This window comes from Salinicola halophyticus (assembly GCF_003206695.1).
GTDB classification, from domain to species: domain Bacteria; phylum Pseudomonadota; class Gammaproteobacteria; order Pseudomonadales; family Halomonadaceae; genus Salinicola; species Salinicola halophyticus.
Map to the genome: position 1 here is coordinate 1 of NZ_PZJN01000004.1, position 115,343 is coordinate 115,343.

A 115,343-nucleotide genomic window follows, 5' to 3' on the forward strand; every position below is an offset into this window, starting at 1 on the left:
CGCGTCTGACCGAAGACCCGGCCATCAGCGTGCTGCTGCTGGAAGCTGGCGGGCCGGACTACCGCGCCGATTTCCGCACCCAGATGCCGGCGGCGCTGGCCTACCCGCTGCAGGGCAAACGCTACAACTGGGCGTTCGAGACCGACCCGGAACCGCACATGGACAACCGTCGCATGGAATGCGGCCGTGGCAAGGGCCTGGGCGGCTCCTCGTTGATCAACGGCATGTGCTATATCCGCGGCAATGCGCTGGATCTGGACAACTGGGCCAAGCGGCCGGGACTGGAAAGCTGGAGCTATCTGGACTGCCTGCCCTACTATCGCAAGGCGGAAACCCGCGATATCGGCCCCAACGACTATCACGGCGGCGACGGCCCGCTGAGCGTGGCGACTCCGAAAGCCGGCAACAACCCGCTCTACCAGGCATTCATCGAAGCGGGTGTCGAGGCGGGGTATCCGCGCACCGACGACCTCAACGGCTATCAGCAGGAAGGCTTCGGGCCGATGGACCGGACGACGACGCCCAACGGTCGCCGCGCCGCGACGGGTCGCGGCTATCTGGACATCGCCAAGCAGCGCGAGAACCTGACCATTGTCACCCACGCCACTACCGATCGCATTCTGTTCGAAGATCAGCGAGCCGTGGGTGTCAACTATCTCCACAACCATCTCAACAACAGCCAGCCGCGTCAGGCCCTGGTTCGTCGAGAGGTGCTCTTGTGTGGCGGGGCGATCGCCTCGCCGCAGATCCTGCAGCGCTCGGGCGTGGGCGACCCGGCGTTGCTGGAATCGCTGGGCATTCCCGTGGTGCACAATCTCAAGGGCGTCGGCGAGAATCTGCAGGATCATCTGGAGATGTATATCCAGTACGAGTGCAAGGAGCCGATCTCGCTGTATCCGTCGCTGAAGTGGTACAACCAGCCCCAGATCGGCGCGGAGTGGATGTTCTTGGGCAAGGGTATCGGTGCCAGCAACCAGTTCGAGGCCGGCGGATTCATTCGCAGCGACGACAGTGAACCGTGGCCCAACCTTCAGTACCACTTCCTGCCGATCGCGATCAGCTACAACGGCAAGAGCGCGGTCCAGGCCCACGGCTTTCAGGCCCACGTCGGCTCGATGCGCTCCGAGAGCCGCGGCCGCGTCCAGCTGGTCGACAAGAACCCGCGTAGCGCACCCAGCATTCTGTTCAATTACATGTCCACCGAACGCGATTGGCAGGAGTTCCGCGCCGCGATCCGGCTGACCCGCGAGATCATCGATCAGCCGGCGATGGATGCCTATCGCGGTCGCGAGATTTCCCCGGGGCCGGACGTCAAGACCGACGAGCAGCTCGATGCTTTCGTTCGCGAGCATGCCGAAACCGCCTATCACCCCTGCGGCACCTGCCGCATGGGAACCGATGACGACGCCGTGGTCGACCATGAAGGCCGGGTGCATGGCATCGAAGGCCTGCGCGTCATCGATGCGTCGATCATGCCGCAGATCGTGACCGGCAATCTCAACGCCACCACCATCATGATCGCCGAAAAACTCGCCGACTGCGTTCGGGATCGCGAACCGCTGCCGACGTCTAAAGCCCCCTATTACGTCGCCGACGGCGCCCCGGCGCGTCAGACGCCGGCCAGAAGCGCCTGACACGCTTTTCTGGTTCCAACTTCGTCTGTTCCTCAGCCCGGCCCTGGCGCCGGGCTTTTTTCGTCTGTCGATGTCATCCGCGCCATCGTCGGCTGGCTGTCGTGCGATTATTTGCGCGCTAATTGCGCATTGTGCGAACAGTGTTCCGTTACACTGAGTTCGCCTTTACGCTAGTTCGACTACACGTTCGTCCGGCTCTAGTTTCATTCGGCCCAGGCTCATCAGATGCAGGCCCGTTCGATCGGTGTGGGGCCACGTCATAAAGTCAGTACAAGGAACGCTTCTCGACATGTCCTCTTCTCCTTCGTCGTCTCGCGCTCGTCGCCCGCTACGCTGGCTCTGGCTGCTGGCGTTGATCGTCATCGTGGCCGCCGTCGTCTATTACGTGTTTGGCCGCGGCGGCGAGTCCGAAACTGCAGCAGACGCCGCAGGGCCGGCCGGTGGCGCGCCACCGGCGACGGCGATATCCGCCGTTGCGGCCAGCCAAGGCGATCTGCCGATCGAATTGACCGCGCTGGGCACCGTGCGTCCGCTCTCGAGCGTGACGGTGCGGCCGCGTGTCGAAGGCGAACTGCTGTCGGTCAATTTCGAGGAAGGCGAGACGGTCAAGAAAGGCCAGCGGATCGCCCAGGTGGATCCGCGCGACTATCAGGCGCAGCTGGACCAGGCCAAGGGTCAGCTGGCCCAGGATCAGGCTCAACTGGCGTCGGCGAAAGAAGACCTGGCGCGCTATGAAAAGCTGATCGGCTCTAACTATGTCTCGAAGCAGGAACTGGAACAGCAGCGCCAGCTGGTGCGCCAGTATCAGGGTACTGTCGCCAGCGATCGGGCCAGTGTCCAGAGCGCCCAGGTGCAGCTCGACTACACCGACATCGTCGCGCCGATCACCGGCGTGGTGGGGATCCGCAACGTCGATCCCGGCAATATCATCCAGCTCGGCGACGACGACCCGATCGTCACCATTACCCAGCTCGATCCGATTTCGGTGATCTTCTCGCTGCCCAGCCGCTACATCGATACTGTCAGGGGTCGCCTGACCGATGGCGATCGCCCTCAGGTCAGTGTCACCGGCACCAACGGCGAAACCTACTCGGGTCAGCTCAGCAGCATCGACAGCAACATCAACAGTGCCACCGGCACGATTCGGCTGCGCGCCACCTTCGACAATCCGGCCGGGGGGCTTTACCCCAACGCCTATGTCGATGTCAGCCTGGTTTCGCAGATCCTGCGTGACCAGGTCATCGTGCCGGAGCCGGCGGTGCAGACCGGCCAGGACGGCAACTACGTCTACGTAGTCAAGGCTGACAATACCGTCACCCGCCGGGACGTCACGCTGGTGGCGACCCAGAACTCCCAGAGCGCGCTCTCGTCAGGCGTCGAGGCCGGCGAGCGTGTGGTGGTCGACGGTGTCGACAGCCTGCGCGAGGGCGCCAAGGTTCGGGTGGTCAGCGACGCCCTGCCGGGAGAGTCCAGCGACGAGGTCGCCGACCCGGCCGGCGGTGGCGCCGAGAACCAGACCAGCAGTGGCGCTGCGAACCAGGCCAGCGATAACAGTGCGAATCGCGGCAGCGCCTCATGAACCCGTCCCGCCTCTTCATCCTGCGCCCGGTCGCCACTTCGCTGGTGATGCTGGCGATCCTGATCGCGGGCGCGCTGGCGTATCGGCTGCTGACGATCTCGTCGCTGCCGGAGGTGGATTTTCCGACCATTCAGGTCACCACGCTCTATCCCGGCGCCGGGCCGGACGTGATGCTCTCCCACGTCACCTCGCCGCTGGAGGACGAACTCGGCGAGATCTCGGGTCTGGAGGACATGAGCTCGACCAGCACCGGCGGCGCCTCGCTGATCACGCTGCGCTTCTCGCTCGATTCCGATATGGGCGTCGCCGAGCAGGAGGTCCAGGCCGCGCTGAGCCAGGCCGAAACGCTGTTACCCGACGATCTTCCCCGCCCACCCAGCTACAGCAAGGTCAACCCCGCCGACACTCCGATCATGACGCTCGCGGTCAGCTCGGATACGTTGCCCCTGACCCAGGTCTACGATCTGGTCGATACGCGCATGGCGCAAAAGATCGCCCAGATCAGCGGCGTGGGCCAGGTCAAGCTGGCCGGCGGCCATCAGCCGGCCGTGCGCATCAGCGTCGATTCACGCCAGCTTGCCGCCTACGGGCTCGATCTCGCCGCGGTACGCAGCGCCGTCGCCGCGGCCAACGTCAATCAGGCCAAGGGCACGCTGTATGGGCCCTACCGTGCCTATAGCATCGACGCCAACGACCAGTTGCTGTCGGCGAGCGGCTATCGTGACCTGATTCTCAAGAACGACAACGGCTCGGTACTGCGCCTGTCGGACGTCGCCAGCGTCGAGGACGGCGCCGAGAACGCCAATCTGTCGGCATGGGCTAATCGCCAGGGCGCCATCCTGATCGACGTGCTGCGTCAACCCGGCGCCAACGTCGTAGGCGTCGCCGACGCCATCAAGCAGAGCCTGCCGGGGCTTGAGAACACGCTACCGGCCGGCGTCGACGTCGAGATTCTCACCGACCGCACCACCACCATCCGCGCCGCGGTGGAAGACGTCCAGTTCGAGCTGATCCTCGCCATCGGCCTGGTGGTGATGGTGACGTTCCTGTTCCTGCGCAATATTCCGGCCACGCTGATTCCCAGCCTGGCGGTACCGCTGTCGCTGGTGGGCACCTTCGGCGTGATGTATCTGGCGGGATTCAGCCTCAACAACCTGACGCTGATGGCACTGACTATCGCCACCGGCTTTGTCATCGACGACGCCATCGTGGTGCTGGAAAACATCACCCGCTACATCGAGAAAGGCGAAAAGCCGCTGGCAGCCGCGCTCAAGGGCTCGCGCCAGATCGCCTTCACCATTCTGTCGCTGACGATCTCGCTGCTGGCGGTGCTGATACCGCTGGTGTTCATGAGCGGCGTGGTCGGCGTGCTGTTTCGCCAGTTCGCGCTGACCCTGGCGATCTCCATCGTGATCTCGGCCTTCGTCTCGTTGACGCTGACACCGATGCTCTGTGCGCGCTGGCTGAAATATCGCCCGGAGGCCGCCGGCAGCGGGAATGACGCTGACGACGAGGACGACGAGACCCTGGTCCGCAACCGCCAGGGGCTGTTCGGCCGCGTCACCCGCGGCTACGAACACGCCCTGGACTGGATTCTGGGTCATCAGACGCTGACGCTACTGGTCGCGGTCGCCACGCTCGGCGTCACCGCGCTGCTGTTCCTCGCCACGCCCAAGGGTCTGTTTCCGGTGCAGGACACCGGCGTCATTCGCGGCACCACGACGGCCACCCAGTCGACATCGTTCGAGGCGATGTCCGCTCGCCAGCAGCAACTGGTCGATCGGCTGCTCGAAGACCCCGACGTCGCCAACATCTCCTCGAGCGTGGGTATCGACGGCACCAACACCACGCTCAACGGCGGCCGGCTTTCGATCAATCTCAAACCGCTGGACGATCGCGGCGACCTGAACAGCGTACTGAAGCGCCTGCGTGACGCCAGCCATGATATTCCCGGCCTGTCACTCGCGCTGCAGCCGGTACAGGATCTGACGCTGGAAGACACCATCAGCCGCTATCCCTACCAGTTCTCGCTGACCCAAGGCGACCGCGAGGCGCTGAACGCCGATGCCGGCAAACTGCTGGAGGCCCTCGAGCAATCGCCGGCCATCGCCAGCGTCAGCAGCGACGTGCAGAACGAGGGGCGCAAACTCGAGGTCACCATCGACCGTGCCCGCGCCGGGCGCCTCGGGGTCAGTGTCGCCGACATCGATGACGCGCTCTACGACGCCTTCGGCCAGCGCCTGATCGCGACCATCTTCACCCAGGCCAGCCAGTACCGCGTGGTGCTCGCCGCCAATGCGGCCAACGACGACGGCCCGGAAGCGCTGTCGCGGCTCTACGTCAGCAATGACGACGACGAGCTGGTGCCGCTGTCGACGCTGGTCACCCTGGCCGAGCGCACCACACCACTGTCGCTGCAACGTCAGAACCAGTTCCCGTCGGCGTTGATGTCGTTCGCCGTCGCCGATGGCTATTCGCTGTCGGATGCCTTCGACGCCGTCGACCAGGCGGCCGCCGAGACGCTCAGCGATCAGACCTCGCTGGATTACCGTGGCTCGGCACTGGCGTATACCAACTCCACCAGCGACACGCTGTGGCTGATTCTCGCCGCCATTGTCACCATGTACATCGTGTTGGGCATTCTCTACGAGAGCTATATCCATCCGTTGACGATCCTGTCGACGCTGCCCTCCGCGGCCATCGGCGCGCTACTGGCCCTGCAGATCAGCGGCTATTCGCTGGGTCTGGTGGCGATCATCGGCATCATCCTGCTGATCGGCATCGTCAAGAAGAACGCGATCATGATGATCGACTTCGCGCTGGAAGCGCAACGCGAGCGCGGCATGTCGCCGGAGAAGGCGATTCACACCGCGGCGCTGCTGCGTTTCCGGCCGATCATGATGACCACCTGCGCGGCGCTGCTGGGGGCGCTGCCGCTGATGTTCGCCAGCGGCTACGGCGCCGAGCTGCGCCAGCCGCTGGGCATCACCATGGTCGGCGGACTACTGTTCAGCCAGCTGTTGACGCTGTTCACCACGCCGGTGATCTATCTGTTTTTCGATCGTCTGGCTTCGCGCTGGAACCGACTGAATGCACGCCGCCGTCACGATGACGAAGCCGATGGTAACGACGAGCATGGCAACAGCTCGGCAGAGGCCCGGTCGTGAGCCTGTCGTCACCCTTCGTTCGCCGTCCGGTCGCGACGATTCTGCTGGCGCTGGCCATCGTGCTGCTGGGATCGCTCGCCTATGATCGGCTGCCGGTGGCGCCGCTGCCCAACGTGTCGTTCCCGACCATCATGGTGTCGGCGAGCCTCAGCGGGGCCAATCCGGAGACCATGGCCTCGACAGTAGCGACGCCGCTGGAGCGCTCGCTGGGGCGGATTCCAGGCATCACCCAGATGACCTCGTCGAGCTCGGATGGCTCGACCCGGGTGATCATCCAGTTCGATCTCGACAAGGACATCAACGTCGCCGCCCAGGAGGTGCAGGCCGCGATCAACGATGCCCAGCCACTGCTACCCAGCGCGATGACCAGCAGGCCCCACTATCGCAAGCTGAATCCGGCATCGGCGCCGGTGATGATCCTGTCGCTGACCTCCGACTCGATCCCCACCAGTGAGCTCTATCAGCTCGCCGACAGCAAGATCGCCCCGCCGATCGCGCAGGTGCCGGGCGTGGGCGACGTCAACGTCGGCGGCAGCTCGTCGCCGGCGGTACGTGTGTCGATCGATCCGCGCAAGCTTAACCATGCCGGCATTACCCTCGATGCGGTCGCCGGCGCCCTGCGCGCGGCCACAACCCAATCGCCCACCGGTTTCGTGCAGACCGTCAAGCATCGCTGGGAAGTCCAGAGCGACTCCCAACTGTTGAAAGCGAGCGACTATAGCCAGATCGTGATCGCCCGCGGCGACGACGGCTCGCTGATGCGCCTGGGCGACGTGGCCACCATCACCGATGGCGTGGAGGATCGCTACAACGTCGGCTTCCAGAACGAGCTCCCCGCTGTGCTGCTGGTCATCAGCAGCGCCAGCGGTGCCAATATCATCGATACCATTGCCGGCGTGCGGGAACGGCTCGACGAGGTCCAGAGCCTGCTGCCGGAGAACGTCAATCTCAGCGTACAGCTCGATCGCGCGCCCGGCATTCAGGCATCACTGCAGGAGACCCAACTGACGCTGCTGCTGGCGGTGGTGCTGGTGGTACTGGTGGTGTTCCTGTTCCTGCGCAACGCCCGCGCCACCATCATCCCCAGCGTGGTGATACCGGTGTCGCTGATCGGCACCTTCGCGATGATGTGGGTGTTCGATTTCTCGCTCGATACGCTGTCGCTGATGGCGCTGATCGTATCGATCGGCTTTCTGGTCGATGACGCCATCGTGGTGGTGGAGAACATTGCGCGACATATCGAACAGGGCGTGAAACCGTTCAAGGCGGCGCTACTCGGCGCCAGGGAGGTCGGCTTCACCGTGACCGCGATGAGCGTGTCGCTGGTGGCGGTGTTCATTCCGCTGTTGCTGCTGGGCGGCTTCATCGGGCGTCTGTTCCACGAATTCGCGGTCACGCTGTCGCTGGCCATCGGCGTGTCGCTGCTGGTCTCGCTGACACTGACGCCGATGCTCTGCGCGCGCTGGCTCAAGCCGCATCCCAAACGCGAGCGCCAGCCCGCCTGGGAGCGCGGTCTGGCTACCTTCGGCGGCTGGTTTCTGAATGGCTACGCCCGAACTCTGGACATCGCGCTGAAGCACCGCCGCTTGACGCTCTTGTCGCTGGTCGCGGTGATCGTGCTCAACGGCTATCTGTATACCGCCGTCGATAAAGGGTTCATTCCGGATCAGGATACCGGCCGCCTGCTCGGCACCCTGCGTGGCGATCAGGCGCTGTCGTTCGAGGCGGTGTCGGAGAAGCTCGATCAGGTCCGCGAGCGACTCCTGACCGACCCGGCCGTCGACAGCGTACTGGGCTTCATGGGCAGCGGCGGTCCTGGTCGCGGCGGCTCCTCGGCGACGCTGTTCATCACCTTGAAAGCCGACCGCCAGGGCTCGACGCAATCGATCGGCAATCGTTTGACTGCCAGCTTGCAGGGCATGACCGGGGTCAGCACCTTCATGTTCCCTTTGCAGGACATTCGCGTCGGCGGACGCTCCAGCAGCGCCTCGCAATACGAGATCACGCTGAAAAGCGACAACCTCGAACTGCTTGGCGACGGTGCCAGCCAGGTCCAGCAGGCGATGCAGCAGGTCGACGGCATCACCGGCGTCGACAGCGACAGCCGCGGCGACGGCCTGGCCGCCAAGCTGGTCGTGGATCGAGATACCGCCTCCCGCCTTGGCGTCGACATGCGCGCCATCGACACCGCACTGGGCAACGCCTTCGCCCAGAGCAAGGTGGTGAGTCTCTTTGACGCCGACGAGCAACGCTATGTGGTGATGGAGGTGGATGCCCCCTACCGTCAGGCGCCGGACGCCATCAGCGATCTCTACGTCAGCGGCAACGACGGCGAGATGATTCCGATCTCGGCGTTCAGCCATGTCGAGCGCAGCACCACATCGGTCACCGTCAATCATCAGGGCCAGTTCGCCGCTTCGACGATCTCGTTCAATCTCGAGGACGGCGTCTCGCTGGGCGATGCCACCGCGCGCATTCGCCAGGCCGTCGACGAGCTCCATCTGCCGACATCGGTACAGGTCGATTTCGAGGGCAGCGCCGGCACCTTCCAGAGCGGCATCGAGGCGATGCCGTGGCTGATCCTGGCGGCGTTGATCACGGTCTACCTGGTGCTGGGGATTCTCTACGAGAGCTATATCCACCCGCTGACGATTCTGTCGACGCTGCCGTCGGCCGGGGTCGGCGCGCTGTTGGCCCTGATGCTGCTGGATACGCCGTTCACGCTGATCGCGCTGATCGGGATCATCCTGCTGATCGGCGTGGTCAAGAAGAACGCGATCATGCTGGTCGACTTCGCCGTGGTGTGTGAACGCGACCAGGGCATGTCGCCGCAGGAAGCGATTCGCCACGCCGCACTGGTACGCTTCCGGCCGATCATGATGACCACCCTGGCGGCACTGCTCGGCGCCCTGCCGCTGCTGATCGGCACCGACGAAAACGCTGGCCTGCGCGCGCCGCTGGGGATCACCATCATCGGGGGCCTGATCATCAGCCAGATACTGACGCTCTACACCACCCCGGTGGTCTATCTCTACCTCGACAGGCTGCACCGTCGGCTGCGGCCAAGACAGATCGGCTCGGACCGTGCCAGCGAAGCGTAAGCTTCGGACTTACAGGCTCTTTTCGTAACTCGTAGCTCGTAGCTCGTAGCTCGTAGCTCGTTGCCCGTAGCCCGTAGCCCGTAGCTCGTGGCTCTTAGCTCGTCGCTCGTGGCTCGTGGCTCACGGCGCTCTAGCCCAAAGGATAACCCCGCCGGCTCTAGTCAGCCGGCGGCCGATCGGCTAGTCTGACAATCAAATTCAAACGCTCGTCTGAATTTCGTTTTCCTCTCGGAGTCCATCATGATCACACTGCTGCTCATCGTCCTGGCCGTCGTTGGCTGTCTGGTCGTCATGCGTCGTGAAGCCGGCGCGCTTGCGGCGATCGCCGTGCTGGCGGTTCTGGGTATCGTCGGGCTGGCGCTGGATGCCGAAGTGATCGGCACCTTGCTGCTGATCGCGGCGATCGGCGTCGCCGTCTGTGGTCTCAAGCCGATTCGACGCCTGTGGTTGTCGCCGCGACTATTCGCCATGTACAAGAAAATCGCCCCGCGGGTCTCCGAAACCGAGCGCGTCGCGCTGGATGCCGGCACCGTGGCCTGGGACGGCGAGCTGTTCAGCGGCCGCCCCGACTGGCAGAAGCTGCTCGCCTTCGACAACCCGGGGCTGAGCGAGGAGGAACAGGCGTTCGTCGACCATCAGTGCTCCGTCGCCGCCGGCATGTGCAACGCCTGGGAGATCGCCCGTGAACGTGCCGATATGCCGGAAGCGCTCTGGACCTACCTGAAGAACGAACGTTTCTTCGGCATGATCATTCCCAAGGCCTACGGCGGTCTCGGCTTTTCCGCCAAGGCGCAGTCCGCCGTGCTGCAGAAACTGGCCTTCAACGAGACACTGATGAGCACCGTGGGCGTGCCTAACTCGCTCGGGCCCGGCGAACTGCTGCTGAAATACGGCACCGAGGCGCAGAAGGACCATTACCTGCCGCGCCTCGCCGACGGCCGCGAGATCCCCTGTTTCGCATTGACCGGCCCGCGCGCCGGCAGCGACGCCACGTCGATTCCGGACGTCGGCATCGTTTGCCGTGGCATGCACGATGGCGAAGAAGTGCTGGGTCTCAAGCTGACGTTCGACAAGCGCTGGATCACGCTGGCACCGGTCGCGACCGTGGTGGGCCTCGCCTTTCGCATGTTCGACCCGGACAACCTGCTGGAACGTGGCGAAAGCGATATCGGCATCACCTGCGCGCTGATCCCCCGCGAGACGGAGGGACTGCAGATCGGACGTCGCCACCATCCGATCGGCAGCCCGTTCATGAACGGCCCGATTCGCGGCAAGGACGTGTTCATCCCGCTCGACTACCTGATCGGCGGCCTCGACATGGCCGGCCAGGGCTGGCGCATGCTGGTCGAGTGCCTCTCGGTCGGTCGCTGTATCACGCTGCCGTCGGGCGCCGCCGGCATCGGTCGCTACGCGGTGGGCTGGAGCGGCGGCTTCACCCGAATCCGGCGCCAGTTCAATATCGCCGTGGCGGACATGGAAGGCGTCCAGGAGCCGCTGGCGCGCATAGCGGCCAAGGCCTATATCACTCAGGCAGCCGTCATCCAGACCGCCAATACCATCGATCATGGCGTCAAACCGGCGGTGCCGTCGGCGATCCTCAAGAGCCAGTTGACCGAATTCCAGCGTGACGTGCTGGCCGATGCCATGGACGTCCACGGCGGCCGCACGGTGACGCTCGGGCCGCGCAACTATCTCGGCATCGGCTACAGCGCCAATCCTGTCTCGATCACCGTCGAGGGCGCCAACATCATGACCCGCAACCTGATGATCTTCGGTCAGGGCGCGATCCGCTGCCATCCCTACGTCCTCGACGAGCTGGCGGCCAAGGATGCCAATGACTTCGACGCTTTCGATCGGCTGTTCTTCCGCCATATCGGGCTGATCTTCGGCAACGGTGCGCGCGCCTTCACCCAGGCGCTGGGCCTGGGCAAGCCGGGGGTGCCGTTCGACGCCATCGCCGCGCCCTACGCGCAGGATGCCGCACGCCTTTCCTCCGCCTTCAGCCTTTGCGCCGATGCCGCCATGGCTAGCCTCGGGTCCAAGCTCAAGCAGCGCGAGATGATCTCGGCCCGTCTCGGCGACGTGCTGTCGAATCTGTATCTGCTGTCGATGGTGCTCAAGCAGTGGCACGAGACGGATCGGGTCGACAATGAAGCGGCGCTGTTCCACTACAGCTGTCGGCTGCTGTTGAATCGCGCCGAGCAGGCGATGGCCGATCTGTTCGACAACCTGCCCAATCGCGCATTGGGCATGACGCTATCGTTCGTCACCCAGCCGGTTGGGCGTCGCTGGCACAAGCCGCAGGACACGCTGACCCGCGAAATCGCCAAGGCGATTTCCACCGACAGCGCGCTGCGCCACAAGTTGACCCGCAATACCTGGGATACCTGGGAAGAGGGTCAGAAGGACAACGCGCTGGCGCGCTACAACGCCCTGCTGACCAACGCCGAACGTGCCGAGGCGATCTATCGCACCCTCAACAAGGCCAGAGCCAAGAAGACGTTGCCGGAGACCGCGCTGCATCCTGAACAGTGGATCGATGCCGGTCTCACGGCCGGGGTCCTCAGCGAGGAAGATGCGGCATTCATGCGTGCTCACGAAGCCGAGGTACTGGACATGCTGACGGTCGACGACTTCGCGTTCGATGCCTTCGTCACCCATCAGACAGTGCGGGAACCGGCGCCAGCCGAGGACGAGACCACCGTCTAACGCCGCTGGTGGAACATCACTCGCAATAAACCGAAGCCCCCGTCCAAACAACGGGGGCTTCGGCTTTTCAGGGGCACGACTTGAGGAATCTGTGAGTATCCGGAGCGATTCCAGTACCTTGGTCTATTCCAGTACGTAGGAATATTCCAGTACCTAGGGCTATTCCAGTATCTGAAGCTGTACTTCGGCGGCACCGTCATGAACCATGCCGAGCTGCTCCGCCGCCTTCCGGGAGAGATCGATGATGCGCCCATCGACGAACGGGCCGCGATCGTTGATGCGCACCACCGCCGTCTCGCCGGAATCCAGCGCGGTCACCTTTACCTTGGTCCCGAACGGCAATGTCTTGTGGGCGGCCGTCATTGCCCGGCCGTCGTAGGGCTCGCCGCTGGCGGTCGGCCGCCCCTCGAAATAGGCTGCGTAAAAGGTCGCTTCCCCCAGACGCTTCTTGTCAGCCGCGGCATCCGCCTGCACTCGAGCGGCCGCACTGGCCTGCCGATCGGAAGTCGAACCCGATGCTCTGCGCTTGGCGCCGGACTCTTTCTTGCCCGGCTCTTTCTTGCCCGGCTCTTTCTTGCCCGGCTCTTTCTTGCCGGGCTTAGCGCCGGGCTTGCCAGCCGTTGCGGCAGGCTGGGGCGGCGCGGTCGTGTCCCAGCCCTGCGGATGATGGGTCGAGGCACAGCCCGCCAGCAGGATGGAGACGATAGCGCCGGCCAACAGGCACTTGGGCGGTTGCGGTCGTCGAAACACCGGCCGCCGGAGCGGCGAGGATCTGTCGTCAGTGAGCTCTGATATCATCGTAGTTAACCTGGCTCTTTCTATTAGCCATTTTTATTGGCCATTCCTATAAGCCCCAAGGCTATAAGCTCGATAGGCTACAGGCTCGATAGGCCATTGCCGATCCGGCATCGGCGCGTCTGACAATGAACGTGGCAAGCAGACGCCGTCGCCGAGATCAGACGAGTCGTTGAACTCGGACTGGTCGTCGAAATCAGACAACGATAATCGACGATCGGCTCACGATAGCGGCCAAATAAGTAAAATCAAGGGAATGGCGGTTGCCATCACGACCACCGATAGCGGCAGCCCCAGCTTCCAGTAGTCGCGAAAATGGTAGCCGCCCGGTCCCATCACCAGCGTGTTGGACTGATGCCCGATCGGCGTCAGGAACGCGCAGGAGGCGCTGACCGCCACCGTCATCAAAAACGGGTCGAGAGAGACATTCAGACCGCTGGCGAGATTGGCGGCGATCGGCGCCATCAATAGCGCCGCGGCGGCGTTGTTGATCACGTTGGACAGCAGCAGCGTGATCACGAACAGCGCCACCAACGTGATCACCGGCGGCCAGCCATCGCCGAGTGTCATCATGCCGTTGGCGACCATCTGTGCCCCGCCGCTGGTCTCCAGTGCCTGGCCGACCGGCAGCATCGCCGCCAGCAGCACGATCACCGGACCCTCGATGGCGTCGTAGCCCTCGCGCAACGGCAGCACGCCGGAGGCCAGCGTGACCAGCGCCGCCAACGACATCGCGATCGCTGCCGGCAACAGGTCGAACATCATCGCGGCAATGGCTACCGCGAAGATCGCCACCGACAGCAACAGTTGGCGAGGCTTGCCCAGCGACAGCTTGCGACTGGCCAGCGGCAGGCAGCCCAGCGCCGCGAGGCTGTCGCTGAGGCCGTTCTCGTCACCCTGCAGCAGGAGCACGTCGCCTGGCTGAAAGCGAACCTCGCGAAGACGTTGCTTCAACCGCGCGCCGTCACGGGAGACCGCAACCAGATGCAACCCGTGCTGATTGAGCAGGCGAAGGTGCGTCACGGTGCGCCGGATCATCATCGAATCGGTACGCACCACCGCTTCCACCAGTTGCAGGTCCTCTGCATCCAACTTGGGAACGCGGGCAGCGCTCGCTTCCTCGTCACTCTCCGACACCGCATCGCCGGCCGGTTCGTCATCCCGGGACCGGGCGCCGAGAGTCAAGCCGCCCTTGTCCTCCAGCTGTTTGAGATCCTCGGGTCCCGCTTCGAGCAGCAGAATGTCGCCCGCCTGAAGCGGACCGAAGAAGCGATGCCCCGAATGCTGCTTGTCACCCCGGATGATGCCCAGAATCGGCACCGGCTCATCGCATACCTCCCGCAGTTCGCGAAGCGTCCAGCCCACGGCCTTGGCCGACTCACCTACCGTCAATTCGCTGAGATAGGCCGAGGTCTCGAAAAGCTCGGCGGCCGAGGCCTGCCCTTGGCGCTGCGGCGTCAGCTTGCGGCCCACCAGCACCATGAACAGCAGCCCGACGAACGCCACACCGACACCCACCGGGGCAAAATCGAACATCCGGAAGGCGCCCTCTCCCTGGCTGGCGCGAAAGGTGCTGATAATGATGTTGGGTGGCGTGCCGATCAGCGTGATCAATCCGCCCAGCAGCGAGCCGAAAGCCAGCGGCATCAGTAGAAAGGAGGGCGAAGTCCCGTGTTCGCGGGCGACACGGACTGCCACCGGCAGCAGCAGCGCCAGCGCGCCGACATTGTTCATGATCGCCGACATCAGAATCACGGTCGTGGTCAGCACCACTAGTTGCCAGACCGGCTGGCTACCCGCCTTGAGCGCCTTCTCGGCGATCCAGTCGACCACACCGGCGTGCTCGAAACCGCGACTGAGCACGAGGACCGCCGCCACCGTGATCACCGCCGGATGGCCGAAGCCGGAGAAAGCCTCGTCCGCGGGTACCACGCCCAGCAGCACACAGCTCAGCAGCGCTGCCATGGCAACGAGATCATAGCGAAACCGACCCCAGACGAAAGCGACCAGCGTCACCGCCAGTATCAGGAACACCCAGGTTGCATCCTGCATCGACACGCTCCTTGTGCGAACGAGGACAGATGAGAGCGAATGGCGCCCGTCATGACCGAAAAAGCCGGCAACGCGCTATCGCGATGCCGGCCTGGATATCATACGCCAATGATTCGTTGGAGGGTTACGGGACGAGAATCGTCGATCCCGTCGTCCGGCGGGAGGCCAGGGCTTCCTGGGCCTTGCCGGCTTCATCCAGCTTGAAGCGCTGCGCGATATCGATATTGACTTTGCCGCTCTCGAGCATGTCGAACAGATCGAGACACATCTCCTCGAATCGCTCGCGGGTATCGGCGTAGCCGTTGAGGCTGGGGCGGGTCAGATAGAGCGAGCCCTTCTGATTGAGAAGGCCCACGTTGACGCCTTCGACGGCGCCGGACGAATTGCCGAAGCTGACCATCAGGCCACGCGGCGCCAGGCAGTCCAGCGACGTTAGCCAGGTATCCTTGCCCACCGAGTCGTAGACCACCGGAACCATCGCGCCGTCGGTCAGCTCGCGAACGCGCTCGACCACGTTCTCCTCGCGATAGTTGATCGTTGCCCAGGCCCCGTTTTTCTTCGCCAGTTCCGCCTTTTCGGCAGAACCGACCGTGCCGATCAACTTGACGCCGAGGGCCTTGGCCCACTGACAGGCAATCGAGCCGACACCGCCGGCAGCGGCATGGAAGAGGATGGTTTCGCCGCCTTCCAGCGGGAACGTCTGGCGCAGCAGATACTGCGTGGTCAAGCCCTTGAGCATGGCGGCCGCGGCGGTCTCGAAGGGGATATCCTCGGGGAGCTCGACCACCTTGCTGGCCGGCAGTACGTGAAATTCCGAGTAGGAACCCAGCGGCCCCTGAGCGTAGGCGACGCGATCGCCCTTCTCGAGATGCGTCACGCCTTCACCCACCGCATCGACCACGCCGGCACCTTCGGTACCCAATCCGGACGGCATGGACGGCGCCGGATAGAGCCCGGTTCGGAAATAGATATCGATGAAGTTGAGCCCGATGGCGTGGTTCTTGACTCGGACTTCCCCCGCCTTGGGTGCGGCAGGTTCGAACTCGACGGTCTCGAGAACCTCCGGGCCGCCGGTGCGGGCGAACTGAATGCGCTTGGCCATGACGTTTCCTTAGTAGGCTGATGACTATCGGTCTGCCATCCAAGCGCCATTCCCGAGGCGGGTCAAGTGCGGCGCGGATCAGAGATGGACTGAACCAGAGATGGTCTGGACCAGAGATCGTGCGGACCAGAGATCGTGCGAATCAGGTACGGCGCGAGCCGGATCGCCGTCGGATTCAGCGACCTGCCCGGCAGGGGCTGGGCGAGTCCACGATCAAAGGATGTCCGCGTACCGCTCCAGCGCGGCGACGAAGCGTGTCTTGTAATCCTCGAAGGTCCCCGGCTCCTGCTTGAAGGTGCGCACGATGCCGTCGGCGTTGAAGCGTACCAGGCTGGGCAGCACGCCGTTGACCGGCGACGGATGCAGCGGCCCCAACCCGACTCGCAGACCATCATCGCCGTCGATCCAGCGTTCGATACCGCAACCGCGAAAGAACGCTTCACCTGCCTCGTCGGACGCCGTCACCCGCAGCGGCGCCTTCTCCGCCAGCGTCTTGACGAGATGCCGGCTATGCCGGGTGTTGCCCTTGCCTTCCGGCGTCGACAGCATCCCCATCTCCATGGTGCCGCCATCGACATCGGACGAGATCAGCGTCAGACACAGAATCGTGCCGTCGTCTTCGGTCAGCGCGAAAAGGCGTGCGGCCTCCTGTTCGAACAGCACGCCCTGGGTGCCGGCGAAGGTCACCAGCGGCGCCAGGCCGGCTTGCTGACCGTAGACACTGGCACAAAGCTTGGCGAGACACGCCTCGCGGGTTTCAGGATTTCTGACGTGGACGACTTTCATCATGCTTCTCCCTGGCTGGTAGCCTTTCGGCGCGCTGCCGGCAGCTTCGGGCCGGTGTAATTAGGCCGCGCAGCCTAGCATAATCCGCCGGCGGCCACCCTTCCGACCGCTTTCCCGACGGCGTCTCCGGCAAACATCGAATCCCTCGAATCGGCAATCGCGTCACCCCTATGTAACGTCGATCGATTACACTTCGCACCGGCAGTGACGAGACTCGAACCCGGCTCGGCGATGATCCCGCTTGACGCCGCGCAGAGGGTGAACGAAGGTCAATGCCTGGACGGCGACAGCCACCGCTCGACTCGCGTTCGCCCTCGATTCTGACAGCCATGAACGCCGGCCCCCGGCGTTCGACGGAGATCCCCAACGCATGACCCAGCCGCGCCCCGCCGCCAGCGCCGACCACGTCGATAACGCCACGCCCCGCTATATCGCCCACCGCGGTCTTTCCGCGCGCGCCCCGGAGAATACGCTGGCAGCGGTTCAGGCCGCCTATGACGCCGGCTGCGACTGGGTCGAGCTCGACGTTCAGCTGCTTGGCGACGGCACGCCGGTGATCTGGCACGACGCCGGGCTCAAGCGCTGCTCCGACGGCCGTGGCAAGCTGTTCAGGCTCGATGCCGAAAGCGCTGCCAAACTGGACGCCGGTAGCTGGTTCGGGCCTCAGTACCGAGGTGAAGCCATGGCAACGCTGGAGTCGATGCTGACGCTCATCCAGCGCCTCGGCATAGGCCTCAATCTGGAGCTCAAGGTGTCCCGGGGGCGCAATGCGATCGAACTCGTCCAGGCGGCGCTGCCGCCGACGCTGGAGGCGCTGCCGGCCGACAAGCTGATCGTCTCGTCATTCGATCGTCATGCCTTGACCGCTGCGCGAGCGCTGGAATCCGACCCCGACCGCCTGCGTCTCGGCATCCTCGACGACAAGGCGCCCAAGCGCTGGTGGCTGGAAACCGAACGGCTCTCCGCCTACAGCCTGCATCTGGACTGGCGCAAGCTGAAGATCAAGCACGCCCTGGAGATTGCCGATGAGCAGATCAAGCTGTTCTGCTACACCGCTAACGACCCGGTCACCTTCGAGAAGCTCTGGGACTGGGGCGTCGACGGCGTAATCAGCGATGATCCGACCCGCTTCGTCATCCACGCCGAAGAGACAGCGCGGCAGTCGGGTGCAAAAAGCGCCTGATACACGCGTCAATTAGCGCCTTTGACGGCAAGCGCCTGCGCTTAAGATGGGCACCATGCCCGTTTTCCAGGTTGCGAGCCGTTCATGAATCCTTCCACGCTCATCGGCATCATCGCCAGTGCTCTGTTACTGGCGACCGTCGTGCTGTTCACCGCCCAGGCCCCCAGCAGCTTCTTCAATCTGCCGGGGCTGGCGATCGTGCTGACCGGGACGCTGGCGGCGAGTTTCATCAGCTACCCGCTGCAGGAAATGCAGCGCCTGTGCCGGCAGATCGCCGTGGTATTCCGGCGCGAGCCCCAGGCAAGCGACCTGGAGAGCGACCTCGAGCAGTTGATCGAGATGTCGCGCCACTGGAGTCGCGGCAATATCCGCGCTATCGAGGGCGCCCTGGACAGCACCACCAACCCGTTTCTGCGTACCGGCATGCAGATGGTGATCAGTAACACTCGCGAGGAGGAGATCCGCGAGATGTTGCGCTGGCGCATGGTGCGGGTCAAAGCCAAGGAGCGCACCGAAGCGCAGATTTTGCGCACCATGGCCGTCTACGCTCCGGCGTTCGGCATGCTCGGCACGCTGGTCGGGCTGATCAACATGCTCGAGGTGATCCAGGCCGGCGATCTGGCGGTGATCGGGCCACGTCTGGCGGTGGCGCTGATGTCGACGTTCTACGGCATTCTGCTGGCCAACCTGCTGTTCAAGCCGATCGCGGTCAAACTCGAGCGCCGCACCGAATCGCGACTGATGGCGATGACACTGATTCTGGAAGGCGTGGCGATGGTCAGCAAGCGGCGGCTGCCGGCGTTCATCGAGGAGGCCCTGAATACCTATCGTGCCGACTACCGTGATGAAATGCGTGATGAAATGCGCGATACACCTCGTCCGCAGACTGCCGACGCCTCGGCCGAGTCCGCATGAGTCAGGCCGCTATCTCCCCCGGCGGCCCCTTCGCCGACCTGCTGTTCGACGATGGCCCCTTCGATGACAGCGGGCGGAGCAGCGAGAGCGATTCGTGGCTGATGAGCTATCTCGACATGCTCATGCTGCTGATCACGTTCTTCGTGCTGATGCTGGCGCTCTATGGCGGACAGTTGGCCAGTCGCGACAGCGCCGATACGTCGGTCGCCATCGCACTGCCGCTGCACGTCCCGGCGGTGAAACCGGCGGCGGCAACGCCCATCGCTTTGCCAGCGCTCAGCCTCGGCGAATTCTATCGCCCGCCGCGCCGGCTCAGTCCGGCCCCGGTCGCAAGCGACATCGGCTTCTATTCACCCGGGTCTGACGCGCTCCCCGACCAAGTCATGGCCACAGCCCCGATGGTTTTCAGCGTGCCGCTGTTCGATCTGCCCGATCCGCAACCGGTGCCCGTCCTGCCGCAGATCGAGGGCGTCGAGGTGACGGCGATCCCCCACGGCCTCAACCTGCGTATACAGGATCATCTGCTGTTCGACAGCAGTGCCGTCGGACTGAGCGACAACGGGCGGGAGCTGGTCGAACGGCTGATTCCGATGCTGCAGGATTTCCACGGCACGATTTCGGTCGAAGGACATACCGACAGCGTTCCGATCTCGACATCGCGCTTTCCCTCCAACTGGGAGCTGTCGGCGGCGCGGGCCTCGGCGGTGGTTCGCGTCCTGCGCATGGCCGGGATCGACGGCGAGCGGCTGCGCGCGATCGGTTACGCCTCGACCCACCCGCTGGCCAGCAATCACACCCCCGCCGGCCGTGCCAGCAACCGCCGCGTGGAGTTGGTACTGCAGGAGCCGAACTCACCGACGCCATGAGAACACACTCGGCGCATGCTCTCGGCGCACGCTCCCGGTGCACGCTCTCGGCGCGCGCTCCCGAACCTCGGGGCGCCGGAATTCACTTGTCGACAGGAAGCTGCGACAATCCGGCGCGTCGAGAGACGTGTGCACGGGAATCAGGTGGAAGCCCTGAACTGCCCCCGCAACGGTAATCGCGTTAGGAAACCTACTTTTCCTTGGACACCACCGGATGTGCCGCCAGGCCATCCAGCCACTGTGATCGAATGGACAACGCATCAAGGGAACGTCCATCGGCATGGGAAGGCGTGAGTGTCGGATGACTTCAGGTCATCGCGCGAGAGTCCGGAGACCGGCACGTTTCTCTTCACTGGTTGATGCGGAGGGCTCATCCAGTGGCGGCACCCCTGCCCGGACTTTCTGACTGTCCGCGGCGGGCTTCGTCACGTCGTCCTCCCATTGCGTCTTCGTTCCGTACGCAGTTGGGGATCACATCGCATGCGTTACCATAAAAATGCCGTCGCCTCGGGCGTCGCGCTCGCCGTGGCCATGACTTCACTATCGGCCCAGGCCCAGCAACGAATCGACGAACAGCAGCAACTCGACAACGTACAGGTCACCGCCAATCGCCTGCCACAGTCGCAGGCCGACGTGCTGGCGAGTACCACCATCATCGACCGCGCCGAGATCGAACGCAGCCAGGCCGATAGCGTGATCGAACTGCTGCAGGCGCGTGCCGGCATCGAAATTGCTCAGACCGGCGCACCGGGCAGTCTCACCAGCCTGTTCATCCGCGGCAGTGAATCCGATCACAGTGTCGTGCTGGTCGACGGCGTGCGGGTCAATTCGGCTTCCAGCGGCGGTGCCAGCCTGGAATTTCTGCCACCGGAGGCGATCGAGCGCATCGAGATCGTGCGCGGCCCGCGTGCCGCGGCCTATGGTGCCGATGCCATCGGCGGAGTGATCCAAATATTCACCCGGCACGGTGGCGAGGGCACTCGGGGAACGCTGAATCTCAGGGTCGGCGAAGACAGCACCAACAAGCAGAATCTGTTCGTGTCGACCGGGGATGCCGATACCCGCCTCAACGCCAGCCTGTTCCGCCGCGACGGCGATGGCTTCAACGCCACCGCGGCCGATACCAGCGGCGAGCGCGATGGCTTCGAGCGCAGCGGCGGCCAGTTGGGCCTGTCTCACCGGTTCAGCGATCGAGTCGACTTCAGTTTCAATGCCCTGCGGCAGAACTTCGATACCGATTACGACGACTGTTACCCGACCAATGCGCTCGGCGCTTCCCAGGATTGCCGATCCAAGGGTTATCTGCAGACCTTCGGTGGCCAGCTCGATGTCGCGCTCGAACCGGACTGGGACATGATTCTCACCGCCGGGCATTTCGACGAGCAACGCCAGGAGCGTTACGCCGGCACCCGCAACAGCCGAACCGAATCGCATCGCAACGAACTCGGCCTGCAGCACCGCTTCACCCGTAGCCATGGCGTCGATGTACTGGGCGTCGACTATCGTGAAGAACGGCTCGATTACGACGATTACGCCTACGGCTCGCAGTACCAGAAGGACAGCCGCGAGAACTACGGCCTGTACGCCATGGTTCAGCGTCAGTACGGCGCCCACGAAGTGACCGGATCGCTGCGCTACGATGACGACTCGCGCTTCGGCGACGAGACCACCGGCAATCTGGGTTATGCCTACCACCTGACCGAGTTCCAGCGTGTCGGCGTCAGCTACGGCACCGCGTTCAAGGCGCCCAACCTGATCGACCTCTACGGGCCCTACGGCACCAACCCGGATCTCGACGCCGAAACCTCGAAGACGCTGGAAGCCTTCTGGGCGCTGAATCGCGGCCCGTGGGACGCCCGAGTCACCGCCTTCGAGAGCCGAATCGACGATCTGATCAGCTACGATTCGTTGACCTACATCCCCTACAACGTGGACGAGTCACGCATCCGCGGCGTCGAGTTGAGCGGCGGCTGGCATCAGGATGGTCTCGCCCTGCGCGCCAGCCTGACCTATCAGGATCCCGAGGACCGGGACACCGGAGAGCGGCTACAGAGACGTGCCCGGACCTTCGGCCGTCTAGACGCCGATTACGCGATCCAGAACTGGAACTTCGGAGCGACACTGCGTAGCGCCGGCGACCGTCGCGATGTCGATGCCGTCACCTTTGGCGACACCACCACCGCCGGCTACGGCGTGGTCGACCTGCGTACCGCCTGGCAGGTCACGCCGACCGTCGAACTCTCGGCCAAGCTGGAGAACGCCTTCGACAAGGATTATCAGCTGGTGGATGGCTACAACACCCAGGATCGCTACCTGGAGGGCGGCGTGAAGCTCAGTTTCTAACCTGGAAAGGCTGAGATCCTTCTTCCGGAAATCGGTAGTGCCAATCCCTCGCCCCCAACGGTGGCGAGGGGTTTTTGTTGGAAGCCGGCCTAAAAACCACGATGTGACGTCAGCCAGTCATCGAAGGCTTCGACGGTCAGTGGCCGGGCCAGCCAGTACCCTTGCGCTTCGTCGCACCCCAGCGCCTGTAGCAACCGGTAGCTTTTTTCCGTCTCCACGCCCTCGGCCACCACATGATAGCCAAGGTCGTGAGCCATGGAGATCATCGCCTTGACCAGGGTCTGGCTGCGCGCTTCGTGATCGATCTGGGCGACGAACGAACGGTCGATCTTCACCACGTCGGCCGGCACCTCCTGCAAGTAGGCCAGGCTGCTATAGCCGGTGCCGAAGTCATCGATGGCGATTCTGATGCCGGCTTCGACCAGTGCGTCGAGCGCTTCGGTAGAGGCCCGGGTATTGCCGATCAGCGCCCTCTCGGTCAGCTCCAGTTCGAGGGCCGTCACCGGTAACGCCTGCTCGGTCAGATACGACTTGAGCCGAGTAATGAAATCGGACTCTAGAAGATTGGCTGCGGAGATATTGATGGACATTCGCAACCCCAGACCGCGCCGGTGCCAGACGGTAGCCTGATCGACGGCATGGCGCAGCACCCAGTCGGTCAACAGCCGAGCCATGGGCGTGTGCTCGATCAGCGGGATAAATTCGTCAGGGGCGACCGGACCCAGAGTCGGATGCTGCCAACGAATGAGCGCTTCTGCGCCCACGCATTCGTCCGAGACCAGGGACACTCTCGGCTGATAGAGCAGTTGCAGCTGCCCAGCGTCCTCGAGTGCATGGCGAAAGCCACTGATCAGCGCAAAGCGGCGCATATCCTGCTCGTCTAGAGCGGACGAGAACAGGCTGACGCCGGTTTCGCTGTCGCGGGCGGACTGACAGGCACTTTGAGCCGTTCGCAGCACATCGGTGGGAGCGATTTCACCCAGCCGGAAAGGCGTCACTCCCACCACCGGATGCAGCATGAAAGGCGCGGCATCGCCGAGCGGCATACTCAACAGCACTTGCCTGAGATCCAACGCCATATCCAGCGCTTCGCTCTCATCCGGGCAACGCTCGGCGCTTTCCAGGATGTGCACATATTGCCCCAGGCCTACCTGGTAAAGCACCTTGCCGGTGCCCAGCCGTAGTTGCAGCCGTATGGCCGCCTCACGCGCCGCTTCGTCGAGACAGGCCAGACCGAGAACGCGCTGCAACGAGTGCATCTCGGCGATATCGATCAGTTCGATGTAAAGCGCGAAACAGCTCCTGCCGGCGTTATCCCGGCTCCGGTCCTCGAGATCCTCGATGAATTTGCTGCCGTTGGAGAGCCCGGTGAGCGGATCGACCCTGCCGAAAGCATGCTGTAGCTCGATCTGGCCCATGACCATCGCCGCCAGGTCCTGAAGCACCCGGATTTCATGCTCGGTGACGCTACGCGGCTCGCGGCCCAGAACGCACATCGCGCCCAGGGTATAGCCGTCATAAGTTTGCAGCGGCGCCCCCGCATAGAAGCGAATGCCCGATTGCGCCAGGGGGCTGTTACGGTAGTGCGGCGATTCGAGCAGATCCGGCAGCACCAGTACCTGGGATGTGTCGGCCACCTCGCCGCAGCACGCCTTGAAACGCGGTATTTCGCAATGATCGATTCCCACCCGAGACTTGAACCACTGGCGATCCTCGTCGGTCAGCGAAACGGCGGCGATAGGTAAATCGAAAAGCTCGCTGGCGATGCGCGTGATGCGGTCGAAACTCTCACTGGGCGGGGTATCGAGCAGGTTGAGCTGGCGCAGCGTCATGAGTCGCCTGCGCTCGTACTCTTCGATCGCCTGAGTCTCGGGGACATTAACCATTGCGACGCTTCCTCTGTATCTGCCGGACGCTTTCAGCGCCTAGTCAGAAGGCTTTGGACAACTATCGGCCAGATTGCCTGATTCTTCAGCGATCGCCCATGAAATGCGCCGGCCTGGCTTGCCGTGACGACACGATCGGCGCAAAATACTGTATATATAGACAGTCATCGCAAATCACCGCAGGAGCCGCTGGAATGACGTCTCCCTCTCGATTCACCGGCCCGCTGAAAGGCCGCGGCGCGACCTACAATCCCGACAACCGTTTCCTGCCGACGCACAGCACCGTGGAAGACGACGGCTGGTGGCAGGAGGAGCTGCCGCCTCGGATCGCCACCCAGGTTCAGCTCGAGGCGCCTCGCACGGCGCTTTCCTGGAACCACTCGCCGGATCTGGGTTTCGATCGTTCGCTCAACCCCTATCGTGGCTGCGAGCACGGCTGCATCTACTGCTATGCCCGCCCCAGCCACGCCTACTGGGATCTCTCGCCGGGTATCGATTTCGAGACCCGGCTCATCGCCAAGACCGGCATGGCGGATCGGCTGCGCGAGGAGCTGTGCAAACCCGGCTATGTCTGCCGGCCGATCAACCTCTCCGGCAACACCGACTGCTACCAGCCGATCGAGGCGCAGCACGGCACGACGCGCTCGTTGCTGGAACTGCTGCTAGCGTGTCGCCATCCGGTCACGCTGGTGACCAAGAGCGCGCTGATTCTGCGCGACCGGGAGCTACTCGCCGAGATGGCCCGGGAGCGGCTGGTCCGTGTCTTCGTCAGCCTGACCTCGCTCGACAACGAGCTGAAGCGCACGCTAGAGCCGCGCACCGCTTCCCCGGCGGCACGCCTCAAGGTCATCCGGGAGCTGCATGAAGCCGGGGTCCCGGTGGGCGTGCTGGTGGCGCCGGTGATCCCCGCCATCAACGACTGCGAGATCGAGACGCTGCTGGCGCGGGCGGCTGAGGCCGGCGCCCGGACCGCCAGCTGGACGCTGTTGCGACTGCCGCGAGAGGTGGCGCCACTATTCGAAGCCTGGCTCGAGGAGCACTACCCCGAGCGCGCCGGCAAGGTGATGAGCCTGGTCCGCCAGTCCCGCGGCGGCCATGACAACGACAGCCGCTTCGGCCACCGCATGCGTGGAGAGGGGCTGTTCGTGGACATGATCGGTCAGCGTTTTCGACGTGCGGCGTCTCGTCTGGGACTGGAACGGCGCGCGGATATCGGCCTGGATACCACCCGGTTTCGCCCGCCTCACGCACAACAGGATCTATTCAGTTGAGGAGCGTCGACCGCTCGATGCCTGCCGATTGGCATCGTCGCTGCGAGGAGCCATGCCTCCTTTTCCTGCATTAAGCTTTCGTTAAGCTTGGCCCGCGACCATGAGCAACGTACCACGCCTGCTTTTCGCGCGCCGGCTGACCAGGCCTGGTTTGAGCTTCACGAGCAACACGTTCATAAAGACAGTTGCTCCATCGCCAGGAAATTTTCATCAATGCACGCTCCCTCTCTTTCATCCAGCCCTTCGATCACTCCTTCCCCCCTGCTGTCGGTGTTGATACCGGCCAAGGATGAAATCGGCAATCTCCCCGCTCTGCTCGACGAGATCCATTTCGCGCTTGCAGACATCGATCATGAGGTGATCGTGGTCGACGATGCCTCGACGGATGGCAGTTGGGAGATGCTGACACAGCGCGCTTCGCGGGATTCCCGCCTACGCCCGGTGCGGCATGCACAAAGCGCCGGCCAGAGCACCTCGGTCTGGCAGGCAGCGTGGACGGCACGCGGGCTCTGGCTGGCGACGCTGGACGGCGACGGCCAGAACGATCCGGCGGATCTACCCAGCCTGCTCGCGCGCGCCCAACAGGGCGACGTGACGCTGGTCGCCGGCCACCGCACCAACCGCCGCGACGACTGGATCAAACGCGTTTCGTCCAAGGTTGCCAACCGGGTTCGCTCGGCGCTGCTCGATGACGCGACACCGGATACCGGCTGCGGCCTCAAGGTGATCCGCCGCGACGCCTTCGTCTCGCTACCCTATTTCGACCATATGCACCGATTCCTGCCGGCCCTGGTTCGTGCCCAGGGCGGCACCTGCGTCTCCGTTCCAGTCAATCACCGCCCTCGCGGCACGGGCGAGTCGCACTACGGTCTCAACAATCGGCTGTGGGTGGGCATCGTGGACATGATCGGCGTCATGTGGCTACGCCGACGTAGCCGATTGCCGGCGCCGCTCGTCGAGCCCCCCGAAACCGCGGTTGAAACGAACGAGAAACGAACGGACGCGAACAGGGAGGCACCGGCATCATGAACCAGGAGTGGCTGTGGGTCGCGATCGGCTTCGTCGGTCAGGCACTGTTTTCGGCACGTTTCATCATCCAGTGGCTCGCCAGCGAACGCGCCAGACGCAGCATCATTCCGGTCGCCTTCTGGTTCTTCAGCCTGGCCGGCGGTGCCACGCTGCTCGCCTATGCCATCTATCGTCGCGATCCGGTGTTCATTGCCGGCCAGGGCGCCGGTTTGATCATCTACGTTCGCAATCTGGTGCTGATTCGACGCGAGAAACACCAGACGGATTCCACCAAAAGCGCTGCCCCGGAAAATTCTTCGAACTCCTGAACGAGACTTTGCATTCCATGCGTCAGCCCGTGCGTCAGTTCATGCATCAGCCCATGCATCAGTTCATGCGACGTTTCTGGACCGATCCGTCACAGGCGCAATACCGGCGTACCTGGTTATTGTTGCTGCTGCTGGCCGTCGCGGTGCTGGGCATCGGCATCGGCCTGCGCGATCCGTGGCCGGCCGACGAGCCACGTTTCGCGCTCAATGCGCTGGAAATGCTGCGCACCGGGCAGTTCTGGTTCCCGCATCGCGGTGGCGAACTTTACCCCGACAAGCCGCCACTGTTCATGTGGGCATCGGCACTGAGCATCTGGCTCACCGGTTCCGTGCGCTGGGGCTTTCTGATACCCACAACGCTGGCTGGCCTCGGCACCCTGCTAATGGTCGTCGATCTCTGCCGGCGTCTTCACGGCCGACGTGTTGCGCTGCTCTCGGGCCTTGCCCTGCTGACGGCCTTCCAGTTCGTACTGCAGGCCAAGACGGCACAGATCGACATGCTGTTGACGTTCTTCACCACCCTCGCGAGCTATGGCTTGTTGCGCCACGCGCTGCTCGGTCCTGCCAGGGGGTGGTGGCTGCTGGGCTGGGCGGCGATGGGGCTCGGCATCATCACCAAGGGCGTGGGCGTCCTGCCGCTGACCTTGCTACCGGCCTGGTTATGGCTGGGCTATTCCGGCCGTTCTCGCGACAACGCTCGCCCCCGAATCACACGCCTCACGCTAAAGGATGCCATCCTGGGCATCGCCGTCATGCTGCTGTGCGTCGCCGCCTGGGCGGTACCGATGATCGTGATGGCGACCTGGGGAGACGATCCGGCACTGGCGGCCTATCGGGACAATATCCTGTTCAAGCAGACCGGCCAGCGCTACGCCGACTCCTGGACTCATCTCGAACCCTGGTACTACTACCTCGCCGAGGTGCTCCCCTGGGCATGGATGCCACTGATTCTCGCGTTTCCGTGGGCGATTCCTGCCTGGTGGCGACGACTGCGCCGGTCCGACTCGCGCATTCTGCTGCCGCTGAGTTCGGCCATTCTGATCGTTATCTTCTTCTCCCTCTCGCCCGGCAAGCGCGGCGTCTACATGCTGCCGACCGTGCCACTACTGGTGATGGCGATGGCGCCGTTGCTCCCCGGCCTGATCCGTAGAAGACGGTTGCACTGGTTGGGATTCGGCCTGCTCGGGTTACTCGGCGGTCTCTTGCTGATCGCCGGTATTCTGGGTGCCATCGGCGTTCCGGCGCTCGCGCGGGCCGCCGCGCACCACGACGTTTCGCCCTGGGCATGGTGGGTTGTCATCGGTGTCATTGCCGTTGGCTTGCTGGCATGGGCGCGCCCGCGCCGCGGACTGTGGGCACTGGCCGGTTGGCTGGCGATCTTCTGGGTCAGCTGGTCGACCTGGGGCTATGCACTGCAGGATCACGCCCGTTCGCCGCGGGACATGATGACCCGGGTCGAGACGATCACCGGTGCCGAGGCCTGGCTGGCGCTGCCGGATTACGACGAAGAATTCCTGCTCCAGTCGCGCCAGCCCAGCGTCCAGTTCGGTGACAAGACACCCGCGAGCGATCAGTTCCGCCGCGCCTTCGCCTGGCTGCAGCAGGAGAACGGCCGCTGGATGTTCGCCATGAAACGCCAGGCCGAGGACTATGCCTGTATCGAGTCGGATCGAGTTATCGACCTGGGCATTCAGAATGGCGACGACTGGTGGTTGATTCCCGCCTCGGCGACCGTTCAGTGTCGAGGAGACGACACGGCTGCGCCGCTGTTCGTGGCACCGACGACGCTGCCGGACAGGACCGGGAGCGCACCCCGGGTCTGAGGTATGGGCTGCATTCCCAGAGGACTGTATCCCCAGAGGAAAGCCGAGGCTCTCGGCCTGCTGCCGATAGCCATTGAATCAGGCTACCGGTTCCATCCAATCCAAGCGGACTTCCAGCCCCCCTGCTTCGCGGTTGGCGAGCGTCATCGTCAGTTGCTGGCGCTGGGCAATCTCGACGGCGATCGCAAGGCCCAACCCGCTGCCGCTGATGCGCTGGTCGGAAGCGCGTTGAAAGCGCTGCGTCACCGCGTCCAGCAGCGCCTCTGGGATTCCGGGGCCGGAATCGGCAATGGTGAGCCAGGGGTGTCGGTTCTCGATTCCCATGGCCACCACGACTTCGCCGCCTTCGGGCGTATACCGCAGCGCGTTGTCCATCAGGTTGCGGACCAGGATCTCCAGCTCGGTGAGGTTGCCGCTCACGCTGACCGGATCGCTTTCGGCGATCTCCAGCGTCTGCTGCCGGGATTCGGCCAGCGGCCACAGATCGGCGGCCAGATCCATCACCAGCGCGGGTAGTGAAGTGGTTTGTGACGCCGGGCGCTCCTGATGAAATTCGAGACGCGCCAGCAGCAGCAGCTGTTCGACGACCCGCTGCAGCCGCTCGACGCCATTGTAGGCCTTGTCCAGCGCGCCGGGCTCGCCGTAGCGGGCGTTGTCGAGATGGATCTTCATCGCCGCCAACGGCGTGCGCAGTTCATGTGCCGCATCGGCAGTGAAACGCCGCTCGCGCTCGAGTGTCTGACCCAGCCGGGCAATGAAGTCGTTGAGCTCGCCGCGCAGGGTCTGCAGCTCGCGAGGCACGGCGACAGCGATCGGTCGCAGATCCTTCTCGTCTCGAGTCTCTACCTGTCGTGATAGATGATCGATCGGCTTCAGCCCCCGCCGAATCAGCCGGGCAATCAGCCAGATAAGGATCGGCAGCGCCAGCAGCAGCGGCACGAAATTGCCGATGGCGACCTTGTTGGAGAGTTCGTTCTGAAACGCTTCCCGCAATCCCACGCTCAGCCAGCGCCCGCCCTCGATCGGCATGCTGAAGACCCGCCAGCGATGACCGTCGAAGCGCTGCCAGCGATACCCGACGTCATGCGGCGCCGGGAAGGCCTCGTCGTCCCCATGCCAGCGGGGCCCCATTAAAATCGGGCGCTGCTCGGCATCCCAGAAGCCTAGCGACAGCATCCCCTCTTCGTGGACGTAGCGTCTGGGATGGCCGATCTTGTCGAGAAGGCTGCCGGTTTGGCCGTACCAGCGGGCGAAATGGCCAGGCTGGGAGAGCTGTTCGGCGATTGCCTCATAGCGCTGTGGCGTGGTCTCGGTATCGACGAGCGCCGAGACGACACGCGCCTGCAGGCTCAGCTGCGCATCGAAGATCTCTTCCATTTCGTGGCGCGTGATCAGGTAGGCGGCGGTGACCGCCAGCCCCATGACCACCAGCAGCACGCCGACGAGCGTGACATTGAGATAGCGACGAATCGAAGTCATGCCGCTCGGCTGTCCAGGCGATAACCGATACCGCGTACGGTGGTGATCAGATGCTTGTCGAGCTTGCGCCGTAGATGGTGAACGTGCACTTCGAGCGCGTTGGAGCCGACTTCCTCTCCCCAGCCATACAGCAGACTTTCCAGCTTGGGGCGCGACATCACCCTGTCGCTGTTGCGGGCCAGCTCGAGCAGCAGCGCAAACTCGCGCCGCGCGAGCAGGACCGGCTCTCCCTTCCAGCTGACCTCATGCTGCGCTTCGTCGATGGTCAACCGCCCGATCGACAGCAACTGGGTCGAGCGGCCTTCGGCACGACGTGTCACCACGCGCATGCGTGCCAGCAGTTCCTGCAGATCGAACGGTTTGAGCACGTAGTCGTCGGCCCCTGCGTCCAGCCCCATGATGCGCTGCTCGACGGCATCCCGCGCGGTCAGGATCAGCACCGGCAGCGGATACTGACGACGTATCTCCTTGAGCACCACGAGCCCATCGATATCCGGCAGTCCCAGATCCAGCACGACCAGCGAGAAAGGTTCGACACGCACCGCTTCCAGCGCGTCCCGTCCTCTGGTGAGCCAGTCGACCACGTAACCTTCCCGGATCAACGCGGTCCGGATGCCATCCCCCAGTAGCGGGTCGTCTTCCACCAACAGTACGCGCATTGCCGTATCCGTTTCGTTTGGCCATCGAGAAACTCGACAGGGTTGTATTCCGACTGGGCCATTGAGACACACCGACCTTAACGGTTTCTTAGCAGGCTTTCTCGCCTCTTCGCGGCCCAGGCCGGCGTATCAGGCGTTCGGCCTCAGAGCGGGTTCGGGTTTCATAATGTTTCGTTAAGGCGACGCCAGCAAAGTGGCGCTTCCATGCTTCACCGGAAGTCGATCGCGTGATCATTACCCGTCAATTATCGCACTCTCTCCAGCTCCTGAAGTGGGAGTCCAGACACCGGGAGGCCGTGGTCATCGCCCTGCTGTGGGCGATGGCACTGGTCAGCGCCCTGGCCCGGCCGTTGATGCCGATCGACGAAACCCGCTACGTCTCGGTCGCCTGGGAGATGTGGCATGCCCATTCGCTGTGGCTACCGCTGATGAACGGGGAGCCCTATGCCGACAAGCCGCCGCTGCTGTTCTGGCTGATCCAGTCGGGGTGGTCGCTGTTCGGGGTCAACGCCTGGTGGCCGAAGCTGATCTCCCCGCTGGCGTCGCTGATCGCGATGACGCATCTCTACCGCATCGCCCGCCGGCTGGGTTACCCCGGCAGTCAGGCGAGACTGGCGCCAATGGCGCTGATGGCAATGCTGATGTGGAATCTCTACAGCGGCGCGCTGATGTTCGACATCCTGCTCAGCGCTTGTCTGCTGGGGGCGATCGCCCCATTGGTCGCAGGCCAGTTGACGTTACGCAAGGCCATCATCAGCGGGCTGTGGCTGGGCCTGGCACTGCTCGCCAAGGGGCCGGCCGTGTTCGTGACGCTGGGGCCAATTCTACTGACGCTTCCGCTATGGCGAGCCCGACCGCTGGGTGCGATGGGGCGACGCCATCTCGTCGTGGCCCTGTCCTTGGGCCTCGCCATGCTGCTGGCCTGGGCCCTGCCCGCGGCCTGGCTGGGCGGTCGCGACTACGCTCAGGACCTGCTCTGGGGGCAGAGCGTAGACCGCCTGCAACAGGCGATGGCACACGCTCGACCGACCTGGTGGTATCTGCCATGGCTCGCGCTGCTCGCGTTCCCCTGGACGCTATGGCCGCCATGCTGGCCGCGTCTGCCGCGCCATCGCCAACAGCGCCTTGCCTGGATCTGGCTGATCGGCCCGCTGGCGGTCTTCTCGCTGATCAGCGGCAAGCAGATTCACTACCTGATGCCGCTGCTGCCGGCGCTGGCCCTGCTGATCATGGATCGTCTCGGCACTCCCGGCACTCCCGGCACACGCTTGCCCCTGCGTTCCCGGACGGTGCCGTTGGCCATCGCCCTGCTCGGCGTGACCGCGCTGATTCTGATGGCCTTCGGCATCGGCACCCTCACTCGCGCCACGCTTTCGCCTTTCGGCGCGCTCGCCCTGATCGCATGGGCCGCGGTTTTCTGGCGTCAGCGCTGGGCGGGGACGTCGCAGGCCGCTGGCCGTCTCGCATTGGGCGCGTGTGTTGCCGTGCTGATCGCCACTCAGCTGATGCTGGCACCGCTGTGGAGTCGCTACGACGTCGGCGCGCCGGGGCGGCTACTGGCCCATCTGGAACGCGAGAATGTGCCCGTCGCTTTCGTCGGTAACGCCTATCAGGCCACGTTCCAGTTCGCCGGCCACCTGACCCGGCCCCTTCTCACGCTGGACGACGACCCTGCGGCGCTCTGCCGTTTCCGGCACCGGATGCCCGGCGGCTGGGTCATCGGCCGCGATCGCGATCTCCACTCGTCGATCGGTAACACCAACCTCGCCCATGTCTTCGACTACCGCGGCGGGGAACTGGTCGTCGTTCCGGCGACGGCGCTGACGTTCGGGGAGCTGACGGCCTCATGTAATCGTCTGGTCCCGGCTGATGCCCACCCGCCCCACCGGTAACAGCCACTGCAGAACGCCGGGTAACAGCCTTTTTCGGAACGAACGGCAGCAGCCTGTTGGAACCCTTGGCAATAGATTTTCACAACGATCGGTCTATAGAATCTTCAAACAGGAACCCGCATGAACATTCTCGTCACCGGCGCGGCCGGATTCATCGGCTTTCACCTCGCCAGCCGTCTCGCCAGCGACGGCCATCGCGTCGTCGCGCTCGACAATCTCAACGACTACTACGCCGTCTCGCTGAAACAGGCGCGGGTGGAGCAGCTCCACGGGGTACCGTTCCACCGCATCGATATCGCCGATCTGGCGTCGCTGGAAGCGCTGTTTGCCCGCGAACGTTTCACTCACGTCGTCAATCTTGCTGCCCAGGCCGGCGTACGCCATTCGGTCGAGCACCCACACGAATACGGCCACAGCAACCTGACCGGCTTTCTCAATCTGCTCGACGTCTGCAAGCGTCATGCCGTCGAGCACCTGCTCTACGCCTCTTCCAGTTCGGTCTATGGCCGTCAGAAGAGCCTGCCGTTTCGGGAATCCGACCCGGTGGACCAGCCGGCTTCGATCTACGCCGCGACCAAACGCGCCAACGAAATGATGGCCTACAGCTACGCCGACCTGCACCGGCTGCCTTCGACCGGCATGCGCTTCTTCACGGTTTACGGCCCCTGGGGGCGCCCGGACATGGCGCCATGCCTGTTTGCCGCCAGCCTGCTACGCGGCGAGCCGATCGATATTTTCAACCATGGCCGCATGGCCAGGGACTTCACCTACATCGACGACGTCGTCGAATGCATCGTGCGGTTGCTGCCTTATCCACCCACCGTGGACGCCGAGCGCAGCGCGCCTCACGACATCTACAATCTGGGACGCGGCAAGCCGATCGCCCTGCTCGACTTCGTCGCCACGCTGGAAGCCCGCCTGGGCGTCACCGCCACCAAGCACTTCAGACAGATGCAGCCGGGCGATATGGAGCGCACCTGGGCGGACACCCGCAAGCTGCAATCGGTCATCCACTACACGCCTCAGGTTTCGCTGGAGCGGGGCATCGATCGCTTCGTGGATTGGCTGCTCGACTACCGCGAGCTGCTGCTGGAATCCATGGCTGCCTGACTCGACTACTGCAGCACGGTGCCAACGGTCGTCGAACGGGAGGCGTTGGCGTAGCATCGGGCCATGTCATCCCGAATCACGAGCCCGTCCATGTCACTTAGCAAGACTCGTACCAGTTTCTACCGCCGCCTTTACGTGGCCCATCTGATCGATACCGGCCTGGCAGAGAGCGTGCCGGCCATCGTCGAGATCAGCGGCATGCCCCGGCGTACCGCACAGGACACGCTGACCGCGCTGGCCGAACTCGACATCGTCTGTGAATTCGAACAGACCGCGGGCGAGCGTCACCATATCGGCCGCTACGTGATCCGCGACTGGGGACCGATATCGCCGGCATGGGTAGAAAGCCACGCCGAGGGAATTGCCAGCGCACTGGGCTACCCGCTTCCCACCCCTTGAACCCGCGGCCTGTCGCGTTCTTCAATATCAGTCGGAGTCGCCCATGAGCGATCGCCAGCAGCGTCATCAGCAAGCCATGCAGAAACTCAAATCTCACGTCGACGACAAGGTCGCTGCCGCCACCGAGCAGCGCGGTCAGCTGCTGGTGTTCACCGGCAACGGCAAGGGCAAGACCACCGCCGCCTGGGGTACCGTCACCCGCGCGCTGGGTTACGGCTATCGGGTCGGGGTGATCCAGTTCATCAAGGGGCTATGGGAGTGCGGTGAGCGCGAACGACTGATCGACGATATCCATCTCGACGTTCACATCATGGCCACGGGGTTCACCTGGGATACTCAGAACCGCGCCAGCGACACGGCCGCCTGTCTCGAGGTGTGGCTGGAGGCCGAGCGCCTGCTCGCCGATCCCGACGTCTATCTGGTGGTGCTCGACGAGATCACCTACATGCTCAAGTTCGGCTATCTCGAATTCGAGACGGTCAGGCGTGCCATCGCCAATCGGCCGCGGGAACAGAGCGTGATCGTGACCGGACGCAACGCCCACCGCGAGCTGGTCGACATGGCCGATACCGTGACCGAAATGCAGGACACCAAGCATGCCTTTAATGCGGGATTGCAGGCCCGCCGAGGCATCGACTACTAAAGCCACGAGCCACGAGCCACGAGCCACGAGTCGCAGGCTACGAGCCAAGGGTCGCGGCTCGAGAACCAGAGCGACGAGACGCGGCCAGGAATTCCGTTTCCGCTATCGACTCGTCGGCTATGGGGTCGTGTCGGCAAGCGCCCGACACACCTGGCGCACGGCCTGGATCATGCGCGGCGCGGGACGGCTGATCGCGTCGGGATCCAGCGTGTAGAGCGCGCCGTCGCGTACCGCCGGCAATTCATCGTGACTTGTCCAGAACGCCTGCCAGCGATCGTCGTTGCCGGCTGCCAGAATGACCTCTGGCTGCGCTTCGACCAGCGACTCCCAACCGATCTGGGGCACCAGCACCGGCGCATCGTCGAACAGCGGCACGCCACCGCAGTGGCGAATCACCTGAGTGACGATCTGACCGCCGGCCAGGGTGGTCAAGGGCGACTGACCCAACTGATAGAAGACCCGTGGTGCTGGGGAAAGCTGCTGCGACGTGCCTTCCAGCGCTTGTTCGAAATCGGAAGCGGCCTGCTCTCCGGCATCGGAGTGTCCGGTGAGCCGGCCGATATCCCGCAGGTCGCCCGCAATCTGCTCGAGCTTGCGCGGCTCGCTGCGATAGACGGGGATATCCAAGAGTTCGAGCTGCTCGATCAACGATGCCGGCGTACCGCTACCCCAGACCAGCACCAGATCGGGCTGCTTGGCGACGATCAGCTCGAGCGGGATGCCACGATAGCTGCCGACGCGATCGAGCTGCCGGGCCGCGGGTGGGTAATCGCTGCCGTCGATGGCGCCAACCAGTTGCCCGCCTGCGCCGACGGCGTAGCTCAACTCCACCAGGTGCGGCGCCAGCGCGATGATACGCTCGGCGGGCTGTGCCAGCGTCACACGTTGCCCACTATCGTCCTCGACGCTGATCGCAGCACCGCTTGCTTCGGCATCGGCTGGCGCCAGCCAACCGACAACGGTCAGCGCCAGTGCTAACGGCGCCAGTCGCCAAAAGCGCGCAAGGCTCGATCGACATGGCAATGGGGAAAGACAGCGCATCATCGGCTCAGTGGCTTGGGATAACGGAGCGAGCGAGCATAGCATGGGAACCGAACGCCGCTGGAGACGTCTATGCAGCGCCCGGCTCTAGCGCAAGCGACGCTTTCACGTCCCGGTTTTCGATACGTGCCGGCTTTTCGACACCTGCCGGTCTTTTTAGACGTATCGGTTTTTCGAAAAAGAGGAAATGCCATGTCTTTCGACACGCCTAGCCATCTCCATCAAGTATTCCGCCCGCAGTCTCTGAGTCGCAGCGTCGGCCTGGGCGTTGCTGCCGTACTCGCGACCCTGACGCTGGCCACGCCAGCGCTTGCCGACAAGACGCCCCATCAGATTCACGTCCAGGCCAATGCCACGCTGAATGTGGCACCGGACCAGGCGACGCTGAATGCCCGCCTGTGGGAACGGACGCCGACTCAGGTTCAGGGCGAGGAGTCTTCCGGTGATAGCGACGCCATCAAGCAAGCGCGAGACCGGCTGGAATCCCGTACCGGCGAGCTGATCCGTACGCTGGAAAACGCCGGCGTCGACAGCAAGAACATTCGCGCCGGTTCGCTCAGCGTACGGCCCGACTACGTCCAGACTGCCGGTCAGGGCGACGACAGCCAGCCGCCCAAGGTGCGAACGCAGGTCGAGCGCTCGGTATCGTTGACGCTCGATGATCTCGACCGGCTGCCGCGCGTTCTCGATGCCTTGACCAGCGCCGGGGTCGACTCCCTCGACGGCGTCAGCTACGGCCTCAAGGACAGCGACGCCGCCGACGATCGCGCGCTCAAGCAGGCTCTCGAACGCGCCCGCCACAAGGCAGAGATGATGGCGGACACGCTGGACGTCGATCTGGGCGATGTCGTCAATATCGAAGAGACCACCGCGCCGCGCTACCAGCCGCAGATGATGATGCGCGCCGCCGAGGCCGACAGCGGCGCAGGCGCATCGGAGTATCGCAGCGGCGAGATCAGCATCGACGCCGGCGTCAGCGTCAGTTGGGAAATCGACGATTGATGACGTAGAGGATGACGATGACGTAGAGGATGTAGTAAATGACGATGAGCGGGGGCGGGCATCGACGCCCGCCCCACGCAGCTCACATTCGTCGCATCACCCGGGCGAGCACGATCTCCGCGATCAGCGCCAGGGCGAGTATCGCTGCCAGCCAGCGCCAGTCGAACGCCGTCCCCAGTACGCCGAGAGCATCCAGGAACACCATCACGATCGCCAGTGGACAGACGTAACGGATCGCGAATCGCCACAGGGCGTGAACCGCCGAAGGTAGCCCCAGCTCTTCTTTCAGACTTTCTCCGCGCAACACGAACCCCGCCAGCAGCGCCGTTCCTAGCCCACCCAGCGGCATCAGGAAGCGCGATGTCAAAAAGTCGAGCCAGTCGAAGACATGTCGCCCCGCCAGCTTCCAGTCGGCGCCGACGTTGAACGACAGCATCGCCAGCGTGCTCACCACCCACAGCAGAATACCCACACCCCAGGCCGCCCTGACGCGGGACAGGCCGTGACTCTCGTTCAACCACGCCACCGTGGCTTCGATCATCGAGATGGCGGATGTCAGCGCGGCCACGGTGAGCATCAGGAAGAAGATCGTCTCGACCGCGCCGCCCAGCGGCATCTGCTGGAAGGCCAGCGGCAGACTCATGAAGATCAGGCCAGGGCCGGAGGCCGGGTCCATGCCGTTGGCGAAGATCACCGGGAAGATCGCCAACCCCGCCATCAGTGCGACCAGGGTGTCGCAGATGGCCACCATCAGCGTGGTACGACCGATGGACTGCCCTGCCGGCAGGTAAGCGCCATAGGTGAGGATGGCCCCTGAAGCCAAGGACAAGGTAAAGAAGGCGTGGCCCATTGCGGCGAGCACCGCCTGTCCGGTGAGCTTGCCGGGGTCGAAGGCGAACAGGAAGTGTACTCCGGCGCCGAAGCTGCCCGAGAAAACCGCATAGACGATCATTATCACCAGCATGACCACCAGGCCCGGCATCATCCAGCGCACGCTTCGCTCGATGCCCGCCTGTACACCCAGCCCCACGATTGCCATCGTCGCCAACGTGACCAGCGTGCTCCAGAACCCCAGGTTCCAGGGGTTGGCATTGTTGGCGCTGAAGATGGCGGCCATGCCCTCGACGCTATGGGCGGCGAGACCACCCGTCACCGATTTCCACAGATAGGAGACCGCCCAGCCGGCGACCACCACGTAGAACGACAGAATCATGAAGCCGCACAGCATCGCCATCCATCCCAGCCCCGACCACCATCGGCTGCGCCCGGACTCCCTCGTCACTCGCCGGATCGCATCGATCGGGCTGCCTCGCCCTCGGCGCCCGAGTGCGATCTCCGCCATCATCACCGGCACGCCGATGGCGGCAATGCAAAGGAGATAGACCAGCACGAAAGCGCCGCCGCCATATTCGCCGGTCATGTAGGGGAACTTCCAGATGTTGCCCAGGCCTACCGACGAGCCGGTGGCCGCGAGGAAAAAGCCCCAGCGTCCCAGCCACAGATTCTTGGGTGATGCGATTGCGGTCATGCGTCCTCGTCGTTCCATTAGCTGGCTGGGTCGGGCCGGATCGATGCTCNNTCGATCCGGCGCAGGGAATCGCCCTTCGGTGTCGCCCCTGACATAGAAAACGACCCCTGGCGGGCGATGCGGCGGGGGATTGTAGCGTCGACGCGAGGCATGCGCGACCGCGTCATGGTTGGTACGATGCCGCGGCTTGTGCAAAGCTTGGCGCGCAGCGATGATCCGGCCCGTTCCCCGGGCGGTCCATTCGAGCCCGGGGCGGTCCCGATCAGGCTCAGATGTTTTGTTTCGGTCTCTGACAGACCAGACCTCACAAGGAGATTCCGATGTCCCGGCACTTTGCCATTCTGGGGTTGGGCTATTTCGGCAGTACCGTCGCGCGTGAATTGAAACGCCACCAGAATCAGGTGCTGGGAGTCGATGCCGACGAGACCCGTGTCGACGCGCTGTCGGACATTCTCGACCATGCGGTGATTGCCGACCTCACCGACGAGAAGGCGCTGGGCGAGCTGTCGCTGGATGCCTATGACGTGGTGGTGATCGATGTCGACGACAACGTCGAGGCCAGCGTCACCTGCACGCTCCACGTCAAGGAGCTGGGCGCCAAGGAGATATGGGCCAAGGCGCACTCCGACTCTCACTACAAGCTGCTCAAGCGCCTCGGAGCCGATCGCGTGGTCTATCCGGAATACGATGTCGGCGTGCGCGTGGCAGAAAGCCTCAACTATCACGCCATGGTCGATTTCATCCGGCTCGGTGAACGCCAGTTCATCGTCGAGATCGAAACCACCGAACGCCTGATCGAGAACTGCGCCAGCGTCGCCAATCTGTCGATCGATCGTGATGCGCTGTTCCTGGTCGCCATCAAACGCGGCGAGGAAGTCCTGCGCAATCCCGACGATGACACCCCGCTACGAGTCGGCGACAGTCTGATCCTGATGGGCGACCTGCAGGCGCTGCGCGAAATCGGCAAACAGATATGAATCTCCCGATAGCTTTCGCCTCCGAGCCGGATTCGGGGGCCCACCCGTGAGACGCTGGCAACGCCTTAAACAGCCGTTTCGTCGCGCGCCCCATGGCGGCGTCATCCGATTATCGCCGCCGGAAGTGCTGCTGCTCGGCTTTGCCCTGCTCTGCGCCATCGGTGCCCTGTTGCTGTGGCTCCCCGGCAGCGGAACGCGACCGCTGGCCTGGCACGAGGCGCTGTTCACCGCGACCTCCGCGGTTACCGTCACCGGACTCAGCGTCGTCGATGTCGGCCAGGATCTGACCTTCGCCGGCCAGTTGGTGGTACTGGCCTTGATCCAGGTCGGCGGCCTGGGCTTCATGACCTTCGCCGCGCTCACCGTGCTGCTGATGGGAACACGCTTGCCGCTGAGCCAGCAGAACCTGGTTCGCGAGGCGCTGGGCGAGATCGCCTTCAGCGATATCCGTGATCTGGTCAAGCTGGTGATCGCCTTCGCCTTTATCACCGAGGGCGTGGGCACGCTGCTGCTGGCGTGGCACTGGGTACCGGAGTACGGCCTGAAGATGGGGTTGTGGCACAGCCTTTTTCATGCCGTTTCCGCCTTCAACAATGCCGGATTCTCGACCTTTTCCGATAGTCTGATTCAGGAAGTCGGTGACCCGCTGGTCAACGGCGCGATCACTCTGATGTTCATCGTCGGCGGGCTCGGCTTCGTGGTGGTGAGCGACCTGTATCGCCACCGTCGCTGGTCGCGTCTGGCAATGCAGACCAAGGTCGTGCTGCTGGCCACATTCTGGCTCAACGTGGTCGCTACGGCGATTCTGCTCGGGCTGGAGTGGACCAATCCCGATACGCTGGGCGGTCTCGGCGATATCTTCGCCAAGGTCCAGGCGGCCTGGTTCCAGGCCGTCACCCCGCGTACGGCCGGGTTCAACACGCTGGAGATCGGTTCGCTGACCGACGCCTCGACGTTGCTGGTGATGCTGCTGATGTTCATTGGCGCGGGCTCCAGTTCCACCGCCAGCGGCATCAAGATCACCACTTTCGTGGTGCTGCTGCTGACGGCGCGGGCGTTCTACCGCAATACCGAGCACCCCACCGCCTTTGGCCGTTCGATCACCCAGGAGACCGTGATCAAGGCGATCACGGTCGCGCTCGCCGGGGTCCTGCTGGTCTTTCTGACGCTGTTCGGGCTCACCATCACCGACGGCGATCATTCGTTTCTCGATCTGGCGTTCGAAACCGTTTCCGCCTTCGGAACCGTCGGCCTGTCCCGCGGCATCACCAGCGATCTCTCGCTGCCCGGCCAGTTCCTGCTGGGGCTGACGATGTTGCTGGGTCGTGTCGGGCCACTCTCGGTGGGCTATTTTCTCGCCACCCGCCAGGCGCGAGGCCTGCGCTATGCCAAGGGCGAGATCCAGATCGGCTGACGATCTGTCGCGTTCGTTGTGGTGCTGGCGACGCGTTCACATCGGGCGCGTCGCGAGCTGCCAGGCGACCAGCAGCATGATCGCCCCGACGACGATATCGATGATCTGCCACCAGTGGGGATCGCGCAGGCGTGGCGCCAGCCAGTGGGCCAGTCCGACCAGACCGAAGAACCACAGTAGCGAGGCCAGCGACGCGCCCACCACGAATCCTGTCGGGCTGGCCTGCTGGCCGCCGATGATGCCCAGCATCACCACCGTATCCAGGTAGACGTGAGGGTTGAGCAGCGTGACGCCCAGCGTGGCGGCCACGACCGCTCTCGCGCTCGCGACGTTGTTGGTCACACCGCCCAAGCCGGCCTTGCCGCGGCTCTCCGCCCGCCATTCAAGAGATCGAGCGCGGCCGGCGCGTCTGAACGCCGCCACAGCCTGCCACAGCAGCCACACCACCCCGCCCCAGCGAGCCAACTGCACGCCGACGGCGCTGGCTGTGATCAGCGGGCCGAGTCCGGCCACGCCGGCGGCGACCAGCAGCAGATCACAGACGGCACAGATCCCGGCCACCAGCCAGCCGTGTTCGCGTCGTAAACCCTGACGCAGCACGAAGGCGTTCTGCGCACCGATGGCGACGATCAGACTGGCACCGACCAGCAGCCCGTGGAACAGGGAAATGCCCATGGAATCAACTCACAAGAAGAGGGACTCGCATCATCTCGCCAAATCGACTATTAATAAAAATGAACATGCTAATGAGGCATTAGAAAATTTGATGCTGGATTACAAACTTCTGGAAGCCCTGGCGGCCATCGTCGATCAGGGCGGATTCGACCGCGGCGCACAGCAGTTAAATCTGACCCAGTCGGCGGTGTCGCAGCGCATCAAACTGTTGGAGGCCCGGCTAGGCCAGCCCGTCGTGGTGCGCGCGCCGCGCCTGCTGCCGACGCCACTGGGGCAACGGCTGCTGAATCACGCTCAGCAGGTGCGCCTGCTGGAGCACGATCTGCTCGACAAGATTCCCGCTCTGGGGTTGGGCACACAGCGACTCCGCCTGGCCATCAATGCCGATAGCCTGGCGACCTGGTGGGCGCCGACACTGGGGGATTTCTGCCACCGCCGCGGCGTGCTACTGGACCTGGTGGTCGACGATCAGGAAGTGGCACTGCGCCGCATGCGTGATGGCGAAGTCGCCGGCTGCATCTGTGCTACCGCGCGTCCAGTTCAGGGCGCACGCGCTCGTTCCCTGGGGATCATGCGCTACCGGGTAATGGCATGCCCCGCCTTCGCCAAGCGTCATTTCGTCGAGGGCACGACCCGCCAGGCCCTCGAACGCGCCCCCGCGATTCTCTACGGGCCGGATGATCTTCTACATCAGCGCTATCTCGATGCCCATGGCTTCAAGGAACCCTTTCCCCATCATCTCTGCCCCTCTTCGGAGGGCGTACTGCACATGGCGCTTGCCGGTATCGGCTACGCCCTGATTCCGGAGTGTCAGGCTACCGACCATCTGCGGTCGGGTCGGCTCGTCGATCTCGACCCGCGACATCCGTTGGACGTGCCGCTGTACTGGCACTACTGGCGCCACGGCGGCGAACTGCTCGATGCATTGACGGCACACCTGATTACCGCCAGTGACGACTGGCTGAACGTTCCGGAAGAACTCGCCACCATCGACTGACGGTCAGCGCCTCAGCGAGTGGCTTTGCATGCCTCGATGAAAGAGAGTGACATATGCCAAGAACGCCCAAGACCTCGACATGGATCACCCTGGCCGGTCTGCTCACCCTGGCCATGCTAGCCGGCTGCGCCAGCGACAACCAATCGCTCGATCGGACGGCGGGCAACAATACCGTGACCGGCCTGGGCGACGATCAGGACGAGGCGCTGGACGATGCCCGCGCGCACGCCCTGGCACAGTGCCAGACTCGCCAGCGTGACGAGTTCGATATCCTCGAACAGCGGATGACGGGACCGAGCGACGGGCTGCCATCGACCACGGATACCCGCACCTCGCGCCAAGGCGCCACGGTCGACGAAGACACCGAGCTCCAGGCCGCCACCCAGGAGGGAGATGGCTACAAGGCCACCTGGACCATCCGCTGCCGCTGATGACGACCGGCTTTGACGCCGTGACTAGACTCGGCGCAGGCCCTCGACGCTCTCGACCTTGTCGTCCATGTGCTGCTCCCGGTCGGTACGGGTTCCCATCTTCATCGTGGTGGTAATGCGCGGGGCACCCATGGCGTGCACGCCTTCATGGCAAGCCTTGACGACCGCCATGACCTCGTCCCACGGCCCTTCGATATTGGTGCCGTAGGCGTGCATGCGGTGGTGAAGCCCCGAATTTTCGATGAGTCGCTGACACTCGGCGACGTAACGGGAGACCGAGACGCCCACGCCCAGCGGTACCACACATAAATCGACGATCACGTGCATTATCGAACTCCTCTGAGTCATCCCTGTTTCGGCGATTCTGCCGCAGTCCGGCACATCGCTGCCAAGCGGCTTCCCAAGCGAAGCCGTCACGGCTCGTCCATTCAGCCACGAGCCGTCTCCCGAGTCGATTTTCGAACGCAAGATCGACCATACGACGCTAAACTATCGCACTAATAGCGGCAGGCTTATTGACGAGAAAGCCGTTAGCACGCAATGTAAACAACGCTAACAAAGGGAACAGGGACCGTGGTGCACCACGTTTCCGCCGCCGTAGCTCGATTCTTCTAGCCGTTACGAGCGAGTGAAGATGGCCGATATCACGCGTCAATGCGGTCGAAACCGCAAGTCATCAGACCACTCTTCGCCGTTGGAACGGCGCGTTACCAGAGTGCGGTCGGGGAACGCGCTGCGCCCCTCGCTAGGAACGACCATGACCAGTAACACGGCAATCGCCCCCGTTGCATTACCCGATACGCGCGCGCGTCACACTCTCGAGACATTGCTCGAAGGGTCCGGTGTCACTCTCAACGGCAATCAGCCCTGGGACATTCGCGTTCATCATCCGGACCTTTTCTCGCGAGTGATCCGCCAGGGTTCCATCGGTTTCGGTGAAGCCTACATGGACGGCTGGTGGGAGTGCGATCGTATCGACGAGATGATCCACCGGCTGCTTCGCCATGGCCTTGGCGGCGCCGCGCATACCACCAAGGAACGCGTCGTCTACAAGCTGCAGTCGAGCTTCATGAACCTGCAGAGCAAGGCTCGCGCCTACATCGTTGGCAAGGAGCACTACGACTTCGGTAACGACCTCTTCACCCGCATGCTCGACGAGACGATGTGCTACTCCTGCGGCTACTGGAAGGAAGCCCGGACCCTGCACGAAGCCCAGGTCGCCAAGCTCGACCTGGCCTGTCGCAAGCTCGGTCTCGAGCCCGGCATGAAGGTGCTCGACATCGGCTGCGGATGGGCCAGTTTCGCCGAGCATGCCGCCCGTCACTACGGGGTGGAAGTCACCGGGATCACCATCTCCGAAGAGCAGGCCAAGCTCGGGCGCGAACGCTGCGCAGGGCTGCCGGTGGAAATCCTTCTCGAGGATTATCGCGAGCTCAGCGGCGAGTTCGACCGCATCGTCTCGATCGGCATGTTCGAGCATGTCGGCCAGCGCAACTACGCCACCTACTTCGATACGGTCAAGCGCCTGTTGAAGCCGGGTGGACTGTTCGTGCTGCATACGATCGGCTCCAACACCAACGATGTCAGCATCGATCCGTGGATCAACAAGTACATCTTTCCCAACGGCATTCTGCCATCGGTTCAGCAGATCGGTGACGCCAGCGAAGGCAAGCTGGTGATGGAAGACTGGCAGAATTTCGGCCCCGACTACGACACCACGCTGATGGCCTGGCAGGAGAATCTGCTCGCCCACTGGCACGAGATTGCCGACAACTACGGCGAGCGCATCAAGCGGATGTTCCTCTACTATCTCGGCTCCTGCGCGGGCGCTTTCCGGGCGCGCGACATCCAGCTGTGGCAGGTCGTCTACTCCAACGGCCGCGGCGGACGTTACGATTCACCACGTTGAGTTGTTGACGAACGCTGGCGCCGGCTTCGGGGCGCTGTAATAAGCAGCCACGAGCTGGCGCCGGCTTCGGGGCGCTTTAATAAGCAGCTACGAAGATTATTGAATGATGCAACTCACGTGAGAGAAAAGGGGCCTGCNNGCAGGCCCCTTTTCTTTGCCTCATTCCATCGCCGCGAGTGTCATACGACCGGTCCGCTATTGGAGATTTCGCCGTCTTCGGAGATTTCGCCGTCTTAAGCGTCGAAATGGGGGAAGCGGGCCTCGCCGATTACTCCACCTCCGCCGGCGTCACGTGTATGCCGAACAGGCTGGCTTCCCCCTCGCCGCGTCCGGCTTCCTCGGGAGAGACCTGACGCCCTTCCCGCACGATGACGTGCCCGCCCTGCCCCTGCTGGCCACCGATTACGCTACCCACCAGATAGGTCGGGAAGATGCTCGGATCGTTTTCATAGTTGGGATTGTGAATCAGACCGATCATCTGGAACCGACCCCGCGTATTGCGCAACGACTCCAGCGAATCCTGAATCAGGCGGCGATGCGACAGCTTCGAGAACAGCCCGTCGAGAACGATGACGCTTTCGCGGCTGGCCCGGGCGCGGCGCTTGTGATGTCCCGGCAGTTCCCGCAGCTCGCGCTCGATGGCGAATTCGGACAGCTTCACCAGCCACATCAGAGAGATCGCCTCGCGCTGACCCTCGGACATGTCCTCGTTGAGGGAGAACAGGCGACCGTGCGGGCGAATCGCATCGTGCTTGAGACGAATGCTGACGTCGCGGAACAGCCCGCGGTAGATCCGGCGGCGAATCTGCCGGGTCAGATCGTCGTCGCGTCCGCTTTTTGCCTGCCCATTGTCGCCGGCCTGCTCGAGCCGACGGCGTTGTACCGCCAGGTGCGCGTCAATATCCGCCAGCAGCTGCTGGATCAGCTCGCGGACTGAATCGTCGGCGATCAGGTCGGCCTTGACTTCGAAATAGGCGCCACCGCCACTCGAGCGCCGCGCGACTCGACGCAGAATCTCCAGGTTGCCGGCCGCATCGATGATGATCGAACTGAGTCGTTCGACCAGGGTGTCTTCGATCTGGACCCGCGATGCCTGCAGCCGGGCGACCCGCTGGCGGTGATCGTCGAGCTGGACGTCGAGCTGACGGTGCAGCCCGCGCAACGCTTCCAGCGCCTCCACGCTGACGCCTTCCAGCGTGCCCAGTCGCGCGCGCTCCGTCTCGTTGAATAGCCGGCTGGCGCTGGCCGACTCCAGCGACATCGCCAATGCCTTCTCACGCGCGGTCACATCCCGCGCCTGGCGTTCGCGATTGCGCGAGCGCTCGCCGAGATTGAGGCTGCCCAGCCCCTCGAGCAGGGTCTGCTGGCAGGTCTCGAAGGCGTCCAGCTCGAAGACCGCGACATCGTTGTCTTTGCCGCCGCCCTCTTTGTCGCCCTCTTTGGCGTCCGCCGCCGCGTGCTCCAACGGCGCGGCCAGCCAGCGCCGCCATTCCGCCAGTGCGGCGTCGAGACGAGGGGCATCGTCGCCATCCGCCGGCCAGCCGGCCTGACCGTCGGCCCTGGCCCGTTCGTACCAGCCCTCGGGGAGTTGCCGCAGCACCTCGAGCCAGGCGACGGCGAACTGATCTACCACGTTGAGTGCCTGCTGGTGGCGGGCAAGTCGGCTTTCCAGTTCGCTCTGCTCGCGACCGTTGCTCTTGCGCCGCTCGCGCGTCTCCTTCAGCGTCTGTTTCAGGCGACCGATATCGCGCTCCAGCGTGCGATTGCCGCCCTGATCGTCACGTACCTGCAGGAAGCTGCGAATTCGCGCGAAATCGAAATCGGCGCGTCGACTGGCGTGGGCCAGCGCCGAACTCAGTGCCGCTTCGCGGGTCTCGGCGTCGAGCATGAACGCCGGGCCGTCTTCGGCGACGAACGCCGCCAATCGCCGCAGACGCTCACGCTCGCCATCGCCGAACAGCTGGCTCAACTGCTCGCGACACGTTTCACGACGCGTCTCCACCTCTTCGGTCTGGAGGGTCAGTTCGGCGAAGCGCTCGTCATGTTCGGCCAGCTCTTCGCTCAGCGCTGCCAGCCCGGCGTCGATCTCACCGAGGCGCTCGATACCGCCGGCACCGGCGAAGCGTTCCGCGCGCAGCCACAGCTCGCCGTGACTTTCCAGCTCACGCGCGGCCTGCTCGCGTTGCGGACTCAGCGTCTCGATGCGCTCCGCGGCATGCTCGCTGGCCTGGGCGGCAGCTTCGAGAGCGGGTTCACCGCCCTCCTCCAGGAATCGCTGAAAGTCGTCGATCGACTTCATCGCGGCGTCACCGAGCCGCGGGGTCAAGGCTTCGAGTTCGGTGTCCAGGCGCTCGCGCTGCTCTTCCAGCGCCGCCAGGCGCACTTCGGCCTCCTGTTGCAGGGCCTCTTCGGCCTGCAGCGCCAGTCGGAAGCGTTCCCCGTGAGGGTCGAGCCGCTGGATCTCTTCTTCCAGCGCCAGCTGGCGTTCACGGTCCACCGACAACCGCTGCTGGGTCTCGTCCCGCAGCGCGGCGAGATAGGCCGGGTCCAGTGCCGCCTTGACCGCCAGCGTCTCGACCCCCTGGACGGCGCCCAACGGCAGCTCCCCGCGCGCCAGCGTCGCCTGTAGACGCTGGGCTTCGAGCACCGGCACACCGCAACCGGCGTCGATCAGGCACTGCGACGCTTCCCGCGCCTGCGCCTCGCCTTCGACCACCGGCGCGAACAGCTGGCCCGCGGCCTGGGCCAGCCAGTCGCGGCGCCGAGTATCCTCCGCCTCGAGTCCGGCCAGCACCTCGTGCAGCGGCCGAAATTCGATCTCGCGGGTTTCCAGCCACTGGCGAGCTTCGGTCTCCGAGGCCAGACGAGCCAGCGGATCGCCACTCAGGCTCTCGAGATAGCGTTCCCGGGCCTCGATCGCCCCGGTCAGCGTTTCCCGTTCGCGCAACAGTCGCGGATAGCGCGCCTTGGCATCCTTGAGCCAGGCTGTGGGAGGCTGGTCGCTGGTCGTCCGGAACTCGCTCAGCGCTCGCTCCAGCGTCTCGAACTGCTGCACCTGCTGATCGAGCTGATGGCGTCGGTCCTGACCTTCGCGCGCTTCGCGATAGAGCGTGTCACGCAGATGCACCGGCGACGCGTCGCCGTGCCAGTGCCGGTAGCGTTCGGCGGCGTCTTTCAGCGGTTCCAGCCGCGCCAGCCGCGCCTTGGCATCGCTCTGGGCACGATTCGCATCGGCCAGCGCCTGCTCGCATTCGGCCAGGACGCTCTTGCGCTCGCTCCAGAAACCGACCGGTGACTGCTCGGGCCACTGCTCGGCGAACGCCTGCCACGCATCGCGTCCCGCCGCCAGCGGCGCCATCTCACCCTCCAGACGATGGCGCTGTTCACGGCGTGCCTGCAGGGCCTCTCGCGTCGATTCGCGCTGTGCGTCCAGCGCGCTGCGCTGGGCGTTCCACTCCTCGAGCTGCGCTTCGAGGACCTCCTGCTGCTCCTGCTTGGTGGCCAGCAGAACGTCGGGCGAGGTATCGGGATGCTCGGCGATGAAGTCCTGGTACCACTGCGCGGGCTGCTTGAATTCGCCCATGCGGCCGAGATGATCGGCATGCGCCTTGCGGGCCTCGGTCAGCGCCGTCTGAGCGGCGTCTCGAGTGGCCTCGGGCGATTCCAGCTCGATCTCGGTGAAGAGGCCTTCGGCCAGCGCCTGGGTATAGACACTCTGGTTATCGATGAAATCGCGCTGGCGCGACTCCAGCTGTTCGCGCTCCTGCTCCAGACGCTCGACCTCTTCGTCGAGCTGTTCGGCGTCCAGCCGCAACGAGCGGCGATATTCGCGATCGGCGATCACCTCTTCGCGGAAGCGATTGCCATCCAGCCCCTCGAACACTTCGGCGGCGTCGTCGAGTACGCCAAGGGCGCGATAGCGCGCAGCGTCGTCGCTGAAGGCGTGGCTGTCCGCCAGCCAGGCCCGCGCCTGATCGAACGACACATGACCGATATCTCGCGCCGTGAGCCAGGTCGCTTCGGGAAGGTGAACCAGACGACGATGGGTATCGACGCGGGCACCCCGCTCGGAGAGTGCCTGACGCACGTTGCGCTCGGCCTGACGCGACAGCTTCGCCAGCAGCCAGGTCGAGACCCGGGGCCGCTCGGTATCGCCGGTCGCCCAGGCGAAGCCGGCGATGCTGTCGGCGATCTCGCGGCTCAGCTCGTCACGCGCTTGGCTGTCGGCAAAACCCGGCAGCCCCGCCAACGGCGCCAGCGCCTGGCCGCCGAGCAGACGCTCGGCGTCGAGCAGCGCCGCGTCCAGTCCGCTGAGCTGGCGGCGGGCCTCGAGCAGCCCTTCGCCCTCGTCGTTGAGCGTTGCCAGTCGTTCGACCTTTTCGTCGGCACGGCGCTGATCGCTCTCGGCTTCCGCCAGCCGATGGCGCAGCTCGGTGATCCGGGTGCCGGAGTTGAGAATGACGTCTTCGATCAACTCCTCTTCTTCGTCGGTCTCGCCACGCGTCGCCCCGGACAGCACCTGCGGGGCCAGCACTTCGTAGAAGAATGCCTGGTCGGCCTTTTCGCCGGCCCGCGGCTTGATCGCGTTGAAGATCTGGCTCTTGTCGGCGCCGCCTTCTTTCTGGAACGCCGCCAGCTGCGCCAGCTCGCGCCGGGAGATATGCACGCCGACCGCTTCCAGCCACTCTTCGCGGTTGTGGGCACGGGTTACGCCCTGTGACCGCATCGCGCTCTGGAAATCGGCGTTGGCGTAGAGCGCCAGCTTGCCGTCGCGAGTGATGTGATGCACCGGCACGTCGGAAAGCTTGCCCGGGTAGTGGTAGAACACCAGCCCGCTGCCATCGCTGTAGCCGTACATGCCGAAGACGAAGGTTTCGCCGGCGACTTCCTCGCCGGCCGCCGCCAGCATGTCATCCTGCTGGCTGCTGTCCTGCGCGCGGAACTCGACCCGCAAATGGGTCCAGCTGCGTCCTTCACCGTTGACCTTGGAAGGCGAACATTTGCGCCGGGTCCGCGTCAGCAGCTGGCGATCCCGGGACAGCATGCCGATCAGCGCTTCGGCCATGGTGGTCTTGCCGAAGCCGTTTTCCATGCTGATCGCGCTCGACTGTCCCCGCAGGTCGAGCAGCAGATGACGCATCTTGGCTTCCCAGGGGGACGCGATATCGCCGTGCTTGTTGAGCAGGTTGGCGATTTCGATACGGTTGATCACGCTCACCGGCGTTCCTCCTCGGCATTCTCGCCCGTCGATTCGCTCGCGTTCTCTTCCGACGGCGAGTCAAACATGTCGGCGGCGTGGCTGGCGTTCTCATTTTCGCTTTCGGGCTCGTCCGCCGAAGCTTCCTCCGCGGCTATTTCGTCCACTGACACTTCGTCCGCGGCCGATACCTCGTCCAAATCCGGGTCGACGTTGTCGAGGGAGGTGAGCTCGATCAGATGCGTCAGATGATGGACGCCGATCTGCTCGGCCTCGAGCGCGCCCAGCAGCGTCTGCTGCCAGACATCCTCATCGGCCGCTTCCCGTACCGTCTCGAGATGGCCGGCGCGACTCAGCAGATCGATGAACGCCTTGACCCGGCGCGGGATGTCCTCGCCACGCTCGTCGAGCAGCACTCGGCTGTTGGCGGGAGCACGCTCGCCGAGCCCGCGCAACGTCTCCAGCTGCTCGCGAACTAGTTCGACCAGTTCGCGGGTCACGAAGGTCGCTTCCTGGTAGCGGCTGACATCGGACAGCGCTCGATTCAGGCGGGTATAGATCAGCGTGTGCAGCAGCAGCCACAGCTGCAGATACCACAATGCCAGCTCGGCACGGCTCTCCTGACGCAACTTGAGCGCTTCGAACACCGGCTCCCGGGTGTAGAGCGGTGGCTGCTCCATTTCCGGGTCCGGCAACAGCGCGAACAGGCGTGAACCCGGCGCGATACCGGGATAGTCACCGGATTCGAACGCCTTGAGCCGCAGGCCCTGGCCGGCGAGAAAATCCCGCAGCGCCTCGCGCTCGTTTTCCTGGGCGTCGTCGATCAAGGCACAGACGTCACGCTCCGAAAGCTGACCTTCGCGTGCGGCACGGCGCTTGCGCCCCCCGCTGGGAACGCGCTCCGCGGTGCGATAACGCAACAGGTAGGCAACGACTTCGCCCATTTCCATCATATTCATAAATCAAACTTCCTGTTGTTCGGGAGCGGTCTCGCGTAGACGTAGCGACGGCGTGACCGCGCCTTCGATACGGCGGCCATCCGGCAAGTCGATGGTGAAGGGGGTGTCGTCGATCCCGACGCTCAGATGGTCGTCGAGCAGTTGGGTGTCGACGAAGGTATTGAGCAGCTGCGGCAGGCAATCCAGGATTTCGGCGTCTTCCGACTCCGATCCGGTCTCGAAGTGATGCCACCCCTCACCGAGCGCTTCCGGCAGCGACAGCGGCGCCTGACGCAGACGCCGACGCAATGCCGGCCCCTGAACCTTGAGGTAGCGCGCCAGCAGCGGATCGGCGCCGGGCCTGTCGCGCGCTTCGTCGAAGACCAGCGCCGCCCCGCTACGCTCGGCGCGGCGCGTCTCGACCAGCGGCAGCAGCGTTTCGACGCGGGGCATCACGACCTCGGTCCCCAGCGGCATCATCCTTGCGATCACCGCATCCTGCAGCCGTCTGGGCGGCGGGGACAACAGCAGCTGGTGGGCCAGACCGGCAAAATCGATCACGCCCATCGACTGAATCCGTCCCTCGGCGATATCCGCGAGCAGTTCCGACAGTCGCCGCGAGAGGTTCTCGATCGCGTTCAATACCCGACCGATGGCGCCGGACAGCATGCGCAGATCCCACTCCTCGTCCTGCTGCTCGGCCCAGCCGTCGAACTGGGCGATCAGCGCGGGTGTCGAGAGCTGCGAACGCGCGCTCAGCAGCGTGCTCTGAATGGTACTCAGCGCGTTGTGGTAGTGACGCTCGTTGTCCAGCAGTGCGGCGAGCTTGCCCTCGTGGGTCGGGTTCTCGCGCACCCGCCGCAGTTCCTGGGTCAGCGCGCGAATCGCCATCAGGATCTGCTGGGTAATATCCGGCACCCGCGCGTAGTCGCCCCGCGAGAGCGCCGCGACGACCTTGGCGGCGTCGTACTCGGAATAGAGCAGGTCTTCGACCTGGCTCGCCAGGGTGACGGTCTGACGGCCGCTGGGCGTCAATCTGACCTGACCGGTCTGGCCCTGTTTCTCGATCAGCGCGGTGCGCTTGGTACTGCGTTTGCTGCGCTCTCCGCGCAAGGCTGCGCCGTCATCGAGACCGACCTCGACACCGGCCTCTGAGCCGACCTTCGCTTCGCCATTGGCATCTTTGTCGACCCGAGGCGCCTGCCACTGGCGAAAATGAATTTCGCTGGGCGTGGCCAGCAGATTGATCACGAAGCTCAGGTCGTCGGCGGGCAGATCAGGATAATCTTCGCGCAGATGCGCCAGGCAGCGGCGCTGGGTGACGAAGGCGCTGTTGGTAGCGAAATCGACTTCGAGCAGATAGTCCAGCAGCAGGCAGCCCAGATCGAGCCAGTAGCCGTCACGCAGGCCGCGGCGCTGTTCCTGAGTCACCTGAACGAAGGGCGAGCCCGGTTCGTGGGCGCTGTCATGTAGATCCAGCAGCCGCGTCGTCGCGACCAGCAGCTTGTTCCAGGCGGTCATGTCGACTCCAGACGGGGAACAACGAATACAGGAAAAGCGGACGATCGCCCGGCGGGCTGCATGACGCAACCCGGCTTGCCGATACGCCGCTTTCCAAAGCGTCGCATTATGCCAAGGTTACCGGCCCGGGTCATTTTGGCTGCCGATCATTTTGTGAGTGGGTATTTTGATTGGAGGTCGAGAAATAGAAATGCCCCGTCGGTATTACCGAACGGGGCATGGGTCATGGCGTGCGTGGTTGTCATCCTGACGCGGCTAGCGACGTGGATCAGTCAACCTTGGACTTTGCCGCCTGCATCCTGCGACGCAGGATCGGGCCTACGATGACCGGCAGCAGCAGGCCGATGATCGCCACCGCCCACAGGCCGATGGAAAGACCGCTGCTCCACAGGACCGACCAGTCGCCATCGGAGATCTGCATCGCGTGGCGCAGGTTCTTCTCCATCTCCGGCCCCAGCAGCAGGCCGAGAATGACCGGCACCAGCGGAATCTCCAGCTTGCGCAGAATGTAGCCACCGACGCCGAAGGCGATCATGAAGTAGAGATCGAAGGTCGAGTGGCTGATCGAGTAGATGCCCACGAACGCGACCATGGTCACGATCGGCAGCAGATACATCGGCGGCACCGACAGGATCTTCACGAACACCCCGACCAGCGGAATGTTGAGCAGCAGCAGCATGAAGTTACCCACCAGCAGCGCGGCGATCACGCCCCACACCAGTTCGGCGTTCTGGGTGAACATCAGCGGGCCGGGGGTGATGTTGAGCGAGACCAGCATCGCCAGCAGTACCGCCGTGGTGCCGCTGCCCGGTACACCGAGGGTCAGCATGGGCACCAGCGCACCGCTGGAAGCGCCGTTGTTGCCGGACTCCGGCGCCGCCACGCCACGCGGATCGCCTTCACCGAAGTAGCCTTTCTTGCCGACGATCTTCTTTTCCAGCGTGTAGGTGATGAAACTGCCCAGTGACGCGCCCGCGCCCGGCAATACGCCGGCGATGAAGCCCACCAGACCGCCGCGGATCGTGGTCGGCAGGATCGCCACGATCTCGCGCCACTTGAGCTTGAGCGGGTTGACCTTGATCATCTCGCGGCCGGCACCGGCCTTCTCTTCGATGAAGAACAGCAGTTCCGAGACCGCGAACAGACCGACGATGGCGATGATGAAATCGACACCCTCGTAGAGTTCCAGCACGTTGAAGGTATAACGCTGCGTACCGGTGGAGAGATCGATGCCCACGGTAGCGATGATCAGACCGATCGCCGCGGCCATCAGCGTCTTCATCGGGTTCTTGCCGGTAATGCCACCCAGCGTGGCAAACGCCAGCACGAACAGTGCGAAGTACTCGGCAGGGCCAAACGTCAATGCGAAACGGGCCAGCAACGGCGCCAGCAGGATCAGGCCGATGGTCGCGATCAGACTCCCCATGAACGAGGCAATCGCCGAGATCGCCAGCGCTTCCGCTGCCTTGCCCTTGCGGGCCATCGGATAACCGTCGAGACAGGTCATCATCGCCGGTTCGTCACCGGGAATGTTCAGCAGGATCGACGAGATTCGCCCGCCGTACATCGCCCCGGCGTAGACCGCCGTCAGCATGATCAGCGCGGTTTCCGGCTTGAGGCCCAGCGTGAACGCCAGCGGAATCAGGATAGCCACACCGTTGGCGGGGCCGAGACCCGGCAGCGCGCCGATCAACGTACCGATGAAACAGCCCATCAGGGCAAACATCAGATTCTCGGGCTGCAGCGCCACGCCGAAGCCGATCGACAGATAATGCAACGTCTCCATCAGTTGATCTCCAGCAGGCCGAGCGGAAGCGGCAGTTCCAACCCATAAGTGAACAGCACGAATACCACCGCGCCGCTGATCAGGCCCGTGAGATACGCTTTCACCGGCTTCGCGCCCATACGCCAGCACAGCGTACCGACGGCGAGCATGGTCGAAATGATGAAGCCGAGCGGCTCCAGCAGCAGTGCGTAGGCGATCAGCACCACGACGGCGATACCCAACTCCAGAAAGGTCGTGGCGACCGGCCAGGGGTTGTCCGCGTCAGGCTTGACGATCATGTAGAGACTGCAGACAGCCAGAATGACGGCCAACAGCTTGGGAAAGGTCTCCGGCCCAACGGCTTCCGATCCCCCGAAGGGGACCGGAAACTGGGTGGCGCCGTAGTAGTAGGCTACGGCGATCACCAGCATGACCAGGCCGAAGACACGGTCATTGAACTTGCTCATTGAATCAGCCCGATTTCCTTGGACAGCGACTGGATGTCTTGGATCTGCTGCTTGACGAAGGCTTCGAATTCACTGGAATCCGGGTGGAACGGCATCAGGCCATTGCTCTTCATCACCTTTTTCCACTGGTCGCTGGCGTAGAGCTTGTCGACGGCATCGACCCAGTACTTCTTGGCATCGTCGTCGACATCGGCCGGTATATAGAAACCGCGCCAGTTGGGGCCGACCGCGTCGATGCCCTGCTCCTTGGCGGTGGGAATGTCGGACAGATCGCCGGGCAGACGCTCATCGGACAATACCGCCAGCACGCGCAGGTCGCCTGACTTGAGGAAACCCTGGGTTTCGGTGATATCGCCGGTGAAGGCATCGACGTGACCGCCGATTACCTGCGTCATCGCTTCGCCGCCGTTGTTGTAGGAGAGGTACGGAATCCGCGGCAGATTCTTGACGCCGGCCGCCTTGGCCGCGATCAGCACCTTGAGATGGTCCCAGCCGCCGTTGGCGCTACCGCCGGCGAACTTGACGGCACGCGGATCTTTCTTCATCGCGTCCATCAGTTCGTTGAGATTGTGGTAAGGCGAATCCTTGGACACCGCGATCACGCCGTAATCCGCACCCACCGCGCCGATCCAGTTGACCATGTCGGCATTCATACCCGGAAACTGGTTCTGCGCCAGCCGCGTGGTGGTCGCAGTGGACGCTGCCACCAGCAGTTGATCGTCGCCCTTGCGCTTGCTCACGGTATGCGCGAACGCCACCCCGCCACCGGCGCCGGCCATATTGATGGTCTGCACGCTGGCCGGTACCAGCTCCAGCTCCTCGAGGACGTTGCCCACGCTACGACAGGTGAAATCCCAGCCGCCGCCCGGATCGGACGGAGCGATACATTCGACCTTGCCGGATGGCTCGAACGCCATGGCACTGCTGGCGGTCAGGGCCAAGGCCGCAGCGGCCACCCACTTGATTGTTCTGGCTGCAAACATGGTTGATTTTCCTCGCTGATGGAGCGGAGTTGGTCATCATACTGACGCCTACCTTACAGTTTCGTAAGGTAGAACTTTGTTCCCATGGGCGGAAATTAGGGTGAAGCCTGGTGACGGTCAACGGCGCGAGCCAAAAAGCCGACTAAAGTTCAATGCCGTGGCGAACGATACGGTTACCATCGCGTCGTCAGGCGCGATAAGCGAAACTAGCGCCGACACGAGGCCGATTGAAAGACGCGTCGCTGAATGAAAGACGCCCCGCCGCATGAAAGACGCATTACTGAATGGAACGACGCCGATATGGATGGCGAAGAGAAAAACCGGCAGGCGAAACGCGAGACCGTTGATATGAACGCCTTCAAAACCGCTATCGCCCACCGGCAGGAGTGTCGTCATGGCCGCTAAGCTACTGTTGATAGAGGACGATGCTCTACTCGCCAGTACCCTGACGGAGACGTTGACGGTCGACGACCAGCGCGTCGATACGATCGGCGACGGTGGTGTCGCGCTGGCCCGACTGTCGCTCGATCACGATTACGATTTGATTCTGCTCGATCTCAATCTACCGACCCGCAGCGGTCTCGAGGTGCTGGCAGCACTGCGTTCGCAGGATCGGCAGACCCCGGTGCTGATCCTGACCGCGAGGGCGGCGATCGAGGATCGCGTCAGAGGGCTGGACCTGGGCGCGGACGACTATCTCGCCAAGCCGTTTGCTCTCGACGAGCTGGAAGCACGTGTCCGGGCCCTGCTGCGTCGACGCCAGAGTGGTGAGAGTGGACCGCTGACGGTGGGCGCCCTGCGCTTCGATCGGCAACGTCAGCATTTCACCCTGGATGGCGTCGTGCTGTCGCTACCGCCACGAGAGTACCGCCTGCTGGCGTGCCTGATCCGCTTCGCCGGCGAACCGGTCGACAAGGCACGCCTGCTGGAGGACGCCTTTGCCGGCGAAAGCGTCGGCGACAATGCCATCGAAGTCTACGTTCACCGTTTGCGTCGGCGACTCGCCGATACCGATGTCGGCCTGCGTACGGTTCGCGGTATCGGCTATCTGCTGGAGGCGCAGTGATCCTGTCGCGACGCTGGCGGTTGTCTCACCTGAGTCTTTACCGCCGCCTAATGATCTGGCTGCTCTGTCCGCTGGCACTGCTGGTGGCGATCATGCTGTTGCAGGCTTGGCTGGCCTCCCGCGAAGCGGCCGATCGCGCCTTCGACCGGCTACTCGACGCCGCCTCGCTCTCCATCGCCGAACAGGTCCGCTGGCAGCAGAGCCGGCTGTGGATGGATCTGCCGCCGTCGGCCCTGGAGATGCTCTCCACCGACGCCGAGGAACGCGTGTTCTACGCGCTCTACGACGCTCAGGGCCACTTCGTGACCGGCAACCGCTCGCTGCCTTCGCTGCCCGCGGTGGCGAACGACCAGATGAGCTACGGGAACGTTACCTCCCGCGGCATGTCGCTGCGGCTCGGCGTGCGCCGGTCGCGTCTCGAAGGATGGGATCGCAGCGATCGCTTCGAGGTCAGGGTGGCACAGACTCGTGAAGGCCGTTGGGCGCTGGCCAACCAGCTGTTCATGGCGAGCTTCGTCAATATCGTCATCATTGCCGGGCTGGCCATGGTCGTCGTGCTGCTGTCGGCGCGCTTCGCGCTGGAGCCGCTGACCCGCCTGCGCCGTGCGATCCGCGAGCGCAACCCGCGCACGCTGGCGCCACTCGAGCTGGCACTGCCACGCGAACTGGCCGAATTGCGCCAGGCCCTGAACGAACTGCTGGCACGCATGCGACGTGTTCGCGCCAACCAGGAGCGCTTCATCGGCGATGCTTCCCACCAGCTGAGGACACCGCTGGCGGGACTCTCCGCCCGGGCCGAGCTCGCCCTGCGACAGACCGATCCGGCCGTCTGGCGCGAGGGGCTGACGACCATGCACGGCACCGCTACCAAGACCGCCCGGCTGGCCGGACAACTGCTGTCGCTGACCCGGCTCAACAACCCCGAAGCCACGCCGGCCAGGCATCCTGTCGACCTTGCGGCACTCGCCCAGCGCTGCGTGCGGGAGGCGTTTTCGCGTCACCACCGTCGCGGCGTCGATCTCGGCGTGGAGATTCCCGATCGCCCGGTGATGGTCTCGGCCACCGAGTGGCAGCTGGAAGAGGCGCTGAACAACCTGATCGAGAACGCCGCGCTCTACGGCGCCGGCCGGATCACCGTCCAGGTCAGCGACGCTCCGGCACGACTGACGGTGGTGGACGATGGTCCCGGTATTCCCGAGTCACAGCGCCTGCTGGTGCTGCGCCCCTTCCACCGCGGCCAGGAGGCCGGCGACGGCAGCGGGCTGGGGCTGGCCATCGTCGACAGCATCGCCCGCGCCCACGACATCCGCCTGAACCTGCAACCCGCCACTCCCGATCATCCCGAGCGCCCCGGCCTATGTATCGCCCTGACCTTCCCTGCCGACGCCCGATGACGGCCATGACGCGAATCCGGCGCGGCGCCATCGACCTGACTCGTGTCGCTGTCTTTTGGGTCCGTATCACCGTCGGCCTGGCAGCGCTCGCCCTGGTGACGACAGCCCAGGCCAGAACGCTGCACGTCGCGGCAGAGACCGCTTCGTCGCAGCCGCTGACTATCTACGGCGTACTCGATCCGCCCCAAGTGCGCCCCCTGCTGGCAGACTTCCATCAACGGAATCCGGATATCGAGATCGAGTACCACAATCTGGAAACGCTGGCGCTGCACGCCCGGGTACTGCAGGAGCGCAATGCTCCCCGCGCCGATGTTCTGATGTCACCGGCCATGCCGTGGCAGTACGAACTCGCCAACGAAGGCCTTTCCGAACCGCTGGACTCCCCCGCTGCTGCCGCCTGGCCAAGCTGGGCGCGCTGGCGCCAGGAACTGTTCGGATTCACGTTCGAACCCATCGTCATGGTCTACCGCCGCGACCTGGCCCAGCGCATGGCGCCACCCACGAGCCATGCCGAGCTGCTGAACCTGCTGCAGCAACACGCCGACGTTCTGAAGCACCGGGTGGTCACCTATGATCCACGCCGTAGCGGTGCCGGCTATACCTATGCCATCGAGGATGCCAGAATTTCCGCCCGCTACTGGGACCTGGTCGAGGCGCTGGGCCAAAGCCATAGCGCCCTGGAGACGACTACCGGCGCCATGCTCGAGGGGCTCAGTGATGGCCGCTACTGGATCGGCTACAACCTGATCGGCTCCTACGTGCAGGATTACGTCGCCACGCACCCTGAACTGGTCATGGTCGTGCCTCAGGACTATGCCCTGGTCCTGCAGCGTCTGGTGATGATGTCTCGAGAGGCGCCGCACCCCGCGGCGGCGCGGCGTTTCATCGACTACCTGCTGAGCGCACCGGCCCAGCGCCTGCTCGCCTCCCACACCACGCTGGGCGCCGTTCATCCGGGCATCGACGGTGCCGGCACCGCGGCAGATCTCAGGGCCCGGCTGGGCGATGCGATTCGCCCGGTCCAGATCGGCCCGGGTCTGCTGGCGACACTGGATACGCTCAAGCGCCAGACGCTGCTGGAGCAGTGGCAGCAAGCGTTCGACAATCACTCGACCTTTACCGACGGGCCGATGGAGCCGTCCGCTCCCTTCTCTCCCACTCCAGTGCCCACCGCTTCCTTGCCCGAAGCTTCCCAACCCTGAGCCATCCATGAAACGACTCGATCAACTGGTTACCGCTCACGCACGCTCTCGCACCCGCGCCCAGCGCCTGATTCGTCAGGGTCATGTCAGTATCAACGACGGAACGACGTGGCGCGTGGCCACCAGACCCGGCGAGAAGCTGCCGGAAACCACGGCGCTGCGCATCGAAGATGCACCCGAAGAGCGCTATGTCTCGCGGGCCGGGCTCAAGCTGGAATCGCTGCTGGAAACGCTGGGCCGCCGCTTCGACGGCCTCTGCGTCCTCGACATCGGTCAATCCACCGGCGGATTCACCGACTGCGCCCTGCGCTACGGCGCCAGACAGGTCATTGGCATCGAGGTCGGGCACGCGCAACTCGACGCCACGCTGCGCGAGGATGACAGAGTCACCTGCCTGGAAGGCGTCAACGCCCGCCAGCTACCCACCGCGCAGCTGGAAGCCCTGGCGCCGGCGGGCATCGATGCGGTGGTGATGGATGTCTCGTTCATCTCGCAGACGCTGATCCTGCCCGAGATCGCGCGGCTACTGCGACCGGGCGCCGAGCTCTACTCACTGGTCAAGCCCCAGTTCGAGGTCGGCCCCGGCAAGGTCGATCCGCGGGGCATTGTGCGGGATGAGGGCCTCTACAAGGTCGTCGCCGGCACGTTGCACCAAGCGTGTCAGGATCAGGGCCTGGACGTCGATCACTGGCAGGAGAGCCCGATCCGGGGCGGCGACGGCAACCGTGAGTTCCTGCTCCACGCCCGGCGACGCTGACTCACGCCAGTCCACGCCGGTCGCCAGCGCCGCGATCACCGTCCGCCGTCTCCCCCGTCGCTACCGCCATCGTGGCCGGGACCGCCGACATCGCTGTCTCCCAGGTGGCCGTCGTCGCCGCTGGGCATGCGACGGGAATGAGGCGGCCGGGCGTTCGAATCGAAAGCCGAGCCCAGCGTCGCGTCGTCTCCGCTGGCGCTCTGGACCTTGGCGACCTGACCATTGTCGCCATGCAGCCAGACATCCATCTGGTTGAACGCCACGCGAATGCCGTGCTCCTTGAACAACCGATCCAGCCGGCGGTTGATCTCGTCGCTGGCGTAGAGCCGATCCAGCAGATCGTTGACGAAGATACGCAGCTCGAAATTGAACGCGGTCGGCCCGTAACTGATACAGAACACCTGCGGCTCGGGGTCGCGCAGTACTCGCCGGTTCTCGTCCGCCGCCTGACGCATCAGCCGATGCACCTCGTCGAGGTCGGAGCCGTGCGAGACCCCGTAGGTCAGTACCACTCGGGTGACGTTGTCCGACAACGACCAGTTGATCAGCTGGTCGGTGACGAACGTCTTGTTGGGAATGATGATCTCCTTGCGGTCGAAGTCGATCACCGTGGTGGCACGAATCCGGATTCGGCTGACGGAGCCATGGAGCTGGCCGAGAGTGATGGTGTCGCCGATCCGCATCGGGCGTTCGAACAGAATGATCAGGCCCGAGATGAAATTGGCGAAGATCTCCTGCAGACCGAACCCGAGCCCGACACCCAGGGCCGCGACGAGCCACTGCAGCTTGTCCCACGACACCCCCAGCGTACCCAGGGACATCACCACGCCCGTGCCGACGATGATGTAGGAGAGCAGGGACGAAATCGCATAGGCGCTGCCCTGCTTGAGCGTCAGCCGCGACAGCACCATGACCTCCAGCAGCCCCGGCAGGTTGCGCGCCAGCATCATGGTCAACGCCACGGTGATCAGCGCAATGATGACATCCGCCACGGTGATCGGGTCCAGAGTCATGGCCTCGCCCTGGCCGCGCTCGATCTCCCATACGCTGACATGGTCGAGATAGGTGAACACTTCCAGCAGGTCCGACCAGATCAGATAGAAGGCGCAGGTAAAGCCGATGAACAGGATCAGCTTCGACAGCCTCAACGACTGCTGATTGACCTGCTCCATATCCAGCGGCGGCTCTTCGATCACCTCGAGGCCGCCCTCGGCACCCTCCTGGATCTGCGCGCGTCGACGCGCCACCGCACGCCGATAGGCCAGCCGGCGCTGCGCCACGGCGAGCCCGCGAACGACCGTGGCCTCGACCAGAATCCATAGCCCGAAGATGTACAGCGAATTGATGAACCGTCCGATCAGGCGCAGAGCCGCATATTCATAGCCCAGCGCGATCAGCCCGGCGAGCACCAACGGCACCAGCGCCAGCGCCAGACCCAGCAGCAGCCGAAACAGCTTGAGACCGAAATAGGGCACGTGGGCCAGAATCAGACGCACCAGGATCCAGCTCATCGCCAGCAGGCCCACCAACAGCGACAGCAGGAACAGCGGACGGCTGGATAGCTCGGCCTGGCTGCCGGGCGCGGTGCCGCTGATCAGGATGATCGGGATCAGCGAGATGCCCAGCCAGAACAGCAACCGCCGCAGCCGAGCCACATAGCCGACCGACCAATGGAAATGGCGCGTCGCGACACCGTCCGATACCAGCAATCGCCGCGCCCAACCGAGCACGCCCCAGGCCAATGCAAGCAGCAGCATCGACTCGCCCACGCGCTCGGCGAAATCGTCACTGCCGAGTCGCAGCAGGCCGCCCGCCACCGCCAGCATCAACGGCCCATGCGCCGCCAGCAGGGCGTTGTAGAGAATTGCACGCGGCGTATGCATCTGCGTATCGCGCTTCAACCGGCCGATCTGCTCATGCAGGTTGAGCAGACGTACCTTGATCCGGCGCCTTACCAGCAGCAGCGTGGCCGTCAGCAACAGCACCGGGATGACCGCCAACGCACGCAAGTCCGGCACCTGCCAGAAGCTGGCCAACGCGTCTTTCCAGGCCCCCTGCTTGACCTGACTGGCCACAATGGCGGGCGCATCGCGCCACCAGCCGAAGGTCAGCGGTCGCGCACTGGCAACCCAGAACAGCTGCTCCTCGATCGCGCCGCGCAGCGACGTGGTAAGCCCCGCCAGCTGCTCCTGGTTGAGCTGCAGATCGATCGCCACCGTCAGCAGACTGCCGTACTCGCGATCGAGCTGCTCCAAAACCTCGCTACGCGACTGGAACAACTTGGTCAGGGCATCGACCAGCGAAGGCGTCACCTCGATATCGGTGGCAGCCAGGCTCTTCTCCGCCTGGGCCCGCGGGTGGCGGAGCGCGTCGCGCTGATCCACCAGATCGAACTGGCTCAACCGCGTCTTGGCGATCTCCTCCTGCAGCCCGCCCAACTGGTCGACATCCGGCAGCGCGCGGCGCTGTTCGTCGAGAATTCGTGATAGCAGCGGACTGCCGCGAATCGCCTCGATCTGCTCGTTGAGCGTGCGCTTGACCTGACGCACCCGATCGAGCTGCGAGCGGGTATCGATGGCCTGTCGAATCAACTCGTTGGTGCGGTCGGTCACTTCGAGCAGACGGTTGCTGAGATCGCGGTTGGTGTTCTGGATATCGCGCAACACCGGATGCGCCTTGATCGCCGCGCTGCCCTCTTCGCCGATGTCGGCCACCGCTTTCTCGGATTCGGCTCGACGCTGACGATCGAGCGCCTCCTGCAGCGCATTCAAACGGGCCTCTTCGATCGCCACCTGACGCTGAAGCAGATCGCGGCGCTGGGTGTCCAGCTCGCGCAGCTGCGTATTGTTGGCCAGTTCCCGACGGTGGTATTCGGCCTGCAATTCCGCCAGTGCCAGCGCCAGCTGATAGCGAGCCTGGCCCGGGTCGAAGGTGGGGCTCTGGCTGACGTCGTCGTCCGGCCTCTGGAGCTGAGTTCGGGCCTGTTCCGCATCGGCCATCGCCTGGGCAATGGCCGACTGTGCCCGCTCAGGCAGCGTTTCCGCGCTGATCAGCCGCGCATTCACCGACGCCAGCTGATTCTGCAGCGTTTCGAGCTGATCCAGGGAGTCGGAGGTCTTCTGGCCCAGCGCCTCCACTGAAAGCCGATCCAGCGCATCGGCCTCGGGCGACTGGCTATCGCTCAACCCGGCGAGCTGACGTTCGAGTTCGCGAATGCGCTGGGGTGCCTGCTGCGCCGAGCTTTCGAGCGTCTTCAGCTCCTTGCGCAGCGACTCCAGTGAGTCCAGCGATTCCAGCGCGGCACGTAGATTCTCGAGGTCCGTGCGCTGCTGCTCGTCGGGCGTTTCGACCTTTTCGAGTTTCTGTTGCTCGGCCTCGAGCTTGGCCCGGGTCGGCAGGCTGTCCGTCTGTTGCGCCGAAGCAACAACGCTTGCCATCAGTATGCACATTACCAATGCCAAGAACATGATACGCTGAGCCGCTCTGCCGAGAACGGCGGAGACGTCGTCGTCGCGGGTGCCGGTCGTACCGGCGTCGCAGCGGGCGGGGGCCGGGGTCGATGCCATCAGGTCAATCGCCTTTGCAGATTCGAGCGGTTGCTGAAGAGATCCTGGTCGTCTGACAGTGTCATCTCTGGCCGGATAATCCGACATGCCCTCTCCTCGTCAACTTCGTTCATGCGGCCACCATTGCCTTTATGCGGTGGGTTTTGCCGCCGAATCCGGAGTTTACCGCCAGCCGGTGCGGATTCCGAGGTGTTCGTCTTCTCGTCAACCGAGTTTGACTTAAGGCGGTGACATGCTAGAAATCGACACTACTTGCCAGGAAGCCCGGTTTTTCTCGCTCTGATCGCGCTTCCACCTATTGGATCATCTTGACAGGACAGTCTTATGACGCCTTTTCGCTCGCTGCGCCATACCAGTCTTCTACTGCTGGGGATGCTGACCACGCCATTGGCGACCGCACAGGTATCGGAACCGGCTCCCGCCGTCGATCCGGTTCAACGAGCGAACGAGCAGGCAGACGTACGCCGCGATCTCGAAGCGGAAACCGCGGAGAACCCGCTGGCGATCACCACCTATCGCCGCAACTACTTCCTGCCCTGGACCTACAACACCAATCCGGACAAGTCGGATTTCCGTGAAATCACGTCCGAGGGTGATGTGGACAACTCGGAAATCAAGTTTCAGTTGAGCTTCAAGATCAAACTGCTCGATGACATGTTCGGAGAGAATGGCGATCTGTATTTCGCCTATACCCAACGCAGTTGGTGGCAGGCCTACAACTCAGAAGCGTCCGCGCCCTTTCGCGAGACCAACTACGAGCCTGAAGGCTTCGTGAGCTTCGATAACCGCTGGACGGTGCTGGGCTGGACCAACACCATCAACCGGGTCGGCTTCGCGCATCAGTCCAATGGCCGTTCGGACCCGCTCTCGCGCAGCTGGAACCGAATCTATGCCGAGACGATCTTCCAGCGTGGCGACTGGGCCGTCAGTGTCGCCCCGCACTGGCGCATCCCCGAAAACGATGAAGAGGACGACAACCCCGACCTCGAGAACTACATCGGCTACGGTGACCTGACCGTGGTGCGCGCGTACGGCGATCAGGAAGTTTCGCTGATGGTTCGCGGCAATCCGGGCAAGTCGAACTATGGTGGCCAGCTCGACTATTCGTTCCCGCTGTTCGGCAAGGTCCGTGGTTATGTACAGTACTACAAGGGCTACGGCGAGAGTCTGATCGACTACGACCACGACGTGCAGCGTATTGGACTAGGCTTCAGCATCAACACCTTTTTAGCCGGGATTCCCGGCATGCGTTGATGGCAGCAGTCAGCATGACTATGCTAGTGAACGCCAATCGACTGTCAGAGGAAGACAACCATGACCATGCAATCCATCGGCGGCAACGGCCCCGAACGTGAACGCGAAGCTTCTACCGAGCAGCTCAAGGAAGATCTGCGCAATCTGTCGCACACGGTCGAGGAACTGATCCACGCCACCGCGGATGACTCTCGCGGTAATATCGCTGAACTTCGCGAACGCGCTCAGCAGCGCCTGCAGGACACTCGCGAGCGTCTGGAAGCCCGTGGCGAGAAAATCTACGCCAATGCTCGAGAGCAGATGGATGCCACCGATCGCTATGTTCACGACAATCCGTGGACCAGCATCGGAATCGGCGCAGCCACCGGCGTAGTGCTGGGGCTGCTGCTGGGGCGCCGTTAATGGCGGGGCCGGCTGAGAACGTGATCACCGCCGCACGGCGATTGATCAGCAATCTCATTTCCAGTGGCGAGACGCGGCTGCGTCTCGCGGTCGTCGAGTGGGAAGCCGAGCGCGAACGCCTGCTGAAGCTGCTGCTGCTCGCCGGCGCGGGGCTGATCATGCTCTCCTTCGCCATCGGGATGCTGCTTCTGCTGATCGTGGTGGTGTACTGGGAAGACAACCGGCTGCAAGCTATCGCGATCTGCTCGGCGGTACTCTTCGTGATTTCGGGCATCTTGATCTTCGCTGCCAAGAAGGTGGCCAGTCAGCGCAAGCTGATGGCGGCGACCTTGCATCACCTGGATCAGGATCGACAGTCGTTGGGGCCATCACATGACTGAACGCACTCGGCAGCAGCAGATCGACGATCTCGAGGATGAAATTCTTCAGAATCGCCTCGACATGACGTCTGCGATGCGGGAATGGCGTGATGCCACGGCGCCGATCGACCACGCCTGGGAAAAGCTGATGAGTTGGCGAGTCGGTCTGATGGCCGCGGGCGGGTTACTGGCCATGCGTAGTGCACGCAAGCCACGCGCCACCGGACGCCTGCTCAGGCGCGGCTTGACCGGACTCATGATGTACAACCGCGGCAAGGCGCTCTATCGAGCGACGCGGGGACGTAACCGCTGACCGGCGACAGCGTTTCAGCGAAGCTTCCAACGGCCACTGCAGATCAGTGGCCGTTTTTCGTTAATGGGGCAACACGCTCGCGGATCGAACGTCGATCGACAGCTTTGATCGACAGTTCGAAAGCACCGCCTTACCGGCTCGGCCGTCGATTCGGCTGTTAGACGGCCTGGCCGCACGCCACGCCGGAAGCCCAGGCCCACTGAAAGTTGAAGCCACCCAACTGACCGGTGACATCAAGCACTTCGCCGATGAAATGGAGCTGAGGAACGGCGTTGACGGCGAAGGTCTTCGACGACACCGCATCGGTGTCGATGCCACCCATGGTGACTTCCGCCGTGCGCCACCCTTCAGTGCCCGCCGGCTTGAATTGCCAGGCCTCGAGCCCTTGGGCCAGCGCCTGGATATCGGCGTTGGAGAGCTCGGCCAGCGTTCTGTCCTTCCATCCCTGCCATTCGAGCAGCGCCTGCGCGAGCCGCTTGGGCAGCATTTCGCCAAGCCAGGTGCCGACTAGCCGCCGTGGCGAGTCGCGCCGTAAAGCGCTCAACGTATCGGCCACCGCAATCGATGGCAACCAGTCGATCGACACCGGCATCCCCGGCTGCCAGTGGCTCGAGGCCTGCAACATTGCCGGCCCCGACATCCCACGGTGGGTAAACAGCAGCGGCTCGCGGTAGCTCCCCTCGCCGCAGCGTGCTTCCACTGGGCATGACAGCCCGGCCAGCGTGGCGAGAGACGTCTTCCATTGTGATGTCACCGTGAACGGCACCAGCGCCGCTCGCGTCTCGGTGACGGCCAGACCGAACTGACGAGCCACGTCGTAGCCGAAGCCGCTGGCTCCCAGCGTCGGGATCGACAGACCGCCGGAGGCGACGACGACGGCTCCAGCGTCCACCCTGCGGCCGTCGATCTCGAGCCGCATGCCGTCACCGCAACGCTCGACCCTGCCAACCGACGTGGAGAGAGAGACTTCGACACCGGCCCATTCGCACTCGGTCATCAGAACGGAGACGATATCCTTGGCCGAATGCGCGCAAAACAGCTGCCCGGGTGCCTTTTCGACGTAGTCGACCCCGTGACGCTCGATCAACTCCACGAAATGCTGCGGCGTGTAGCGCTTCAATGCCGAAATGGAAAAGTGAGGATTGCGCGAAAAGAAGTGCGCCGGCGTGGTCGCGAGATTGGTGAAATTGCAGCGGCCACCGCCGGACATCAGGATCTTCTTGCCGGCCTTGTTGGCGTGGTCGACGACCCTTACCCGCAGGCCGCGATAGCCCGCGGTCAGCGCGCACATCAAGCCGGCAGCGCCAGCCCCGACGATCACGACGTCGTAGGTTCTCATCTCCACATCGACCTTGGCTTGCTGAGGGGGGAGCATTCTAACAGAGCCGTTTTTCGATACGGCCTTTTCATTTGACGGACGGTAAGGTACTAACGAGAAGCGAAACTTCATAGCACATCGCATCGGCAATGCCCTTTGATTCCTTGTAGCACAGCGCAGACATCGGCCTTTTATGACAATGATACCGCCGGCTCTCTCGACGGCCTTCTTTTCTCGCAAGCGTGCTACGCCGCTATCGACGCTGCTGAGCCTGACGACACTTAACCTGGCCACTGCCGCCGTGCTGCTGTTCGGTCCGGCGTACGCCCAGGCCCAGGCTGAATCGCCGATTGCCGTGATCGGCGCGACGGTCAGCGCCTCGACCTGGCAGGACCCGGTCGAGGCATTGGGCACTCTGAGAGCGGACGAAAGCGTCACGCTCTCCTCGACGCTGACCGCCACCGTCCGCGCATTCAATTTCGAGGATGGCGATCACGTCGATGCCGGGCAGTGGCTGGTCCAGCTCGATGACGACCAGGCCCAGGCTGAACTGCGCGCCGCCCAAGCGCTCCTCGGACAGCGCCAGAGTGCGCTCGACCGCGCTCAACAAATGCAGGATCGCAACCTGGGGATTCGCGCCACGCTCGAAGACAACGCCGCCCAGGTGCGCCAGAGCGAGGCAGAGATCGACGCCATTCGGGCCCATCTGGCGGACCATCGTCTACAGGCGCCGTTCGCTGGCACAGTTGGTCTGCGCAACATCAGCGTCGGCGCGTTGGTCACTCCCGGGACGGATCTGGTCACGCTCGACAAGCTCGATACCATGAAGCTCGACTTCACCGTGCCGGCAACGCTGCTATCGGTATTGCACCGGGGTCTCACGCTCAGTGCCACGACGCCGAGCTATCCCGACGATGTGTTCCGCGCCGAGGTCGCGACGCTCGGTACGCGAATCGACCCCGTATCTCGCAGCCTGGTGGTTCGCGCCGACCTTCCCAACCCCGACGGCAGGCTGTTGCCGGGCATGCTGATGGAGGTCAAGCTCAACCAGCCCGCGCGACAGTCGCTGACGATACCGGAGAGCGCGCTGGTTCCGGACGGCGAACGCCAGACGGTGTGGCTGATCGAAGCGGGCCAGCCGCCTCGAGTCACCCGCCGAGAGGTGACCACCGGTGAACGCCGGGAAGGCGAGGTCGAGATCGTCGACGGCCTCGATAGCGGCCAGCGTGTCGTCACTCACGGCACGCTCAAGGTCCGCGAAGACGACCCCGTCGAACTGATCGCCACCGATGTCGGCACGGGCGATATCAAGGACGTGCTGGAACGTCAGCGCCGGGCCTCTCGGTCACAGACTTCCGAATCCCAGGCACTCGAATCCCAGACACCCGAACCACAGACACTCGAATCACAGACATCTGAATCCCGGGCTACCGAATCGCAGGCCGACGACTGATGCGGATTTCCGATATATCGATCCGCCGCCCGGTCTTCGCCACGGTCGTCTCGCTGCTGCTGATCGCCTTCGGCCTGCTGGCCATGGAGCGCTTGCCGCTGCAGGAATATCCGGCGATCGATCCGCCTATCGTCAGTATCGAAACCAATTACCCGGGTGCCTCCGCCAGCGTGGTCGAGACCCGCATTACCCAGCTACTCGAGGACCGCATCGCAGGCATCGAGGGCATCGTTTCGATCGAATCCAGCAGCGCCGACGGTGAGTCGGAGATCGACGTCGAGTTTTCGCTGGATCGCGACATCGACGGCGCAGCCAACGATATCCGCGACCGCATCTCGTCGGTGGCCGACAATCTGCCGGATCAGGCCGAGCCTCCGGAGATCGAGAAGAGCGACAGCAGCGACGACGTCATCATCTGGCTATCGCTCTCCGGCGAGGGCTACTCCATTCCCGAGTTGACCGATTACGCCAATCGCTATCTTGTCGATCGCTTCTCGACCCAGAACGGCGTAGCGCGGGTACGTTTGAGCGGCGGCAAGGAGTATGCGATGCGCGTGTGGATCGACCGCAACGCCCTCGCCTCCCGCCAGCTCACCGTCGACGATGTCGCCGACGCGCTCGAGAACGAGAACGTCGAGCTGCCGGCCGGATTTCTCGAATCCCGCGATCGCCAGTTCACGCTGCGTATTCCGCGCAGCTTCACCACCGCCGCCGACTTCCGGGATCTGGTGATCTCGCGAGGCGCGGACGGCTATCTGGTGCGGCTGTCGGATGTGGCCCGGGTGGAGGTCGGCTCGGTCGAGGAACGTTCGTTATATCGCGGCAATGAAATGCCGATGGTCGGCCTGGGCATGATCAAGCAGTCCACCGCCAGCGTGCTGGAGGTCGCCGACGGCGCCAAGGCGGAAATGGCCAGACTTCAGTCGACGCTCCCCGAAGGCATGCAGCTGTCGCTCAATTTCGATTCGTCGGTGTTCGTCTCCGGCGCGCTACATGAAGTCGTGTCGACCCTGTTCATCGCCATGGCGCTGGTCGTCGTGGTGATCTTTCTGTTTCTCGGCAATGTGCGCACGACGCTGGTACCGGCGGTGACCGTCCCCATTTCTCTGATCGGCACCTTCATCTTTCTGGCGATGTTCGGCTTCACCCTCAATCTGCTGACGCTGCTGGCACTGGTACTGTCGATCGGGCTAGTGGTCGACGATGCCATCGTCGTGATCGAGAACGTGCACCGACGCATGGTGACTCACGGCGAGACACCGCTAGTCGCCGCCTACCGCGGCACCCGACAGATCGGTTTCGCCGTCATCGCCACCACACTGGTGCTGATTACCGTGTTCATTCCGCTGAGCCTGCTGCCGGGGGACATCGGCCGCCTGTTCTCGGAATTCGCGCTGACGCTCGCCGCCGCCGTCGGTATTTCGTGTCTGGTCGCGCTGTCGCTGGCGCCGATGCTGTGCTCGAAGCTGCTCAGCGCGCGGATGCACGAGAGTCGTGTCAGCCGCGGCGTGCACTGGCTGCTGGATCGCTCGCAAGCAATCTATCGGCACTGTCTACGCTGGGCGCTGCGCTGGCGCTGGATCGTGATTGGACTGTTCGGGCTGGTGCTGCTGCTGACAGCCTGGCTCTTTCAGCAGCTGCCCGACGAGTACACGCCCAAGGAGGATCGCGGCAACTTCTTCGTGCTGATCGAAGGGCCGCCCGGGGCGACTTTTCACTACATGCAGGATTACTACGATGAAATCGAGACCCGCTTGATGACGCTGGTCGACACCGGCGATATCAAGCAGCTCTCGATCCGCGGTCCACGTGGATTCGGCAACGTCGAGAATTTCAACGACGGCATCGCGATCGTCACGCTCAATGACTGGGGCGAACGGCGTTCCGCCTGGGAGATCATGGCCGATGTCAAACACCGACTGTCGGGCCTGCCCGGTGTCACCGCCACCCCGGTCATGCGTCAGGGCTTCGGTGGCCGGGTCGAGAAGCCGATCCAGTTCGTCATCGGCGGTAGCACCTACGATCAGCTGGTCGACTGGCGCGATCGGCTGCTGACGCGTATTCGCGCCGACGGCGATACCGGCCTCGAGGCGGTCGACAGCGATTACAAGGAGACCCAGCCGCAACTGCGCATTCAGATCGACTACGACCGCGCGGCGGCTCTCGGCGTGACCGTCAGTACCATCGGCAACACGCTAGAAACCCTATTCGGCGGACGCAACGTCACCACCTACGTCGACAATGGCGAAGAGTACGATGTCATCGTCGAGGGCGAGCATGACCGCCAGCGCGCGCCCAGCACGCTGGACAACGTGCAGGTGCGCTCGGCCGTCAGCGGCGAGCTGATTCCGCTGGCGAGTCTGGTCTCGGTGTCCGAGTTCGCCGGTGCCAGCGAGCTCAATCGTTTCAACCGCATGCGCGCGATCACGCTCGAGGCCAACCTCGAGGATGGCGTGGCGATCGGCGACGCGCTCGACTACCTGCAACGGATCGCCGCCGAAGAGCTTCCCAGCGAGGCGGTCATCGATTACAAGGGGCCTTCTCGCGACTATCGGGAAGCCAGCGGCGCCACCACGTTCCTGCTCATTCTGGGCGTGGTCGTGGTGTTCCTGGTTCTCGCCGCTCAGTTCGAGAGCTTCATCCATCCGCTGGTGATCATGTTCACCGTGCCGCTGGCGATCAGCGGCGCGCTGCTGGGGCTATGGGCCAGCGGGCAATCGCTCAACATCTATAGCCAGGTCGGGCTAGTCATGCTGGTCGGATTGGCAGCCAAGAACGGCATCCTGATCGTCGAATTCGCCAACCAGCTGCGCGACGAAGGGCTGGCTTTCGCCGATGCGCTGGTCGAGGCCGCGGTGACTCGGCTCCGGCCGATCCTGATGACGACGGTCACCACCATGGCCGGCGCCGTACCCTTGATCCTGGCGTTCGGGCCCGGCGCCGAATCACGCATCGTCATCGGCACCGTCATTTTCTGCGGCGTTGCCGTGGCCACCCTGCTCACGCTGTTCATCGTTCCGGTGGCCTACGACCTTTTGACTCGAAACACCGGGTCTCCCGGCGACGTCGGCCGACGCCTCGATCGCGAGATGCAGCCCGACAATTCCGCTACCGGCCGTCCTAGCGAGTAACGGAATTGCGACTACACTGAGACGATGGCGTCGTTGCAAAGCGGATCAACGAGACGAATGCTATTGCAAAAACCGCGGAGAGATCGTTTCATCGAGCCGGAGGAGTGAACATGAGTCTGTTCCATCGTGACGACAAGACAGCTGGGGAAGGCCGTATCGATGACGATATGGCAATCGCCGCCGAGCGTGCCCCTCATCTGGGTGACGACCCTATCCGCGAGGAGCCCGAGCTGGCTGCGGACCTGGATCCTCGGGACGCTGCAGCGGATCCGCTGGAAGAAAGCATCGACGAGCCGCCCGCCTATGCCACGGCCTATCTGGCGCATGAGGGTTGGGGCGAACGTTCTCGTCGCAGGCTGGACGACCAGATTACCGATACCCGCGAAAGTTGCGATGAATTCGTGCAACGCAAGCCGTGGCAGAGTGTCGGCATCGCCGCGCTGGGTGGCGCGCTTCTGACGCTGCTGCTGACCCGGCGCTGACCGCTCCTCTTTTCGCCAATGGTCGGTGCCACCGACTGTATATTCACTAACCCTTCACCATTTTCAAGATTAAGGATGATCCATGAGCCGCAACTATCGCGAAGACACTCGCCGCCATTATCAGGATGCCAAACGCCGCGGACGCCAGAGTCTCGACCGCGCACGCCATCGTGCCGATGACGTCAGCCACGAGCTGGCGGAACACGCCGAAGAAGCCTGGCGCGATACTGATGACTACGTGCATCGCAATGCCTGGAGCAGCATGGGCGTTGCTGCGCTGGCAGGATTTGCTATTGGCTTCCTCGCCGGCCGACGCTAAGTCTCCGGCCTTTCATCGGCCTGACGGCAAGATAGTATGACCTCTGACGGCTCCGTGGCGCCCCTTCGTGGCAAGTCACGGGGCCGTCGAGGGTTTGGTGGATGCCACGCGACAACGGCCGAATCGTCATGATCGATATCGTCGGGCTCCGTCTGTCAGTGAACGCTTCCCATGAGGCGGTGCTTTCTACTCTGTCGCCCCTTGCGGGGCTACCCTGCTGACCCTTCCAACCTAGCCTGTCGACACTTCCGGCCTACCCTTTCTCCCCTTCCGGCCTACCCTGTCACCCCTTCCGACTGCTCGCAAAGCGTCTCGCGCAGATGGCGCAGAGAATCCGCATCGCTACTATCGGGCCATAGCCACAGGCGCTGCCCGGAAAGGTCGAATGCCGACAACAGCGGGCCCAGGCGCACGACTCGGCACGTTCGGGGCTGCCAGTGACCGCCGTCGATGGAGCTCTCCCACACCGCGTGTCCATTGGTCTGCCCGCACCGAAGATAAAACCGTCGTGGCACGGCGAGAGATTGCCGGTAGCTCAGCCCGATCGCGACGAAGGCCACCGCGACAGCGACCCGGTAATCGAGCCACCATCCCGCGTAGCTTGCCAAAACCAGCCCCAGCAGAATCTGGCCGGCAAGCGACAGCCTAGAGCGTCTGATGACGACGACGATCGATGGTCTCGGCATGTTCGACGATCATCTTGACGAGGCGACGCATATCCGGATCCTGCGGCCACTCGCGGCGCATCAACCAGGTGAAAAGATCCTGATCTTCATTGGCCAGCAGTTCCCGGTAAAGTACCTGGTCCCGCGCCGGCAGCTGGTCATAGCAATCTTCGAGAAACGGCATCAGCAGTAGATCGAGTTCCCACATGCCTCGCCGGGAGTGCCAGTACAGTCGTCTGCGTATCACATCTTCGTTGTCCGGCATGCATTTTCCTCGATCGAGTGTATTGCAGAGCATTATACCCATGTGGATTCTTTGCCACTATCTTCGCCGCTATCTCAGCCGCTATCGGCGAACCGGAGCCCAACGGCTAATGCGTTGTTTTCTCAAAAGTTGCGAAGTATGCTGAAGCGACAATAATAGATGTCGGACGTCCGTTATGCCGTCCGCCACCGCCAGGCAGAGGCTTCACGGAGAATGTCGATGACCAAGTCTGAATTGATCGAACAGATTGCCGCACGCCGGCCCGAGCTATCGGCCAAGGAAGTGGAATCCGCGGTGCGTGTCATTCTTGACGACATCACCAGTGCACTCGCCGACGGGGGACGCGTCGAGATTCGCGGATTCGGCAGTTTCTCGCTGCATTTTCGCGAGCCTCGCACCGGGCGAAATCCCAAGACCGGCGACGCCGTGGACCTCGACGGCAAATATGTCCCGCACTTCAAGCCGGGCAAGGAACTACGCGAACAGGTCAACGCCAGCCGCGCGCTCGGCTACTGATCTCCCCAGTCACTGCAGCCATCGTTCCGGCGAGGGCTGCCACCGCGGAATCGAATGGCGGCGAAAGCTGCCAGCGGTGTGTCACCAGGAATTGCTATGCGCTGGCTCAAAGGCGTCATCCTCGCCATCATTCTGATCGTCGTGCTGCTGCTCGGCATTCTGTTTGCGGTCAACAACCAGCAGCCGCTGCCGTTGGATCTGATCTGGTTCCAGTTGCCGCCAGCGTCACTCTCGCTGTGGCTGCTGGTGGCACTCGCCTGCGGCGTGATTCTCGGCATGCTGGCCATGACCGGCATGTACCTGCGCCTGCGCACCCTTCTGACCCGCGCCCAACGTCACAATCAGCAACAGCGCAAGGAACTCGATCGTCTGCGGACGCAGGAGTTCAAGGAAAGCACCTGAATGAGCGATGTACTGCTGCTAGCGTTGCTGGTGGCAGCCATCGCCATCGGCTGGTTGCTGGGCCGTTGGGAGTCGGGGCGCTTTCGCGCTCCGCCTCAACCGCCGCGGGGATCTCTGCCGAAAGATTACTTTGTCGGCCTCAATTACCTGCTCAACGAGCAACCCGATCGTGCGATAGAGACCTTCACCCAGGCGCTCGAGGTCAACAGCGATACAGTCGAAACCCATATCGCGCTGGGTAATCTCTATCGTTCGCGTGGAGAAGCCGATCGCGCCGTCCGCATTCATCAGAACCTCCTCGCCCGCCCCGCCCTGACCCCCTCACAGAGCGGCCAGGTGCAGCTGGAACTTTCCCGCGACTTTCTCAATCTCGGCTTGCTGGACCGCGCCGAGCGTCTGTTGCTGTCACTGCAGAAAAGCCACGTCGAGGATGCCCAGAAGCTTGCCGGCAAAAGGCTACTGGTCGATCTGTTCGAACGCGAGAAAGAGTGGGCGCAGGCGCTGGAGGCCGCCCAGCCCCAGTTGGTTCGCCAGGATGCCGATATCCGGCGGGCCGCGGCGCATTGGCACTGCGAGCTGGCTCATCGGCATCGCTGCGACAACAGCCCGTCACTGGCCCGCAAGGCATTGAGGCAGGCGCTGCAGACCGACGAGCGCTGTATCCGCGCCAACTGGATGCTGGGGCAACTGGAATGGGATATCGGGCAGTATCGCAACGCGGCCCGGTTCTGGCAGCGCGTGCCGGAGCAGGATCCGGGCTTTACCGCCATCGTGCTGGAGCCGCTGCGGGACGCCTATCGATTGCTCGATGACGACGACGGCTGGTGGCAATTTCTGGAGAAGCAGCTCCAGCACAATCCGCAGACCACGGTGGTGATGATGGCCGCGGATACGCTGAGACATCGTCAGGGCACGGAAGTCGCCTGCGCGTTCGTCAGCGAACAGCTTCGCGAGCACCCCAGCCTGCGGGGGGTCGATTACCTGATGGATCTCTATCTGGATGACAGTGACCCCGAAGAGCGCGATCGTCTGGAACTGCTCAAGCAACATACTCGCCAACTGCTGAGCATTCGCCCCCGACATCGCTGTCAGCGCTGCGGCTTTGGCGCCGAACAGCTCCAGTGGCAGTGTCCACGCTGTCGCAGCTGGGGCACCTGTAAACCGGTCACCGGACTGGAAGGCGAATAACGAGTCGAACCAGTGAAATGCCGGCAAGCCGCCTCGATGGCAGTCGCGCTCTCGTCACGTTCAGCCCTGCAACGAATGCTCGATAGCCGCCAGCGCCGCCATCGGATCGCTTGCCTGGGTTACCGCTCGACCGATGACCAGGTGGGTACTGCCGGCCGCCATCGCAGCGTCGGGAGTCATCACGCGTCGCTGATCGCCCCGCTCGGCTGTGGCAGGGCGAATTCCCGGCGTCACCTTGAGAAAGCTTTCGCCACACAGCTCGCGTAACCGGGCGCTCTCCCGCGCCGAACAGACAACGCCATCCAATCCGCTCTCCTGAGTCAGTCTGGCCAGCCGCTCGACCTGACTCAACGCGTTCCCCGTCACCCCCGTCTCCCCGAGCTCGTCGTCGGACATGCTGGTCAGCACCGTGACTGCGATCAGGTGGATCTTCAACCCCCGCTGCGCCAATCGCTCGACGCTGGCCTCCATCATCCGACGGCCACCGGCTGCGTGCACGTTGACCATCCACACGCCCTGGTCCGCCGCCGCCTCGACCGCGCCTGCCACGGTGTTGGGAATGTCGTGAAATTTCAGGTCCAGAAATATCTCGAAACCGCGTTGATGCAAGGCGTCGATAGCGGAAGGCCCAACCCGAGTGAATAGCTCCTTGCCGATCTTGACTCGACACCGAGCAGGGTCGAGCGCATCGGCCAATTGCAGTGCCGATGGCAGATCCGCGTAGTCGAGCGCGATGATGAGCGGCGAGTCGGTAACAGACATGGGAAGAGCTCCGGCTATCGAATTCGTGCAGGAGTATACCGAATGCAACGCAGCCAGGGGTCGTAAACCGAATCGGCGACTGCCGCGAGTCATCCTATAGCGATTGGCTTACAAGACTCTGCGAGTTCCACCCATCAATCCGCTGTCGAGGTCGTCGATAGAAAAAGAGACGGCCGGCCAATAACAACCCCGGCTTTCTTTCTCCTTACCTCTGAAGGAAACCACAAAATGAAGACGTTGATTCACGCAGCACTGTTCTCGCTTCTCAGTTTCTGCGCGCTGCCGGCGCTGGCGCAGGATGCCACGGTCAATATCAACGAGGCATCGGCCGAGACATTGGCCACGCTTCCCGGCATCGGCGAAGTCAAGGCACAGGCCATCGTCGCTGATCGCGAGTCCAACGGCGACTACAAGACGCTCGAAGATCTCACTCGGGTCGACGGCATCGGCGAAACCACGGTTACCAATCTCGCTGACAGCGCGACGCTCTAGTTCGTTACCGCCAGCACTACCCGGGGCCGACAGCGGCTCCGGGCCAATCCCGCTTGCAATCCCGACGATCGTCTCCATCTTGACACATTAGGCAGCGTCAACGACGGAGACTTCATGCCCCTGCTTCTGCTCTTTGTGCTACTGGCCATCGCCGATTTCGCCATTCTGTTCTCGGTCGGTGCCAAGATCGGTCTACTGGCGAGCTTGCTGTGGATCGTCGCCAGCGCCGCCTTCGGCATCCATCTCATTCGCCGCGAAAGCCTGCTGACACTGCAGCGCGCCCGTGAGCGCATGGCGGCCGGCGAGATCCCTTCGGATGAACTCATGGCAGGCGCCTCTTTCGTTTTTGCCGGCCTGCTGTTGATAGCGCCCGGCTTTCTCTCGGACGTATTTGGACTCCTGTGTCTGCTACCGGGCAGTGGTCAGCTATGGCGACGCTGGTCGGGCCGCGGCGCGCGCCATCCCGATGTTCGCGGCAACGATATCCCCGGTGACTGGAGTACGCACCAACGTCAGCGCGAGGATGCCGCCGATGACGGCCGCGCTCAGGATTCCACGCCGCTACTCGAGGGCGACTATATCGGCAAGAAAGATACGGACGGGCTCGGCAAGAACGACATGGACGGAGACCGCCGTCAGCGATAATTTTTTTCGTCGCGCCCTTGAAACCGGGCAACCAGACCCAATCAAGGCAGCAGCGATAGCTTTAGGCCATCAGGCCCATTAACCGGAAGGCCTAGCCTTCGCCCCTTGAGCCTGGCTCATGCGGGAATGTGCATTTGCAACATGCAACCATCAGGAGAACGTGAGCAATGAAAATCCGTCCCTTGCACGATCGCGTCATCGTACGTCGCAAAGAAGAAGAGCAGAAAACTGCCGGCGGCATCGTGCTTCCGGGCAGCGCCCAGGAAAAGCCGACCCGCGGTGAGGTTCTGGCGGTGGGCAACGGTCGAATCCTCGAGAGCGGCGAAGCACGCCCGCTGGACGTCAAAGTTGGCGATACCGTGATTTTCAAGGAAGGCTTCGGCGTCGAGAAGCAGAAAGTCGATGGTGAAGAAGTCCTGATCATGAGCGAAAACGACATCCTGGCCGTCGTCGAAGACTGATTGGCCTGACCAACGCTCGACGATTCATCACGATTTCACGCTTTACATGATTTCACGCATTACATTAGGAAGATCGAACAATGGCAGCTAAACAAGTCAAGTTCTCCGATGATGCACGCAAGCGCATGGCGCGCGGCGTCAACGTTCTCGCAGACGCCGTCAAGGCGACGCTGGGCCCGAAGGGTCGCAATGTCGTACTCGAAAAATCCTTCGGCTCACCGACCGTCACTAAAGACGGCGTTTCCGTTGCCAAGGAAATCGAACTGAAAGACCGGTTCGAGAACATGGGCGCGCAGATGGTCAAGGAAGTCGCTTCCAAGACTTCCGACGCTGCCGGTGACGGCACCACCACGGCGACCGTTCTGGCTCAGTCCATCGTCAACGAAGGCCTGAAAGGCGTCGCTGCCGGCATGAACCCGATGGATCTCAAGCGCGGCATCGACAAGGCCGTCATTGAAGCCGTCAAGCACATCCAGGCACTTTCCGTACCGTGCACCGACGCCAAGGCGATTGCCCAGGTCGGCACCATCTCCGCCAACGGCGACGCACGTATCGGTGAAATCATTGCCGAAGCGATGGAAAAAGTCGGCAAGGAAGGCGTCATCACCGTTGATGAAGGCCGTGGCTTCGAAGACGAGCTGGAAGTGGTCGAAGGTATGCAGTTCGATCGCGGTTATCTCTCGCCGTACTTCGTGACCAACCAGGACACCATGGCGGTCGAGCTCGAAGACCCGTACCTGCTGCTGGTCGACAAGAAGGTCGCCAACATTCGCGAACTGCTGCCGGTTCTCGAAGCTGTCGCCAAGTCGGGCAAGCCGCTGGCGATCATCGCTGAAGACATCGAAGGCGAAGCGCTGGCGACACTGGTCGTCAACAACATGCGCGGCATCGTCAAGGTCGCAGCGGCCAAGGCACCGGGCTTCGGCGATCGCCGCAAGGCCATGCTGCAGGACATCGCGATCCTATCCGGCGGTACCGTGATTTCCGAAGAAGTCGGCCTGAGCCTCGAGCAGGCCAACCTCGACCACCTGGGCAGCGCCAAGCGCATCACCATGTCCAAGGAAAACACCACCATCATCGATGGTGCTGGCGTCGAGTCCGACATCGAAGCGCGCGTTGCCCAGATCCGCGCCCAGATCGAAGAGACTTCCTCCGACTACGATCGTGAGAAGCTGCAGGAACGTGTCGCCAAGCTGGCCGGTGGCGTTGCCGTCATCCGTGTCGGTGCCGCGACCGAATTCGAGATGAAAGAGAAGAAAGCCCGTGTCGAAGACGCGCTGCATTCGACTCGTGCCGCTGTCGAAGAAGGCGTCGTGCCTGGTGGCGGTACTGCCTTTGTTCGCGTTCTGACCATGATCCAGGGTCTGACCGGCGACAACGAAGACCAGACTCACGGTATCGCTATCGCCCTGCGCGCGATGGAATCTCCGCTGCGCCAGATCGTGACCAACGCTGGTGAAGAGGCTTCCGTCATCGTCAACCGCGTCAAGGACGGTGAAGGCAACTTCGGCTACAACGCGCAGACCGGCGAGTACGGCGATCTGTTCGAAATGGGTGTTCTCGACCCGGCCAAGGTAACGCGCACGGCTCTGCAGTCTGCAGCCTCGGTTGCCGGCCTGATGATCACCACCGAAGCCATGGTCGCCGAAGATCCGGAAGACGCACCGGCTGGCGGCGGCGGCCCGGATATGGGCGGCATGGGTGGTATGGGCGGCATGATGTAAGACGACGAAGTCGTCCAGGTATCATTACCTGATCGGGCCCCAAGCCCACTGTGGTCACTGACTTTTTAGGGTCGGTGACCACAGATAGCATTATCAGAAACCCGGTATTCGAGCTTATACAGTTCGGGTATCGGGTTTTTTAAGGTCTCAATTCAAACGATTTCGAAATTCCCCGCCGCCGCCCGCAGCGCTCATGCCCTCATTCATGTCGCTCATGAGTAGCCGTGATCCGCCTCTCGACTGGTCGTATTGAACAGCACTTATTGATATCAGTGACTTGATATCAGTGACGATAACGTCAATCGCTTACCTGCATCCGAGCGTTAAGCTAATGCGTACCCCTCTCGGCATCAGTAAATTGGAGCAGACGCTGTCTCGGGGGCTATAACATGTCAACTCGCTATTTTGTTCGTGCGGTCAATCCCAATTCACTGGAGGAGCACTTCGTAGTCGCCGATTTCCATCGAGAAGGCGCCTGCATCAATGTCTATTTCAACCGACCTGCCGCCCAGGAAGAGGCCAGGTGGTTAAATCGCCGTCACCATCGTCAGCAGCTCAAAGATGCGCACTACTTTTGCCTAGATGGCTCAGGGTCATTGACGATCTTTCCCCCTCAGATCGAGTCAACGGCTCCCTATGGTGCCCAAGTTGTTGATACTTCCCCCCAGTCGGCACCCAGTGCGCCTCATTCGGTGGAATTCTGCGACGCTGGCGACCGACCGTCGAATGCCTCGGCGTCGTGGGAAACACGAGAAGATATCCTGCATAACCTGTCTAGGCGTCGACTGGTCCGATAGAAGTCTGGTATTGCCCCATTCCTGAATGGCGTGGCCATCAGAATCTCGCAAGTCGTTTCCGAAGCCTAAGAAAAATTAAACTTTTCAGGCTTTCTGCCGTTCAACTCTCAGCAGATGACGAGAGTCAGTGCGTGTTGGCCCCATCGCGTCGGCCGACTCGTCTCGATAGGGCAGATAAAGGGAATGCAATGAGAATGACGTCGAGGGATCGAGCAGAACCTCTCATCAGAAAGGGGACTGGCCCGAATAAAGAAAGCCTGGCGTATCTCGCTCAGCTACACGATATGCCGTTGGGAACACTCAAGACGCGCGTGAAAAGATTCATCGACCAAGGTATCGACAGAGACAAGGCGATTCGACTCGCTCTCGAAAGCCCCATAGGCCCCCAGGGCCGCCCTCGGCAAGGATGACGGGGTTAGACAGTGAAAGACGCCTCGTCTGAACGACGCTACGAGAGTGGAATGGCTTGCAAGTCTAAGTGGTTAAATTTACTATCAAAACCACTGCGGGTGTAGCTCAATGGTAGAGCAGAAGCTTCCCAAGCTTAAGACGAGGGTTCGATTCCCTTCACCCGCTCCATTACGGCCCGTTAGCGTGTGCCGACTTTGTTATTTACGCTCCTTCCCCTTCGTGTCGGTCCGACATCTTTTTGCCATCTCCAAGTCATTATCCATAAAAGTCTCCATATCTTGACGAGTGGCGCGGCCAATCCTTTGTAGTCAGGATAATGTGCACGTAAGGCGCGCATCGGCTGTTAATCCTCTACGCTGATAGGGCAATCCAGAAAAGGAGATGTCCAATGGCTCAGCGCCCCACCAAGTGTCCGAAATGCGGTCAGGAGAGTCTGGAGGTAGCAACGGGCGATACGCAGGGCGATGAAGTGCACTGTGCGTCCTGCGGTGCAGTCATCGGCGAGAGATCGGATTTTACCAGCGATATGCAAAAACGTGAGGACAAGTTCGTCAAGCAAGAGATCGCGGACAAGTTCGACCAGACGCTTCCCGGTGACGATGCCAAGGGTAGCCATTGATACCCGGTCGATAACGTCGAGAAAGACGCCCTTCACCAGAGAGGCGTCTTTCAGTCCGCATGGCCTAAATCGCATTGATCGGAAAAGAGAAAGCCCGACCGTTGATCGGCCGGGCTTTCAATCAGCATGTGCCTAACCTGCTGGAGGCTGCGGTCGATTCCGAACCGCTTCCTTGGCACCGTATTCCCTGACGGAATTTCCTGTCGCTATCCATGCTTAAAACCGCTCACAAGCATCACTTGTGAATCGCTACGCAGCCCATTTACTGAACATCTCAAAGAATGATGTCGACTTCATGTCTTGAGTCCATGATGCTCACTCACACCGGCATTATGGAACGGAGTCGAATTGGATCCTCTTCTATTAGGCTATTAAATAATCTCCAGCGAAGCGGAATCTGTTCGGCCAATGTCAGGCGAACGATCTTGCCAGAAAGTAAAACACCCAGAGAAAGAGTCGGCCGACTAGTGCACGTTACCGCCTCAGCTTGCGCCAACTGTCGTAATTCCAAAGCCAACATGGATTAACTAAAAAGCGGGTATTTGGTAGCATTTTGTAAATGTAATAGCCCTGCTTCGATGACAGATCAGCAAAACGGGACAACTAGTGATATGAATGATTAACCGCCTAGATAGAAAGGCTTATTCAGGGCAAAAAAATCCCCGACCGAAATCGGGGAACCAAGGATCTACAACGAACGGTAAGATTAATACTTGAAAGGGATGGCCGGTAGGTCATTCGATCCTATTTTTTTGTAAGAGATCGCCTATTTTGACATCCCACATTGACCTAAAGAACAATTCATTAGACCACTATTCATATAATTGATTAGCCCGGTAATTCTGTTTCGTACTTGCCAAGGCTTGCCTGAAAAGTCGTCTAGGGCAGGTTAGACACGGCAAAAATCGAAGTAAACGGACCGGGCTGGCGTATCGTTTTTCAATGACAGCGAGGAATTTTGATCCGGTTTTTAACGCCGTATGTCCGAACACAGGTAGTTTTCAGGCCAAGCTAGACGACATCCCGCACCCGCTCCCAGGCGTGCTCGAGATGGGCACTCAAGGCGCCGACCAGCGCAGACGTATCGCGTCGTTCCAGTGCCTGAATCATCGATTCGTGCTCCGCTACCGCTGCCGCCCACTTCTCCTTTCCTTCATGCCCAATGAAACGCACGCGCTTGAGCTTCGACTGCAATGACGCATGAACCTGAATCAGCGACTCGTTGTGGCTCAGCGCCACGATAGCGGAATGAATGCGCTGATTGGTCTTGTAGTAATCGAGGCGATTGCCGTCTCGGTAGTAATCCAGCATCTCATCGTGCAGCCGTCGCACTTCCGATATCTCCTCGTCGCTCCCCTGCTCGCAGGCCAGGCGCCCCGCGAGCTCCTCGAGCGTACGAATCAGCACCAGCATGTCCTGAATGTCCTTGGCCGAGAACTGGCGGACCGACGCACCGCGCTGCGGCGTCAGGTCGACCAGGCCTTCGCTCGCCAGAAAGCGCAGGGCTTCCCGAAGCGGCGTGCGCGAGACACCCAGACGCTCGCAGAGTGGACCTTCGTAGATACGCTTACCCGGCTCGAGTTCGCCTTCGATGATCATGTCTCGAAGGTGGCTGGTGATCGCATCATGAAGTGAATGCCGGGCAATGGCAGAGCGCGACGATGGCGGCGCGGACATGGCTGTCTTGTTCATGAATAGGGGCCGGTGGTTTGAAAGTGACGCATTGGATTTATCGATTCAGCCTCAGCACCCTCAAGGATACTCGTCTTGGTGAATGTCTGGGTGACTGTCTTGGTAACTGTCTGGGTGAATCATCTGAAGCCATCATACTGCGCCTCGAGCGGTCCCTGCCTCAATACCAACGTATAATGTATACATTTCGTTTTTGAGCGCAATCTCCTTCTCAAAGCGGGTGCTTCACCACGAAGTGCCGCCCCGAACGACGAGGAGATACCATGGCTCTTTCCCCATCGCGTCACGACGCATCCGAGCGACCGATCATCGCCCTGGCCATGGGCGACCCTGCCGGCATCAGTGCCGAGCTGGCAGCCAAACTGGCCGCGGACGACGCCGTCAACCACGCCGCAAGACTGATCATCATCGGTGATCGTCGGATCTTCGATGAAGGCGCCCGCGTCGCCGGCGTCGCGCCAACGCTTCAGGCCGCCCATGACGGCGACGCATTTTCGAATCTCGAATCACCGGCGTTTTTGGATCTAGGCCATCTGGCGCTGGAAGACGTCGATCAAGGCAAGGCGACGCCGGCCGGCGGAGAGTTCGCTTCGACCAATTTTCGCAAAGCCCTGGCACTGGCCCATGGCGGCCAGGTGGATGCCGTCTGCTTCACCCCGTTCAACAAGAAGGCGATGCGCTACGCCAACCCGGGCTACGACGACGAAATCCGCTTCGTGGCCGACGCCATCGGCTTCGAGGGCAAGGCGCGGGAATTCAACATTCTCGAATCGGTGTGGAATGCTCGCGTGACCTCCCACATTCCGCTGAAAGATGTTGCCGCGGCGCTGACGCCGGAATCGATCATCGACGAACTGGCACTGACGCATCGTTGCCTGCAGCAGGCCGGGCATGATCACCCGCGCATCGCCGTCGCCGGCCTGAACCCCCACGCCGGCGACGGCGGCAGCTTCGGCATGGAAGAGATCGAGATCATCGAACCGGCCATCCAGCGTGCCCGCGAACAGGGCATGGATGTCGAAGGCCCCTTCCCGGCCGATACCGTTTTCCTTCGCGCCGTGAAAGAAGGCTTTCACGCGGTGCTGACCATGTATCACGACCAGGGTCAGATCGCGATGAAGATGATGGGGTTCGATAGCGGCGTGACGATGCTCGGCGGCCTGCCCTTCGCCGTCTGCACGCCGGCTCATGGTACGGCCTACGACATCGCCGGCCGCGGCATTGCCGATCTCGGCGCCTCGCGCCAAGCCTTATTGCTGGCAGCACGCATGGCCAGCCGAGCCCGCCAGGCGGCAGCAGACTGAAGTTTCATCGTGTCCGGCGCAGACCGGCACGCTGGAAAGGTAGTGACTCATACGAGTCGATCATGGATCACAAGCGTCTTTCACAAGAGCAATAACGCCAGAAACGACAGGAGAAACGCCATGTACCTCAAGTCTTTTTCCCCGGCCATGAAGGCCCGGCCAACGGTCAAGCTCAAGCCCCTTGCCCTGTTTTTCGCCGCGCTCACCGTCTCCGGTAGCGCGCTGGCCTGGCAACCGGATCGCCCCGTCGAATTCGTGGTGACCTCCGGTGCCGGCGGCGGTACCGATACTTTCGCCCGCACGGTGCAGTCGATCATCGGCAAGCATCAGCTGATGGACAAGTCGGTCATCGTCTCCAACAAGGGTGGCGGTAGCGGTGCCGAAGGTTATGTCTATTCGGCGTCGTCCAAGGATGATCCCTACAAGCTGACGTTCGGCACCAACAACGAGTATCTGCTGCCCGAAGTCGGGGAGATGCCCTATGCCGCCGACGATCTCCAGCCGGTCGCGTCCATGGCCATGGACGAATTCCTGATCTGGGTCAAAGGCGATGCGAAATACGCCAGCGCCAAGGATTTCATCGACGCCGCCAAGCAGAATCCCGGCAAGATGCAGTTCGCCGGCAGCCAGTCCAAGGACACCGATCAAACGTTGGTCAGCATGATCGAGGAAACCACCGGTACCGACTTCCGCTACGTCCCCTTCAACGGCGGCAGTCAGGCGCTGGTGCAGCTGGCCGGCGGCCATGTCGACGCCAACGTCAACAACCCCAACGAGAACCTGGGCCAGTGGCAGGCCGGCATGATCAAGCCGCTGTGCGTGTTCAGCCCGGAACAGCTGCCCAAGGGCGAACCCGTCTATGAAGGCAAGGGTTGGGGCGATATTCCCACCTGTCAGTCGCAGGGGATCGATATCAGCGAATACCGCATGCCGAGGACCGTCTGGTTGCCGGCCGGCGCCCCCAAGGAAGCGGTGACCTACTACCAGGATCTGCTGAAGAAGGTCAGCGAAACCCCGGAGTGGAAGGACTACGTCACCCGCACGGTGCAGACCAGCCAATTCCTGAGCGGCGATGAACTCAAGCAGTACATCGATGACAACGCCAGCACCGTCAAGAAAGTCTTCGAGCAGGAAGGCTGGAGCAAGTCCTGAACCGACGACGGGCTTCCTGAACCGACGACGTTGTCGAGTGGTTGACGTTGCAGGGCAGCTTCGCGCTGCCCTTCTTTTCCAGAAGGAGGGAACCGCATGACCCACAATGGCATTTCCCGTTACAGCATGGAGATCGCCACCGCGCTACTGACCGGCGCCATCGGCCTGGCGATCTGCTACGGCGCCTGGCAGGTCGGCACCGGTTGGACGCCGAGCGGGCCGGACTCAGGCTACTTCCCGTTCTGGATCGGCGTACTGGTCGTCGCCGGGAGCCTCGTCAACCTGCTGCGCACGGTCATCGGCCATCGCCACAAGGACGAAGTCTTCCTGGACGCTGTCCGTCTGCGATCGCTCGCTCGTTTCACGCTGCCGATCATCGGCTTTGCCGTGATCTCCCTGCTGCTGGGGCTCTACGTCGGCACCACGCTCTACGTGCTGTTCGCGATGCGCCTGCAGGGCCACTACGCCTGGTGGAAATCGCTCGCCAGCGGTATCGCCATCAGCGTCTGCTTCTATCTGCTGTTCGAACTCGTATTCCAGGTGCCGCTATTGAAAGGCCCGCTGGAACACGCGTTCGGCATCTATTAAGCGTCCGTCTTCCGGAGATCGCACCATGAACAATCTCTCGCTGCTGATGGACGGCTTCGCCACCATCCTCACCTGGAATCACCTCATGATCATGGTGATCGGGGTGATGCTGGGCATGCTGGTCGGCGTGCTGCCGGGTCTGGGCGCGCCCAACGGGGTCTCGCTGCTGCTGCCGCTGACCTTCACCATGGATCCAGTCTCGGCCATCATCCTGTTGAGCTGCATGTACTGGGGCGCCCTGTTCGGCGGCTCCACCACCTCGATTCTGTTCAACATCCCCGGCGAGCCCTCGTCGGTGGCCACCACTTTCGACGGCTACCCGATGGCGCGCAACGGCGAGGCGACCCGCGCCCTGACCCTGGCATTCATGTCCGCCGGTCTGGGCGCCCTCGCCGGCGTGGTGATGATCACCCTGCTGGCCAACTGGGTGGCACAGTTCGGGCTCAAGTTTTCGTCGCCGGAATACTTCGCCGTCTACTTTCTGGCGTTCTGCAGTTTCATCGGCATGAGTTCCAGCGCGCCTTCGAAGACGCTGGTCTCGATGATGCTGGGGCTGGCCTTCGCCACCGTGGGCATGGATAGCGTTTCCGGCGGCCTGCGCCTGACTTTCGGCATTCCCGATCTGGTCAAGGGCATCAGCTTCCTGGTCGCGGTGATGGGGCTTTTCGGTATCGCCGAGCTGATGGTGACGACCGAGGAGGGCTTGAGCTTCAACGGTATCAAGAGCCGGATCCGGATCAAGGATATCCTGCGCACCATGGCCGAGCTGCCACGTTATTGGGTCTCGCTGGTGCGCAGCATTCTGATCGGAATCTGGATGGGCATCACCCCCGCCGGGCCGACCGCCGCCTCGTTCATGAGCCATGGCCTCGCCAAGCGCTTTTCCCGACATCCCGAACGGTTCGGCAAAGGCGAGCCCAACGGGATCGTCTCGCCGGAAGCGGCGGACCATTCCGCCGGCACCTCTGCGCTGCTGCCCATGTTGGCACTCGGCGTTCCCGGCTCCGCCACCGCTGCGGTCATGATGGGCGGACTGATGATCTGGGGCCTCACCCCGGGGCCGATGCTGTTCATCACGCGCCCGGATTTCGTCTGGGGCCTGATCGCCAGCATGTATCTGGGTAACGTGGTCGCGGTCATTCTGGTACTGGCGACGGTGCCGCTCTACGCCTCGATCCTGCGGGTGCCCTTCGCCATCATCGGCCCGGTCATCGTCGCGGTGATCTTTACCGGGGTCTACCAGGTCGCCAACTCGACCTTCGATTTCTGGCTGCTGCTGTGCTTCGCCCTGCTCGGTTATCTGTTCAAGAAACTCGACTATCCGGTCGCGCCGCTGGTGCTGACCATGGTGCTGGGTCATCGCGCCGAGGAAGCCTTCCGCCAGTCGATGGTCATGTCCGACGGCTCGTTGACCATCTTCTGGTCCAACTCGCTGGTCACCACGATCATGGGGCTGGGTGCGCTGATGCTGGTATGGCCGCTGATTTCCAAGCTGGTCGGACTACGGGGCTGGCGCCAACGGCTGCATCGCCAGAAGCCTGGGGACCACAAGCCCTCCACGCCCGACTCTCGCGCCTGAATCTCGGCCCGCGTTCCATTCGAGGAAATCGTCCATGCATCTTTCCCACTATCTCGATGGCGGCGACCCGATCCGCTGCTGCGTGATCGGCGCCGGCGGATTCGGTCGCAGCTTCGTGGTTCACGCCCGCCATCTGGCGACCGTCGACGCTCGTATCGTGCTCGATCTCGATCCCGACCTGGCGGCCAAGGCGCTGACCGATGCCGGCATCGAGCCCCGACTGATTCGCCATTGCCGAACGCCGGCTGAAGCCAGGCGTGCCTGGGACGATGGCAACTGGATCGTCGGCGACCGGCTGGAAGCCGTTATCGAACTGCCGCTGGACGTGGTGATCGAAGCCACCGGTCACCCCGAGGCCGGCGCCCGCCATGCCGCCCTCGCCATCGAAGCCGGGCACCATGTCGCCCTGGTGACCAAGGAAGCCGACAGCGTGGTCGGCCCCGGCCTGGCGGCCATGGCGCGGAAGCAGGGTTGCGTGATCAGCCCGGTGGACGGCGATCAGCCGGCACTGGCAATCGGCCTGATCAGTTGGGCCGAGACGGTGGGGCTCGAGATCCTCGCCGCCGGCAAGTCGAGCGAATACGATTTCGTGTTCGACCCGACCACGGAAACCATGACCAGCAACGGCCGCTGTGTCGCCGTTCCCGGCTTCGGGGAGCGCTGGGACCTGCCCGCGGGGCTGGACAGCCAAGGCCATCATCAGTGGCTAGCGGATCGCAGCAGAATTGCCGGGGAGCTACCCCAGCATGCGGTGCCGGATTTGTGCGAGATGTCGATCGTCGCCAACGCCACTGGCCTGCTCCCGGATCGCCCGGCGCTGCACTATCCCATCGCGCGTCTCAACGAGATCGCCGAGCTGTTCGTGCCGGTCGCCGACGGCGGGCTGTTGACGCGAACACCGGCACTGGAGGTCTTCCACTGCCTGCGTCGGCCGGACGAATTCAGCCTCGCGGGTGGCGTATTCGTGGTCGTGCGCGGTCATGATCGCGCCAGTTGGCAGATGCTGGCCGAGAAAGGCCATCTGGTCAGCCGGCGTGGCGACAGCGCGATGCTGCCACTGCCGCGTCACCTGCTCGGCCTCGAAGCCGCGACTACCCTGCTGGAAATGGTGCGTCGCGGCGTTCCCAGCGGCGTCGCCCAGCCAAGGCCGCACGTCGACCTGATCGCGATGGCCGAATCGGACCTGGCCGAAGGCACCACGCTCACCGCTCATGGCCACCATCACAGCATCGACCAGGTATCTTCGGCGCTGGTGCCGGCCAGTGCGCTCGGCGACGACGCCCCGCTGCCCTACTATCTTGCTGCCAACCGAGTGTTGATGCGCTCGGTCCGCGCGGGCGAGCCCATTCGCGTGCGTGACGTCGCGATCGATCAGAGCTCATACCTGTGGAAATTGCGCCAGACTCAGGATGCCCTGTTCTTCGCCCCAGCCATGTCCACCAGCAACATGTCCGCCAGCAACATGTCCGCCAGCAGCATGCCCTCTGGCACCGAGTCTTCTATCTTTAAGCCTTCTACCCCTGACGCTAACGAGAATCCGAGATGACTTCCGATCTTTCCGACTGGCCGATTGCGGCTGCCATGCTGCCTTTCTCCAACCGGCTGGCAGATGGCACTCCGCTCCAGGAGGCCAGCGCCGAGCAATGGCAGCCGCTGTTCCAGGAGATCGCCGAGGCGGGCTTCGATCGCGTCGATCTCTCCGATAACTGCTTTCGTCCCGGCGACCTGTCGAGCGCCCAACTGGACGCCCTCGCCAGCGTGATCAAATCCGCGCGTCTAGTACCCAGCTCGATCTCGGTAGTGCGCTCGAGCGTGATCGACGAGCGCCATGGCGACGATCATCTCGCCTACAGCCATCGCTCGCTGGAGGCCGCGGCCAGGCTCGGCATCGGCACCGTGTCGATCGGTCTGCACCGCCCCCTGACCGAGGCCCAGCAGCGTCAGCTCTGGTTCTGGACGGTCGAAGGCCACCGCGACGATCCCGACGATCGGGCACAGTGGCAGAAGGCAGTGACCCGTATCCGCGAACTCGGCCAGCACGCCGCCGAGCTGGGCATCGTGCTGTCGCTGGAGATGTACGAAGACACCTACCTCGGCAGCGCCGATTCGGCCGTCGCCATGGTCGAGGAGATCGGATTGCCATCGGTGGGCTTGAATCCGGACATCGGCAACCTGATCCGCCTGCACCGTCCGGTCGAGCCATGGCTCGAGGCTTTCCACAAGGTGCTGCCGTGGTCGAACTTCTGGCACGCCAAAAACTACATGCGCGACGAGGACACCGAGCGGGGGCACTATGTCGCCTTCCCAGCACCGATGGAGAGCGGCCTGATCAATTATCGTCAGGCGATGAAACTTGCCGTCGAAGCCGGCTTTCGCGGCGTGATCTGTCTCGAGCATTACGGCGGCGACGGTCTCAGTGTCTGCGCCGCCAATCAACGCTACCTGCGCGAACGCGTCCTGCCCGCCTGCCGCCATGTCACTCAAGGCTTGAGTCAAGTCAAGCAACCCTCACTGAAATAGTTGGCTGCCGGCTAGGTCGGCCAGTCGCATGTTGGCACGTTATTCGAGGGAACTGTTCGAGAAGCTGAGTCAGAAAATGACTGCTGCCGCAAATTGACTTCAGTTATTCGAGTGGTGGCCGCTAATATCAAAGATATTGCCCTCGACCCAGCGGGAACGCCGATATCGTTGAACGATCGAGCCACTTATTTTCCTTACCCGACAGGTGAGCATGACAATCACTGACTATGGCATCGATCAAACACCTGCTCTGAATCAGCTCGTACGTAGCACCGCGCACTCCGCCGACTGTCCCTGGGGCGTGTTCTACTGGACCAGCGAGCCAAACTGGTCAGCGCTTGCCTGCTTTGGCATGCCGCGTCCCGCAGCACTCGACCCCGATAGCGTGTCGCACCTGCGTAACGCACTCAGCCAGACCGATCTGCTAGCGATCAACGATACCCGCGCCGAAACAGCCCTGATGCTACCGGGGCTGCGACCGCCGGGCGGGCGCGAAATACGCTTTATCGCTGCCGTGCCGGTCAAGGGTCGCCACAACGAGATACTCGGCGCCCTGTTAATTGCCGACCATGAACCGCATGCCGGCTTGAGCGCGGCACAGCGCTACGTATTGCACACGCACGCCGTGCAACTGGCGTTTCGGCTCGACGCTCATAACGTGCATGACAAGCCCAGTGCGCCTAGCCCGGTGATTTCGGAGCGCCTGCGCCTGCTCGAGTCCGTCGTGGTAAACGCCAACGACGCCGTCCTGATCACCGAAGCCGAGCCTATCGAACTTCCCGGCCCGCGCATCGTTTATTGCAATGCAGCCTTTACGAGAACCACCGGCTACAGCGAAGCGGAAGTGCTGGGCAAGACCCCGCGCCTGCTGCAGAACGGGCAAACCAACCGTCAGGCCCTCGACCGCCTCAAGGCAGCGCTTCGAAAGTGGCAGCCCGTCGAGGTGGAGCTGCTCAACACACGCCGTGACGGCAGCGAGTTCTGGGTCGAACTCAGCATCGTGCCAGTGGCCGACGAGCGCGGCTGGTTCACACACTGGGTCTCGGTGCAACGCGACATCAGTGAGCGCAAACAGGCCGAAGAAATCAGCAATCAGGCGCGCATTGCCCAAGCTGAAAAACTGGCACTGGAAGCCAAGCTGCTTGAACGTCAGCGCATTGAGGCAACGCTGTCCTACGCAGCGTTTCACGATGATCTGACCAAACTGTACAACCGCGCTTTCGTCATGGATCGGCTCAACAAAGTGCTAAGTCGCAAGCATGGCGGCAAACCACTGCAAGCCACCGTGCTCTTTCTGGATCTGGATCGTTTCAAGCTGGTCAACGACAGCTTGGGGCATCGCGCCGGCGATCTACTGCTCATGGAAGTGGCACGCCGTCTGGAAAGCTGCCTGCGTGGCGGCGATACACTGGCCCGGGTTGGCGGTGACGAGTTCGTGATAGTGGTCGAGGGTGAGGAGCACGATCGGGTGGCGGTCCAGTTGGCCCAGGAAATAATCGACCAACTGCAGACGCCGTTCAGACTGAGTGACCAGGATATTTTCACATCCTGCAGTATCGGTATCGTCGGTGTCAGTGAAGAGTACACCACGCCTGAAGAACTGCTGCGTGATGCCGATGTAGCCATGTACGCCGCCAAAGCCCATGGAACCGGGAATTTCACCCCCTTTACCGGTTCGATGCGCACCAACGCCGTTGAGGCTCTGTCGCTGCAAAACGACTTGAAGAATGCCATCGCGCAAAGTGAATTTTCTCTTCACTACCAGCCCATTTACGACTCGCTAACGGGTGCACTCTGGGGTGTCGAATCGCTGATTCGCTGGCATCACCCGCAGCGCGGCCTGGTTTCGCCCGCTACTTTCATTCCTATCGCCGAAGAGATCGGCGTAATTCGCGAGATTGGTCGCTGGGTCATGGATCAGGCATGTAAACAATTACAGGCTTGGACCCAACAATATCCCGAGCTGGAATTGCACCTGAGCGTGAACGTTTCGGCCCGGGAGCTGAAGCAATATCAATTCATTGCGGAAGTGCAATCCATACTGGAGACCAGCGGCTTCCCGGCGAATCGCCTGCAGATCGAAGTGACCGAAAATGTCTTTCTTCACGATCCGGCGCTAGTCGGGCAAGTACTGGAAAAATTGCGTTCGCTGGACGTGCAGGTTGCGCTCGATGATTTCGGCACCGAGTATTCTTCGCTGGGCTACATCGACAAATATCAGATCGATTCGATCAAGATCGACCGCTCGTTCGTGCTGCGCATGCTGACCCATAGGCGCACGATGGCCATCGTGCAAAGCATTCTGGGCTTGGGGCAGGCGCTGGATGTAAAAATCGTCGCCGAGGGCGTCGAAACCCAAGCACAACTCGATATGCTCAAGGCCATGGGCTGTCCTTATGTACAGGGCTTCCTGCTGGCTCGACCCATGCCGCCACAAAAAATGGCCAAGTTATTACTGACGCTGGCCGAGGGTTATCAAGCCTCGAGTCAGTAACGTTTTCAAACTGGATAAGCGGCTGCGCGCCAATCCGGACTACCGCTTCGACGCAGGCAGACGACCTTAGACTCGCGTCAATCGGCAGGGCTAGATAAATCACTCTCGCCTCGATGCTTCTCGCGTCAGACGATAGCTATGCTCAGAAGCCAAGCACGACACGAGGCGTCATGAACATCACTCATCTCGAACACGCCATCATCGCCGTCGCCTTTCAGTGCCTCCTGTGGCCGCTCGTCGGACGCTGGGTGGGCGGTTCGCTGATCGTCGCGGTATTTCTGGGGCGCGAAATCGCTCAACACGAGTACGCCGGGGGCGGCCCCAATCACGTCGCCTATCTTTACGGGCTGCTCCATCACTGGTCGTTGGACTCCAGCTTCGATGTCCTCTCTCCCGCTGTCGCCTGCGCCGTGCTGGCATTGATCGCGCCCGGCAGTCCGGTGTGGCAAACGCTGAAAGGCCGCCGAACGAATTCCGTCAGTCGCAGTCAACCGTGAACAGACTTTCAGGAGATATCCCATGGGACTTCGCTTTCGCCGCATGCTGCGGCTGGCACCAGGGCTGCGGGTCCGGCTCGACAATCATGGCCCGACGCTCTCGATCGGGCCTCGCGGCGCCAACCTGAATTTCAGCCGTCGCGGCATTCATAGCCACGCAGGTATTCCTGGCTCCGGTGTCTACCATCGGCAATCACTATGGAAGCGGACATCACGAACGGGGAAGGCGGGAAAGAAGAAGCGCTAGCCGGCAGCCGGTCAAAAAAAACCCGGCCCGAAGGCCGGGCAAGTACGCAGGGGATTGTCCCCAACGCCATTATCGATCGGTTGGCGCGCTACAACAGTTTGATTTGTCTCGTCAATTTGAGGGAGATTCACTCGGGTTGGCTACTCGCCCAACGCCAATTTCAATCCCATATCCACATGCAGCGCGGTCGTATCATAAAGCGGCAGATCGCAATCTTGCTGCCGCAGTAGCAAAGCGATTTCCGTACACCCCAGAATCACACCTTGCGCGCCCTGCGCCTGAAGCCTGGTGACGATCTGCTGATAAACCCGTCGCGACGATTCATTGATCACGCCGTGGACCAGTTCTTCGAAGATGATTCGATGAACGCTTTCCCGATCTTCCCGAGACGGCACCAGGCAGGAAACGCCATGCTCGTCGAGTAACCGGCCTCGATAGAAATCCTGCTCCATCGTGAAGCGTGTCCCCAGCAGCCCGACCTGATCGATGCCATCGCCGCGCAATCGTGAACCAGTGCCATCAGCGATATGGAGAAAAGGGATGCTCAGCGCCGACTCGATCGCACCGGCTACCTTGTGCATGGTATTGGTCGCCAGCAGCAGGCATTCGGCACCCGCGGCTTCGACCTGACGGGCCGCTTGCGCCAGCGCCTCCCCTGCCTGATCCCAATCACCACTTTGCTGCAGCGCTTCGATCTCGGCAAAGTCGACGCTAACCATCGCGATCTTCGCCGAATGATATCCGCCGAGACGGTCGCGCACGCCCTCGTTGAGCAGACGGTAATAGCTCTGCGTGGATTCCCAGCTCATGCCGCCCAGTACGCCGATGGTTTTCATTGCGACTCCGATCCTGTTCTCGACTGATTCGGTTTTATCATAGATCGGCGGGAGCCGCGTCATGGCCGGCCTCGTTCCGTTTTCGTCCGCCGGGCTACCAAAGAATCATTTGCCCGGTGACCGTCTTTCAATAAATACTGTATGTCCATACAGAATTTTAAAGGAAGGCGAATGCACTATGTCCAACGTCAAACTGCTCGGCATCATGCGACCGGATTCCCCACGTGTTGAGATCCCCTGCCCCGATATTCTGGCCCGCTGCGGCATCGCCGGGTTTGCCAGCCCCGCAGAGGACTACGCCGGCCGCGCGCTAGATCTGAACGAGAAGTTCATTAAGCATAAGGCGGCGACGTTCCTGTTCCAGGCGGTGGGCGACTCGATGGAGGAATATCGCATCCAGGAAGGCGACTATCTGATGGTCGACCGCTCGATTACCGCCCGCCCCGGTCATATCGTGCTGGCGTTGGTGGAAGGCGAATTCACGGTCAAGAAATGGATCGAGCGAGGCCAATGGCAGCTGCTCTGCTCCGGCGGCAACCGCTACCCACCGATTCCCCTCAACGGCGTCGAGTCGCAGATTTGGGGCGTCGTGCGCTCCAACCACATCGAGTTCCCGGTATGATCGCCATCGTCGATTGCAACTCGTTCTACGTCAGCTGTGAACGGCTGTTCCAGCCTCACCTGAACGGCAATCCTGTCGGCGTCATGAGCAACAACGACGGCTGCGTCATCGCGCTCAGTAACGAGCTGAAAGCGCTCGGTGTCAAGATGGGCACACCGGCCCACTACCTGAAGGAACAGGTCGCCCGCGGTGAGATCACCCTGTTCTCGAGCAACTACGAGCTTTACGGCGATATCAGCAGCCGCGTGCAAGCGGTGCTCGAAGAATTCAGCGCCGGCATCGATCCCTACTCCATCGACGAGTGCTGGGTCGACTTCTCCGGCTTCGCCCCCGGCCAGCTCGAAGACCACGCCCGGGAACTCCGGCGCCAGGTGAAGCAATACACCGGCATTCCCGTGTCGATCGGCGTCGCCCCCACCCGCACGCTGGCGAAAGTCGCCAACCGCGCCTCGAAGAAGATCGCAGGCTTCGGCGGTGTCTGCGTGCTCTACCCCGATAGCCCCCAGACCCAAGGCCTGCTGCAGCGCTGCGAACTGGGCGACATCTGGGGCGTCGGCCGCCGTCTCGCCGAAAAGCTCGGCAACCTGGGCATCATCACCGCCTGGGATCTGCGCAACCAGAACGCCAAAGAGATCCGTCGGCGTTTCTCCGTCACCCTCGAACGCACCGTGCTCGAGCTGCAGGAAGTCGACGCCATCGAGATGATGGGGATGGACTTCGCCCGCGAGCGCATCATGACCAGCCGCAGCTTTGGCCGACTCACCAACGACAAAGGCGAGATCCGCGAAGCGATCCGGCAGCACGCCCAACGCAGCGCCGAGAAGCTGCGCAAGCAGGGTTCACTATGCCGCGCCGTGCTCGTCTTCCTCCGCACCAACCCCCACCGGCAGGATCTCGCCCAGCACAACCCCAGCATGATCATCGAACTGGACAACCCCACCGACGATGGCCGCACCATCGTCGGCGCCGCCATTCAAGTACTCGAACGCCTGCACGCGCCGAACAAGCGCTACATGAAAGGCGGCGTGATGCTGATGGAAATCTGCGATCGCGCGACGGAGCAGCTATCACTGCTCAACGCGCCACAAAGCGACGTCGATCGGGCACGTAGCGAAAAGCTGATGGGCGTGATGGACGAGCTGAACCAGAAGATGGGCCGCGGCACGGTCAGGATCGGAACACCCAGCGCCGGCGCCGCCTGGCACCTGCGCTGCTCGCACCGGTCGCCGCGGTATACGACAAGATGGGAAGAGATACCGGCAGCGAGATCCTAGGGCGGATTTACAGCCCTTCATCATCGAACGGGTTCACGCGACCTGATACCGACGCCGTAGAGCGACCACCACCGCAAGCACGACCAAGGCGTAAAGGGCTGCCACCACGTCATCCAGCGCGATTCCCAGGCCACCGCCGATGGCCTCGACATGGCCGATGGGCGGCAGCTTGGTGATGTCGAACAATCGGTAGAGCAGGAACGCCAACCCCATCACCCACCAACGGCGCCCCGCAGCGAGTCCGATCATGACGATGGGGAACGCCAGATACTCATCGGCCACGATATGGGAAACATCCCCGCCTCCCATCCAATAGGAAGCCAAATGGCAAAGCGGTACGGCCACGACCAACAACGCCACCATGATGGCGACGCGTCGCCCGAGTGAGAGGCCCAACAGCCACCAGGCCAACGGCAAGCCGATCAGGGAACCAAACGTCCCCGGCGCCCAAGGCAACCATCCTAGTCCAAAGCCGGTCGCCACCAGCAAAACCGCGTTCTCCATCATGACTTCCCGTCAGCCTGTGTGTAGGCCGTGCAGCGTAATGGGGCTGTCATGAACCTGACATGAAAATGTCATCTGCGACTGCACAGCTCTGAAGTAACGAGGGATTCGCGAGGCGCGCATCAGGGGGCGCTAAAGGACAAAGTAGGGAGAGATCCTGACGGTGAGATCCTAAGCCGGATTCAACAGCCCCTCATCATCCCCCTCGCCCGGCTTGTTCATACGCGTCGAGACGGCCCAATGCGTAAACGCCGCGGCCGGCACGTGACGCACGAAGCGGCGGATGGTCTCACGGTCGGTGAGATCCGGATCCAGCCAGGGTTCGATGCTGTCATCGGTGAGAATCAGCGGCATGCGGTCGTGGACGTCCGCCGCCGAACCGCGGGCGGACTCGGTCAGTATCGCCACGCCGGGCTTGCCATCGGCGCGCTCGGTCCAGATACCGGCGAAAAAAAACGGCTCCCGATCCTCACGGCACAGGAAGTGCGGTTGCTTGGGTTGGGTACCGGGCAACCACTCGAACCAGCCGTCGGCCGGGATCAAACACCGATGGCGCTGAAACGCCGCCTGATAGAACTTCGACGTGGCCACCGTCTCGACACGGGCGTTGATCGGCTGCGGCGCTGTCTCCCCCGCCCACTTAGGTTTGTAGCCCCACCACACGCTATCGAACGTCAGTTGCGGATTGTCCCCCTGCCGACGAATCGACGAGATCCATGTCCCCGGCGCCACGTTATAGCGTGGCACAGGCGGATCATCGACGCGAATATCTCCGATGCGGTGGGCGAACCGCGGGTAGGTGCTGTAGAGAGAGAATCGAGAACACATGATTTCAGAAATCCGAGCTTAGTGAACTAATCGCATTCCTCGTCAGCAAGCTCAACGATATTTCTTCGCCTTACATTTAGCTCTTCGCATTTAGCTTCTCCTATTCGCACTTGATTTATCTTGATATCGCACAATTTAAGCCAGGAAAGCTCAACTCGTGCCACGAGCCTGGCTCCATTTTCACCCTGTAATACATGCTGCAGTTCCCGCGCAAGCCGTAATGTTCTGGTGTGAAGTGAAGAAAGGGAAGTACCAGCAGTTTTTGCCAACCAAGGAACTAGTTCATGACTAGAAATATTACTGAGTGCTTTAGCAGCATAAAGGCTAACAGAGCCTTGCGTAGTTAACAAATGCGAAAAAATATCTATGGGCTCTTTTTGGCTGAGAAACATATCAACTCTAGTTTGCAATCGCCTACGAATTTCCGCATTCAAATCGTTAAGAACTATATCTATATCGACAGTAGCACTTGAAGGAAATGCCATTGCTTCGATAATTTCGAGGCTGTGATCTATAACCTTGTCCACATGAGGAGAGATTGCTGGGTTAACGCCTAACGCAAGTAGGAACTCAACGATGTTACTTAACGTTCGCAACGTCAATTCCTGAGGCTTACTGAGAGCGCTTTTCAGCAAAGCAATTACTTCATTGGTATCGTCCCCGGCGCCCATTCTGATCTTATCCAATGCAGCCTTATAATATGCGCTCTCTCTATTCTCTCCACCTGAGGCTAAGTTCGCAACGTAGTCTTGCATCTTCTCTGAATCTAAGTAACCACTATAGATGAGATCTTTTGCAAAACATGAATGGACACTACCATGTTGAAAAGCAGGGAGAGAGAAAATCTTTTCACTTTGTTCTTTAACTTCGTCTGAAAGCTCGGAATCGGGCAAAAATACCGAATACAACGAATCGGAAATGAATTCTTCATCGAGTGAGTCTGGTTCAAAGCGAATCCATGCCCAGAGCGTCAATGCGCTAATTAACTCAATAAAATGATCTTTATAATCACTACTGCGAATATAAAAATTATAAGAATCCACTATCTTTCTGATTGTTCGTATGTTTGTTATACCGAGAGACGTGATTGCTTCCCTCAAAGTATTAAACTCATCGCTGGCAAGCTCTTTGGAAACAATATTTTCCAAATATTCGGCGCAACCGATAGTGAAATTCACTTCAGCATCGACGACTTTTTCAAGCCCCTTTCTATAGTAATCTTCAATCTCAAGCTGGCGTCCGGCGATAAGCACAATTTTGCAATCTTGCATTTGACTTAAATAATCAACGAGCCCCAGAACTGTTTCTGAAGAAAGGCTGCTGCTTTTCCTTTCCAAATCGTCAATACAAACGATATATCCCTGTAACTGACTGAAACCAAGAACGTGAAAAAAACGTGAAAAATAGTGAACAAAAGGCAGGGTATCGAGGAACCTGAACAGCTTGAAAAATCCAACGCTCAAGAATCGCCACGCTACAATAATGGACGGAAAAAAACCCTGAGGCGAAAATAGGTCCAATGCCTTTACTTGGCGATGACAGCGATTAGCATTCAGAATCCGACTGTGCGAAAGCTTCTGCTTGAGGTCTTCTAAACTCCCGACACCAAATAAAGATATGTAGCAATATTTATCAAACCCCGAGCTTAAGTCTCCTAAATTTTCTGCAGCGACATCTTCCCATAAAAAAGTTTTCCCAGCTCCCCATTCTCCGCGAATCAGCAATACTTGCTGACTATCATTCGATAGAAACCTATTGACTATCCTTTTGTAACCTTGGTAGTTCATGCGCCCTCGACGTCTAAAACCCTGCCCACTTTCCGCCATGCCTGCCCGATGATCTCCACCCCGCCGAGATCCTCCGGCTTGATCAGCTCCCGCTCGTAAGCCGAATTATCACTGATCAGTATCCACGCCCCGCCGGCCACACGCTGCACGCGCTTTAGTCGTAGCTCATCGCCCATACGGAGCAGGAAAACACCGTCCAGTGTGCGCTGGCGCGGTTGACCAACACCTGCTAATGGTCGCGGATCGTGTCGCCCATGGAATCTTGTATGAACCAAGCCACAATCTGCTCAAAGCCCATGAAACGGCCGTACCTAGCTTGGCGGCCGCAACGCTTCGCTAACCATAATGGCATGCGAGAATATCGACGGAAACACGATGTCACACTTGGATCGGAATCTACAGAGTACGATCGTCGATCACATCAAATCGTGTTCCTAGCGGTTCAGGAACAGCGCTGACTCCAGCTCGGTGGCCGGGGGTAAAAACAGCAGCGGGAGAATGGCTGGCGCTCGAAAAGCGAAACCGCGAGCGCCTCGGTGCGAACCGGAGGGTTCTCATCTCCTCCCCCTTCTGACGCCAAATTCCAGGCATAAAAAAACCGGCTATTGAAAGCCGGTTCTTTTCAATTCGTGGCGGGGGTAAAAACAACAGCGGAGGGATTGCTGACGCTTGTCGGCGCTCGAACACCCAAACCGCGAGCGCCTCGGTGCGAACCGGAGGGTTCTCATCACCTCCCCGCCTCGCGCTTTATTCCGGACATGAAAAAGCCGGCTACTCGAGCCGGCTGATTCAGAATTCGTGGCGGAGGGGGAGGGATTCGAACCCTCGAAGCCTTGCGACTTACACACTTTCCAGGCGTGCTCCTTCGACCACTCGGACACCCCTCCGCATTGTCATCCCGACCGTTTCGGCTGTGCCGCACCGTTCAGAACGGCGCACATAGTAACGAGCTAAGCCTGTGATCGCAAGCCATTTTCTCTTTACCGTCGCCCTTTTACGTCTATGGGCACCACCGAGGCGTCAGGTCCATCGCTCGACGTAGTCATCCGGGTTGCGTATCTGCATGCCAGGATAACGACCACCCGGCTGCCCCAGGTAGAGGTAGCCGATCAGCTCTTCCTGATCGCCGAGACCGAGACCGCGCCAAACCGTCTTGTCATGTGCATAGGTACCGGTGCGCCACATGGCGCCGAGGCCTTGGGCATAGGCGGCGTAGAGCATGGCGTGGGCCGCGCAGCCGGCCGAAATGATCTGCTCGACCGGCGGCACCTTGGGCAGGCCCGGCGTGACATTGGCGATCACGGCAATGATCATCGGTGCGCGTTTGGGCTTCTTGCGCGCAGCGTCGAGGTTGCCTTCATCGATATGCGGGTTGGCCTGATAATCGGACTGGGCGAAAAGCTCCCCTAGTCGATCGAGCCCTTCCCCGCTGATCTCGATGAATCGATAGGGCGTCATTTCCTTGTGGTCCGGCGCCCGCAGCGCGGCACGATAAAGGGCGTCGAGCTGTTCGGCGGTCGGTGCAGGGCCGGCCAGCTTGCCCATCGAACGGCGCTGATGCAGTAGTTCCAGAGCGTCCATGTTCGGCTTCTCCATCCAGGCACGTGGTTGAACGAATGTTCTTAAAGGAATGCTCTTGACCGAATGCTCTTGACCAAGTGTTGAGCAGGATATCGGATGCGATTGCAGATCGCCCGACTCTACGTCAAAAGCGTTACTGCCGCAGCAGCCGTGCCGGCAGCGCGGGTGTCCAGCCAGGCGTGGCGCGCCAGGGATTGATATCCAGCCCGCCACGGCGGACGTAGCGCGCCATCACCAGCAGCTCTTGCGGACGGCAGCGCGCCATCAGATCCACGAAGATATGTTCGACACAGTGCTCGTGGAAATCCTGATGCTGACGATAGGAGATCACGTAACGCAGCAAGGCGGCACGATCGAGTCGCGGGCCGCGGTAGGCGATCATCACGCTGCCCCAGTCCGGCTGGCCGGTAACCGGGCAGTTGGATTTGAGCAGGTGTGAATGCAGTGTCTCCTCGACGATATCGCTCTCGTCGCTGGCGAGCAGATCCGGCGAAGGCGTGTAGCGATCGATATCGACTTCGATGTCGTCGAGACAGTCGCCCGGCATCGGTTGGGGGGCCAGTTCGGCATCATCGGCGCCGTAGAACTCCACCGTAACCGGTGCGCCGGCCGCCGCGCTCAGATCCCGCCGCAGAAACTCGACCACCGCCTCGCGATCGGCGAACGTCGTCTGATTGAAGCTGTTGAGATAGAGCTTCCACGACTTGGATTCGATCAGCTGCGGCGAATCCGCCGGCAACCGGAATCGCGCCACGGCGACCACCGGCTTGCCCCGCAGATCCAGCCAGGAGAGCTCGAACGCCCACCACTCGTCGCCCCCGACGAACGGTAGCGATGTCGAGTCGATCCCCAGCGGCGCGCGGTTGGCCGCCCGCTCGATGGGGAACAGCAGCGAGGCGTCGTAGCGCTCGGGGTAAGCGGACTCCCGCCCGAGGGGCGCATCGGTCAGCGTGTGCGGGCGTTCCTGAGTCATGAACGAATTCCCTTGCCGCGATTGAGCATCCACAGCGCCAGGCTCCAGAGCACGACGATGAACGCGGCAATGGCGATCAGCGCCCCGCCCACGGGGATGTCGGAAATTCCGAGAATACCGTAGCGGAAGGCGTTCACCATATAGAGGATCGGGTTGATCATCGTCACGTTCTGCCAGAACTGCGGCAGCAGATCGATCGAGTAGAACACGCCGCCAAGATAGGTCAGCGGGGTCAGCACGAAGATCGGGATGATCGAGATATCATCGAACTTCTTGGCCAGCAACGCGTTGATGAAGCCACCGATCGAGAACAGCATCGCGGTCATGATCACGACGGCCAGGGTCACGAGCGGGTGATGCAGATTCAGGTCGGTGAAGAAGAACGACACGATCGTGACGATCAGGCCAACGCCGAGGCCACGTGCCGCGCCACCGATGACGAAGCCCGCCAAGATGACCCAGTTGGGCATCGGCGAGACCATCATCTCTTCCACGCTGCGCTGAAACTTGTTGGAGAAGAACGACGAGGCCACGTTGGAGTAGCTGTTGGTGATCACCGACATCATGATCAGGCCGGGCACGATATAGGACATATACGAGATGCCGTGCATCTCGCCCACGCGCGAGCCGATCAGATTGCCGAAGATGATGAAGTACATCGTCATGGTGATCGACGGCGGTACCAGCGTCTGCGGCCAGATGCGCACGAAGCGGCGTACTTCCTTGACCACCATGGTCCAGAGAGAAATCAGCAGTTGCCGGGTATTCAAGACGCCGTCTCCTTGGCCTGCGTGGATTGCGCGGATTCACTGTCGATGCCCTTCGAGGTTTCCGGCTGCGAAGTCATCGAGACGAACAGCTCTTCCAGACGATTGGCGCGATTACGCATCGAGAGCACGCGGACGCCCTGCTCGGTCAGCTGCTGGAAGGCATCGTTGAGATTGGTGCCCTTGCGTACGGACAGCGCCACTTGATGCGAGTCGACACGTTCGATCTCGAAGCCTTCGATCACCGGGGTCGTTTCGAGCGGCTCGGCCAGATCGAGCAGAAATGTCTCGGTATCCAGCTCGGTGAGCAAACCCCGCATCGAGGTGTTCTTGATGATCTCGCCGTGATTGATGATCGCGATGTTGCGGCACAGGCTCTCGGCTTCCTCGAGGTAGTGGGTCGTCAGGATGATCGAGGTGCCTTCTTCCTCGTTGATCCGGCGCATGTACTCCCACATGCTGCGGCGCAGTTCGATATCCACACCGGCGGTGGGTTCGTCGAGAATCAGCAGCCGCGGCCGGTGAATCAAGGCCCGGGCGATCATCAGGCGGCGTTTCATACCGCCGGAAAGCATGCGGGCGGCGCCGTTGCGCTTGTCCCACAGGCCGAGATCCTTGAGCAGGCGCTCGCAGCGCGGCTTGGCTTCCTTCAACGGCATGCCATAGTAGCCGGCCTGGGTCAGCACGATGTCCTCGACCTTTTCGAACTGGCTGAAGTTGAACTCCTGGGGCACGACGCCGAGCGCGTATTTCGCCTTGGCGAAGTCCTTGTCGATATCGATACCGAAGATGCTCACCTGTCCCGCGGTCTTCTGGACCAGCGAGCAGACGATGCCGAGCGTGGTGGATTTACCCGCCCCATTGGGACCGAGCAGCGCAAAAAAATCGCCCTGGGGAACATCGAGATCGATGCCTTTCAGGGCCTCGAAACCATTACCGTAGACTTTGGTCAGCCCGCGGATGGACAGTGCAGGTTCTGCCATCAGGGATTCCTGTCATGTTTGAGAAATCGAGAGTGATGAAATCAGCTTAAACGTAGTGCCGTGAATATGGGGGCAATTCCACGAGGTTCAATCTTTAGCAGACGAATGAATGATTCGTGATGACAGTCGAACGACCTGGCTGCCGATGCTACCGGGTGTGACGAATAAAGAGGGCGAGACGCGTTGCTGAAGATCCAGGCCACCGGTTACCGCCAATAAGCGCGCTCACTGGTATTACTGGCAGGTGAGTCAGACAAATCCGGAGCAGAGAGGGTCAGGAAACAGGCTGGCTGTCACGATGCTGACGGAAATCGAGGTTTCTGGAGTTTCACGATTGGAGCGGGAAAGGAGATTCGAACTCCCGACCCTCGCCTTGGCAAGGCGATGCTCTACCACTGAGCTATTCCCGCTTATCGTTGCCGACGCTGATAGCGACGACGACATGACCTGGCGATCATGAAAGTGGCGTCCCATAGGGGGTTCGAACCCCTGTTACCGCCGTGAAAGGGCGGTGTCCTGGACCACTAGACGAATGGGACGCAATGGAGCAGCAAGCTGTTCCGGTACCGCAAAAGTTGGAGCGGGAAAGGAGATCGACCGGGCTGGCGTTCCAGCTCCCGACCTACACCTACCGTTCCGATACTACCTAAATTTGGAGCGGGAAAGGAGATCGATCGGACCGGCGTTCCGGCTCACGACCCATGCTGCCTATCTAACGCTACCTAAATTTGGAGCGGGAAAGGAGATTCGAACTCCCGACCCTCGCCTTGGCAAGGCGATGCTCTACCACTGAGCTATTCCCGCACCGAAACCTTCTCCTGCACACTTCGCAAAACCGAGTGGCGTCCCATAGGGGGTTCGAACCCCTGTTACCGCCGTGAAAGGGCGGTGTCCTGGACCACTAGACGAATGGGACGTAATGTCTCGGCTCCGTCGAAGTGGCGCGTATGTTACTGAGGCCGTTTTGGGGTGTCAAGCAATTGATTTAACCGATTTTCACCTCGACCTAATCAAGGCTGGTCAGCGGCCGGCAAATGGCCTGTAATGCAGGACATGAGCTGAAGTCGAAAGTATCAATGCGGCAACATGAGGAGAGCGAACATGAGCAAGGTGGAAAAGACCGAGGCCGAGTGGCGCGAGAAGCTGACCCCCGAGCAGTACCACGTCACTCGCGAGAAAGGCACCGAGCGGCCATTCACCGGCGACTATCAGGTCGAGCCGGTCCAGGGGATCTACCACTGTGTCTGCTGTGGCGCGCCGCTGTTCGAGAACGAGCACAAGTTCGAAGCGCACTGTGGCTGGCCGAGTTTCGACCGGCCCCTGGCGGCGGCATCGGTCGAGGAGCACCACGACGACAGCCACGGCATGCGCCGGATCGAAGTGACCTGCCGCCGCTGCGACGCCCACCTCGGGCACGTGTTTCCGGATGGACCGGCGGAAACCACCGGGCAACGCTACTGCATCAACTCGGTGGCGATGACGTTCCACGCCGGCGAATGAGCGGTGCCGACTCTCGATGCCGGGGACAAGGCTCGGGCGGCGAACACGTTGACACGTCGGCGATTCGCACCCATACAGTAACTAGCTCATCGCCATCGAGGAAAACGGTATGAAGAAGCTGCTATTCGGGGCCATCGCCAACTGGCTGCGTAAGCCCGAGAACCGGGAGAAGGCCAAGCGGACGGCGCGGGATCTGCACGGCAAGTATCAGAACCGTAAAAGCACGCCGGAGCGCGGGCCGAAACGCTGACCCGCCTGGTCATAGACCCGCTCTACCTCTGGCCCGTCTCAATGCACCCCNNGATCGGGGTGCATTGCTGATGGACGCAGTTTGCGATGCTCTCTCTTCTGCCGTTATCCCTCCGCCGTTATTCCTCCGCCGATATGGGCGATTCCCACCCGGGATCGATAGACCTCAGACGACACCCGGAACGCGGCGGCCAGCAAACCACGCGAACTTGCTGGTAGAATAGGCGCCCGCTTTTCCGTCGGGAACGTTCGACAGGCGCGATGCTGGCACGACTAGACAGGCGCGACGCAGGCCCCGATGACGCAGGCAAAGAGATAGGCAGGAGAAAGACATGCTCGGCTGGTATCCCGGACACATGAACAAGGCGCGGCGCCAGATTACCGAGGCGCTGCCGGAAATCGACGTGGTGATCGAGGTTCTCGACGCCCGGCTCCCCTACTCCAGCGGCAACCCGATGCTGGCCGATCTGACCGAACACAAGCCGGTGTTGAAGATCCTCTCGCGTGCCGATCTGGCCGATCCCGTCGCAACGCAGCGCTGGATTGACTTTTTCGATGCCCAGCCGGACAGCCGAGCGATTGCCGTCACCACCACCCAGGCCCGCGAACTCAAGCCCATTCCTGCCCTGTGTCACGAACTCGCTGGCCAGGTTCGCGCCGATCGCGATGTCCGCGTGATGGTGATGGGCATTCCCAACGTGGGCAAATCGACGCTGATCAACGGCTTGGCCGGGCGCAAGATCGCCAAGACCGGCAACGAGCCTGCGGTGACCAAGCGCCAGCAGAGAATTCGCATCGACGGCCGCGTAGCGCTGATCGATACGCCGGGCGTGCTGTGGCCGAAGATCGAGAATCAGGCCAGTGCCTATCGGCTCGCGGCCAGCGGCGCGATTCGCGATACCGCAATCGAGTACGTTGACGTCGCCATCGTCTGTGCCGCCGAGCTGGCCAAGCGTTACCCCGACGCCTTGCGCGAGCGCTACAAGCTCGGCGAACTCCCGGTCTATGTCGCGCCCACGGAGATCGACAGCGTTGACGCCGACGGTCCCAAACTGGTCGATTTTCAAGCCAGGGCCGGCTTCGACGGCCACGCGATCATGAACGAGATCGCCCGCAAGCGCGGCGGGCTGAGGGCCGGCGGCGTGATCAACCTGCACCGCGGCGCCGAAGTGCTGCTACATGAACTGCGTGACGGCAAACTGGGACGCGTGACGCTGGAGCTGCCCGAGGATATTCCCGAGCCGGTGGAGGAAACCGAGGCAGAATCCGAAAGCTGATCCCGCCGTACAGATGGGCGGAAAATCGAGGCTTTTCTGCCCCTTGCGCCGCGCCCGCGCGGCGGTATGCTGGGATATCGGCGACGCAGCCCGCCGAGAATTCGCCATCGTCCTACTCTTTGCCACCCGCCTGACTCTTTAGGCTGTGCCGCATACGGAATCCCAATGAACAGCCCCATCCGCAAATCGCACAAGCTCGACAACGTCTGCTACGACATTCGCGGGCCCGTTCTCGATCACGCCAAACGGCTCGAGGACGAAGGTCATCGCATCCTCAAGCTGAATATCGGCAACCCGGCGCCGTTCGGTTTCGAGGCGCCGGAAGAGATTCTTCAGGATGTGATGCGCAACCTGCCGACGGCCCAGGGTTACTGCGATTCCAAGGGGCTCTACTCGGCGCGCAAGGCGATCATGCAGGAGTGCCAGCGCAAAGGCATTCCCGGCGTCGGCGTCGAGGACGTGTTCGTCGGCAACGGCGTTTCCGAGCTGATCGTGATGGCGATGCAGGCGCTGCTGAACGACGGTGACGAAGTTCTGATTCCGGCGCCGGACTATCCGCTGTGGACGGCGGCGGCGAACCTGTCCGGCGGCCATCCCGTGCACTACCTGTGCGACGAGGCCGCCGACTGGTCGCCGGACATCGCCGATATCCGCGACAAGATCACCACCCGCACCCGCGCGATCGTGCTGATCAACCCCAACAATCCCACCGGGGCGGTCTACCCACCGGCGGTGGTCAAGGAGATCCTGGCGGTCGCTCGCCAGCACGGCCTGGTGGTGTTCTCCGACGAAATCTACGACAAGATTCTCTACGACGGCGTCGAACACGTCTCCACCGGCGCGCTGGCAGCGGACGACCAGCTGGTCGTGACCATGAACGGTCTGTCCAAGAGCTATCGCTGTGCCGGTTTCCGCTCGGGCTGGATGATTCTCTCCGGCGGTCAGGGCAAGCAAAACGCCGAGGATTTCATTCAGGGGCTCAACATGCTGGCCTCGATGCGCCTGTGTGCCAACGTGCCGGCGCAGCATGCGATCCAGACCGCGTTGGGTGGCTATCAGTCGATCAACGATCTGATCCTGCCCGGCGGGCGACTGCTGGCGCAGCGCGATGTGGTTCATGAAAAGCTCAATGCCATTCCAGGCGTCTCCTGCGTCAAGCCGAAGGGTGCGCTCTATGCGTTCCCGCGGCTCGACCCGGAGATCTACCCGATTCACGACGACGCCCAGATGGTGCTCGATCTGCTACTGCAGGAGCGCATCCTGCTGGTCCAGGGCACCGCGTTCAACTGGCCGACGCCGGATCACGTGCGCATCGTGACGCTGCCCTGGGCCGATCAACTGGGTGATGCCATCGACCGCTTCGCCCGCTTCCTGTCTCGCTATCGCCAATGATTGTCGCGGCCGCGCCCAGACGCGGCCGCCGATTCTCTGGCAACCGTGCCTCTTGCAACCGATCCTCTGGCAACCGATCCTCTGGCAACCTGCTCTCTTACCACCTGCCCTCTTGAAACCTATTCGCGAAAGTCGTATCTAACGTTTCATAACCGTCTGATTATCAGACAATAACGAATAACAGACTAACCAAAATCGACGCGCCTAGCGTCGGTAGCGCTATTCCACGACTGAGGGTAAAGACCGATGATGCGAATCATCCTGTTCCTGGCGACCAACCTGGCGGTGGTGCTCGTTGCCAGCGTCACGTTGCGACTATTGGGCGTCGAGCCCTATCTCAACGCCAACGGGCTGAACATGAACAGCCTGTTGATCTTCTGTTTCGTGTTCGGCATGGCCGGTTCGCTGATCTCGCTGTTCATCTCCAAATGGATGGCCAAGATGAGCACCAAGGCCAAGGTGATCGAACAGCCGAGCAATTCGACCGAGCAGTGGCTGCTCGATACCGTTCGCGAACTGGCGCAGCAGGCCAACATCCAGATGCCGGAAGTCGCGATCTTCCCGGCTCAGCAGTCCAACGCCTTCGCCACCGGCTGGAACAAGAACGATGCGCTGGTCGCGGTCTCCCAAGGCTTGCTCGAACGCATGCGTCCGGAAGAAATCCGTGCCGTGCTGGCCCACGAGATCGGCCACGTCGCCAATGGCGACATGGTCACGCTGGCCCTGATCCAGGGCGTGCTCAACACCTTCGTGATGTTCTTCGCGCGCGTGGTCGCGCAGCTCGTCGACAGCTTCCTGCGCGGCCGCGACAATGGCGGCGGCCTGGGCTTCATGGGCTATTTCGTGGTGGTAATCGTCGCGGAAATCGTCTTCGGCCTGGTCGCCTCGATCATCGTGGCGTGGTTCTCGCGCTTCCGCGAATATCGGGCCGATGCCGCCGGGGCCAAATATGCCGGCAGCGGCGCGATGATCAACGCACTGGCCCGCCTCAAAGCCGAGACCAGCCAGCCGGACCAGATGCCGGACTCGCTGACCGCATTTGCCATTACCACCGGTCAGACGCGCAAGGTCATGGAGAAGCTGTTCGCCAGCCACCCGCCGCTGGACGAGCGCATCCGGGCGCTGAAGGAATCCGCCTACCGCGAGTGAATCGCGCTTAGGGGTTGCCCCAGCAGCCGCGCCGTCATCCGCGAAGCGCCATCATTCTCAAGCCCTGTCATCCTCGAGCCCCGCCATCCCGCGGGGCTTTTTTCATCGGTATCTTCCTCGGCCACGGGCCGCCGTCAGCCGCGCGAAACTTCCCTTCTCCACCGTCTGCATCCAATTCTTCGACTCGCGTGTATCCCCGGCGCAGGGCATGAAGTCCTGCCCTATTCACGCTCGGAGAGACGCCAATGAAAACTCGACAGCTAGCCAGCGTTACCCTGACCGCCGCCCTGCTGGGTTCCTTCAGCCTCGTGGCAAATGCGAACGACGTGCCGGCAGACGTCAAGGTACCGGACGGCAACAAGGTCGCCATGGAAACCGTAGGCGTCGGCGAGATCACCTATGCCTGCGAAATGAAGGACGGCGCGCACGAATGGGTGTTCAAGGGACCGGATGCCAAACTCAACGACGCGGACGGCAATCAGGTCGGCAGCTACTACGGCCCGCCGGCCACCTGGGAATCCAGCGACGGCTCCAAGATCACCGGCACTCAGCTGGCTACCGCGCCAGGTGGCGAGGGCAATATTCCCTTCCAGCTCGTGGAAGCCAACCCGGCCGAGGGTGAAGGACACATGACTGGTGTCAGCTATGTCCAGCGCCTGAACACTCAGGGCGGCGTGGCGCCGGACATGGCCTGCAGCGCCGACAACGACGGCGCCGAGGAAGTGGTCGAGTATCAGGCTGACTATCTGTTCTGGAAAGCCAGCTGAACGGCAGACAATGCCAGCTGATCGACAATGCCAGCTGACCGACAATGCTGGCTGATCTGCCAACGCAGCTGATCTGCAGACGCAGTGGATGACTCCGCGCTCATCCACAGGTCAACACGGACTCGCCATGACGAGTCCGTGTTGCGTAGTATGAGACTCATCAGCCCCGACCGGGGTGCGCTTCAAGGATAGTGCGTGTGACAGACGACACAGCGGCGCTCAATCAGTCGACGTTCGATCATGGCGTTTTACTCGAAGCCTGTGCCAATGGTGACCGCCAAGCGCTTCAGCGGCTCTACGCGCAGGAAGGATCCCGCATGCTGGGCGTGGTGATCCGTATCGTCGGCGATCGCGGTATCGCCGAAGACATCATCCACGACGCGTTCGTCAGGATCTGGAACAAGGCCCATACGTTCGATGCCCAACGCGGCTCGGGCAAGACATGGATATTCAGCGTCACGCGTCATCTGGCACTCAATCATGTCAGAACCCGTCATCGAGAAGTGACCGTCGATGACGATACGGCCGAAAGGCTCGATGCCGAGCGATCACAGGAGGCGGCTACGGATACCCAGGATCATTTCGACTGGCTCGGCCATGGCGAGTTGGATCGCTGCCTCGGACAACTGTCGCCAGAGCGCCGCAACTGTCTGTTCCACGCCTATGTCGACGGCTTCAGCCATCAGGAGATCGCCACGCGCCTGGATCGTCCCCTGGGGACCGTCAAGGCCTGGATCAAGCGAAGCCTGGCGGCGCTGCGTGAGTGCCTGTCATGACCGATCATCTCGACCCAATGTCTTCTCTCGGACCGGACGAGACCGACGACCTGGCGGGCGAATACGTGCTGGGCACGCTGAGCGCCGAACGGCGCGAGGCGGTCGAACATCGTCTATCCCAAGACTCGGCGCTTCAGGCCGCCGTCTGGCGCTGGGAATCGCGATTGCAGCCTTACACGGCGCTAGCGGAACCGGTAGCGCCCTCGGCCCAGCTGTGGCAGCGCATCGAGCGCAGTCTCGACCACCAGGATGCCCCGGCTTCGACCCGCTCGCCGGATCGATCGCCCGCCGGGCATACGCTCTGGGAACGGCTGTGGGATAACGTGACCTTGTGGCGAGGCGTGAGTTTCGCCAGCGTGCTGGCAGTTTTCGGCCTCGCCGCGATGCTGGCCTTCGGCCCGGGCGCCCAAACCTCGCCCCGATACATGGTCGTGCTGATGACGCCCCAGCACACTCAGGCCGGCTGGGTCGTCGAGGCGAGTTCATCGCAGCAGCTCAGTCTGATACCGGTCGGAACTATCGAGGTGCCACCGGGCAAGGCGCTGGAGTTCTGGACCAAGGCCGACGACTGGAGCGGGCCGGTCTCGCTGGGCCTGGTCCAGCCTGGCCAGACCCAACGACTCTCGTTGAAGGATCTGCCGCCACTAGAGGACAACCAGCTGTTCGAATTGACGCTTGAGGACGCCACGGGGTCCCCGCTCGATCGCCCGACCGGCCCGATTCAGTTCATCGGTCGTGCCGTCGAACTGTAGCGCTCATCGGCAACCCTGCAGCGGCACGCCCGCTGCAGGGGGCTTTCGATAACCAACTTTCGATAACCAACTCGTCGATAGCCAATGAGAACAGTTGACAACAACGCCCTTACCGCGCTTAATTAGTTGACACTATCAACCGAAAGGCTGCGACATGACCGACACGTCGGTGGGTGACTCCCTGCACCAGCTCATGCATGCCTACAGGCGCAGGTTACGCCAAGCCTATGCAGATACGCAGTTGAACCTCACCGTTTCACATATCCGCACGCTCAAGGCCATTCGTAGTCAGGCGCCCTGCACCGCCCAGCACATCTCCCAGTACACCCAGCGCGACAAGGCCCAGATCACCCGGCTGCTGCGGGACCTGTTCGATGCCGACATCATCGCCAGATCGCCCCATCCCGAAGACCGGCGCAGCCAACTTCTGACGCTGACGGATCGCGGACGATCCGTGCTGGCACAGGTCGACGGTTGTGAACGGGATGCCCACGCGAGACTGTCGGAAGGAATGACGCAGGAAGACCTCGATGCGTTTCTGCGGCTATCGCGGTTGATGATCTCCAACCTGAATTGAACGAGAATTTCGATGCCCAAACCCGCCCCCAGACCCTACACCGTACTGAACCGTCAACTCGTCACCCCTCACATGCTGCGCTTGACGTTCGGCGGCGAGGGCATGGCCGGCTTTCCCGCCGATCAGGAGAGCGCCTACGTCAAGCTAATGGTTCCCGATGGACAAGACGAACAGGGCAACGCCCGGACGGTCCCGCGCACCTACACCGTGCGCCATCAGCGCAACGGAGAGATCGACGTGGACGTCGTGGTGCACGATGACGGTGGCCCCGCCGCCACCTGGGCCGCTGCAGCGAAACCCGGCGACACGATCCTGATCGGTGGCCCGGGACCCGCCAAACGTCTGCCGGAAAACGCCGACTGGTATCTACTGGTCGGCGATATGACCTCGCTACCGGCGATCGGCGCCAATCTGGAACGCTTGCCACCTGACGCCAAGGGGCGCGCGATCATCGAAGTGACCAGCGAAGCCGACATCCAAGCGTTCGGGCTGCCCGACGGCATGCGGATCGACTGGTTGGTCAATCCGCACCCAGGCAACGACAGCGACCATCTCACCGACGCCCTGCGCGAGTTCGACTGGCTTCCGGGCGCGCCAGGGATCTGGGTCGCCTGCGAATTTTCGGCCATGCGCAAGCTACGTCGCCATCTGATCGACGATCGCGGAGTGGGCAAACGGGAGATGTATATTTCGAGCTACTGGAAACTGGGCGCGAGCGAAGATGGCCACCGCGTGGTCAAGCGCGAGGACGCGGAAAGAGAGGAAATCGAGAGCGCCTAGCCCCCAAGGCGGTCGGCACGGGCGCTCTTTAACGAGGCGAGATTCGGCTATTTGCCCAGTTTGACGTTGAACCCGAAGCCTTCCATGGCGTCACGCAGGCCGCCCTTGTTCTTCTTCAGCTCGACCCGCAGCGTCTGGAATTCCCGCCGTGATGGGTATTCGCGGCGGTAGGCATCGAACCCCGCGGCCATGCCCAGTCGACGACGATAGCGATCGAACGCCAGCATGTCCCGGCGCACGTCGTAGCAGGCCCGCGCGCACAGCGACAGCGCTTCCAGCGGTGGCGTCCAGCTGTGCAGCACGATCTTGCGCAGCCACGGGTCCGGCTTGAGCTGGCCGAGTTTCTTGCGTGACGGCAACCCGAAGTGGCGCATGGCGGCCTGATAGATCATCTCGGTGCCCAGCATCTTGCCGTCGACGCTGTAGCCGGCGATATGCGGCGTACCGATATCGACCAGCTCGAACAGCGCCTCGTCGATCCCCGGCTCGTGCTCCCAGACATCGAGCACCGTACGCAGGTCGACCTCGTGTTCGAGCCGCTCGCGCAGCGCGACACCGTCGAGACAGTCGCCCCGGCCGGCATTGATCAGCACGGTGCCGGATTTGAGTGCCTGGATGCGGTCGCGATTCAAGAGGTGGTGCGTGGCGTGTTTGCCGTCGGCCACCAGCGGCGTGTGCAGACAGACGATGTCGGCACGCTCGATCAGCGTATCCAGATCCAGGAAGTCTTCCCGATTCTCGGCCTCGGCACGCGGGGGATCACAGATCAGGCAGTCGACATCGAGATTGTCCAGACGCGCCGCCAGCCGCCCGCCGACGTTACCGGCACCCACGATTCCCACCGTCTTGCCGGATAGCGAGAAGCCGTCTTCCTCGGCCAGTAGCAACAGACTGGAAAGCACATAGTCGACCACCGAATCGGCATTGCTGCCCGGCGCGCTGGCAAAACCGATACCCCGTTCGGCGAGCAGGTTCGTATCGATATGGTCGGTGCCGATGGTACAGGTGCCGACGAACCTCAGCTTGTCGGCGCCTTCCAGCAGGGTGGCGTTTACCTGTGTGATCGATCGCACCACCAGCACATCGTGCCCGCGGAGACTGTCTGCCGTCATCTCGCGGCCGGGCTGACGAGTGACTTCGCCCAGCTCGCCAAAAAACTCTTCCGCCAGCGGAATGTTCTCATCCACCAGGATACGCATGACTTTCCTCTTGATTGGTTCCGTCCCGACGGTTGTCTCGTTCAATCCCGACCCCAGGCAATGGTGACGACCGATCAAGTGCCGGTCATGGGCCTCGAAAGCGGCGTCGATTTCTGCAGCGCTTGCTTTACAATGGCGCCTGACGTCAGCTGCGCCGCGGGGTCGAAGCACCGCAACGCTTGGCGCAGCCATATTAGGCCCGCCATTCGCGATGAACAAGCGATGAGCGCCAACGCAGCAGGAGACCGTGTGATCGTCCGTTGGGAAAGTGAACATGACTACGTTCTGGTCCATCTGCACCAGGACATGTTTGGCGACTGGATCTACAGTCGCGCCTGGGGCCAGATCGGCACCCAGTATGGCGGTCTCAAGCATGCCGTCGCCGAGAGCTACGCCCAGGCGATGATGTGGGTCGACGATCTTTCCCACATTCAGACCGCGCGGGGCTATCGCAAGGTGCTCGAGGCCGACGACGACAGCCCCGAAGGCCGCCAGGCCGTGGCCCAGCTCTCGCTACTGGATTAGACCTCGCTACTGGACTAGACCTCGCGCGACCTCCGTCGCCGCGGAGGTCGGATTCGTCGGCTAGCCGGCGTGCCGAATGCGAAAACAGTGATGCAGATTGGCACGCCGGGTGAAGTCCGGATCGTAGGTCTGGGCGGTGATCTCCTCGACGCGATAGCGTGATGCCACTTCGTCGTCCAGCCGGAAACGCTGCTGGTTGTTGGAGAAGATCAGCTCCCCGGCCGGCGCCAGACGGGCCATAGCCAGTTCGATCAGTCGGGCGTGGTCGCGCTGGATATCCAGCGTCCCCTCCATCTTCTTGGAGTTCGAGAACGTCGGCGGATCCATGAAGATCAGGTCGAACTCGCTGCCGGCAGTCTCGAGCCAGCGCAGGCAGTCGTCGCGCACGACCCGGTGGCGGCTCGGATCGAGCTTGTTGAGCGTGAAGTTGTCTCGCGCCCACTCCAGGTAGGTGTTCGACAGATCGACGCTGATACTGTCGCTGGCCCCGCCCAGCGCCGCGTGAACGGTGGCCGTGGCGGTATAGCAGAACAGGTTGAGGAAGCGTTTGCCTTTGGCCTTCTCGCCGAGCAGACGACGCACCGGGCGGTGATCCAGGAACAGCCCGGTATCCAGATAGTCCTTGAGATTGAC

The 115,343-nt window shown here is 62.4% G+C and carries 100 protein-coding genes, 6 tRNA genes and 1 riboswitch (1 of these 107 running past the window's edge); of the genes, 66 read left to right on the forward strand and 40 right to left on the reverse strand.

Features of this window, described 5'->3' with window-relative positions:
• From betA to DOM58_RS05320, 5 genes are all read left to right on the forward strand, one after another.
• A partial coding sequence (betA, locus tag DOM58_RS05300) for a choline dehydrogenase (RefSeq protein ID WP_110692073.1) occupies window positions 1–1,634 on the forward strand: 1,634 nt, incomplete at its 5' end.
• A gap of 289 nt (window positions 1,635–1,923) precedes the next feature.
• Window positions 1,924–3,213: an efflux RND transporter periplasmic adaptor subunit gene (locus DOM58_RS05305; protein WP_110692074.1), complete on the forward strand. Its 1,290-nt coding sequence runs from the start codon at window positions 1,924–1,926 to the stop codon at window positions 3,211–3,213.
• Window positions 3,210–6,380, forward strand: a complete 3,171-nt coding sequence (locus tag DOM58_RS05310; protein WP_110692075.1) for a multidrug efflux RND transporter permease subunit — start codon at window positions 3,210–3,212, stop codon at window positions 6,378–6,380. Before DOM58_RS05305 ends, DOM58_RS05310 begins: the two co-directional genes overlap by 4 nt.
• Window positions 6,377–9,481 (forward strand): efflux RND transporter permease subunit, encoded by a 3,105-nt coding sequence (locus tag DOM58_RS05315; RefSeq protein ID WP_110692076.1) that lies wholly within the window; start codon window positions 6,377–6,379, stop codon window positions 9,479–9,481. The genes DOM58_RS05310 and DOM58_RS05315 overlap by 4 nt, the downstream gene beginning before the upstream one ends.
• A gap of 240 nt (window positions 9,482–9,721) precedes the next feature.
• On the forward strand, window positions 9,722–12,190 hold the full coding sequence (locus tag DOM58_RS05320; protein WP_110692077.1) for an acyl-CoA dehydrogenase: 2,469 nt from the start codon (window positions 9,722–9,724) through the stop codon (window positions 12,188–12,190).
• Between the two features lie 159 nt (window positions 12,191–12,349).
• Here the strand turns inward: DOM58_RS05320 and DOM58_RS17610 are convergent, their stop codons facing one another.
• From DOM58_RS17610 to DOM58_RS05340, 4 genes are all read right to left on the reverse strand, one after another.
• Window positions 12,350–12,940 carry a septal ring lytic transglycosylase RlpA family protein gene (locus tag DOM58_RS17610; protein ID WP_245392164.1) on the reverse strand — a complete coding sequence of 197 codons (591 nt, stop codon included), beginning with the start codon at window positions 12,938–12,940 and terminating at the stop codon, window positions 12,350–12,352.
• A 267-nt stretch (window positions 12,941–13,207) separates the two neighbouring features.
• A complete protein-coding gene (locus DOM58_RS05330; RefSeq protein ID WP_110692078.1) occupies window positions 13,208–15,037 on the reverse strand; it encodes an SLC13 family permease in 1,830 nt (609 codons plus the stop codon).
• Window positions 15,038–15,161: 124 nt separating this feature from the next.
• On the reverse strand, window positions 15,162–16,139 hold the full coding sequence (locus tag DOM58_RS05335) for an NADPH:quinone reductase (RefSeq protein WP_110692079.1): 978 nt from the start codon (window positions 16,137–16,139) through the stop codon (window positions 15,162–15,164).
• 213 nt (window positions 16,140–16,352) lie between these two features.
• Window positions 16,353–16,925 (reverse strand): hypothetical protein, encoded by a 573-nt coding sequence (locus tag DOM58_RS05340; protein ID WP_110692080.1) that lies wholly within the window; start codon window positions 16,923–16,925, stop codon window positions 16,353–16,355.
• Window positions 16,926–17,295: 370 nt separating this feature from the next.
• Here DOM58_RS05340 and DOM58_RS05345 point away from each other — a divergent pair, with 370 nt between their 5' ends.
• The 4 genes from DOM58_RS05345 to DOM58_RS05360 all read left to right on the forward strand — a co-directional run bounded on the left by DOM58_RS05345 (window position 17,296) and on the right by DOM58_RS05360 (window position 22,232).
• Window positions 17,296–18,108 carry a glycerophosphodiester phosphodiesterase family protein gene (locus tag DOM58_RS05345; RefSeq protein WP_110692081.1) on the forward strand — a complete coding sequence of 271 codons (813 nt, stop codon included), beginning with the start codon at window positions 17,296–17,298 and terminating at the stop codon, window positions 18,106–18,108.
• 84 nt (window positions 18,109–18,192) lie between these two features.
• Window positions 18,193–19,023 (forward strand): motility protein A, encoded by an 831-nt coding sequence (locus DOM58_RS05350; RefSeq protein ID WP_110692082.1) that lies wholly within the window; start codon window positions 18,193–18,195, stop codon window positions 19,021–19,023.
• Window positions 19,020–19,889, forward strand: coding sequence for an OmpA family protein (locus DOM58_RS05355; protein ID WP_110692083.1), 870 nt, complete (start codon window positions 19,020–19,022; stop codon window positions 19,887–19,889). Before DOM58_RS05350 ends, DOM58_RS05355 begins: the two co-directional genes overlap by 4 nt.
• Before the next feature lie 110 nt (window positions 19,890–19,999).
• Window positions 20,000–20,246, forward strand: a riboswitch (cobalamin riboswitch).
• 123 nt (window positions 20,247–20,369) lie between these two features.
• The gene (locus tag DOM58_RS05360; protein ID WP_110692084.1) at window positions 20,370–22,232 is read left to right on the forward strand and encodes a TonB-dependent receptor domain-containing protein; all 1,863 of its coding nucleotides are present in this window, start codon (window positions 20,370–20,372) and stop codon (window positions 22,230–22,232) included.
• An 89-nt stretch (window positions 22,233–22,321) separates the two neighbouring features.
• Here the strand turns inward: DOM58_RS05360 and DOM58_RS05365 are convergent, their stop codons facing one another.
• Window positions 22,322–24,118 (reverse strand): sensor domain-containing phosphodiesterase, encoded by a 1,797-nt coding sequence (locus DOM58_RS05365; RefSeq protein ID WP_110692085.1) that lies wholly within the window; start codon window positions 24,116–24,118, stop codon window positions 22,322–22,324.
• Between the two features lie 194 nt (window positions 24,119–24,312).
• On the opposite strand from DOM58_RS05365, the gene DOM58_RS05370 reads away from it, so the two are divergent.
• From DOM58_RS05370 to DOM58_RS05385, 4 genes are all read left to right on the forward strand, one after another.
• On the forward strand, window positions 24,313–25,389 hold the full coding sequence (locus DOM58_RS05370) for a PA0069 family radical SAM protein (RefSeq protein WP_110692086.1): 1,077 nt from the start codon (window positions 24,313–24,315) through the stop codon (window positions 25,387–25,389).
• A gap of 213 nt (window positions 25,390–25,602) precedes the next feature.
• Window positions 25,603–26,418, forward strand: a complete 816-nt coding sequence (locus DOM58_RS05375; RefSeq protein WP_110692087.1) for a glycosyltransferase — start codon at window positions 25,603–25,605, stop codon at window positions 26,416–26,418.
• Window positions 26,415–26,726 (forward strand): lipid-A-disaccharide synthase N-terminal domain-containing protein, encoded by a 312-nt coding sequence (locus DOM58_RS05380; RefSeq protein WP_110692088.1) that lies wholly within the window; start codon window positions 26,415–26,417, stop codon window positions 26,724–26,726. Before DOM58_RS05375 ends, DOM58_RS05380 begins: the two co-directional genes overlap by 4 nt.
• A 17-nt stretch (window positions 26,727–26,743) precedes the next feature.
• The gene (locus DOM58_RS05385; protein ID WP_245392165.1) at window positions 26,744–28,549 is read left to right on the forward strand and encodes an ArnT family glycosyltransferase; all 1,806 of its coding nucleotides are present in this window, start codon (window positions 26,744–26,746) and stop codon (window positions 28,547–28,549) included.
• Between the two features lie 78 nt (window positions 28,550–28,627).
• On the opposite strand, the gene DOM58_RS05390 is transcribed toward DOM58_RS05385, so the two are convergent.
• Together DOM58_RS05390 and DOM58_RS05395 are read right to left on the reverse strand one after the other, a co-directional pair.
• Complete coding sequence (locus DOM58_RS05390; protein ID WP_110692089.1) at window positions 28,628–30,028, reverse strand: ATP-binding protein; 1,401 nt, start codon at window positions 30,026–30,028, stop codon at window positions 28,628–28,630.
• Complete coding sequence (locus DOM58_RS05395) at window positions 30,025–30,687, reverse strand: response regulator (protein WP_110692090.1); 663 nt, start codon at window positions 30,685–30,687, stop codon at window positions 30,025–30,027. Before DOM58_RS05395 ends, DOM58_RS05390 begins: the two co-directional genes overlap by 4 nt.
• 227 nt (window positions 30,688–30,914) lie before the next feature.
• Between DOM58_RS05395 and DOM58_RS05400 the strand changes: the two genes are divergently transcribed.
• The 4 genes from DOM58_RS05400 to cobO all read left to right on the forward strand — a co-directional run bounded on the left by DOM58_RS05400 (window position 30,915) and on the right by cobO (window position 34,731).
• Window positions 30,915–32,579 carry an ArnT family glycosyltransferase gene (locus DOM58_RS05400; protein ID WP_157957498.1) on the forward strand — a complete coding sequence of 555 codons (1,665 nt, stop codon included), beginning with the start codon at window positions 30,915–30,917 and terminating at the stop codon, window positions 32,577–32,579.
• A gap of 120 nt (window positions 32,580–32,699) precedes the next feature.
• Entirely contained in the window at window positions 32,700–33,689 is a 990-nt protein-coding gene (locus DOM58_RS05405; protein ID WP_110692092.1) for an SDR family NAD(P)-dependent oxidoreductase, read from the forward strand.
• Between the two features lie 90 nt (window positions 33,690–33,779).
• On the forward strand, window positions 33,780–34,088 hold the full coding sequence (locus DOM58_RS05410; protein WP_110692093.1) for a winged helix-turn-helix domain-containing protein: 309 nt from the start codon (window positions 33,780–33,782) through the stop codon (window positions 34,086–34,088).
• Window positions 34,089–34,131: 43 nt separating this feature from the next.
• The gene (gene cobO, locus DOM58_RS05415) at window positions 34,132–34,731 is read left to right on the forward strand and encodes a cob(I)yrinic acid a,c-diamide adenosyltransferase (RefSeq protein ID WP_110692094.1); all 600 of its coding nucleotides are present in this window, start codon (window positions 34,132–34,134) and stop codon (window positions 34,729–34,731) included.
• Window positions 34,732–34,848: 117 nt separating this feature from the next.
• On the opposite strand, the gene DOM58_RS05420 is transcribed toward cobO, so the two are convergent.
• The gene (locus DOM58_RS05420) at window positions 34,849–35,772 is read right to left on the reverse strand and encodes a cobalamin-binding protein (protein ID WP_188113782.1); all 924 of its coding nucleotides are present in this window, start codon (window positions 35,770–35,772) and stop codon (window positions 34,849–34,851) included.
• Window positions 35,773–35,964: 192 nt separating this feature from the next.
• Here DOM58_RS05420 and DOM58_RS05425 point away from each other — a divergent pair, with 192 nt between their 5' ends.
• Complete coding sequence (locus DOM58_RS05425) at window positions 35,965–36,774, forward strand: SIMPL domain-containing protein (protein ID WP_110692096.1); 810 nt, start codon at window positions 35,965–35,967, stop codon at window positions 36,772–36,774.
• An 82-nt stretch (window positions 36,775–36,856) separates the two neighbouring features.
• Here the strand turns inward: DOM58_RS05425 and DOM58_RS05430 are convergent, their stop codons facing one another.
• Window positions 36,857–38,302 (reverse strand): sodium-dependent transporter, encoded by a 1,446-nt coding sequence (locus DOM58_RS05430; RefSeq protein WP_110692097.1) that lies wholly within the window; start codon window positions 38,300–38,302, stop codon window positions 36,857–36,859.
• A gap of 320 nt (window positions 38,303–38,622) precedes the next feature.
• Here DOM58_RS05430 and DOM58_RS05435 point away from each other — a divergent pair, with 320 nt between their 5' ends.
• Window positions 38,623–39,279 carry a potassium channel family protein gene (locus tag DOM58_RS05435; protein WP_075561787.1) on the forward strand — a complete coding sequence of 219 codons (657 nt, stop codon included), beginning with the start codon at window positions 38,623–38,625 and terminating at the stop codon, window positions 39,277–39,279.
• Window positions 39,280–39,325: 46 nt separating this feature from the next.
• Window positions 39,326–40,693: a TrkH family potassium uptake protein gene (locus tag DOM58_RS05440; protein WP_110692098.1), complete on the forward strand. Its 1,368-nt coding sequence runs from the start codon at window positions 39,326–39,328 to the stop codon at window positions 40,691–40,693.
• A 36-nt stretch (window positions 40,694–40,729) separates the two neighbouring features.
• On the opposite strand, the gene DOM58_RS05445 is transcribed toward DOM58_RS05440, so the two are convergent.
• On the reverse strand, window positions 40,730–41,368 hold the full coding sequence (locus DOM58_RS05445) for a LysE/ArgO family amino acid transporter (RefSeq protein WP_110692099.1): 639 nt from the start codon (window positions 41,366–41,368) through the stop codon (window positions 40,730–40,732).
• A gap of 91 nt (window positions 41,369–41,459) precedes the next feature.
• Here DOM58_RS05445 and DOM58_RS05450 point away from each other — a divergent pair, with 91 nt between their 5' ends.
• Together DOM58_RS05450 and DOM58_RS05455 are read left to right on the forward strand one after the other, a co-directional pair.
• Window positions 41,460–42,365, forward strand: a complete 906-nt coding sequence (locus DOM58_RS05450) for a LysR family transcriptional regulator ArgP (RefSeq protein ID WP_075561790.1) — start codon at window positions 41,460–41,462, stop codon at window positions 42,363–42,365.
• Window positions 42,366–42,418: 53 nt separating this feature from the next.
• Entirely contained in the window at window positions 42,419–42,796 is a 378-nt protein-coding gene (locus tag DOM58_RS05455) for a hypothetical protein (RefSeq protein WP_110692100.1), read from the forward strand.
• A gap of 24 nt (window positions 42,797–42,820) precedes the next feature.
• Here the strand turns inward: DOM58_RS05455 and DOM58_RS05460 are convergent, their stop codons facing one another.
• Window positions 42,821–43,123, reverse strand: a complete 303-nt coding sequence (locus DOM58_RS05460) for an MTH1187 family thiamine-binding protein (protein ID WP_110692101.1) — start codon at window positions 43,121–43,123, stop codon at window positions 42,821–42,823.
• A gap of 430 nt (window positions 43,124–43,553) precedes the next feature.
• Between DOM58_RS05460 and cfa the strand changes: the two genes are divergently transcribed.
• Window positions 43,554–44,705 carry a cyclopropane fatty acyl phospholipid synthase gene (gene cfa / locus DOM58_RS05465; protein ID WP_075561793.1) on the forward strand — a complete coding sequence of 384 codons (1,152 nt, stop codon included), beginning with the start codon at window positions 43,554–43,556 and terminating at the stop codon, window positions 44,703–44,705.
• A 268-nt stretch (window positions 44,706–44,973) separates the two neighbouring features.
• On the opposite strand, the gene DOM58_RS05470 is transcribed toward cfa, so the two are convergent.
• The 7 genes from DOM58_RS05470 to DOM58_RS17450 all read right to left on the reverse strand — a co-directional run bounded on the left by DOM58_RS05470 (window position 44,974) and on the right by DOM58_RS17450 (window position 55,972).
• Window positions 44,974–49,923, reverse strand: a complete 4,950-nt coding sequence (locus DOM58_RS05470) for a coiled-coil domain-containing protein (RefSeq protein WP_110692102.1) — start codon at window positions 49,921–49,923, stop codon at window positions 44,974–44,976.
• Entirely contained in the window at window positions 49,920–50,861 is a 942-nt protein-coding gene (locus tag DOM58_RS05475; protein ID WP_245392166.1) for a hypothetical protein, read from the reverse strand. Before DOM58_RS05475 ends, DOM58_RS05470 begins: the two co-directional genes overlap by 4 nt.
• A gap of 3 nt (window positions 50,862–50,864) precedes the next feature.
• Window positions 50,865–52,361 (reverse strand): hypothetical protein, encoded by a 1,497-nt coding sequence (locus DOM58_RS05480; RefSeq protein ID WP_110692103.1) that lies wholly within the window; start codon window positions 52,359–52,361, stop codon window positions 50,865–50,867.
• 268 nt (window positions 52,362–52,629) lie between these two features.
• Entirely contained in the window at window positions 52,630–54,147 is a 1,518-nt protein-coding gene (locus tag DOM58_RS05485; RefSeq protein ID WP_110692104.1) for a tripartite tricarboxylate transporter permease, read from the reverse strand.
• Window positions 54,147–54,593 carry a tripartite tricarboxylate transporter TctB family protein gene (locus DOM58_RS05490; protein WP_110644026.1) on the reverse strand — a complete coding sequence of 149 codons (447 nt, stop codon included), beginning with the start codon at window positions 54,591–54,593 and terminating at the stop codon, window positions 54,147–54,149. Before DOM58_RS05490 ends, DOM58_RS05485 begins: the two co-directional genes overlap by 1 nt.
• Entirely contained in the window at window positions 54,590–55,576 is a 987-nt protein-coding gene (locus tag DOM58_RS05495) for a Bug family tripartite tricarboxylate transporter substrate binding protein (protein ID WP_110692105.1), read from the reverse strand. The genes DOM58_RS05490 and DOM58_RS05495 overlap by 4 nt, the downstream gene beginning before the upstream one ends.
• A 117-nt stretch (window positions 55,577–55,693) precedes the next feature.
• A complete protein-coding gene (locus tag DOM58_RS17450) occupies window positions 55,694–55,972 on the reverse strand; it encodes a hypothetical protein (RefSeq protein WP_157957500.1) in 279 nt (92 codons plus the stop codon).
• On the opposite strand from DOM58_RS17450, the gene DOM58_RS05500 reads away from it, so the two are divergent.
• The 4 genes from DOM58_RS05500 to DOM58_RS05515 are packed head-to-tail and all read left to right on the forward strand — an operon-like array spanning window position 55,971 to window position 59,995.
• Complete coding sequence (locus tag DOM58_RS05500; RefSeq protein ID WP_110692106.1) at window positions 55,971–56,642, forward strand: response regulator; 672 nt, start codon at window positions 55,971–55,973, stop codon at window positions 56,640–56,642. The two genes, DOM58_RS17450 and DOM58_RS05500, sit on opposite strands and share 2 nt — an antisense overlap.
• The gene (locus DOM58_RS05505) at window positions 56,639–58,036 is read left to right on the forward strand and encodes a sensor histidine kinase (RefSeq protein WP_245392167.1); all 1,398 of its coding nucleotides are present in this window, start codon (window positions 56,639–56,641) and stop codon (window positions 58,034–58,036) included. Before DOM58_RS05500 ends, DOM58_RS05505 begins: the two co-directional genes overlap by 4 nt.
• Window positions 58,037–58,041: 5 nt before the next feature.
• Complete coding sequence (locus tag DOM58_RS05510; RefSeq protein ID WP_110692108.1) at window positions 58,042–59,238, forward strand: ABC transporter substrate-binding protein; 1,197 nt, start codon at window positions 58,042–58,044, stop codon at window positions 59,236–59,238.
• 7 nt (window positions 59,239–59,245) lie between these two features.
• Entirely contained in the window at window positions 59,246–59,995 is a 750-nt protein-coding gene (locus DOM58_RS05515) for a TlyA family RNA methyltransferase (protein WP_110692109.1), read from the forward strand.
• Between the two features lie 35 nt (window positions 59,996–60,030).
• Here DOM58_RS05515 and mscK read toward each other — a convergent pair whose 3' ends face one another.
• Complete coding sequence (mscK, locus tag DOM58_RS05520; protein ID WP_245392168.1) at window positions 60,031–63,561, reverse strand: mechanosensitive channel MscK; 3,531 nt, start codon at window positions 63,559–63,561, stop codon at window positions 60,031–60,033.
• Between the two features lie 324 nt (window positions 63,562–63,885).
• On the opposite strand from mscK, the gene DOM58_RS05525 reads away from it, so the two are divergent.
• The 4 genes from DOM58_RS05525 to DOM58_RS05540 are packed head-to-tail and all read left to right on the forward strand — an operon-like array spanning window position 63,886 to window position 65,889.
• Complete coding sequence (locus tag DOM58_RS05525; protein ID WP_083627739.1) at window positions 63,886–64,815, forward strand: phospholipase A; 930 nt, start codon at window positions 63,886–63,888, stop codon at window positions 64,813–64,815.
• Window positions 64,816–64,875: 60 nt separating this feature from the next.
• Window positions 64,876–65,217 carry an ElaB/YgaM/YqjD family protein gene (locus DOM58_RS05530; protein ID WP_083627740.1) on the forward strand — a complete coding sequence of 114 codons (342 nt, stop codon included), beginning with the start codon at window positions 64,876–64,878 and terminating at the stop codon, window positions 65,215–65,217.
• Window positions 65,217–65,597 (forward strand): phage holin family protein, encoded by a 381-nt coding sequence (locus tag DOM58_RS05535; RefSeq protein WP_110692110.1) that lies wholly within the window; start codon window positions 65,217–65,219, stop codon window positions 65,595–65,597. Before DOM58_RS05530 ends, DOM58_RS05535 begins: the two co-directional genes overlap by 1 nt.
• Window positions 65,590–65,889, forward strand: a complete 300-nt coding sequence (locus DOM58_RS05540) for a YqjK-like family protein (protein ID WP_075561805.1) — start codon at window positions 65,590–65,592, stop codon at window positions 65,887–65,889. The genes DOM58_RS05535 and DOM58_RS05540 overlap by 8 nt, the downstream gene beginning before the upstream one ends.
• Window positions 65,890–66,046: 157 nt before the next feature.
• Here DOM58_RS05540 and DOM58_RS05545 read toward each other — a convergent pair whose 3' ends face one another.
• The gene (locus DOM58_RS05545; protein ID WP_110692337.1) at window positions 66,047–67,228 is read right to left on the reverse strand and encodes a BaiN/RdsA family NAD(P)/FAD-dependent oxidoreductase; all 1,182 of its coding nucleotides are present in this window, start codon (window positions 67,226–67,228) and stop codon (window positions 66,047–66,049) included.
• A gap of 172 nt (window positions 67,229–67,400) precedes the next feature.
• On the opposite strand from DOM58_RS05545, the gene DOM58_RS05550 reads away from it, so the two are divergent.
• From DOM58_RS05550 to DOM58_RS05565, 4 genes are all read left to right on the forward strand, one after another.
• Window positions 67,401–68,660: an efflux RND transporter periplasmic adaptor subunit gene (locus tag DOM58_RS05550; RefSeq protein ID WP_245392169.1), complete on the forward strand. Its 1,260-nt coding sequence runs from the start codon at window positions 67,401–67,403 to the stop codon at window positions 68,658–68,660.
• Window positions 68,660–71,791, forward strand: a complete 3,132-nt coding sequence (locus DOM58_RS05555) for an efflux RND transporter permease subunit (protein WP_110692112.1) — start codon at window positions 68,660–68,662, stop codon at window positions 71,789–71,791. Before DOM58_RS05550 ends, DOM58_RS05555 begins: the two co-directional genes overlap by 1 nt.
• A 110-nt stretch (window positions 71,792–71,901) precedes the next feature.
• The gene (locus DOM58_RS05560) at window positions 71,902–72,273 is read left to right on the forward strand and encodes a glycine zipper domain-containing protein (protein ID WP_075561808.1); all 372 of its coding nucleotides are present in this window, start codon (window positions 71,902–71,904) and stop codon (window positions 72,271–72,273) included.
• Between the two features lie 82 nt (window positions 72,274–72,355).
• Entirely contained in the window at window positions 72,356–72,592 is a 237-nt protein-coding gene (locus DOM58_RS05565) for an ElaB/YgaM/YqjD family protein (protein ID WP_075561809.1), read from the forward strand.
• A 275-nt stretch (window positions 72,593–72,867) separates the two neighbouring features.
• Here the strand turns inward: DOM58_RS05565 and DOM58_RS05570 are convergent, their stop codons facing one another.
• Both DOM58_RS05570 and DOM58_RS05575 read right to left on the reverse strand, forming a co-directional pair.
• The gene (locus DOM58_RS05570; protein ID WP_110692113.1) at window positions 72,868–73,278 is read right to left on the reverse strand and encodes a protein YgfX; all 411 of its coding nucleotides are present in this window, start codon (window positions 73,276–73,278) and stop codon (window positions 72,868–72,870) included.
• A complete protein-coding gene (locus DOM58_RS05575) occupies window positions 73,238–73,522 on the reverse strand; it encodes an FAD assembly factor SdhE (protein WP_110692114.1) in 285 nt (94 codons plus the stop codon). Before DOM58_RS05575 ends, DOM58_RS05570 begins: the two co-directional genes overlap by 41 nt.
• Window positions 73,523–73,681: 159 nt before the next feature.
• Between DOM58_RS05575 and DOM58_RS05580 the strand changes: the two genes are divergently transcribed.
• From DOM58_RS05580 to lapB, 3 genes are all read left to right on the forward strand, one after another.
• Window positions 73,682–74,038: an integration host factor subunit beta gene (locus tag DOM58_RS05580; RefSeq protein ID WP_157957501.1), complete on the forward strand. Its 357-nt coding sequence runs from the start codon at window positions 73,682–73,684 to the stop codon at window positions 74,036–74,038.
• Between the two features lie 96 nt (window positions 74,039–74,134).
• On the forward strand, window positions 74,135–74,440 hold the full coding sequence (locus tag DOM58_RS05585) for a LapA family protein (RefSeq protein WP_075561813.1): 306 nt from the start codon (window positions 74,135–74,137) through the stop codon (window positions 74,438–74,440).
• Entirely contained in the window at window positions 74,441–75,628 is a 1,188-nt protein-coding gene (gene lapB / locus DOM58_RS05590) for a lipopolysaccharide assembly protein LapB (RefSeq protein ID WP_075561814.1), read from the forward strand.
• Between the two features lie 60 nt (window positions 75,629–75,688).
• On the opposite strand, the gene pyrF is transcribed toward lapB, so the two are convergent.
• A complete protein-coding gene (gene pyrF / locus DOM58_RS05595) occupies window positions 75,689–76,390 on the reverse strand; it encodes an orotidine-5'-phosphate decarboxylase (protein ID WP_110692115.1) in 702 nt (233 codons plus the stop codon).
• 228 nt (window positions 76,391–76,618) lie between these two features.
• On the opposite strand from pyrF, the gene DOM58_RS05600 reads away from it, so the two are divergent.
• The 6 genes from DOM58_RS05600 (at window position 76,619) to DOM58_RS05630 (ending at window position 81,539) form a co-directional block, all read left to right on the forward strand.
• Window positions 76,619–76,882 carry a ComEA family DNA-binding protein gene (locus DOM58_RS05600; RefSeq protein ID WP_075561816.1) on the forward strand — a complete coding sequence of 88 codons (264 nt, stop codon included), beginning with the start codon at window positions 76,619–76,621 and terminating at the stop codon, window positions 76,880–76,882.
• Window positions 76,883–76,996: 114 nt separating this feature from the next.
• Window positions 76,997–77,527, forward strand: coding sequence for an FxsA family protein (locus DOM58_RS05605; RefSeq protein ID WP_110692116.1), 531 nt, complete (start codon window positions 76,997–76,999; stop codon window positions 77,525–77,527).
• Between the two features lie 167 nt (window positions 77,528–77,694).
• Window positions 77,695–77,988, forward strand: coding sequence for a co-chaperone GroES (locus DOM58_RS05610; protein WP_075561818.1), 294 nt, complete (start codon window positions 77,695–77,697; stop codon window positions 77,986–77,988).
• Between the two features lie 80 nt (window positions 77,989–78,068).
• A complete protein-coding gene (gene groL / locus DOM58_RS05615) occupies window positions 78,069–79,712 on the forward strand; it encodes a chaperonin GroEL (RefSeq protein WP_075561819.1) in 1,644 nt (547 codons plus the stop codon).
• Between the two features lie 1,302 nt (window positions 79,713–81,014).
• Window positions 81,015–81,088, forward strand: a tRNA-Gly gene (locus DOM58_RS05625).
• Between the two features lie 220 nt (window positions 81,089–81,308).
• Window positions 81,309–81,539 carry a hypothetical protein gene (locus DOM58_RS05630; protein WP_110692118.1) on the forward strand — a complete coding sequence of 77 codons (231 nt, stop codon included), beginning with the start codon at window positions 81,309–81,311 and terminating at the stop codon, window positions 81,537–81,539.
• Between the two features lie 1,011 nt (window positions 81,540–82,550).
• Here the strand turns inward: DOM58_RS05630 and DOM58_RS05635 are convergent.
• On the reverse strand, window positions 82,551–83,231 hold the full coding sequence (locus DOM58_RS05635; RefSeq protein ID WP_110692119.1) for a GntR family transcriptional regulator: 681 nt from the start codon (window positions 83,229–83,231) through the stop codon (window positions 82,551–82,553).
• Window positions 83,232–83,494: 263 nt separating this feature from the next.
• Between DOM58_RS05635 and DOM58_RS05640 the strand changes: the two genes are divergently transcribed.
• The 9 genes from DOM58_RS05640 (at window position 83,495) to DOM58_RS05680 (ending at window position 93,612) form a co-directional block, all read left to right on the forward strand.
• Window positions 83,495–84,535 carry a 4-hydroxythreonine-4-phosphate dehydrogenase PdxA gene (locus DOM58_RS05640; protein ID WP_110692120.1) on the forward strand — a complete coding sequence of 347 codons (1,041 nt, stop codon included), beginning with the start codon at window positions 83,495–83,497 and terminating at the stop codon, window positions 84,533–84,535.
• A 120-nt stretch (window positions 84,536–84,655) separates the two neighbouring features.
• Window positions 84,656–85,687, forward strand: coding sequence for a Bug family tripartite tricarboxylate transporter substrate binding protein (locus DOM58_RS05645; RefSeq protein ID WP_210403209.1), 1,032 nt, complete (start codon window positions 84,656–84,658; stop codon window positions 85,685–85,687).
• A 96-nt stretch (window positions 85,688–85,783) separates the two neighbouring features.
• A complete protein-coding gene (locus DOM58_RS05650; protein ID WP_110692121.1) occupies window positions 85,784–86,275 on the forward strand; it encodes a tripartite tricarboxylate transporter TctB family protein in 492 nt (163 codons plus the stop codon).
• Window positions 86,276–86,300: 25 nt separating this feature from the next.
• A complete protein-coding gene (locus tag DOM58_RS05655; RefSeq protein ID WP_075561825.1) occupies window positions 86,301–87,854 on the forward strand; it encodes a tripartite tricarboxylate transporter permease in 1,554 nt (517 codons plus the stop codon).
• Between the two features lie 34 nt (window positions 87,855–87,888).
• Window positions 87,889–89,400 (forward strand): NAD(P)H-dependent oxidoreductase, encoded by a 1,512-nt coding sequence (locus DOM58_RS05660; RefSeq protein WP_223162136.1) that lies wholly within the window; start codon window positions 87,889–87,891, stop codon window positions 89,398–89,400.
• On the forward strand, window positions 89,397–90,374 hold the full coding sequence (locus tag DOM58_RS05665) for a sugar phosphate isomerase/epimerase family protein (protein WP_110692122.1): 978 nt from the start codon (window positions 89,397–89,399) through the stop codon (window positions 90,372–90,374). The genes DOM58_RS05660 and DOM58_RS05665 overlap by 4 nt, the downstream gene beginning before the upstream one ends.
• A gap of 211 nt (window positions 90,375–90,585) precedes the next feature.
• The gene (locus tag DOM58_RS05670) at window positions 90,586–92,868 is read left to right on the forward strand and encodes a putative bifunctional diguanylate cyclase/phosphodiesterase (RefSeq protein WP_110692123.1); all 2,283 of its coding nucleotides are present in this window, start codon (window positions 90,586–90,588) and stop codon (window positions 92,866–92,868) included.
• 170 nt (window positions 92,869–93,038) lie between these two features.
• Window positions 93,039–93,365, forward strand: coding sequence for a hypothetical protein (locus tag DOM58_RS05675; protein WP_110692124.1), 327 nt, complete (start codon window positions 93,039–93,041; stop codon window positions 93,363–93,365).
• 22 nt (window positions 93,366–93,387) lie between these two features.
• Window positions 93,388–93,612 carry a DUF4236 domain-containing protein gene (locus tag DOM58_RS05680; RefSeq protein ID WP_110692125.1) on the forward strand — a complete coding sequence of 75 codons (225 nt, stop codon included), beginning with the start codon at window positions 93,388–93,390 and terminating at the stop codon, window positions 93,610–93,612.
• A gap of 140 nt (window positions 93,613–93,752) precedes the next feature.
• Here DOM58_RS05680 and DOM58_RS05685 read toward each other — a convergent pair whose 3' ends face one another.
• Entirely contained in the window at window positions 93,753–94,448 is a 696-nt protein-coding gene (locus tag DOM58_RS05685) for an aspartate/glutamate racemase family protein (protein WP_110692338.1), read from the reverse strand.
• 178 nt (window positions 94,449–94,626) lie between these two features.
• Here DOM58_RS05685 and DOM58_RS05690 point away from each other — a divergent pair, with 178 nt between their 5' ends.
• Window positions 94,627–95,070, forward strand: a complete 444-nt coding sequence (locus tag DOM58_RS05690) for a LexA family protein (RefSeq protein WP_245392170.1) — start codon at window positions 94,627–94,629, stop codon at window positions 95,068–95,070.
• Window positions 95,067–96,344, forward strand: coding sequence for a Y-family DNA polymerase (locus tag DOM58_RS05695; protein WP_110692126.1), 1,278 nt, complete (start codon window positions 95,067–95,069; stop codon window positions 96,342–96,344). The genes DOM58_RS05690 and DOM58_RS05695 overlap by 4 nt, the downstream gene beginning before the upstream one ends.
• 33 nt (window positions 96,345–96,377) lie before the next feature.
• Here DOM58_RS05695 and DOM58_RS05700 read toward each other — a convergent pair whose 3' ends face one another.
• The 13 genes from DOM58_RS05700 to DOM58_RS05760 all read right to left on the reverse strand — a co-directional run bounded on the left by DOM58_RS05700 (window position 96,378) and on the right by DOM58_RS05760 (window position 104,683).
• A complete protein-coding gene (locus DOM58_RS05700; RefSeq protein ID WP_342588582.1) occupies window positions 96,378–96,848 on the reverse strand; it encodes a phosphatidylglycerophosphatase A family protein in 471 nt (156 codons plus the stop codon).
• A gap of 171 nt (window positions 96,849–97,019) precedes the next feature.
• Window positions 97,020–97,676, reverse strand: coding sequence for an SOS response-associated peptidase (locus DOM58_RS05705; RefSeq protein ID WP_110692128.1), 657 nt, complete (start codon window positions 97,674–97,676; stop codon window positions 97,020–97,022).
• A 26-nt stretch (window positions 97,677–97,702) separates the two neighbouring features.
• Complete coding sequence (locus DOM58_RS05710) at window positions 97,703–99,463, reverse strand: hypothetical protein (RefSeq protein ID WP_110692129.1); 1,761 nt, start codon at window positions 99,461–99,463, stop codon at window positions 97,703–97,705.
• A complete protein-coding gene (locus DOM58_RS17810; RefSeq protein ID WP_280951119.1) occupies window positions 99,460–99,738 on the reverse strand; it encodes a S24 family peptidase in 279 nt (92 codons plus the stop codon). The genes DOM58_RS05710 and DOM58_RS17810 overlap by 4 nt, the downstream gene beginning before the upstream one ends.
• A gap of 524 nt (window positions 99,739–100,262) precedes the next feature.
• Window positions 100,263–100,350 (reverse strand) — tRNA-Ser (locus DOM58_RS05720).
• Window positions 100,351–100,483: 133 nt separating this feature from the next.
• Window positions 100,484–101,044, reverse strand: coding sequence for a nitroreductase family protein (locus DOM58_RS05725; protein WP_110692131.1), 561 nt, complete (start codon window positions 101,042–101,044; stop codon window positions 100,484–100,486).
• A gap of 133 nt (window positions 101,045–101,177) precedes the next feature.
• Window positions 101,178–102,017: an NADPH-dependent 7-cyano-7-deazaguanine reductase QueF gene (gene queF, locus DOM58_RS05730; protein ID WP_110692132.1), complete on the reverse strand. Its 840-nt coding sequence runs from the start codon at window positions 102,015–102,017 to the stop codon at window positions 101,178–101,180.
• Window positions 102,014–102,787 (reverse strand): ABC transporter permease, encoded by a 774-nt coding sequence (locus DOM58_RS05735; RefSeq protein ID WP_075562527.1) that lies wholly within the window; start codon window positions 102,785–102,787, stop codon window positions 102,014–102,016. The genes queF and DOM58_RS05735 overlap by 4 nt, the downstream gene beginning before the upstream one ends.
• Window positions 102,784–103,767 carry an ABC transporter ATP-binding protein gene (locus DOM58_RS05740; RefSeq protein WP_075562528.1) on the reverse strand — a complete coding sequence of 328 codons (984 nt, stop codon included), beginning with the start codon at window positions 103,765–103,767 and terminating at the stop codon, window positions 102,784–102,786. The genes DOM58_RS05735 and DOM58_RS05740 overlap by 4 nt, the downstream gene beginning before the upstream one ends.
• Before the next feature lie 335 nt (window positions 103,768–104,102).
• Window positions 104,103–104,177, reverse strand: a tRNA-Gly gene (locus tag DOM58_RS05745).
• A 53-nt stretch (window positions 104,178–104,230) separates the two neighbouring features.
• A tRNA-Glu gene (locus tag DOM58_RS05750) sits at window positions 104,231–104,306 on the reverse strand.
• Between the two features lie 190 nt (window positions 104,307–104,496).
• Window positions 104,497–104,571, reverse strand: a tRNA-Gly gene (locus DOM58_RS05755).
• Between the two features lie 36 nt (window positions 104,572–104,607).
• Window positions 104,608–104,683: transfer RNA gene (locus DOM58_RS05760), tRNA-Glu, on the reverse strand.
• A 185-nt stretch (window positions 104,684–104,868) separates the two neighbouring features.
• On the opposite strand from DOM58_RS05760, the gene msrB reads away from it, so the two are divergent.
• The 10 genes from msrB to DOM58_RS05805 all read left to right on the forward strand — a co-directional run bounded on the left by msrB (window position 104,869) and on the right by DOM58_RS05805 (window position 112,986).
• Entirely contained in the window at window positions 104,869–105,267 is a 399-nt protein-coding gene (gene msrB, locus DOM58_RS05765) for a peptide-methionine (R)-S-oxide reductase MsrB (protein WP_075562529.1), read from the forward strand.
• A 109-nt stretch (window positions 105,268–105,376) separates the two neighbouring features.
• Window positions 105,377–105,517 carry a hypothetical protein gene (locus DOM58_RS17570; RefSeq protein WP_168170656.1) on the forward strand — a complete coding sequence of 47 codons (141 nt, stop codon included), beginning with the start codon at window positions 105,377–105,379 and terminating at the stop codon, window positions 105,515–105,517.
• Between the two features lie 331 nt (window positions 105,518–105,848).
• A complete protein-coding gene (gene ylqF / locus DOM58_RS05770) occupies window positions 105,849–106,793 on the forward strand; it encodes a ribosome biogenesis GTPase YlqF (protein WP_110692133.1) in 945 nt (314 codons plus the stop codon).
• Window positions 106,794–106,958: 165 nt separating this feature from the next.
• The gene (locus DOM58_RS05775) at window positions 106,959–108,185 is read left to right on the forward strand and encodes a pyridoxal phosphate-dependent aminotransferase (RefSeq protein WP_110692134.1); all 1,227 of its coding nucleotides are present in this window, start codon (window positions 106,959–106,961) and stop codon (window positions 108,183–108,185) included.
• 246 nt (window positions 108,186–108,431) lie between these two features.
• Window positions 108,432–109,334 (forward strand): protease HtpX, encoded by a 903-nt coding sequence (gene htpX, locus DOM58_RS05780; RefSeq protein WP_110692135.1) that lies wholly within the window; start codon window positions 108,432–108,434, stop codon window positions 109,332–109,334.
• A 245-nt stretch (window positions 109,335–109,579) separates the two neighbouring features.
• Window positions 109,580–110,101, forward strand: coding sequence for a DUF3455 domain-containing protein (locus tag DOM58_RS05785; protein ID WP_075562533.1), 522 nt, complete (start codon window positions 109,580–109,582; stop codon window positions 110,099–110,101).
• Between the two features lie 197 nt (window positions 110,102–110,298).
• The gene (locus DOM58_RS05790; RefSeq protein WP_075562534.1) at window positions 110,299–110,877 is read left to right on the forward strand and encodes a sigma-70 family RNA polymerase sigma factor; all 579 of its coding nucleotides are present in this window, start codon (window positions 110,299–110,301) and stop codon (window positions 110,875–110,877) included.
• Window positions 110,874–111,629, forward strand: a complete 756-nt coding sequence (locus DOM58_RS05795; RefSeq protein ID WP_245392171.1) for an anti-sigma factor — start codon at window positions 110,874–110,876, stop codon at window positions 111,627–111,629. The genes DOM58_RS05790 and DOM58_RS05795 overlap by 4 nt, the downstream gene beginning before the upstream one ends.
• A 154-nt stretch (window positions 111,630–111,783) precedes the next feature.
• On the forward strand, window positions 111,784–112,206 hold the full coding sequence (locus tag DOM58_RS05800; protein WP_110692136.1) for a MarR family winged helix-turn-helix transcriptional regulator: 423 nt from the start codon (window positions 111,784–111,786) through the stop codon (window positions 112,204–112,206).
• Between the two features lie 12 nt (window positions 112,207–112,218).
• Window positions 112,219–112,986 carry a siderophore-interacting protein gene (locus DOM58_RS05805; protein WP_110692137.1) on the forward strand — a complete coding sequence of 256 codons (768 nt, stop codon included), beginning with the start codon at window positions 112,219–112,221 and terminating at the stop codon, window positions 112,984–112,986.
• Window positions 112,987–113,033: 47 nt separating this feature from the next.
• On the opposite strand, the gene pdxB is transcribed toward DOM58_RS05805, so the two are convergent.
• Window positions 113,034–114,185, reverse strand: coding sequence for a 4-phosphoerythronate dehydrogenase PdxB (gene pdxB / locus DOM58_RS05810; protein ID WP_110692138.1), 1,152 nt, complete (start codon window positions 114,183–114,185; stop codon window positions 113,034–113,036).
• 249 nt (window positions 114,186–114,434) lie between these two features.
• On the opposite strand from pdxB, the gene DOM58_RS05815 reads away from it, so the two are divergent.
• A complete protein-coding gene (locus DOM58_RS05815) occupies window positions 114,435–114,710 on the forward strand; it encodes a WGR domain-containing protein (protein ID WP_075562624.1) in 276 nt (91 codons plus the stop codon).
• A gap of 60 nt (window positions 114,711–114,770) precedes the next feature.
• On the opposite strand, the gene rlmKL is transcribed toward DOM58_RS05815, so the two are convergent.
• Window positions 114,771–115,343, reverse strand: partial view of a bifunctional 23S rRNA (guanine(2069)-N(7))-methyltransferase RlmK/23S rRNA (guanine(2445)-N(2))-methyltransferase RlmL gene (gene rlmKL, locus DOM58_RS05820; RefSeq protein ID WP_110692139.1) — the 3' portion only. It continues 1,620 nt past the right edge of the window; only the last 573 of its 2,193 coding nucleotides appear in the window; its start codon lies off the right edge, out of view; it ends in the stop codon at window positions 114,771–114,773.

Excerpts from the sequence above, each read along its gene's own strand:
- DOM58_RS05485 (WP_110692104.1), bottom strand. The coding sequence starts at position 54,147 with ATGGAGACGTTGCATTATCTGTCGATCGGCTTCGGCGTGGCGCTGCAG.
- DOM58_RS05570 (WP_110692113.1), bottom strand. The coding sequence starts at position 73,278 with ATGCCGAGACCATCGATCGTCGTCGTCATCAGACGCTCTAGGCTGTCG.
- DOM58_RS05665 (WP_110692122.1), top strand. The coding sequence starts at position 89,397 with ATGACTTCCGATCTTTCCGACTGGCCGATTGCGGCTGCCATGCTGCCT.
- DOM58_RS05340 (WP_110692080.1), bottom strand. The coding sequence starts at position 16,925 with ATGAAAGTCGTCCACGTCAGAAATCCTGAAACCCGCGAGGCGTGTCTC.
- DOM58_RS17450 (WP_157957500.1), bottom strand. The coding sequence starts at position 55,972 with ATGACGACACTCCTGCCGGTGGGCGATAGCGGTTTTGAAGGCGTTCAT.
- DOM58_RS05320 (WP_110692077.1), top strand. The coding sequence starts at position 9,722 with ATGATCACACTGCTGCTCATCGTCCTGGCCGTCGTTGGCTGTCTGGTC.
- DOM58_RS05525 (WP_083627739.1), top strand. The coding sequence starts at position 63,886 with ATGACGCCTTTTCGCTCGCTGCGCCATACCAGTCTTCTACTGCTGGGG.
- DOM58_RS05530 (WP_083627740.1), top strand. The coding sequence starts at position 64,876 with ATGACCATGCAATCCATCGGCGGCAACGGCCCCGAACGTGAACGCGAA.
- DOM58_RS05575 (WP_110692114.1), bottom strand. The coding sequence starts at position 73,522 with ATGCCGGACAACGAAGATGTGATACGCAGACGACTGTACTGGCACTCC.
- DOM58_RS05600 (WP_075561816.1), top strand. The coding sequence starts at position 76,619 with ATGAAGACGTTGATTCACGCAGCACTGTTCTCGCTTCTCAGTTTCTGC.
- DOM58_RS05565 (WP_075561809.1), top strand. The coding sequence starts at position 72,356 with ATGAGCCGCAACTATCGCGAAGACACTCGCCGCCATTATCAGGATGCC.
- msrB (WP_075562529.1), top strand. The coding sequence starts at position 104,869 with ATGAGCAAGGTGGAAAAGACCGAGGCCGAGTGGCGCGAGAAGCTGACC.
- DOM58_RS05515 (WP_110692109.1), top strand. The coding sequence starts at position 59,246 with ATGAAACGACTCGATCAACTGGTTACCGCTCACGCACGCTCTCGCACC.
- DOM58_RS05785 (WP_075562533.1), top strand. The coding sequence starts at position 109,580 with ATGAAAACTCGACAGCTAGCCAGCGTTACCCTGACCGCCGCCCTGCTG.
- DOM58_RS05380 (WP_110692088.1), top strand. The coding sequence starts at position 26,415 with ATGAACCAGGAGTGGCTGTGGGTCGCGATCGGCTTCGTCGGTCAGGCA.
- DOM58_RS05705 (WP_110692128.1), bottom strand. The coding sequence starts at position 97,676 with ATGTGTTCTCGATTCTCTCTCTACAGCACCTACCCGCGGTTCGCCCAC.
- DOM58_RS05580 (WP_157957501.1), top strand. The coding sequence starts at position 73,682 with ATGTCGGACGTCCGTTATGCCGTCCGCCACCGCCAGGCAGAGGCTTCA.
- DOM58_RS05390 (WP_110692089.1), bottom strand. The coding sequence starts at position 30,028 with ATGACTTCGATTCGTCGCTATCTCAATGTCACGCTCGTCGGCGTGCTG.
- DOM58_RS05690 (WP_245392170.1), top strand. The coding sequence starts at position 94,627 with ATGTCCAACGTCAAACTGCTCGGCATCATGCGACCGGATTCCCCACGT.
- DOM58_RS05425 (WP_110692096.1), top strand. The coding sequence starts at position 35,965 with ATGTCTTTCGACACGCCTAGCCATCTCCATCAAGTATTCCGCCCGCAG.
- DOM58_RS05670 (WP_110692123.1), top strand. The coding sequence starts at position 90,586 with ATGACAATCACTGACTATGGCATCGATCAAACACCTGCTCTGAATCAG.
- DOM58_RS05460 (WP_110692101.1), bottom strand. The coding sequence starts at position 43,123 with ATGCACGTGATCGTCGATTTATGTGTGGTACCGCTGGGCGTGGGCGTC.
- DOM58_RS05610 (WP_075561818.1), top strand. The coding sequence starts at position 77,695 with ATGAAAATCCGTCCCTTGCACGATCGCGTCATCGTACGTCGCAAAGAA.
- DOM58_RS05455 (WP_110692100.1), top strand. The coding sequence starts at position 42,419 with ATGCCAAGAACGCCCAAGACCTCGACATGGATCACCCTGGCCGGTCTG.
- DOM58_RS05640 (WP_110692120.1), top strand. The coding sequence starts at position 83,495 with ATGGCTCTTTCCCCATCGCGTCACGACGCATCCGAGCGACCGATCATC.
- mscK (WP_245392168.1), bottom strand. The coding sequence starts at position 63,561 with ATGGCATCGACCCCGGCCCCCGCCCGCTGCGACGCCGGTACGACCGGC.
- pyrF (WP_110692115.1), bottom strand. The coding sequence starts at position 76,390 with ATGTCTGTTACCGACTCGCCGCTCATCATCGCGCTCGACTACGCGGAT.
- DOM58_RS05420 (WP_188113782.1), bottom strand. The coding sequence starts at position 35,772 with ATGCGCTGTCTTTCCCCATTGCCATGTCGATCGAGCCTTGCGCGCTTT.
- pdxB (WP_110692138.1), bottom strand. The coding sequence starts at position 114,185 with ATGCGTATCCTGGTGGATGAGAACATTCCGCTGGCGGAAGAGTTTTTT.
- DOM58_RS05650 (WP_110692121.1), top strand. The coding sequence starts at position 85,784 with ATGACCCACAATGGCATTTCCCGTTACAGCATGGAGATCGCCACCGCG.
- DOM58_RS05375 (WP_110692087.1), top strand. The coding sequence starts at position 25,603 with ATGCACGCTCCCTCTCTTTCATCCAGCCCTTCGATCACTCCTTCCCCC.
- DOM58_RS05540 (WP_075561805.1), top strand. The coding sequence starts at position 65,590 with ATGACTGAACGCACTCGGCAGCAGCAGATCGACGATCTCGAGGATGAA.
- DOM58_RS05775 (WP_110692134.1), top strand. The coding sequence starts at position 106,959 with ATGAACAGCCCCATCCGCAAATCGCACAAGCTCGACAACGTCTGCTAC.
- DOM58_RS05800 (WP_110692136.1), top strand. The coding sequence starts at position 111,784 with ATGACCGACACGTCGGTGGGTGACTCCCTGCACCAGCTCATGCATGCC.
- DOM58_RS05370 (WP_110692086.1), top strand. The coding sequence starts at position 24,313 with ATGACGTCTCCCTCTCGATTCACCGGCCCGCTGAAAGGCCGCGGCGCG.
- DOM58_RS05680 (WP_110692125.1), top strand. The coding sequence starts at position 93,388 with ATGGGACTTCGCTTTCGCCGCATGCTGCGGCTGGCACCAGGGCTGCGG.
- queF (WP_110692132.1), bottom strand. The coding sequence starts at position 102,017 with ATGACTCAGGAACGCCCGCACACGCTGACCGATGCGCCCCTCGGGCGG.
- DOM58_RS05365 (WP_110692085.1), bottom strand. The coding sequence starts at position 24,118 with ATGGTTAATGTCCCCGAGACTCAGGCGATCGAAGAGTACGAGCGCAGG.
- DOM58_RS05510 (WP_110692108.1), top strand. The coding sequence starts at position 58,042 with ATGACGCGAATCCGGCGCGGCGCCATCGACCTGACTCGTGTCGCTGTC.
- DOM58_RS05725 (WP_110692131.1), bottom strand. The coding sequence starts at position 101,044 with ATGGACGCTCTGGAACTACTGCATCAGCGCCGTTCGATGGGCAAGCTG.
- DOM58_RS17570 (WP_168170656.1), top strand. The coding sequence starts at position 105,377 with ATGAAGAAGCTGCTATTCGGGGCCATCGCCAACTGGCTGCGTAAGCCC.
- DOM58_RS05395 (WP_110692090.1), bottom strand. The coding sequence starts at position 30,687 with ATGCGCGTACTGTTGGTGGAAGACGACCCGCTACTGGGGGATGGCATC.
- DOM58_RS05535 (WP_110692110.1), top strand. The coding sequence starts at position 65,217 with ATGGCGGGGCCGGCTGAGAACGTGATCACCGCCGCACGGCGATTGATC.
- DOM58_RS05450 (WP_075561790.1), top strand. The coding sequence starts at position 41,460 with ATGCTGGATTACAAACTTCTGGAAGCCCTGGCGGCCATCGTCGATCAG.
- DOM58_RS05795 (WP_245392171.1), top strand. The coding sequence starts at position 110,874 with ATGACCGATCATCTCGACCCAATGTCTTCTCTCGGACCGGACGAGACC.
- DOM58_RS05405 (WP_110692092.1), top strand. The coding sequence starts at position 32,700 with ATGAACATTCTCGTCACCGGCGCGGCCGGATTCATCGGCTTTCACCTC.
- lapB (WP_075561814.1), top strand. The coding sequence starts at position 74,441 with ATGAGCGATGTACTGCTGCTAGCGTTGCTGGTGGCAGCCATCGCCATC.
- DOM58_RS05560 (WP_075561808.1), top strand. The coding sequence starts at position 71,902 with ATGAGTCTGTTCCATCGTGACGACAAGACAGCTGGGGAAGGCCGTATC.
- DOM58_RS05305 (WP_110692074.1), top strand. The coding sequence starts at position 1,924 with ATGTCCTCTTCTCCTTCGTCGTCTCGCGCTCGTCGCCCGCTACGCTGG.
- DOM58_RS05550 (WP_245392169.1), top strand. The coding sequence starts at position 67,401 with ATGACAATGATACCGCCGGCTCTCTCGACGGCCTTCTTTTCTCGCAAG.
- DOM58_RS05360 (WP_110692084.1), top strand. The coding sequence starts at position 20,370 with ATGCGTTACCATAAAAATGCCGTCGCCTCGGGCGTCGCGCTCGCCGTG.
- DOM58_RS05335 (WP_110692079.1), bottom strand. The coding sequence starts at position 16,139 with ATGGCCAAGCGCATTCAGTTCGCCCGCACCGGCGGCCCGGAGGTTCTC.
- DOM58_RS05500 (WP_110692106.1), top strand. The coding sequence starts at position 55,971 with ATGGCCGCTAAGCTACTGTTGATAGAGGACGATGCTCTACTCGCCAGT.
- DOM58_RS05555 (WP_110692112.1), top strand. The coding sequence starts at position 68,660 with ATGCGGATTTCCGATATATCGATCCGCCGCCCGGTCTTCGCCACGGTC.
- DOM58_RS05490 (WP_110644026.1), bottom strand. The coding sequence starts at position 54,593 with ATGAGCAAGTTCAATGACCGTGTCTTCGGCCTGGTCATGCTGGTGATC.
- DOM58_RS05710 (WP_110692129.1), bottom strand. The coding sequence starts at position 99,463 with ATGAACTACCAAGGTTACAAAAGGATAGTCAATAGGTTTCTATCGAAT.
- DOM58_RS05475 (WP_245392166.1), bottom strand. The coding sequence starts at position 50,861 with ATGAATATGATGGAAATGGGCGAAGTCGTTGCCTACCTGTTGCGTTAT.
- DOM58_RS05805 (WP_110692137.1), top strand. The coding sequence starts at position 112,219 with ATGCCCAAACCCGCCCCCAGACCCTACACCGTACTGAACCGTCAACTC.
- ylqF (WP_110692133.1), top strand. The coding sequence starts at position 105,849 with ATGCTCGGCTGGTATCCCGGACACATGAACAAGGCGCGGCGCCAGATT.
- DOM58_RS05310 (WP_110692075.1), top strand. The coding sequence starts at position 3,210 with ATGAACCCGTCCCGCCTCTTCATCCTGCGCCCGGTCGCCACTTCGCTG.
- DOM58_RS05330 (WP_110692078.1), bottom strand. The coding sequence starts at position 15,037 with ATGCAGGATGCAACCTGGGTGTTCCTGATACTGGCGGTGACGCTGGTC.
- DOM58_RS05545 (WP_110692337.1), bottom strand. The coding sequence starts at position 67,228 with ATGAGAACCTACGACGTCGTGATCGTCGGGGCTGGCGCTGCCGGCTTG.
- DOM58_RS05385 (WP_245392165.1), top strand. The coding sequence starts at position 26,744 with ATGCGTCAGCCCGTGCGTCAGTTCATGCATCAGCCCATGCATCAGTTC.
- DOM58_RS05645 (WP_210403209.1), top strand. The coding sequence starts at position 84,656 with ATGTACCTCAAGTCTTTTTCCCCGGCCATGAAGGCCCGGCCAACGGTC.
- DOM58_RS05355 (WP_110692083.1), top strand. The coding sequence starts at position 19,020 with ATGAGTCAGGCCGCTATCTCCCCCGGCGGCCCCTTCGCCGACCTGCTG.
- DOM58_RS05410 (WP_110692093.1), top strand. The coding sequence starts at position 33,780 with ATGTCACTTAGCAAGACTCGTACCAGTTTCTACCGCCGCCTTTACGTG.
- DOM58_RS05350 (WP_110692082.1), top strand. The coding sequence starts at position 18,193 with ATGAATCCTTCCACGCTCATCGGCATCATCGCCAGTGCTCTGTTACTG.
- DOM58_RS05700 (WP_342588582.1), bottom strand. The coding sequence starts at position 96,848 with ATGGAGAACGCGGTTTTGCTGGTGGCGACCGGCTTTGGACTAGGATGG.
- DOM58_RS05495 (WP_110692105.1), bottom strand. The coding sequence starts at position 55,576 with ATGTTTGCAGCCAGAACAATCAAGTGGGTGGCCGCTGCGGCCTTGGCC.
- DOM58_RS05430 (WP_110692097.1), bottom strand. The coding sequence starts at position 38,302 with ATGACCGCAATCGCATCACCCAAGAATCTGTGGCTGGGACGCTGGGGC.
- DOM58_RS05740 (WP_075562528.1), bottom strand. The coding sequence starts at position 103,767 with ATGGCAGAACCTGCACTGTCCATCCGCGGGCTGACCAAAGTCTACGGT.
- DOM58_RS05675 (WP_110692124.1), top strand. The coding sequence starts at position 93,039 with ATGAACATCACTCATCTCGAACACGCCATCATCGCCGTCGCCTTTCAG.
- htpX (WP_110692135.1), top strand. The coding sequence starts at position 108,432 with ATGATGCGAATCATCCTGTTCCTGGCGACCAACCTGGCGGTGGTGCTC.
- DOM58_RS05480 (WP_110692103.1), bottom strand. The coding sequence starts at position 52,361 with ATGACCGCCTGGAACAAGCTGCTGGTCGCGACGACGCGGCTGCTGGAT.
- DOM58_RS05605 (WP_110692116.1), top strand. The coding sequence starts at position 76,997 with ATGCCCCTGCTTCTGCTCTTTGTGCTACTGGCCATCGCCGATTTCGCC.
- DOM58_RS05585 (WP_075561813.1), top strand. The coding sequence starts at position 74,135 with ATGCGCTGGCTCAAAGGCGTCATCCTCGCCATCATTCTGATCGTCGTG.
- DOM58_RS05435 (WP_075561787.1), top strand. The coding sequence starts at position 38,623 with ATGTCCCGGCACTTTGCCATTCTGGGGTTGGGCTATTTCGGCAGTACC.
- DOM58_RS05345 (WP_110692081.1), top strand. The coding sequence starts at position 17,296 with ATGACCCAGCCGCGCCCCGCCGCCAGCGCCGACCACGTCGATAACGCC.
- DOM58_RS05635 (WP_110692119.1), bottom strand. The coding sequence starts at position 83,231 with ATGAACAAGACAGCCATGTCCGCGCCGCCATCGTCGCGCTCTGCCATT.
- DOM58_RS05445 (WP_110692099.1), bottom strand. The coding sequence starts at position 41,368 with ATGGGCATTTCCCTGTTCCACGGGCTGCTGGTCGGTGCCAGTCTGATC.
- cobO (WP_110692094.1), top strand. The coding sequence starts at position 34,132 with ATGAGCGATCGCCAGCAGCGTCATCAGCAAGCCATGCAGAAACTCAAA.
- DOM58_RS05660 (WP_223162136.1), top strand. The coding sequence starts at position 87,889 with ATGCATCTTTCCCACTATCTCGATGGCGGCGACCCGATCCGCTGCTGC.
- DOM58_RS05695 (WP_110692126.1), top strand. The coding sequence starts at position 95,067 with ATGATCGCCATCGTCGATTGCAACTCGTTCTACGTCAGCTGTGAACGG.
- cfa (WP_075561793.1), top strand. The coding sequence starts at position 43,554 with ATGACCAGTAACACGGCAATCGCCCCCGTTGCATTACCCGATACGCGC.
- DOM58_RS05630 (WP_110692118.1), top strand. The coding sequence starts at position 81,309 with ATGGCTCAGCGCCCCACCAAGTGTCCGAAATGCGGTCAGGAGAGTCTG.
- groL (WP_075561819.1), top strand. The coding sequence starts at position 78,069 with ATGGCAGCTAAACAAGTCAAGTTCTCCGATGATGCACGCAAGCGCATG.
- DOM58_RS05655 (WP_075561825.1), top strand. The coding sequence starts at position 86,301 with ATGAACAATCTCTCGCTGCTGATGGACGGCTTCGCCACCATCCTCACC.
- DOM58_RS05685 (WP_110692338.1), bottom strand. The coding sequence starts at position 94,448 with ATGAAAACCATCGGCGTACTGGGCGGCATGAGCTGGGAATCCACGCAG.